Source organism: Cognatishimia sp. WU-CL00825 (assembly GCF_040364665.1).
GTDB lineage: Bacteria > Pseudomonadota > Alphaproteobacteria > Rhodobacterales > Rhodobacteraceae > Cognatishimia.
The window spans coordinates 109,647-223,755 of sequence record NZ_BAABWX010000004.1 but is presented as its reverse complement, the minus strand read 5'-3'; the positions used below and the strand labels follow the sequence as shown (position 1 = coordinate 223,755).

Here is a 114,109-nt window from a genome sequence, read left to right as displayed (position 1 = left end):
GTAAGGGTCTTGCCGCCTATGCCAATGGCGTCACCTATGACGGCAGCTTTGTAAATGCGATGCACGATGGCAAAGGCACCATGCGCAGCCCGGGCGGCTATATCTATGCCGGCGACTGGGTGAATGGCGTCAAAGAAGGCATTGGCGAAATCACCTATCCGGACGGGGCGCAATATTCCGGCCAAATCGTGGCTGGCCAACGCCAGGGCACCGGCACGCTGACCATGCCAGACGGTCTGGTTTATGAGGGCCTGTGGGCCGCGGGTCAGATCGATGGCCAAGGCAAGCTCACCCAGCCCAATGGCGATATCTACCAAGGCACGCTTGTTGGCGGCCAACGCGAAGGCATTGGTCGGGTGATCTATGCCAACGGCGATGTCTACGAAGGTGAATTCAAAAGTGACCGCCGTCAGGGTCAGGGCGTTTTTATTGGGGCTGATGGCTACAAATACGAAGGCTCTTGGGTCGCCGGCCAAATCGAAGGCACCGGCACCGTCACTTATCCTGACGGGTCCATATATGTAGGCCAATTCCGCGCCGACCTTGCGGATGGCGAAGGCATGATCACCTATCCAGATGGTTCGGTCTACGAAGGTGACTGGAAAAATGGTGTGATCGAAGGCACCGGAATTGCCACCTATGCCAATGGCTTGGTCTATAAGGGCGAATTCAGCAATGCCAAAAACCATGGCCAGGGTGTCATGACCTATGCCGACGGCTATCGCTATGATGGGGCCTGGGTCGAGGGGAAACGCCAAGGCACCGGAACTGCCACCTACCCGGATGGCACCAGTTATACCGGTAACTTTGAAAACGGTCAGCGCCACGGCATCGGCACCATAACCATGGCGGATGGCTTTACCTATTCAGGCAATTGGGAAAACGGTGAAATCGAAGGCACAGGTGTTGCAACCTATGCCAATGGCGACATCTACGAAGGCACCTTCAAAGCTGGTAAGCGTCAGGGCAGTGGCACGATGAAATACGCCAGCGGCCAGGAAACCAGCGGCAATTGGGAAAACGGCGCGCTGCAGAACTAAGCCCCCCTTACAGTAGCTTTCACCGAATTGTGACCGCCATTGGTTTGCAAATTTGCGCCCCATTCTGTACCTATCGGTACAATCTTTTCCGATGGGTACATAAATGCACAAACTATTCACCCGCGTGTTACCACAACCCAGAGCCGCATCGGCATTGCTTGCCGGTTTGGGCGGTGTCGTCGCCATTGGCTTTTTGGCTTGGGCCACAGAAATCAGCGGCACGCTGCTGCTCATGGCCCCCTTTGGCGCAACCTGTGTTCTGCTGTTTTCCGCCCCTTCAACCCCACTATCACAGCCCGCCAATGTGGTGGGCGGTCACGTCATTGCAGCTTTGGTTGGCTTGATTATGGCCGCGCTTCTGCCAGACACATATTGGGCCGTGGCCCTTGCGGTCGGAACCGCCATCACCGCCATGTCTCTGCTCCGCGTCACCCATCCGCCCGCCGGGGCCAACCCAATTGTGGTCTTTGCCTCTGACCCAAACTGGCTTTTCCTGCTTTTCCCGGTGCTCACCGGCGCAGTGCTTCTCGTTGTGATCGGCTTGCTATATAACCGCCTCAACAAAATTCCCTATCCGGTGTTTCCAAAATAGATGCCCAAGCAGATTGCCGAAAAAGCCGATATTGTCCCACAGCTCGCAGAAGTCTTTCGAAAGTTCGGCTACGAGGGCACAAGCCTCGCACGCATCACCCATGCCACCGGACTGGGCAAAGGCAGCCTGTATCATTTCTTTCCGGGCGGCAAAAAAGAAATGGCAAGCGCAGTCCTAAGCCATGTGGACACATGGTTTATCAAGCATATTTTCACGCCGCTCGAAACCACAACAGACCCAGATACCGCCCTAGGCAAAATGTATTCCGACTGCCTGCGCTATTTCAATTCAGGCCAACGCATCTGCCTTGTTGGTGCCTTTGCACTGGATGACACCAAAGACCTGTTTGCCAGCCAAATCCAAGCTTATTTCACCCGGTGGATCAGCGCGCTGGAACAGTGCCTGATTGCAAAAGGCGTCCCAGCCGCAACGGCACAGAACCACGCCGCACAGATTGTGGCCAGCATCCAAGGCGCAATCGTATTGGCCCGATCAACAAACAACCCCGACCTGTTTGAACAGGTGCTCTCAAACAGCCAAGCATGGACAAAGACCGCTTTATCAACAGGCACAGGCTGGCGGCCATAGTGCCCTAGCGGCCAATCTTAAAAAAACGCAAATTCAGACTTTTCAAGCCGTTCAAGACCTGTATAGTCGCCGCCATGACCACGATGACCCATATCGCAAATGACGCGCGCCTTCCGGCGCCCTTTGCCCGTGGTCTAGACCTACTTCTAGCTCGCCTCTGAGCGCGGCCACATCGGCGCGCGTGCTCAGAGGAGATGCATCCGCGCCGAATTCACCGCATCACAGATAACTCCGCACAGCTAGGTCAAGGCAGGAATTTCATTCCGACACTGGAAGCGCCATTCACAATGGCTTAAACACGCCCCAAAGGCGTCCTCCTGACAGCTCTGCATTCGATTTTTGACTAGGACAAAACCATGACACAAGACCGCGTTGTCATTTTCGACACAACCCTGCGCGACGGCGAACAATCCCCGGGCGCAACCATGACCCATGACGAAAAGCTCGAAATTGCCGAGATGCTGGACGACATGGGCGTTGATATCATCGAAGCGGGCTTTCCTATTGCCTCCGAAGGTGATTTCCGCGCCGTCTCCGAGATCGCCAAGAACTCGAAAAACAGCCGCATCTGTGGCCTGGCGCGCGCCAACTTTACCGATATCGACCGCTGCGCCGAAGCCGTGAAACACGCTGGCCTGTCGCGTATTCATACTTTTATTGGCACCTCGCCTCTGCACCGCGCGATTCCCAACCTCACCATGGATGAAATGGCGCAGAAAATTCACGAAACGGTCAGCCACGCCCGCAATCTGGTGGAAAACGTGCAATGGTCGCCAATGGATGCCACCCGCACCGAATGGGACTACCTGTGCCGGGTGATTGAAATCGCCATCAAGGCCGGTGCCACCACCATTAATATACCTGACACCGTTGGCTATACCGCCCCAATGGAATCCGCAGATCTGATCAAACGCCTGATCGCCACAGTGCCTGGTGCTGACGATGTGATCTTTGCCACCCATTGCCACAATGATCTGGGCATGGCGACCGCCAACGCTTTGGCCGCCGTCGCAGGTGGCGCGCGCCAAATCGAATGCACCATCAACGGCCTGGGCGAACGCGCCGGCAACACTGCCCTGGAAGAGGTCGTCATGGCCATGAAGGTGCGCAATGATATCATGCCATGGCAGACCGGCATCGACACCACCAAGCTGATGGCGATCTCACGCCGTGTTTCAACGGTTGCGGGTTTCCCGGTGCAATTTAACAAAGCCATCGTTGGCAAAAACGCCTTTGCGCATGAATCTGGCATCCATCAGGACGGCATGCTGAAAAACGCCGAAACCTTCGAAATCATGCGCCCCGAAGACGTGGGTCTGTCTGGCACCTCTTTGCCGCTGGGCAAACACTCAGGCCGCGCCGCGCTGCGCGACAAGCTGGACACCTTGGGATACGAGGTTGGTGACAACCAGCTCAAAGACGTCTTTGTGCGCTTCAAAGATCTGGCGGACCGCAAAAAAGAAGTGTTTGACGACGACATCATCGCCCTGATGCGCACCGATAAAGACGCCGCAAATGACCGGTTGAAACTGATCACCCTGCGCGTCGCCTGCGGCACCGGCGGCCCGGCCGAGGCCACTTTGGTGATGGACATAGACGGCACAGAAACCACCGCCATCGAAAACGGTGACGGCCCGGTTGATGCGGCTTTCAAAGCCATTCGCCAATTGCACCCCAATGCCGCTCGTTTGGAACTCTACCAGGTGCATGCGGTCACTGAAGGCACCGATGCGCAAGCCACCGTGTCTGTGCGCCTGTCCGAAGACGGCATCGTTGCCACGGGCGAATCTGCCGACACCGACACGGTGGTGGCCTCTGCCAAGGCCTATATCCACGCGCTCAACCGCTTGTTGGTGCGCCGCGGCAAACTGGGCGAAGGTGCTGACGCCAAAGAAATCAACTACAAAGACGTCTCCTAAACGGACGGGGGCCAAGTGCCCCCGCCCCTTCGGTGGGCACCTTCCAGTCGACACGCGCGCCAGCGCCCTATTCACCTTTGCACAAATACTCTGGGGTGAGTGCTGAAACCTCTGGTTTCATCGCGAGGGGCAACGCCCCTAAAAAACGCCTACCCCAGCGCAGCAAACGCTTTTGACAGCCTTTGGGCCTCCGCCGCCAAGCCATAAGGCGCATTTATAATGAACATGCCGGACCCAACCATACGATGCCCCTCGCGAACGGGCGGGAATTCCACTTCATGGCGCAGGGTTTTAGGCAAATCCAGGCTCTCTAATTCCCAAACCATCTGCTCTTGGCTGCCATCTTTCAAAATCGGATACCACAACGCAATCACCCCGACATTCCACTTGCGATGCAACTTGGCAATAATGCCCGGTATACGCGTGTAATCGGTTTTGATTTCGTAACTTGGATCAATCAACATCAAACCGCGCCGCGGTGTCGGAGGGCATATCGCCTGAGCCATCTCAAAGCCGTCACGCCGATGGATCTTGGGCGCAAACATCGCCATTGCGTCTTCCAGCCCATCGCCCTCTTGCGGATGCAACTCAGCGAGGTGCATTTTATCCTGAGATCGCAACAGTTGCGCTGCCAACAAGGGTGAACCGCCATAGGCCGCGCTGCCAAAGCCGACGCGCACGGCTTGCAAGGCGCGCCGAAACGGGTGCTCTGCATCAAACCACTGTTCTGCAACACCAATTCCGGCCTCTGCCTCGCCGGTCTTCAACGCTTCTGGCGCATCCAATTGATACAAGCCGCGTCCCGCATGGGTTTCAATATAGCTTATAGGCTTGGGCTTCTGGCCCATATAATCCAACATCACGCACAGCAGCGCATGTTTTTGCACATCCGCCAAATTTCCGGCGTGATAAATATGCTGATAGCTAAGCATCGGTGCAATTCCAGTCCTAGTGATCGCCTCGACCTACCGCAGAATCGCGGACGACAACAGGTCCCATTTCACGCGCCACCCAGCATAATCTTGCTGCTCTGACGACCGCATTTTTAACCATTGCCCGAAACATGGCGGAATAACGCTGATTTCCAACCGCGCGGACTTCCACATGCCCCCACCCAGGCCTATAAGAGACCGGCCCAGACTCACCCAGAGTCGCGGGCTTATTTGAATCTTATTTCGGGGATCGGGGAATACATGCTGGGAAATCTGGGCGGGCTGTTCACGTCGGACATGGCGATCGACTTGGGCACAGCAAACACGCTGGTCTATGTCAAAGGCAAAGGCGTTGTGCTCTCCGAACCCTCTGTTGTCGCCTATCACATCAAAGACGGTGTGAAAAAGGTACTGGCCGTCGGCGAAGATGCGAAACTGATGTTGGGCCGCACCCCCGGCTCTATCGAGGCCATTCGCCCGATGCGCGAAGGGGTGATTGCTGACTTTGACACCGCCGAAGAAATGATCAAACATTTCATTCGCAAGGTGCATAAGCGCTCGACCTTTTCCAAACCCAAAATCATCGTCTGCGTACCACATGGGGCCACCCCGGTTGAAAAACGTGCGATCCGTCAGTCTGTGTTGTCCGCTGGGGCCCGCCGCGCCGGTCTGATTGCTGAACCTATCGCTGCCGCTATTGGCGCAGGCATGCCCATCACCGATCCTACCGGCAACATGGTTGTTGATATCGGCGGCGGCACAACCGAAGTTGCGGTTCTGTCCCTTGGTGACATCGTATATGCGCGCTCTGTGCGTGTTGGTGGGGACCGCATGGACGAGGCGATCATTTCTTACCTGCGTCGTCAGCAAAACCTGCTGGTCGGGGAATCCACCGCTGAACGCATCAAAACATCCATCGGCACCGCCCGCATGCCAGACGATGGCCGCGGCGCTTCGATGCAGATTCGGGGACGCGACCTGCTAAATGGCGTGCCAAAAGAAACCGAAATTTCACAGGCCCAGGTGGCCGAGGCACTGACAGAGCCAGTGCAGCAAATTTGCGAAGCTGTGATGACCGCGCTGGAGGCAACCCCACCAGATCTGGCTGCCGACATTGTGGACCGTGGCGTTATGCTCACCGGTGGCGGTGCTCTGCTAGGGGATCTTGACCTTGCCTTGCGCGAACAGACCGGCCTTGCGGTGTCCATCGCTGATGAAAGCTTGAACTGCGTGGCCCTCGGCACCGGCAAAGCCTTGGAATACGAAAAACAGCTGCGCCACGCGATCGACTACGAAAGCTGATCAGCCCATCGATCGGTTTTTCGAAAAACTTGGCAAGCCCCGGCCTGCCACCATATTCTATACAAACCTGTTCTGAACCAGAGGATTCATGGCCCGAGACAGAGCACAAGGCGAAGATTATGTCGCCCCACTCAAGCGGCTCTTGATTGGGATCCTTGTGGCGTGCCTGCTGGCAATCTTTCTGGTTTGGCGCATCGACAGCCCGCGTGTTGAACGTTTCCGCGCCATGGTCACTGACCGTTTTGTGCCCTCCTTTGAATGGGTTATGGCACCTGTCACCGGCACGATCAATCTGTTGCGCGATGTGCAAAGCTATCAGCGAGTTGTGGACCAAAACAAAGAACTGCGCCGCGAACTCCAGCAGATGAAAGCCTGGAAAGAAGCCGCGCTACAGCTTGAACAGGAAAACGCCCGCCTGTTGGACCTCAACAATGTGCGGCTTGATCCGCGACTCACCTTTGTGACCGGCGTGGTCTTGGCGGACAGCGGCTCGCCGTTTCGCCAATCGGTGCTGCTGAATATTGGTGCCCGCGATGGCATCATTGATGGCTGGGCCGCGATGGACGGCATCGGGCTGGTCGGCCGCATTTCGGGAGTGGGTCAAACCACAAGCCGCGTTATCTTGCTGTCTGACAGCTCATCGCGCATTCCCGCCACGATCCAGCCCTCTGGGCAAACCGCCTTGATTGTCGGGGACAACACCATCGCGCCCCATATCGATTTTCTGGAAAACAAAGACCAAATCCGCCCCGGCGACCGCATTGAATCCTCTGGGGATGGCGGCGTCTTCCCGTCCGGATTGCTGATTGGTCACGTGGCCTCTGATCCCGGTGGCCGCCTGCGTGTGCGCCTGTCAGCAGACTACGAACGTCTTGAATTCCTGCGGGTTTTGCGCGACCACGGTCAGGAAAAAATCACAGCGCCAGGGGAATTGATTGCCCCGGATACGCTTTTGCAAAGCAACATCGCACCAGAGGATCCATCGCTGTCACCCTCAGAAAACGAGGGTGGTGATGGCTGATAATGCCGAAACACGCCTCTGGATCATGCGCATCGCCTTTGCCGCCATGTGCTTGACCATCATGTATTGGCAATTGTTGCCGCTGGAAACCATTCCAAAACGCTGGACGGGGCCTGATCTTCTGATCACCCTGTGTTGTGTCTGGGTGCTGCGCCGCCCCACCTATGTGCCCGTCCTGCTGATTGCAGCGGCCTTTTTGCTGGCCGATTTCCTGTTTCAACGCCCGCCCGGCCTGATGGCCGCCGTTGTGGTGCTGGTCACGGAAAACCTGCGCCGTCGCTCTCAAACCATGCTTGATATGCCTTTCAGCGTTGAATGGCTGACCGCCGCCAGCGCCATGACGGCAATTGTGCTTGGCAATCGCATTCTATCTGCGGTGTTTTTTGTGGATCAAACCTCGCTAGGTCTCTCGCTGATCCAAGTCATCATGAGCGTCCTCGCCTACCCGCTCGTTGCGCTGTTTTGCTATGCCTTTCTGCGCCTGCGCAAAACCACGCCACGCGAACGGGACGGATTGGCAGGCCGCATATGAGACGCACCCCAGCGGACACAGCCGCTAGCCAAAATAAACTGACCCGGCGCGGCTTGCTTTTGGGTGGGGCCCAACTGGCCTTTATGGGCGGGCTTGGCCTGCGTATGCGCTACCTGCAGGTCGACCAAGCCGATGAGTTCCGCTTGCTCGCCGAAGAAAACCGCATCAACATTCGCCTGATCCCCCCGGCGCGTGGCGAAATCTTTGACCGAAACGGCGTGATCATCGCTGCCAACGAACCGTCATATCGCATCACCATGGTGCGCGAAGATGCGGGCAATGTGACCGAAGTCATCGCCCGTCTGTCGACCCTGATCGAACTTGATGACGGTGCACTCAACCGCGCCATGACTGAAATGGAGCGTTCCCCGCCCTTTCTGCCGGTCACCATCGCCGAGCGTATCAGCTGGGAAGAAATGTCCCGCGTTGCCGTCAACGCCCCCGCCCTGCCCGGCGTCACCCCCGAGGTCGGCCTGTCACGCAAATACCCGTTGGGCACCGAATTTGCCCATGTGATCGGCTATGTCGGCCCGGTCTCTGATTATGATCTGTCCAAGATCGAAGATCCGGATCAATTGCTCCTGATCCCGCGCTTTCAAATTGGCAAGGTTGGCATCGAGGCCAAACGCGAAACCAACCTGCGCGGCAAAGCTGGCACCAAACAGGTCGAAGTCAACGCCGTTGGGCGTGTCATGCGCGAGCTTGACCGCCGCGAAGGCCAAGCCGGTGACGATTTGCAACTGACCATCGACCAAAAGCTGCAAAGCTATGTTCAAGCCCGCCTTGGCGAGGAAAGCGCAGCCGCGGTTGTCATGGATTGTAAGTCCGGTGATATCCTTGCGATCAACTCGGCGCCCAGTTTTGATCCAAACCTCTTTGTGCGCGGCATCTCCGTGGCGGACTACGGCCTCTTGACCGAAAATAGCCACCGCCCACTGGCGACAAAATCCGTTCAAGGCACCTATCCGCCCGGCTCCACATTCAAAATGGTGGTCGCGCTGGCCGCCCTCGAAGCGGGCATCATCAATTCAGAAAGCACCTATTGGTGCCCCGGCCACCTGACAGTTTCAAACCGGCGCTTCCATTGCTGGAAGCGTGGCGGCCACGGGCACATGAATCTGGAAACTGCCATCCGCGAGAGCTGCGATGTGTTCTTTTATGAATGCGCACTCGAAGTGGGCATCGAAAACATCACCAATATGGCCAATCGTCTGGGCCTGGGTGTGAAACACGGCATCCCCATGTCAGCGGTGGCCTCTGGCCTGACCCCCACAAAAGCCTGGAAACAGCGCAACCGCGACAGCCCATGGGTGATTGGGGACACCGTAAACTCGTCGATTGGACAAGGCTTTGTGCTGGCGTCACCTTTGCAACTTGCGGTGATGACCGCCCGTCTGGCCTCGGGCAAGGCCTTGGAGCCGCGACTGGTAAAGTCGGTCAACGGCATCGACCAATCCGCCCCCCCCGATGAAATCCCCAAGCTGGATGTGAACGCCAATCACCTGCGCATCGTACGCAAAGCCATGTATGCGGTGTCAAACAACCGCAAAGGCACGGCCTATAGCCAGCGCATCATTGCAGACGATTTCCGACTTGCGGGCAAAACCGGCACCAGCCAGGTGCGCAACATCACCGCCGCCGAGCGCCGCGCTGGTGTCATCCGCAACGAAGACCTGCCCTGGGAGCGCCGCGACCACGGCCTGTTTGTGAATTTCGCCCCCTATGACGATCCCCAAATCGCGGTGGCCGTGATCATCGAACATGGCGGCGGGTCCTCTGCGGCCACCCCCGTCGCCCGCGACATCACATTACAAGCGCTTTACGGCGGTGATCCACCGCTTGACGCCTATCCACGCAAGGACCGTGCCCGCATCAAAGCGCAACAAGAAAGGCTGCGCCGCGAATTCCCGCAATTGCGTAGCACGGGACGAGATCGCGCATGAGCTATCTAGAACATTCCGTCAAAACCGTCCCAACTGGCCTGCGTAAGGTGCTGCACCTGAATTGGCCCTTGGTTTTGCTTTTGGCCTCGGTGGCGGGCATCGGATTCCTGATGCTCTATTCTGTGGCGGGCGGCGACTTTGCCCCTTGGGCCTCTGCGCAAATGAAACGGTTTGTCATGGGGCTTGGGCTGATGTTCGCCATCGCCATGGTGCCAATCTGGTTCTGGCGCAACGTCTCAGGCGTGCTCTATGCCGGGTCATTGATCCTGTTGGTTCTTGTCGAATTCATGGGGTCTGTGCAAATGGGAGCCCAGCGCTGGATTGACCTTGGCTTTATGCGGCTGCAGCCCTCAGAGCTGATGAAAATCACCCTGGTGATGTTTCTGGCCGCCTATTACGATTGGTTGCCCGCGCAAAAGACCTCAAAACCGCTGTGGATTATCCTGCCGATTTTTATCATTCTGGTGCCCACCTATCTTGTGCTGCGCCAGCCCGACCTTGGGACTTCGCTGCTCTTGCTGATGGGCGGGGCGATTGTCATGTTCATGGCCGGGCTACACTGGGGCTATTTCGCCGCAGTTTTTGCGCTTGGCATCGGTGTGGTCACTGCAGTCTTCCAATCGCGCGGCGCGTCTTGGCAACTCTTAAAAGACTATCAATATCGCCGCATCGATACGTTTTTGGACCCAGCTTCTGATCCTCTGGGCGCGGGCTACCACATCACCCAATCCAAAATCGCTTTAGGGTCTGGAGGCTGGACCGGACGAGGCTTCATGCAAGGCACCCAAAGCCGGTTAAATTTTCTGCCAGAAAAACACACCGACTTTATTTTCACCACTTTGGCCGAAGAATTTGGCTTTATTGGTGCCGTGTCCTTACTCGGGCTCTACGCCCTGATCATCCTGTTCTGCATCAGCTCAGCCATTGCCAACAAAGACCGCTTTTCTGCCCTGATGACCATGGGGATTGCCGGTACTTTCTTTCTGTTCTTCTCGGTTAATATGTCGATGGTCATGGGCATGGCCCCGGTGGTCGGCGTGCCCCTGCCCTTGGTCAGCTACGGCGGTTCTGCCATGTTGGTCCTCATGGTGGCCTTTGGCATGATCCAAAGCGCCCATGTACACCGCCCAAGGTAACCTCGCCTAGTCCTTCAACCCTAATGCCGCCCGCATAATGGCCTGCACCGGGCGATCCCGATCCTTGCGCCAAGTCAGCAATCCAACCTCTCGACTGGCCGACAATGGTGTAAAAACCAGATCGTCAGCCTGTGGCTTCATCCCAGCCCACATTGGCAAAACCGCTCGCCCCAAACCATCACGCACCAATTGCGTGATGGTTTCAACCGCATCCATTTCGCAGATGATTTCAGGCGCAGCATAAGCCGCCTTCAACGCCCGCCAACATTTGGCACCACCCCAAGTCTCGCGAATATAGGCAATGAACGGCGCATCAAGCGCCAAGTCCGGTCGCGCAAAAACCCCAATCTTTTGCTCGCACATTCTCAGAAATTGCATCGTTTTGGGCAGTTCAAAGGGCGGCTTCACCATCAAGGCTGCATCCAGTTCCCCCCGTTCAAACCGCGCGAACAGTTCCTGCGACGAGCCAGGCAACAAGCTCAGCTCAATCTCTGGTGCCTCGGCCCGCAATCGATGCACCAATGGCACGCCATTCACACCCAACATGGTCGAAATGGCCCCGACGCGCAAAGCACCTTGCAGCTGATCTTGTACCAACGTTGCATCCAGCCCGGCGCGCAATTGCAGCAGCCTGCGCAGGTCCGGCAAGATCAACAGACAGTCTGGCGTCGCCGTCATCGTCCGCCCATCCCGCAACAACAAGGCCACCTTTAACTCCGCCTCAAGCGCAAGAATACGTTGCGACACCGCAGCGGGCGTCACATTCAATCGCCGCGCCGCACCTGCAACAGACCCAAGATCCACCGCCCAGATCAGGCTTTCTATAAATCTCAAATCCATAGTTTTTCTTATGTCTGAAACCACAATAACAAGCTAGCCTATTTATTGTCCCCGCTGTTATCCTTGCCACAGTAGCAAAGGACCTTTGAACATATGAGCATTTTTCACCTCGCCTATCATGTTGATGACCTAGGTGCCGCGCGGCAGTTTTATGGTACCCTGCTGGGGTGTCCCCAAGGCCGCAGCACCGACACATGGGTGGATTACAATTTCTTTGGCCACCAAATTTCACTGCACCTTGGCGCGCCTTTTGCCAGCACAAACACCGGACAGGTCGGTGCTCACAGCGTGCCCATGCCACATCTGGGTGTCATTCTGCCGATGGCAGACTGGCAAGCGTTGGCCGACCATCTGCGCCAAAGCGCGCTTGTGTTCGAGCTAGAGCCACAAATCCGCTTTCAGGGACAAGCCGGCGAGCAGGCCACGATGTTCTTTCGCGACCCGGCTGGCAATGCTATCGAAATCAAAGGATTTGCCAATATGTCAGAGGTCTTCGCCAAATGATCAACGTGTTGTTTGCCGCCGGTACTGAAAACTGGACAGACTACCAATCCCCGCTCATTCAGGCTTTTCAAGCCGCAGATCTCGACGTCGATCTCAGCCTATCCCATGCCCCGCAACAAACCGACTATATCATCTACGCCCCCAGCAGCGACCTGCAGGATTTCGCACCCTATCAGAATTGCAAAGCCGTGCTCAGTCTCTGGGCGGGGGTAGAGAAAATTGTCAGCAACCAAAGCCTGACCATGCCGCTCTGCCGCATGGTGGATCCGGGGCTCACCCAAGGCATGGTGGAATGGGTCACCGGGCATTGCCTGCGCTACCACCTAAATATCGACGCATCCCTCGCCACGCCAAACGGCATTTGGCAACCCAAAGTGCCGCCGCTAGCCCAAGAACGCCACATAACAATTCTCGGCCTCGGCCAGCTCGGCCAAGCCTGCGCCATTGCGCTCTCACAGCTGGGCTTTCAAGTCACCGGTTGGTCACGCAGCCCAAAAACGCTGGCAAATGTCACTTGCACCCATGGCCAAGACGGGTTGCAACAGGCGCTCAGCACAGCCGAAATCCTGATCCTGTTGCTGCCCAACACGCCCGCCACCGACAACACGCTCAACGCAAAAACCCTTGCGCAATTGCCCCAAAGCGCACGCATCATTAACCCGGGCCGTGGCAGTCTGATAGAGGACGCCGCCCTCTTAGACGCGCTCAACAGCGATCACATTGCCCACGCCACATTGGATGTTTTTCGCCAAGAACCGCTGCCCGCAACTGATCCCTATTGGGCACATCCAAAGGTTACGGTCACACCGCATATTGCCGCTGACACTCGTGCCAGCACCGCAAGCCAAGTGATTGCAGAAAACATCCGCAGAGGCCAAGCCCAGCAACCGCTGCTGCACCTGGTTGACCGCAGCTCTGGCTATTAACCGCGCCGCGCCTTCATCTTTCTAAAAATACTCCCGCCGGAGGCGGTCAACACCGCGCACTAACGCAGTTTTGGCGGTTTTTGCGGATCGCTTCCAGGCGCAATCGGCACGTGCTCTACCGCCACCTCTGGTTCTGGCAAATCAAATCGCAAGCCAACCCGCGCCAATTGCGCGGCCACTGGATCAGAGCTGTCAAAAAAGCCCACGTCAAGCGCGCCTGCGTCAATGCCACTAAATGTCAGCGCCTCTGAAACCGCCTTGGCCAAGGCCCCCTGTGCCTCTGGCACCGCGCCGACAAAACCCAACATATGAGACCGCACACCGTTCTCATAGGTGGTGCCCACCAAATAGGCCCAGCGCGCCAGACCCACTGCGGTCGACAATTTCGCATCCAGCGATGTGATCAGCACCTCGGGCAATCCCGCTGGCGCACTAAAGGCGTCGACCCGCGTTTCCACTTCGTCCGGCGCATTGTCTAATGTGTCAACCAGCCAGCCCAGCGCCTCTGCCGGGATCAAAATCGACGACGGTGCCACGTCCAGATTGACCCCCAACCCGATGCCCGAAGGGGCCAGCATCTGTGCAACCATACGGCCTGACAACGCCACATAGGGGGCCGCCTTGCCAACAAATTCCGACAGGCGCTCCTCGGTATCAAACACCAGCACAAAGGACTGATCCTGCACCTCAAATACCTCAGGCGAAATACTCTCGCCCTCCACCTCTTTGGTCAGCAATAAAAACAGCTCTGCATCCGCCAGCCGTTCATAAAACCGCAAGCGTGCCGCATCGTCACCCTGCGCGCCCTGCATCGCCGCATGGGCTGTGTCCAAAGGGGTATCTGTCATCTTAAAGCCTCCGTGACTGCCCCCCGCAATGCAGGCAACAGCGCCGCTTCAAACCAAGGGTTTTTCTTGATCCACCCAGTATTGCGCCACGACGGATGAGGCAAGGGAAAGACACGCGGCGCATGATCGCGCCACTGCATCACGGTTTCGGTTACAGAGCCGGATTTCAAATGCCATTTCTGCGCATGGCCCCCCACCAATAGCGTCAGCCTGACATCGCGTAGCTGCGCCATCACCCGCGCCCGCCAACTGCGGGCACAGATCGGCGGTGGCGGCAAATCAGACCCTTGGGCATTATAACCGGGAAAGCAAAACGCCATCGGCACAATCGCTAGGCGGGATTTGTCATAAAACACATCCTCGCCCACCCCCATCCAGGCGCGCAACCGATCCCCTGACGGGTCGGTAAAAGGCTTGCCACTGTCATGCACCCGCGCCCCAGGTGCCTGCCCGGCAATCAAAATCCGCGCACTTGGCTGAAACCAAACCACGGGCCGTGGCCCATGCCCCGAATGCGTCGCCGCAAAGCGATCTGCACAATGGCGACAAGATTGAATGTCACGCTCTAAAGTCATCTCGCAACTTCGCCAATCTACTGTCAAAGAACAAGACCCAGAAAACCTGCTTCAAAAGCGGCTAAGCTGCGATTACAACTATTCTCTTGCGCTGGGTCTACGACCGTCCAGAGCAACAATTGGCTTTCTCTGCATTCGTTTATGGTTAATAGAACGGAAGCACTGGCAAATATCGCACCCTTGCCGCTACTGTTGTTAAACAGCATTCTTGAGGTCGTCGTGAACAGCCAACTAACAATAGCAGCACATATTCTTGCTGTCCTAGCACACCACAAAGACGATGGAGCAGTCACCTCCGAGGTGCTTGCCCAAGGATTTGGCACCAACCCTGTTGTTATCCGGCGTGTTCTGTCACGGCTAAAAAAGGCTGGTCTAATTTCGGGTCGTGCAGGCGCTGGTGGTGGCAGCGTCCTATCAAAATCGCCAGAAAAAATCACTTTACGCGACGCCTACGAGGCCATTTCGGACGAGGCAAGCCCAGTTCTTGTGCGCCACCGTGGACACTGTGATGACGGCGCGGAAATCGGGCCTGTTATTGCCGATTACTTGAACGAACTGTCGCGGGATGCTGAACTGGCAATGCTCAGAAGTCTCGAGGCCGTCAATGTGAATGATCTCACAAAAGAGATTGGTAAACGCCTAAAGCCCACCACCTAAAAACGCCCAAAAAGCACTGACAGAAACGCTCTGTTGCTATTGGTAACTCCCTATGTTACCGATCAAGAAAGTTATCAGTAACAACAGCTGTTACTGAATTAAATTCGGAGTAAAGAAGATGAGTTCGGCCAGCAAAGCTTTCAAAGAAATGAACCGCGCAGAGCGCGGGATCTTCATCGGGACGCTCATTTGGATCCTCCTTCAATTATCTCGTTTCATTGCAGTGGTTCTCATAAATGACATCAACGATGGCTTGGCATCCGAAGCATGGCGCTATCCCGCATATCTTGATTTGTTCGCCGCAGTGCTAGCTTTTCCGTTGATCTGGGCTGTCTGGGCGCGCCGCGAGCTACTCACTTGGGCGGCTCTGGTCATTTATTGGACGATCTCGATCGTGGACCATATCGGGAATTTCGTCACAACCACTTTCGTTGGCCCCCCGACCATCGCCGAAGGAATGGAAAACCCCTACCTCGTTCCGGCAATTCAGACTGCGCTGGATGTTGTCTTCCTTGCGGTGTTGTTCATCCCACTTGGTCGCGACTTGTTCTTTCAACCGCAAAACTAACCAGCCAAAAAAACCAAATCACCGAATGCTGCTGCGCGCGCCATGTGCCATTGGCGGCCAGCTCATGTGCCGCGCAGCCTATGCCCTGTTGATCACAAGTCTGACCGAGACTCTATCGCTAGGTCGCAAATATCCCGGCTTTCACTCAACAGCCCCCATTCATTTCGAATTCTATCGAAATAAAACTTGCGCGACTCGTTTATTTCTATAATTCTAGAAATATGAAACATACAGACCCCCAAGATCTCTCCCTCGAAGTCGCCGCCTCGACCTTTGCCGCCCTTGGGTCCGAACAACGTTTGGCTGTGTTGCGCGTTCTGGTGCGCGCGGGGGCCGAAGGGCTTTCGATTGGCGCCTTGGGCAAACGCGCCAAGGTGACAGGCTCAACCCTGACCCATCATATGAAAATTCTGACCCAGGCCGGGCTGGTTACCCAAGAAAAACAAGGCCGCAGCATCATTTGTGCTGCCGTTGCTTTTGACGAGGTGCGCGCCCTCTCGGAATTTTTGCTGCAAGAATGCTGCGCAGATGCGCTCAATCAGGATCATGATCATGGCTGACATCCCCCATTCTCACGCAAAACCGCTGTTGAAACGCATCGACAATGCTTGGTTGGCATTGATCCTATTGCTGCTCGGCCTCGCCCTGTTTGACCGGGCGCAGTTCTTCCCCACCCTCAGCTTTGCGTTTGGGGCGCTTGGCGACACAGCCCCCTTTATCGCCTTTGCGGTGCTGGCAATTGGCTACCTCAAAGCCACCGGTGCCGAAAACATCCTCGCCAAGGCCTTTGTGGGCCGCGAAAGCCGCATGATCATATTTGCAGCCATGCTGGGCGGCCTCGCTCCGTTTTGTTCCTGCGAAGTCATTCCCTTTATCGCGGCGCTTTTGGCCGCGGGCACACCTTTATCCGCCGTGATGGCCTTTTGGCTGGCCTCGCCCCTGATGGATCCGGCGATGTTTTCGGTGACCGCGGGCCAGCTTGGCTTTGACTTTGCCATCGCCAAAACGCTTGCGGCCGTGGGCCTGGGGGCCTTTGGCGGCTTTGCCACCATGGCCTTTGCCAAAACGGTGGTCTTTGCGGACCCATTGCGGGAAAAACCGCAGGTTGGCGGATGCTGCGGCACCCAAGCCCCGTTCTCTGCCAAACCGGTCTGGACCTTCTGGATCGACGCCACCCGTCGTCAGGTCTTCAAAGAAACCACGCTTGAAAATGCGCTGTTTTTGTTCAAATGGCTGGCCCTCGCCTATGTGATCGAGGCCCTGATGATCCACTACATCCCCGCCGAATGGATTGCGACCTTCTTGGGCGGCGACGGCATGGTGCCAATCTTGCTGGGCGCATTGGTGGGGGCACCGGCCTATTTGAACGGTTTTGCCGCTGTGCCACTGGTGGATGCGCTTTTGCAACAGGGCATGGCCAATGGGGCCGCCATGAGTTTCATGCTGGCAGGCGGCGTCAGCTGCATTCCTGCTGCCATCGCAGTCTGGGCTCTGGTAAAGCCACGAATTTTTGTCGCCTATCTTGGGTTTGCACTGGTTGGCAGCTTTGTTGCAGGTCTCATTTGGCAAGCCGTCGCCTAGGCCGACGATTCTTTGGTTGGGCTGAGACCACTATAATTTGTGCGCCCACAGCATGCGGCCTACCAATGTTTTGGTAGGGCTCCGCAGTTTCAGTCTCAAAACCGAAATATCTCGCGTTACAATTTCCCCAAATCCCCACCGGATTCCGTTGCCCAGCTGCAAGACTTGGGATATTCCGGTTCAAACAAAAACGTGGGGAGAAACAATGTACCGTGTCTGGAATTTCTTAACGAATTATTCATTACTGTTGATTATCGGGGCGGTAACAGCATTGTTTTGGGCCAATACCAACCCAGAAACATATCATCATTTCGTTGAATTTGTGATCTGGGAAGATGCGCCAATTGGCCATATGCACCACGGTCACCGCACTTTAACCCTGCATTATTTAGTGAATGACTTACTGATGGCGCTGTTCTTTGCGATGGCGGCCAAAGAAGTCTGGGAAGCTGTGGTCCTCAAAGAAGGCTCGCTGCGCGGCAAAAAAGCCGCCACGCCACTATTTGCCACCGCAGGCGGCATGTTTGGCCCCATCGGTGTATATTTGGGCCTGGCCTTTTTCATGGGGTCTGACACCTATAGTGCCGTTGCAAACGGTTGGGCGATCCCAACCGCAACAGACATCGCCTTCAGCTATCTGGTCGGCCGCATTGTCTTTGGTGCAGGTCACCCCGCCGTGCGTTTCCTATTGCTCTTGGCGATTGCCGACGACGCTGCGGGCCTGATTATCCTGGCAATCTTCTACCCATCTGGTGAACTCGCGCCAGAATGGCTGCTGATTTCCCTCGCCGCCGCGATCCTGGTGTTTGTGATCTTCAACTGGTTGCCGCGCAGAATGGACAAAGGCAACGAAAACCGCCCCAACTCCACTTGGGTGCGCAAGAACTTGCATTTTGTGCCCTATGCGGTTGCCGGTGCAATCAGCTGGTATGGCTTTATGCGCTCAGGTTTGCACCCGGCTCTGGGTCTCTTGCCCATCGTGCCCGCCATTCCACACGCAGATCGCGCCTTTGGCTTCTTCTCCGAAGCTGAAAGCCACCTGCATGATTTGCTCAACGTGATCGAACACGCGTTAAAGCACCCGGTCGAGGTAATCCTGTTCTTCTTTGGCCTGCTCAATGCCGGCGTAGAATTCAGCTCTATCGGCGACGCCACCTGGCTGGTTCTCGCGGGTCTGTTGATTGGTAAACCGCTTGGTATTCTGGCCTTTGGCTGGTTTGCCGCTGTGCCGCTTAAACTGGGCATTCCCCAGGGCATGCGCATCATCGATCTGGTGGTCATTGGCTGTGTCGCGGCCATCGGCTTTACCGTCTCGCTGTTTGTCGCTTCTGTGGCCTTCGCTCCTGGCGATGTCCAAGACGCTGCCAAAATGGGGGCCCTGTTCAGCTTTGCCGCTGCCATTGTCTCGATTGTTGTCGGCAAACTGACACGCGTGCAAAAAGCCGAACTGGCACCAGCCGAGTAGGCCCAAGGCTTAAAAAGCTCAAAAACTCTGGAAACCGGTGCCTCTGCGCCGGTTTCTTGCCTTTATTTTGCCTAATTCCCCAGACATATATTGTCAGAACGGGGGCAATACAGACATAATACGAACAAGATCCCATGACGGGACATTAATCATTCTCTGCTAACAGAGAAGACTTAGGCAGAGCAGCGCCGGAGCAGATCAATGCTCGAATTTGAAAATGTCAGCAAGTCCTTTTGGACGGGCACGCAGCGCAAGGTGATCCTTGATCGCGTTTCTTTTCGCGTGGAAGTTGGCAATTCTTTGGGCATCCTCGCCCCCAATGGCAGTGGTAAAACCACGCTGGTCAATATGATGGCCGGGCTTGAAAAGCCTGACGAAGGCGAAATTCGCCGCGAATGCCGGGTCTCCTTCCCTCTGGGCTTTATGGGCGGGGTCGTCAACAAACACACCGCCGTGGAAAACAGCCGCTATATCGCCCGGCTTTACGGCCTTGATCCTGACTACGTCGAGGCGTTCTGCCGCTGGCTTTGTGGCCTTGATGAATATTTTGACCAGCCGCTGGGCACCTATTCGTCCGGCATGCGCGCCCGGTTTACCTTCTCGCTTATGCTGGCGCTTGATTTTGACATCTATCTTGTGGACGAAGGCATGCCCTCCTCGACGGATGTTGAATTCAACCGCAAGGCCGGCGAAGTTCTGCGCGAACGTCTGCGCACCACAACAATGATTATCGTGTCACACCAGCCTAAAACCCTGGAAAAATTTGCCCGTTCTGCCGCCGTTTTAGTGAATGGGCAACTTCACATGTTCGACACCTTGGAAGAGGCAAAGCAACTCTATGACTACCAAACCCAAGGCTAAGAAATTTCGCATAAAACGCAGCGCGCCACCCGCCGCCGCTGTTAGCGCACCCGCGCCTGCTTCAAACCTAGCCGAAGATCTCAGCCCAGCGCCAGAAACCGTATTGCCGCCCAAGCAAGATCCTCAACCGGAAGCGCCGCAATCCGCGCCAGAGCCGGAAATGCCACAAGTGGCCGCTGTGTCTGATCCCGTGCCAGCCGCAGCCGGATCTGACCGTGCCGCCCGCCGTCAGGCCCGCCTCAGTCGTTCAGCCGAACGCCGCGCCAAACTGACCTCGGTCAGCGACGCCCCCGACAATGACCCCATGCCCACCTCTACCGAGGAAGACATGGGCGGTTTGGCCGCCGCAATGGAAGCGCCCGGCGACACGCCAGCGGCACCCGCGCCTGCCGCCAAACCCCGCTCGACCACGGCGCCGCCGTCTTCAATCCCGCCACCTGCGCCTGCGGCCGCCGTGCCGCCAGAACAGGAAATCGCCCAGATCCGCCAAGAGGGGCTGACTGGCCGTCAATTGCGCATGGCCCGCCGTCTGGCACAAAAGCACGGGATGGCCGCCACCTCTGATTACGACGCAGTGCGCCTGCTGCGCTCCCAAGGCCTAGATCCGTTCCGCCGTGCCAATATGCTGGACATGGCCGCGCCCGACGCGCCGGTTGCCGCCAGCAACGTACAATTGCCACAGACCCAACCTGTGGGCACACCAAATCTGCCTTCGATGGAAACCGCTTCGCCCACCGAACGCCGCGTGCGTGAAATCGGCGACATCCAAAAAGACATCGCCCGTCGGCGCCGCCGCAAAAGCTTCTTGATGATCTCGCGTTTGGCGGCCTTTGTCATGCTGCCAACGATTTTGGCCGGGTGGTATTACTACAATATCGCCACCCCGATGTACGCCACCAAATCCGAATTCCTGATCATCCAATCTGAATCCACCGGTGCGGGTGCGGGCCTGTTTTCTGGCACCCCGCTGGAAGGCAACAAGGATTCAATTTCGACCCAATCCTATCTGCAATCCAAGACCGCGATGCTACGTCTGGAAGAAGACGTTGGCTTTAAATCGGTGTTTGCGGACCCATCCATTGATCCGCTTCAACGGCTGGAAGAGAACCCAACCAACGAAGAAGCCTATAAAATCTACCAAAAATACGTCAAAATTGGCTATGATCCCACCGAGGGCGTCATCCGCATGGAGGTCTCTGCCCCCGATCCAGAGGTCTCAGCCGAGTTCTCGCGGGCGCTGATCGCCTATGCAGAAGAAACCGTGGATGGCCAATCTCAGCGCAAACGCGAAGACCAAGTGAAAGATTCCCGTCGCAGTCTGGACGAGGCAAAAGCCGACCGTCGTGCGGCGCAATTGGCGCTGGTGAAACTGCAGGAAAACTCGGTGCTTGACCCCGAAGGCCTGATTGCCAGCCTGCGCCAGCAAATCAGCACCTATGAAATCGAACTGCAAGAAAAGCAATTGTTCCTGACCGCCCTACTGGACAACCCGCGCCCCAACCAGGCCCGCGTTGACGGAGCCAAAGGTGATATCCGCCGCCTGCAAGACGTGCTGACAGCCCTGCGCGAACGTATGGGGGCCGCCCGCGAAGGCGAAAACTCTTTGGCCAGCCAAACCTCGGCCATTCAAATTGCCCAAGCCGATCTGGCCACCGCAGATCTGATCATGCAATCGGCTTTGCAAACCCTAAAACAAACCGAGCTCGAAGCCAGCCGTCAGGTGCGTTACCTCACCACATCCGTGGCCCCGGTCGTGTCCCAAGACCCCAGCTATCCTCGCAGCTTTGAAAATACGGTTCTCGCCCTGCTGATCTTTTCAGGCATTTACCTGATGATCTCACTCACGGCCTCGATCCTACGCGAACAAGTCTCGGGCTAGCCCTCCGAACCATAGTCACCGAGACTAGTAAAGGGGCGCGTCAAGCGCCCCTTGCCAATTTCATTCTACGCCGCCAAACCGCGCCCCTTTAACAGGGCCTCGACTCCCGGCAATCGACCACGGAAGCGTTTGTAAAGCTGATCGGCTTCAACCGAGCCACCCGTGGACAGAATATGCTCTTCCAAAGCCTTGGCCCGTTCCGCATCAAACGCCCCGCCCGCCTCTTCAAAGGCCGCAAAGGCATCTGCATCCATCACCTCTGACCACATATAGCTGTAATAGCCGCTGGAATATCCGTCGCCCGCAAACACATGCGCAAAATGCGGCGTTGCATGGCGCATGGTAATCGCCTTGGGCATGCCCAGCGCTTCTAACACTTCGGCCTGACACGCCATCGGGTCCGCCGGGGCCGCGCCATCATGAAACGCCAAATCCACCAAGGCCGAGGCCACATATTCCACGGTGCCAAATCCCATGTCGAAATTCGCCGCGTTCAGCACCCGCTCCAACATCTCTTGCGGCATCGCCTCACCGGTCTCAGCATGTGTGGCAAATCTCTGCAACACCTCTGGCACATCCAGCCAATGTTCATACAGCTGGCTTGGCAGCTCGACAAAATCGCGCGCCACCGACGTGCCCGAAATGCTTTCATAGGTCACGTTGCTTAACATCTGATGCAGCGCATGACCAAACTCATGAAACAAAGTGCGCGCATCGTCATAAGACAGCAGCGCCGGGTCAGATTTCGCAAAGTTGCACACGTTGATCACCACAGGGGCCTGCACCTTTGGGTATTTGGCCTGCGCCCGCATCGCCGAGCACCACGCGCCCGATCGTTTTGAACCACGTGCAAAATAGTCGCCGATGAACACCGCCACATGTGCGCCGTTCCGCGTGACCTCCCAGGCGCGGCAATCTTCGTGATACAGCGGCACATCCAGGGGCTTAAATTCCAGCCCAAACAGCCGGTTGGCACAGTCAAACGACGCCTCGATCATGCGATCAAGCTGCAAATAGGGCTTCAGAATGGCCTCGTCCAAATCATGCTCTGCCTTGCGGCGTTGCTCTGCATAATAGCGCCAATCCCAGGCCTCAAGGTCGCCGTTCACCCCATCGTCATGCATCATCTGCGTCAACACATCAGCGTCCGCATTCGCCTGCGCCTTGGCCGGTTCCCAAACTGACATCAGCAGATCGCGCACCGCCTCTGGCGTCTTGGCCATCTCGGTTTCCAACTTATAGGCCGCAAAGTTAGCATAGCCCAAAAGCTGCGCCCGCTCTTGCCGCAACGCCAGGATCTCGGCGGCAATCCCCCGGTTATCTGTCTCGCCCCCATTCGCCCCCCGCGCCGCCCAAGCCGCAAAGGCGGTCTCGCGCAAATCGCGGCGTGGTGAAAATTGCAAGAACGGCGTGATCAAAGACCGCGACAAGGTCACCACCGGCCCATCTTTGCCTTTCTCCGCCCCCGCCGCCCGGGCCGAGGCCACGACAAACTCTGGCAGGCCCTCCAGATCATCTTCTGCCAGTTCCATGAACCAATCGCGTTCATCGGCCAGCAGGTTTTGCGTAAACTCGGTGCCCAAAACCGCCAATCGCGATTTGATCGCCTTCATCCGCACATCCGCATCCCCTTCGAGTGCCGCGCCCCCCCGCACAAAGCCCCGGTGGGTCAACATCAACACCCGCTGCTGTTCATCTGTCAGCGCCAATCTATCCCGCGCCTCCCAAACAGCCGCAACCCGGCCAAACAACACTTTGTTAGATGAAATCTCTGCACTATGGGCGGCCAAAGCCGGCGAAAAATCCCGCATCAACGCATCGCGCGCCGGATTACTATCTGCACCCGCAACCGTATAAAAAACCGACAACACCCTATCCAGGTCATCCCCTGCCGCCTCCAGCGCCTCGACCGTATTGGCAAACGTCGGGGCCTCGGCATTTTCGGCAATCGCCGCGATCTCTGATTTATGCGTCTCTAAGGCCTTGGCAAAAGCAGGTGCAAAATCATCATCAGACACCGCATCAAAAGGTGCCAGTTCAAACGGGGTTGTCCATGCAGACAAAAGCGGGTTGCTCATCGGATTCTCCTTTGCCATGACCCTAGGCTTTCGCAAAGAATCCGCAACGCAAGATTAGATGCAGCTCTGCGAAACATTTTGGACGCGCGAATCGTACGTTTCAGCGCCTCAAACGTACAAATTGTACAAATAACCAAACATTAAGACCCCGGCCTTAACCGCCGCAAACCGGGCAACTCTCGCGCCGTTTCAGGCTGAACTTGCGGCTTTCGCCATACAGGGCGTCATAAATCAACATCTGCCCACGCAGGCTTTCTCCGGCCCCGGTCAAAACCTTGATGGCTTCGACCGCCATCATCGATCCAACCACCCCGGGCAAAGGCCCGATCACCCCGGCCTCTGCACAATTTGGTGCCAGATCTGCGGCGGGCGCTTCTGGAAAAACACATTGATAACAAGGTGCGTTTTGGGCTGGATCAAACACGCTAAGCTGGCCTTCCCACTGGGTCAAAGCCCCTGAAATCAAAGGTTTTTTCATGCGAACACAACTTTGATTGACCAGATATCTGGTGGCGAAGTTATCAGTGCCATCCAACACAATGTCATAATCTGAAATCAGCGCGTCGGCGGCATCTTCAGTTAGGCGACGCTCATAGGGCTGCACCACAACAGCCGGGTTTTGCGCCCGCATTACCGCCGCCGCCGAGTGCACCTTCGGGGTGCCAATGGCATCATCCGTATGGATCACCTGCCGCTGCAGGTTCGAGTTTTCAACCTGATCATCGTCAACCACCCCAATTGTGCCCACGCCCGCCGCGGCCAGATACAGCAAAGCCGGCGATCCCAACCCACCAGCACCGACGACCAACACTTTGGAATCTTTCAATTTTTTCTGCCCGACACCGCCAACTTCGCGCAACACAATATGGCGCGCATACCGGTTTAATTCAGTCTCTGAAAACACCCCAACTTGCGGTTTTGCCTCAGGGGTTTTGACACGGTTTTTTAAGCTCCGTATCCCAAACACATAGGCCACAAGGATGGCAACCAAGCCTCCGAACACCCCCCAGCCCCGCAGGCTGCCGCCAATAAACACACGTAATTCATGCCCCTCCGGAAAGGCAAAATGCACCCCCAGAACCGCAACATATAGAATAATAAGCATGATATACCGCTGTATCTTGGGGGTCTTAAACAAGATTCCCAACCCCCAAATCACTAAGGCAGCGAAAAAAACGGCAAACATCACGCCACCCCGGTTGACCCGAAACCACCGCTGCCACGGTCTGTTTCACTCAGATTATCATCCAAAACAAACTGCCCCTGCACCACAGGAGCCACCACAATCTGCGCAATCCGCATCCCATGCGTGACCTGAAACGCCATGTCCCCAGAATTCAAAACAATCACCCCCAATGGACCACGGTAGTCACTGTCGATCGTGCCGGGACTATTTGGCAAAGTGATGCCATGCTTTAACGCCATCCCTGATCTTGGTCGCACCTGAACTTCAAAACCCAAGGGGATTTCAAGCCGCAAGCCGGTGGGGATCAGCGCGCGCGCGCCTGGCTGCAACACCAGCCCATCCCTTTGATCTAAAGGGAAATTTGCACGAATGTCTGCGCCTGCGGCCCCCGCAGTCTCATAGGAGGGAAGCGCGATTTCACGGTCTGCATTTTCCAACCAACTCAGCTTAATAGCGACCACGCCAACCTCTTCATCTTTCTAAAAATACTCTCGCCAAAGGCGTCCTAGTCAAGCGCCTGTGCAATGCGGTCAGCCAATTGCCGCGCCACATCGTCTTTGCTCATTTTAGGCCAATGCTCTGCACCATCATCAGAAATCAACACCACCGTATTGTCGCGCCCGCCCATGATACCGGTTTCGGGACTCACGTCATTGGCAACAATCCAATCACATTTTTTGCGTTGGCGCTTGGCCGTGGCATTGTCGATCACGTCATTGGTTTCAGCTGCAAACCCAACAACCAGCTTGGGTCGTCCGTGCTCCAGCTGTGACACATAAGCCAAAATATCCGGGTTCTCTGCAAAATTCAGGCTGGGCAAGGCTCCTGGTTTTTTCTTTATTTTACTGTCACTTGCCCCATCAATCCGCCAGTCTGCAACCGCAGCTGCAAAGACGGCGGCATCCGCAGGAAGCGCTTTCTCTACAGTGTCCATCATCTGTTGCGCGGTCTGGACCTCGACAATATGCACGCCTTCTGGCCGCGGCTCATCAGCTGGCCCGGTGACAAAAACCACATCTGCCCCAAGCAGAGACAACGCACGTGCAATAGCCGTGCCCTGCGCCCCAGACGAGCGATTGGCAATATAGCGCACCGGATCAATAGGTTCGTGGGTTGGTCCAGAGGTTACAATAACCCGCCGTCCGATCAACGGCCCCTCCGCAAGTTGCGCCTCGATGGCGGTGACGATTTCTGCGGGTTCGGACATGCGTCCAAGCCCAAACTCGCCACAGGCCATGTCCCCTTCGTTAGGGCCAACAAACGCCACCCCATCAGCTTTCAAAGTTGCAATGTTGCGTTGCGTTGCCGGGTTTTCCCACATGCGCACATTCATCGCCGGAGCCACCAGTACCTGCGTATCAGTCGCCAACAAAAGGGTTGATGCCAGATCATTTGCTAAGCCAAGCGCCATTTTGGCCATCAGGTTGCCAGTTGCAGGCGCAACCACTATCAAATCTGCAGATCTGGACAATTGGATATGGCCCATTTCAGCCTCGTCCGTCAGGTCAAACAGATCCTGAAAAACACGTTCTTCAGCCAGCGCAGACACAGACAAAGGCGTCACAAATTCTTCTGCCGACTTGGTCAAAACCGGGGTCACCCAGGCTCCGCGTTTGCGCAACTGGCGTATCAATTCCAGCGATTTATACGCCGCAATGCCACCGCTTATGATCAGAAGAATGCGTTTGTCTTCCAGCATTTGGTCTCTCCGAAGCCAATCTTAACGAGACACTAGGCACTTGCGCTGCTGGACACAAGATGGGCTCAGAACATGAATTGCCGCATGTCCGCCCCGGTTTGCTCTAACGAATGGCGCATCTTGGCAAGGGCAGCGACCTCAAGTTGTCGGACCCGTTCTTTAGAAATACCCAGATCCGCGCCCAGTTTTTCCAAGGTTCGCGCCTTTTCGCCGAGCTTGCGTTGTCGCACAATCATCTTTTCGCGATCCGATAACACGTCCAAAGCCTCGACCAGCTTGCCGCGCAGAAAGCGCCGATCACGGTCGCGATCGGCTCCCTCGGCACCTATCGCAGCATCGTCTTCCAACACATCTATCCATTCGCGACCATCTTCGTCACCACCCTGTACTGCATTCAACGAATAGTCGCCGCCCTGCAATCGGCCTTGCATCATTTCAACATCAGACACCGAAACGCCGATTTCCATGGCCACACGCTGAGACAACTGAAAACGGTCCAACGACTGGTTTTCACTACGTGCTTCGCGTTCAAGCTGCGCCTGAACCCGTTTCAAATTGAAGAACAAGCTCTTCTGAGAAGAGGTCGAACCGGTGCGCACCAATGACCAACTGCGCATGACGTGATCTTGCACGCTCGCCTTGATCCACCAAACGGCATAGGTAGAAAACCGTACGCCTCGGTCCGGGTCAAATTTTTCCGCCGCTTTCATCAACCCGACGCCCGCTTCTTGGATCAGATCATTCATCGGCACGCCATAGCGCCTAAACCGGGTCGCCATCGAAATCGCCAAGCGCATATAGGCGTTCACAAGTCGGTGTAGAGCGGCTTCGTCGCGATCGTCACGCCAAGCGCGCGCCAAAGCTTGTTCAGTTTCCACATCTAGCATTTCGGCTTTCATCGCCGAACGTGTTACCAAATTATTCGAATAACCCTGCTGCAAAACGCCCCCTCCTTGCGTGCTATGATACAATTGAATACGCAGGCACCGGGTGATTGGATCAAAAAGAGGACCTGATGCTGGCAAAAATTTCTCTTATTCTGGGCGGAGCGTCGTCCGGCAAATCAGCGTTTGCCGAGCAAATGGTAAAAGAAACTGGATCCCCAAAAGTCTATTTGGCGACGGCCCAAGCTTACGATCCCGAAATGCAGGCCAAAATAGCGGCTCATCTTGTGATGCGTGGCGAGAACTGGGCAACAATCGAAGAGCCTTTAGCGTTAAAGTCGACGCTTGAAAGCCTGTCAGAAAATCATGTTGTGTTGTTGGATTGCGCGACAATGTGGCTTTCCAACCACCTACTCGCGGCCAGTGATATTGAGCGCGAGGTCACGGAATTACTGAGCAGTTTAGATAAATGCAAAGCCCGTGTGGTCATTGTTTCAAACGAAGTTGGTATGGGTATCGTGCCTGACAATGCCCTGGCACGGCAATTTCGGGACGAACAAGGCAAACTAAATCAAAAGCTGGCGCAATCCGCTGACCTGGTCGCCTTTGTCATTGCAGGCTTGCCACAGGTCTTAAAGGGCAAGCTTCCATGACACAAATCTTCTTGGTGCGACACGGCCCAACCCATGCAACTGGCATGGTCGGATGGAGCGATTTGCCAGCAGATCTTTCTGATCGAGCAGCCCTTGCGCGACTTGATGCCCATTTGCCAAAAGATGCCTTGGTCGTTTCGTCTGATTTGTCGCGGGCCAAGCAAACCGCCAATGCAATTCAAGGGCAAAGGCAGCGCCTGAGCCATGAACATGGCCTGCGGGAAATCCATTTTGGGGATTGGGAACTATTGAAATTTGATGAGGTTGAAGATCAGGATCTCATTCGTTCGTTCTGGGATCAGCCCGGTGATGTCCGCCCGCCAAATGGCGAAAGTTGGAACCAAGTTTGCACGCGGGTTGACGCAACCATTGATCGGCTCTTGGCGACCAACCCACTAAATGATTTGATTATCGTCGCCCATTTTGGCGCGATCTTGACCCAGGTTCAGCGGGCAGCCAAGCTAACAGCTTTTGATACTTTTTCTAATCGCATCAACAACCTATCCCTAACGACGCTTTCACATCACAAATCTATTTGGTCTGTACAGACGATCAATCACAATCTTTGATACTGTGGCTCACAATCTTTGGCTTTCCGGATCAGTCGTCACCGTATTACCGTTGGCGCATGACTTATGATCTTATTTTGGGCGATTATGCCTATTCGTCGTGGTCCCTGCGTGGGTGGCTGCTATTTGAGAAATTCGGGATTGCATCCAAACAGCAACTTCTGGACTTCAAAAGCGAAACATCAGTGGCAGACCAAATGCCGGAATTTGCGCCGGCGAAGACCGTGCCCACTATGCGGACAGCAGATGGTGTGGTCATTGGTGAAAGCCTTGCGATGGCCGAAGAACTCGCGAGCCGACATCCAGAAGCGGGCATATGGCCTAAAGCATCAAGAGCCCGCGCAATAGCCCGCAGTTTGGCAAGCGAAATGCACGCAGGGTTTATGGCCCTGCGCAGCGAATGCCCGATGAATTTGCGCCTTGCTTATGCTGACACAAACCCGTCTGAGGCGGTGCTGTCAGATATTGCAAGATTGGAAACAATTTGGGCCTGGGCACGGGCAGAATCACAAGAAAGCGGGCCTTGGATTTGCGGTGACTATTCCGCTGCTGACGCCTTTTTTGCGCCCGTGGCAGCACGTTTGGCAGGATATGATTTACCGTTGAGTACCGCCGCGCGTTCCTATGTTATGACACATCTCGCAGATCCGGCGTTTCGTCGCTGGCGCGCGATTGGCCTGGTGCATGGCGCGCACCTTCATCGATATGACAAACCCTTTGCCACGCAGGCCTGGCCCGGCCCTGCCCCGTTGTCAGCCAAGGTTTCCGAGGCAGAGCCGGAAAACACCAATTGCCCCTATAGTGGCAAACCCAGCACGCATATGTTGGAACTTGAGGGGCGCGTATTTGGTTTTTGTAATGCATTTTGCCGGGACAAAACATTGGTTGATCCAGAGGTGTGGCCGGCATTTATGGCACTCAAAGGCTAGGATTTACATAAAGCCATTAACCAATAGGTAACCATGACAGCCCTACGCTAAGGACTTTAGGGGGTGTCATGGTTGCGCGGGCTTATACAGTGGCGTTTGAAGGGGTAGAGGCTCATCAAGTTGAGGTACAATGCGCGGTTGCCCCGGGTTTGCCCGCCTTTTCCATCGTTGGACTCCCCGACAAAGCCGTTTCGGAAGCACGAGATCGCGTGCGCTCGGCTTTGACGTCCCTTGCCATTGCGTTGCCATCCAAACGCATCACAATCAATCTATCGCCCGCCGACCTGCCCAAAGAGGGCAGCCATTTCGATCTGCCAATCGCCTTCGCTTTGCTTGCAGCCTTAGACATTATTCCAAAAGACGCCGCTGAATCCGTGGTTTCGCTGGGCGAATTATCTTTGGATGGGTCTTTGGTACCAGTGACCGGGGCTTTGCCCGCTGCCATGAGCGCCGCACGCGAAGATCGCAGCCTTTTGTGCCCGCATGCCTCTGGACCAGAAGCCGCCTGGGTTGGCGCAGCTCAGGTGATTGCGGCGCGGACATTGGCAGACGTTATTCGGCATTTTACCGGACAGAACCCATTGGCCCCCAGTCAACCCGGTGAAATCCTTGGGGCCACGAGCGACAAAGATCTACGCGACGTCAAAGGACAAGAGCGCGCAAAGCGTGCCTTGGAAATCGCGGCGGCTGGACGTCATCATTTGATGATGCTGGGCACGCCAGGGTCCGGAAAATCAATGTTGGCGGCGCGATTGGCGACGATATTGCCGGACCTCACCGCAATTGAAGCCCTTGAAACCAGTACAATACACTCGATTGCTGGCCTGCTAAAAGAGGGTGGAATTTCGCGGCGGAGACCTTTTAGAGAGCCGCATCACACGGCTTCAATGGCGGCCATTGTTGGCGGAGGCAGACGGGCGTCCCCCGGAGAAATCAGTTTGGCTCATAATGGCGTCTTGTTCATGGATGAGTTCCCCGAGTTCACCCGCGCCGTGCTTGAGACATTGCGCCAACCCATGGAAACCGGTGAAGTCATGGTAGCGCGCGCAAATGCGCATGTTTCATATCCTTGCCGCTTTATGCTGATTGCTGCGGCAAACCCTTGTAAATGCGGCTATATGTATGATCCCAGCAAAGCTTGTGCGCGGGTTCCGCAATGTGGTGAAGATTATTTAGATCGCATATCGGGGCCGCTTTTAGACCGAATGGATTTGCGCATCGAAGTGCCACCGGTTGGCTTTCACGATCTCGACCTGCCCGCAAGCGGCGAGACAAGCGCAACCATAGCCAAACGCGTCGCGACTGCGCGTGATATTCAGCAAAACCGCTTTCAAAACCATCCGACAGCGCGCGTTAACGCTGACGCGCAGGGGCAGGTTCTAGAGGAAATTGCCCGGCCTGACGCAGAAGGGCGCACATTGCTAAACAGAGTGGCTGAAAGGTTCAGTTTAACGGCACGCGGCTATCATCGCGTGTTGCGTGTTGCCCGCACAATTGCCGATCTTGACGGCAGCGCAGATCTGCGCCGCCATCACATTGCCGAGGCCATCAGTTATCGTCAATCAGGCAGCGACAGCTGATCAGCTACACTTGGCCTCAATCGCTTCCCAAATCTTGGCAGCTATATTGACCCCATCAAAGCGCTCAAGCTCTTGGATGCCAGTGGGGGATGTCACGTTGATCTCGGTCAGATAATCGCCGATCACATCAATACCGACAAAAACCTGCCCCTTTTCTTTAAGCAACGGCCCAATCGCTGCGCAAATCTCTAGGTCACGCTCTGTCAGTCCGATTTTTTCAGGGCGTCCACCCACATGCATGTTGCTGCGAGTTTCACCGGCTGCTGGCACGCGGTTAATGGCCCCTACTGGCTCGCCGTCAACCAAAATCACCCGTTTGTCACCATTGCTGACATCCGGTAAAAACTTCTGAACAATCAGAGGCTCACGGCTAAAGCCAGTGAATAGCTCGTGCAACGACGACAGGTTGCGATCTTGCGCATCCAAACGGAACACACCGGCGCCACCGTTCCCATAAAGCGGCTTTAAGATCACATCCTGATGTTTGGCCTTAAAGGCTTTGATCGTTTCCAGATCGCGCGCAATTGTCGTCGGCGGCGTCAGATCAGGAAAATCCAAAACCAACAGTTTTTCGGGATAGTTACGTACCCAGAACGGGTCGTTCACCACCAATGCCTGTCCTTTTAGCCTATCGAGTAAATGGGTAGCGGTGATATAATGCATATCAAATGGCGGATCTTGGCGCAGCCAAATCACGTCAAAGTCAGCAAGGCTCACTGTCTTGAGCGGCCCTAGGTCAACATGATTTCCTTGTTCGCGACGCACCTGCATGGCATGACCGCGCGCCGTAATCGCGCCTTCTTCATAGGCCAATTGGTCAGGTGAGTAATAAAACAACTCGTGTCCACGCGCCTGCGCCTCTTCGGCAAGACGGAATGAGCTGTCCGCGTTGATATCGACCGATTCAATCGGATCCATCTGAAAGGCGATTTTCATGAGCGTCCCTCTTAGTGTCTGCCCACTACATGGCGCAGCACCCGCCGCCTTGCAATGGTGCATCACCCCAAGATTAACGCGTTCTCAAGAATTTGTGTTCGCCCTTGGCCGTCCACAAGGGCGACGTCAAAGCGCATATCAGTCAATTGACCTTTTGGTTCATGGGCAACAAATACCGTCGCCGCCGTCATAATCCGCTGCATTTGTGCACTGCTCAGGCTTTGACTGGCCCGTTGCCAATCCTTGCTTTGCTTGACCTCGACAAAAACACAAAGCGCCCCGTCGCGAAAAATCAAATCAATTTCAGCACCGCCGCCGCGCCATCGATGTGCGGCAAGAACCAACCCGCTTTGCTCATATTGTTTTTGCACAAGACGTTCTGCGGTTTCACCCGCTAGATAAGCCGTTTTTCCTCGGCATTGCTTTGTTATTTCCGCGGCAGTGGCCATGACCAAGCAAATCCTTGCTAATAAACCTCAGGTGTTTTTCATGCTAAGCGCCATAGAATAAATTTTCCGTTTATTGACGCCAAACGCCTGAGCAATAACCTCGGAAGCATCGCGTACGGACATCGTTTCAAGCGCTTTCTGCAAAGCCTGCTCGATATCAGCTTCTCCGACATCCTCGGCACCAGCACGGTCGATTAGCACAACTATTTCGCCCTTAACTGTGCGCTCTGCAAACAAAGCCGCAAGTTCTGCCAGCGTGCCACGCTGTACTTCTTCAAATTTTTTGGTCAATTCGCGGCACACCACCGCCTGGCGCGTCTCGCCCAGCACCTTGCCCGCATCTTTTAGCATCTCTACCAAACGCTTGGGGCTTTCATAAAAAACCAACGTGCCTGGTATTGCGCTTACAGCCTCAAGCCCAGTGCGCCGGGCGTTTTTTGCGTTTGGTAAAAACCCAGCAAAGAAAAACGCATCCGTTGGCAGGCCAGCCAGGCTTAGCGCGGTGATAATAGCCGAGGCACCGGGGGCAGATGTCACCAAATGGCCCTCTTCGTTGGCCCCTTTTGAGAGGTGGTAGCCCGGATCTGCAATCAGAGGAGTGCCCGCCTCGCTGGCATAGGCCACTGATTTCCCTTCTGCCAAATAGCCAAACAGTTTGGCACGTGCCCCTGCCCCAGAATGGTCATGATAGGCGATCAAAGATCGCTGCCCCAAAGGCACGCCGTGAATTTCCATCAATCTGCGCAGGGTGCGCGTGTCTTCGGCGGCGATAATGTCAGCACTCGCCAAGATGTCCAATGCTCGCAATGTGATATCGCGCGCCGTGCCAATAGGTGTTGCGACAAAGTACAGGCCAGGCTTCAAAGGCTGGATTTGATAATTCAAAGCTGGACCCTCCGGTCTTGGTGTTTATTATCCGCGCTAAACGGGGCTGTGTTCCGCAAGAGTCATTTGACCCAAGTTGGCCCCTGAGTGAGGATTTATTATGTTTGCTGCTTTTAGACCGCGCCGTCCCTTTCTGAAAGGGGCACTTGCCCTAACACTTGCCAGTTTCATCGCAGCTTGCGACCCAGTCGGACTGTCGACTGGCCCTTCGATCAACACATCAAAACCGGTTCCTGTGGCCCTATTGGTTCCACGTGGGTCAACAACTTCTGGCGACGCGGTCTTGGCCCAAGCCCTTGAAAACGCAGCGCGGCTTGCGATGAGCGATCTTGAAGGTGTTGAGATCGACCTTCGGGTTTATGATACCGCCGGCGACGCCACAACGGCGCAGGCTGCCGCCTTAAGTGCAGTTGGCGACGGTGCTAAAATTATCCTGGGCCCCGTGCGCAGCGGCACCACAAATGCTGTTGGCGTGGCGCTTTCCGGCAAGGGCGTGAATGTTTTATCGTTTTCAAACAATGCCTCTATTGCTGGCGGCAATGTTTTTGTGCTTGGCCCAACCTTTCAGAACACCGCAGATCGCTTGACGTCCTTTGCGACCCGTAATGGGAAAAACAGCTTTGTCACCGTGCATGCACAAAATGTTGCAGGAGATACGGGACGTGATGCTATTGATCGCGCCATTGGACAAAATGGCGGTTCTAATGCCGGGAGCGTGTCTTATGAATTTTCCCAGCAAGGGGTCATTTCAGCTGTAACCGAGGTGCGCGATACTGTACGTCAAACTGGTGCAGACGCGATATTTTTGACTTCTGGCACATCCGATGCACTTCCATTGTTCTCTCAGCTGCTGCCCGAGGCTGGCCTTTCCGGTGACTCTGTTCAATATATCGGATTGCAACGTTGGGATATTCCAGCCCAAACTTTGGCTTTGCCTGGCGTTCAAAACGGATGGTTTGCGATGCCAAACCCAGCCCTTACAGGGCAATTCAGAGACCGATATTCTGCGGCTTATGGGACAACACCGCATCCAATCGGCGGTTTGGCATATGATGGTATTGCAGCGATCGGAGCCTTGGTTAAACAAGGCAATAGCGATGCTTTGACGGCAGCGGCCATGACACAGGGCGCGGGCTTTCAGGGTGTAAACGGCATTTTCCGCCTTCGCGCGGACGGCACTAATCAACGCGGTCTGGCTGTCGCCACGATTCGCGACAAACAGGTGGTTATCCTTGACCCAGCTCCAAGAAGTTTTGGCGGCGCAGGCTTCTAATCCTGCTTCTATTTTCCCGGCTCCGCCGGCGAACCTAATATGCGATGCAAATTTGATCGTCGACCGCGCCCTGCTGGGCGCGGCAGTACTTGCGGCGTGTGATGCAAATAGTGACCCAAAAGACATTCGTGCCGCAATCGTAGATTTGCTTCAAAACGCGCGAAAATCTGGCAATGAGGCCATTCAGACCGGCTTTGCACAGCATCCATTTGACGCGCGTCCCATGACCCGCGCCTATACTTGGCTTACAGATTGCCTAGTGACCACAACGCATTTTGTAGCCACCAAGATACTGCATCCACTGGCCAATCCAACTGAAGGTGAAAAAGTATCTTTGCTGGCCGTCGGTGGCTATGGCCGTGGAGAGATGGCCCCGCAATCTGACGTAGATCTGCTTTTTCTAACGCCCTACAAAATCACCGCTTGGGCAGAAAGCGTCATCGAGTCGATGCTGTATATGCTGTGGGATCTGCGCCTGAAGGTTGGCCACAGTTCGCGCACGATCAAAGATTGCATTCGACTTGGTGGAGAAGATTTCACCATTCGTACTGCACTTTTGGAACAAAGGTTTCTAACGGGCTATGCGCCCCTCGCCGACGAATTGGTCAAGCGACTGGAAACCGACCTATTCAAAGGCACTGAACGTCAATTTATCGAAGCAAAGCTTTCCGAAAGGGACGAGCGCCACAAGAAGCAAGGTCAGCGTTATGTGGTCGAGCCAAACGTCAAAGAAGGCAAAGGCGGTCTGCGCGATTTGCAGTCATTGTTCTGGATCGCCAAATACGTTTACCACGTGAATGACGCACATGAATTGGTTGGTCTTGGCCTTTTTGAAGAAGAAGAATTCAAGCTGTTTGAACGTGCGGAAAACTTTTTATGGGCCACAAGAGCGCATCTACACCTGATCAACAAGCGCCCGATGGAACAGCTGACCTTTGATATGCAGGTAATGGTTGCTGAGCGTATGCAATACCAAGACAAAGGCGGGCGCAGAGCTGTTGAGCACTTTATGCAGGACTATTTCCGGCACGCGACTGCAGTTGGCGATCTGACACGGATTTTGCTGACAAAGCTTGAGGACTCTCATACCAAAGCCGCCCCGCTCCTTGAGCGAATTTTCCGTCGCAGACCTCGGTTAAAACCAGCCTATGAAGTTATTCACAACCGTCTCGCTGTCAAAGATGCCGATGAATTTCTTGCCGACAAATTGAACCTTCTGCGGCTGTTTGAAGAAGCGTTGCGCACAGGCCTGCTTATTCACCCAGACGCTATGCGGCTGGTGACGGCCAATCTTGACCTAATCGACGATCAAATGCGGGCAAGCAAAGAAGCCCAGCGAATTTTCCTGGATACTTTGTTGAAACACGGCAACCCCGAACGCGCGTTGCGGCGTATGAATGAACTGGGGGCTTTGGCGGCCTTCATCCCCGAATTTGAAACCATTGTCGCGATGATGCAGTTCAATATGTATCATTCCTATACGGTAGATGAGCACACGATTCAGGTGATTTCCACATTTGCCCAGATCGAACGTGACGAATTGATCGAAGAACTGCCATTGTCTTCTGATATTCTAAAAACGGGCATCAATCGCAAAGTCATGATGGTTGCATTGCTGCTGCATGACATTGGCAAAGGCCGTGACATCGATCATTCGATCCTTGGAGCGCAAATGGCCAAAAAAATTGCGCCACGTTTGGGCTTGAACAAAGCCGAATGTGAAACTGTTGAATGGCTTGTCAGAAATCACCTGTTGATGTCGGATGTCGCGCAAAAGCGTGATCTTTCAGATTTGCGTACTATTCGAAATTTTGCAAAAGCCGTTAGAAACGTTAACCGCTTGAACCTGCTTACCGTCCTGACAGTCTGTGACATCCGCGGTGTCGGGCCAGAGGTTTGGAACAATTGGAAAGCCACGTTGCTGCGTAATCTGTACGAACTTACGCGCGCAGAATTAGAAAACGGCATGGAAAAGCCAACCCGACGCACTCGCAGCACCGAAGCACGTAAATTGCTGAAGGCCGCCCTGCCAGACTGGAGTGCGAAACGGCTTAAGGTCGAAATTTCCCGTCACTATGATCCCTACTGGCAGAGTTTATCGACAGATGCTCATGTTGTGTTTGCGGGCATGTTAGAAGACCTGAGCGACGACGAAATTCGCATAGATCTGCAGCCCGACAACGATCGCGACGCAACCCGTGCTTGTTTCGCAATCGAAGATCACCCGGGGATCTTCTCGCGGCTGACCGGCGCACTCGCTTTGGTTGGGGCCAATATCGTTGATGCGCGTACCTTTACGTCAAAAGATGGCTACGCAACGGCCGCGTTTTGGATACAGGATTCAGAGGGCAGCCCCTATGAAGCGCGCCGCCTCAGTCGGTTGTCTCAGATGATTCACAAAACCCTGCGCGGCGAAGTGGTGGCTTCTGAGGCCATCAAATCGCGCGATGTGATCAAAAAACGTGAACGGGCATTCAAAGTTCCAACCACAATCACCTTCGATAATGACGGGTCAGAAATCTATACGATCATCGAAGTTGATACGCGTGACCGCCCTGGATTGTTGTTTGATTTGGCAAAAACCATGGCTGCAAGCAACATTTATATCGCCTCGGCCGTGATCGCGACCTATGGCGAGCAAGTTGTCGACACCTTCTATGTCAAAGATATGTTTGGTCTAAAGTTTCATTCAGAATCAAAACAACGGACATTGGAAAAACGTTTGATTGAAGCGATCAACAAAGGGCATAAAAGGGCAGTTTCGTGAAGCCGGTCCGGCTTCTCAAAGGTTTTATGACTGTTGGGTTTTGGACCCTACTTAGTCGCATTCTTGGCTTTGCACGCGAAATTCTGATTCTCAGTTTGATTGGGCCCGGAGCGGGCCTTGACGCGTTCGTGGCCGCCTTTCGCTTGCCAAATATGTTCCGCCGCTTTTTTGCCGAGGGTGCGTTTAACGCAGCTTTTGTTCCTATGTTCTCTAAAAAGCTGGAAGCCGACGAGGAAGCGCAGAAATTTGCGCGTGATGCCTTTAACGGATTGGCGACCGTGGTGCTGGCGCTGACCGCACTTGCTATGATTTTTATGCCCGCATTGGTCTATGCCACAGCCGAAGGTTTCTGGGGGGATGCCAGATTTGACTTGACTGTCGGGTATGGTCGCATCGTGTTTCCCTATATCTTTTTCATGTCGCTGGCGGCGTTGTTTTCCGGGATCTTAAATGCAACGGGGCGTTTTGCAGCTGCAGCCGCTGCACCAGTCCTGCTGAATATTTTTGCCGTGGCTGCGATGACCATAGGCGCGGCCTCAGGGCAAGATGTTATTCTGTGGTTGCTTTGGGTGATCCCAATAGCTGGATTGGCGCAACTGGCGCTTGTCTGGTCCGCGGCCCATAAGGCGGGAATTTCGATTGTGCCTGGTCGACCTAAGTGGACGCCGGACATGTCGCATATGGTCAAAGTTGCAGTGCCAGCGGCGCTGGCCTCGGGGGTTATGCAAATCAATCTAGTGGTTGGCCAGTTGGTGGCCTCCCGGTCCGAAGGCGCTATTAGTTGGCTTTTTGCAGCGGACAGATTATATCAACTGCCGCTGGGCGTTGTTGGGATCGCTGTTGGAATTGTGTTGCTGCCTGACTTGTCTAGGCGACTGAAAAGCGGTGACGACATCGGGGCCCGTAACGCGTTCTCCCGCGCGGGAGAGTTTGCTTTAGCGCTTACTGTACCCTGCGCAGTCGCCTTTCTTGTGATCCCGCTACCTTTGGTTTCCGTGATGTATGAGCGCGGAGCAACAACGGGTGCTGACGCGCTGGCGATTGCCACCGCTGTGGCCATTTACGGTCTGGGGTTGCCCGCGTTTATCCTGCAAAAACTGTTGCAACCTTTGTTTTTTGCACGTGAAGATACCAAAAGCCCCTTTCGGTTCGCCCTTGTGGCAATGTTGATCAACGCCGTTCTGGCCTTTGGTCTATTCCCGCTCTTTGGGTGGCTCGCGCCAGCAATTGCCACTAGCGCGGCAGGTTGGGCCATGGTGATTTTACTGGCGCTTGGCGCGCGAAAATTCGGCCCTGTTGCGCAATTTGATTCGCGATTTCGCTCCAGACTTTGGCGCATTTGCGTTGCAAGCGTTGCGATGGGCGGAGTGTTATTTGTGGCCGCCGACCTGTTGGATACGGCATTGACGACAGACAGCTGGCGCTATCTGGCGTTGGCCGCATTGATTGTAGTGGGCAGTTGCGTGTACTTTTTCGCAGGCCATGTATTGGGCGCGTTCAGTTTGAAAGATCTCAAGCGCGGTCGCAGCTAAAGCCAGACCGCGCCATTCACCTTCATTATTGCAGTGCCTTAGTCGTGTCTGATCATTTCGCGGATCCGTGACCACCCGCCGGGCACAAATACAAACGACAACAAGAATCCCGTCACAAACCCTGCCAAGTCCGCGACCCAATCGCCGTTGCCGCCAAACAGCGCTCCGAAAACCAATTGGATTCCCAACAAAAATCCTATCAATGAAAAGGCACGTGTTTGGTTTTCACCAACTGCCCGCAATTTTACCCACATCAGAAACGTAAAGGCCCCGATCAGCCCATAAGCGCCGGGATAGGCCCCAATCAAAGCGCCCGCATCAGACCACGCCAGTGCAAAAGCAAGCGCCCCCACAATTCCAGATCCTAAGAACACAACCAAAGTTGCCAGCGGATGAAATATCTCACCAACCATCTTACCCAGCGCCAGTACAATTGCGGACGCAAACAGTGCATGAACAAATCCACCATGCAGGAACAAATAGCTGACAAAGCGCAACAAATGTTCTGAAGGCCACTGACCGGTCTGCCACATCCATTTCAAAATATCGGGCGAAAAACTGTATTGCTGAAAGCCTTCAAGCCGCCACCCGATTGCTGTCCGATCACCAACCAAGCCAGACGCCCCAGCGTAAAACACGATTTCCACGCCGATAATCAGCAAGGCCAGGGCTGCGACAACCGGGGGGATCGCGTTAAAAGGACTGTTGTTAGGTGTTTGGCTCATCTGGCGCTCCTTGACGGCGTTTGTCGCCATGGGTAAGCCAATCGAGCAATTAATTCCAGACGGAGTATCCGATATGAACGAGGCGGTCCAAACGTCCTCTGATTTCACCCCACGTGTCTTTTCTGGCATCCAGCCTTCTGGCGGCCTGACACTAGGTAATTATCTCGGCGCGATGAAGCGGTTTGTTCAGACCCAGGAAACGGGCGTGCAGTCGATCTATTGCATGGTTGATCTGCACGCGATCACTGTCTGGCAAGACCCTGAAAAATTGCGCAATGCAACGCGTGAACTTTGCGCTGGCTATATTGCGTCGGGGCTAGATCCGAAAAAATCGATTTTGTTCAATCAGTCGCAAGTGCCCGAGCATGCGCAATTGGGTTGGATATTCAATTGCGTCGCCCGTATGGGCTGGATGCAACGGATGACCCAGTGGAAAGACAAAGCAGGCAAAAACACCCAAAATGCTTCTTTGGGTTTGTTTGCCTATCCTGCGCTGATGGCGGCAGATATTTTATTGTATCACGCCACACATGTCCCTGTGGGCGAAGATCAGAAACAGCACGTGGAATTGACACGCGACATCGCTGCGAAATTCAACCATGACTATGGCGTCGATTTTTTCCCGATCTCAGAACCCGTGATCGAAGGTGCCGCAACGCGCGTTATGTCCTTGCGCGATGGCTCCAAAAAAATGTCAAAGTCTGATCCGTCAGATGCGTCGCGCATCAACATGACTGATGACGCGGATGCAATCGCCAAGAAAATTCGCAAGGCAAAAACCGACGCAGAACCCCTGCCCTCTGAAAGTAAGGGCCTTGAAGACCGAGCCGAAGCGCGCAATTTGGTGAATATCTTTGCAGCGCTCAACGACCAAAGCATCGATCAGGTTTTGGCGGACGTCGGCGGAAAGCAGTTTTCTGAATTCAAACCGATGTTGGCAGAATTGGCCGTAGAAAAGCTGTCTCCGATCTCAGGCGAAATGGCGCGCCTTATGCAGGATACCAAGGAAATCGACAAAATTTTGCAGGACGGCGCGTTGCGCGCACGCGAGATTGCAACACCTATTCTGCAAGAGACATATCGTATTGTTGGCATGGTTGGCTAAAGCTGGCTAAATCTAACGAAAGAAAAAGAGCGCTGGCGTTTGCCGCGCTCTTTTTTCGGATTCGGCATGTCGTTATTGCAAAAAACGCCGCGCTACCCTCGGAAATCAAAGCACACAACTCAATTTGCGAGCCATCACAGTTTTTGACCAATCTTCCGATTTTCATCTTAGGCAGACGCAAGTCGTCGCAGTCCAGCGGCAAGGGGCATCAGCCATTGCCCTCTATTCTAGCATAGGCCATGATGCGAAAAAAAGGAGGGCAATTCATGCGTAAATTTCTTGTCGTACTGGATGATAGCCGCGAATGTTTGAATGCGATGCGCTTTGCAGCGATGCGCGCAGCTAAAACCAAAGGGGGCGTAGAAGTCCTATCCGTCATCCCGCCAGACGAGTTCAATCATTGGATCGGTGTTGGCGATATCATGCGTCAAGAAGCGCGCGAACGTATCGAAGTTCATTTTGAGGTTTTCGCAAAATGGATGCGTGACAAACAGAATGTCGATCCCGAGTTGGTTATCCGCGAAGGAGAACCCGTTACTGAGATTCTGGCTCAGGTCCAAGATGACCCGGAAGTCGGAGTTTTGGTATTGGGCGCGGGCGTTGAAAAAGGTGGTCCAGGTCCTTTGGTCACACAGCTATCAAAGAACTCAGGTTCTTTGCCGGTCCCCATGACAATTGTACCTGGCGATTTGTCCAAAGAACGGCTCGAAGCCATCACCTGATCAAAAGCACCATGAGATACTTCTTGGGCATCTCATGGAGACGCATAGCCACAGCAGCAAACAAGTTGATTGATCGGTTTAGAATGGTTCCAAACCTTGACACTGCCTGCCATGCCACGCATATCAATGGCACACACGAAAGGCCCGCCGATGTTTATTCAAACTGAATCAACTCCGAACCCAGCAACCTTGAAATTTCTGCCTGGCCAGACCGTCCTAGAGGTCGGAACTGCGGATTTTCCAAATTCAGACAGCGCAGAGGCATCACCCTTGGCGCAACGCACTTTTGCTGTGGCTGGCGTGACCGGCGTCTTTCTGGGCCATGATTTTGTGACCGTGACCAAGGCAGAAGCCGTTGAATGGGATCACATTAAACCCGCAATCCTTGGCGCGATAATGGAACATTTCCAATCGGGCCAACCTGTTTTGGCCAAAGAAGGCTCCGCGCCTTCTGGTCATGCCGCTCACGAAGGTGAAGACGGCGATATCGTTGAACAGATCAAGGAACTACTCGACACACGCGTGCGTCCGGCTGTTGCGCAAGATGGTGGCGATATCACGTTCCACGGGTTTGAGCGCGGCGTTGTCTATTTGCACATGCAAGGGGCCTGCGCTGGTTGCCCGTCGTCAACAGTGACGCTAAAGATGGGCATTGAAAACTTGCTGCGCCACTATATTCCAGAGGTCACTGAGGTGCGCCCAGTTGGTGTCTGACCCAATCGTTCTTAGCTTTGACACATCGGCCGCGCATTGCGCGGCCGCTTTGCTGCGCGCAGGTACCATTCTGCATAGCCGGGTTCTGGAAATGGGGCGCGGACAAGCCGAAGCGCTAATGCCCATGCTTGAAAAGCTGCTGGAACAGCAAAACCTGACTTGGACGGACTTGGATGCGATTGGTGTCGGAACTGGCCCGGGAAATTTCACCGGCATTCGAATATCTGTCTCTGCGGCGCGTGGCTTGGCACTGGCTCTCAAGATCCCGGCCATCGGCGTTTCTACATTTGAAGCCACTCGTTTGGGCTCAACGGATGAGACCATAACCGCGGTTTCCGCACCTCGTGATCAACTCTATATTTCCGATCCAAAACTGGGATCAAAACCGATCTTGGTCAGCGCGCCATATCCCACTGACCGACCCATAAAAATGGCACTGCCTGCGGCGCAACTCGCTGAAAATATTGGGCATGTTGCAGTTTCACGCATTCATTTTCCACCAGAGCGCCCTGCACCGCTTTATATTCGTGCCGCCGATGCAGCGCCCTCACGTGACGCGCCGCCGACCATCTTATGACGGCGGCGACACTGGCCGAAGTCCATTGCCAGGCCTTTACTGATTCTCGAGCTTGGACGGAACAGGAATTCAGTGATCTCTTAAGTTCTGATTTGTGCTTTTGGACCGGCGACTCACGTGGATTTGCCCTTGGACGTGTCATTTCTGATGAGGTTGAGCTACTAACTTTGGCGGTTTTGCCAAAGTTTCAATCAAGTGGTGTCGGACGCGAACTGTTAGGCAAATTCCATCAAAATGCTTCGGAACGGGGGGCAACAAGTGCTTTTCTAGAGGTTGCGACAACCAATAAACGGGCAGTAAATTTATACATTTCAAATGGTTACACTAAGGTCGGCACTCGCAGTGCATACTATTTTTTGAACGACGGGCGCAAAGTTGATGCGCTGATTTTCCATCGAGAACTGTAAAAAAAACTTCCAGAGACAGCCAATCTCTCCCAATTGGTCAAAAAATCGGTTGACCCTTCCCCTTCTCTCCGGCCTATTTTGTATACTGATCTGAACGATCTAACTTTTTAAGGTCCAGCGCGAGGGATAGACTGGACCATACAAAACTCGGGAGAGACATAATGACCCTGATGCACAAATTCTTGGGTGCTGCTGCTGCTGCTGTTGCCATCACTGCAGGATCGGCAATTGCTGACCCAGCGTTGATTTTTGACCTTGGTGGAAAATTCGACAAATCATTTAACGAAGCTGGCTATAATGGGGCCAAACGCTGGGCGGATGAAACCGGTGGCAAATATTTAGAGATTGAGCTTCAATCCGAAGCTCAGCGCGAGCAAGCGCTGCGTCGCTTTGCCGAAGCTGGGGCAAATCCGATTGTAACTATGGGCTTCGCGATGACGACCCCAATCGAAGAAGTTGCGCCAGACTATCCAGAAACAAAATTCGTAAACATTGATGGCTGGGCAAATCTGCCAAATGTTTTGACCATCAGCTTTGCAGAGCATGAAGGTTCGTTTCTGGCCGGTGTGATGGCCGCAGAAGCTTCGAAATCTGGCACTGTTGGCTTCATCGGTGGCATGGACATTCCTCTGATCCGCAAATTTGCATGTGGTTACGCGCAGGGTGTGAAATCTGTGAACCCAGATGCCACAATCATTGCCAACATGACAGGCACAACACCAGCCGCATGGAATGACCCGGTTAAAGGTGGCGAACTGACAAAAGCGCAAATTTCTGACGGTGCGGATGTTATCTTCGCTGCAGCTGGCGGTACAGGCGTCGGTGTTTTGCAAGTTGCGGCTGACGAAGGCATCCTGTCCATTGGTGTTGACAGCAACCAGAACCACCTGCACCCAGGAAAAGTTCTGACCTCTATGCTTAAGCGCGTGGATGTTGCGGTTTATAACGTTCTGAAATCTGGTGCTGACACGGAAACTGGTTTCTTGAACCTTGACCTGGCTGCCGAGGGTGTTGGCGTCGCATTTGACGACAACAACGCTACCATCGTGACTGACGCCATGACCTCTTCGGTTGAAATGGCAACAGCCAAAATTGTTTCCGGCGAAGTCAAAGTCGAAGACTATTCTGCCGCTGAATCCTGCTCTGTCCTGGACTTCTGATCCTTAGATGAGCACTCCAACCAATACAGGGCGGCCAGATATGGCCGCCCTTCCCGCTGACGCACCCCCGGCTCTAGAGCTGAAGGGGATTTCCAAAGCCTTTGGCCCGGTTCAAGCCAACAAAGATATTTCGATATCAGTCCAACCCGGCACCATTCACGGCATTATCGGTGAAAACGGTGCGGGCAAATCGACTTTGATGTCGATCCTTTATGGGTTTTACAAAGCCGATGCGGGCGAAATATTCATATCTGGTCAACGTATGAGTATTCCGGATAGCCAAGCAGCAATTTCTGCTGGCATTGGAATGGTGTTTCAGCATTTCAAATTGGTTGAAAATTTTACGGTTCTGGAAAACATCATTCTAGGGGCCGAAGACGGTGCAATGCTGCGACCTTCGTTGGCCAAGGCACGCAAACAGTTAACCTTGCTTGCCGCTGACTACGAATTGAATGTTGATCCTGACGAGGTCATTGAAAACTTAAGTGTTGGCCATCAGCAACGCGTCGAGATTCTAAAGGCGTTGTATCGCGGCGCTGACATTTTGATTTTGGACGAGCCCACTGGTGTTTTGACACCCGCAGAGGCCGACCAATTGTTCCGTATTCTGGACCGTCTTCGGGCCGAAGGAAAAACCATTATCTTGATCACGCACAAACTGCGCGAAATCATGGAATACACCAACACCGTTAGCGTCATGCGCCGCGGTGAAATGACCGCAACGGTCAAAACAAATGAAACCAACCCAGCGCATTTGGCCGAACTTATGGTCGGGCGCAAAGTCTTGCTTCAAGTCGAGAAAAAGCCCGCAACACCAACCGACACCGTCCTTGAAATCAAGGATCTGCGAGTGGTGGACGACCAGGGCGTCGAACGCGTTAAGGGCATCAATCTGAATGTGCGCGCTGGCGAAATCCTTGGCATTGCAGGAGTTGCGGGCAATGGCCAATCTGAACTGCTAGAAGTTCTAGGCGGCTTTGCAGAGGCCACGGGTTCTGTGCGCGTCAATGGCCAAGAGTTACCCCTAAGCGGACAAGGCTCTGACGGACAAGCACGCCGCCATGCTGGCATTGCCCATGTGCCCGAAGATCGCCAACGAGAAGGGCTGATCATGGATTTCAGCGCTTGGGAGAATTCGGTGTTTGGCTATCACCATGACGCAGAGTATCAATCTGGCGTCTTTATGGACAACAAAGGCATCTTGTCCAAAGCCGACGCCCAGATGAAGCGATTTGACGTGCGCCCGCCTGATCCGCATCTGGCAGCAAAGAACTTTTCCGGCGGCAACCAACAAAAAATTGTGCTCGCCCGCGAAATCGAGCGCAACCCTGATTTGCTACTGGTGGGTCAGCCAACGCGAGGCGTCGATATTGGGGCCATCGAATTTATTCACCAACAAATCGTCAATCTACGCGATCAAGGCAAAGCAATTTTGCTGGTGAGTGTCGAATTGGATGAAATCTTGTCCCTTTCAGACCGAGTTGCCGTTATGTTTGACGGGCACATCATGGGAGAACGTGTGGCTGCGGACACTAATGAAAAAGAACTTGGCTTGCTTATGGCGGGTGTGACCGAGGAGACTGCACCATGAACCGGATGCCATTATGGGCCGACGCAATCCTTGTGCCGATGTTTAGTCTTTTGTTGGCTGCCATCTTCTCTGCATTGGTCATTTTGGGGATTGGCGAAAACCCAATAGACGCCTTTCAACTGATGGTGGATGGCGCGCTGAAACGCAGCGCTGGCTGGGGCTATACGCTGTATTACGCCACCAATTATATCTTTACAGGCCTCGCAGTTGCAGTGGCCTTTCACGCCCGGCTCTTTAATATCGGGGGCGAAGGCCAAGCGATGGTTGGGGGAGTAGGCGTTGCACTGGTCTGCCTTTATATTCCTTGGCCTCATTGGTCACTGGCCATTATAGGTGCCTCGGTTGGCGCAGCGCTTTTTGGGGCGGCTTGGGCGATAATACCGGCCTATTTGCAAGCGAAACGCGGCAGCCACATTGTTATCACAACCATCATGTTCAACTATATTGCGTTTTCGCTTTTGGGATATCTTCTGGTCGAGGTTCTGCGCCCGGCAGGTGCTATGGATCCAGCCTCTGCATCCTTCCCCGAAGCCACGCATCTGCCAAACTTTCATGACATGTTCGCGCCCGAGGGCTCTAGGATGTTCCGCGGTGCCCCTGCGAACGTGACTTTCTTTTTGGCTCTGGCGGCCTGCGTCGTCGTCTGGTTGTTGATCTGGCGCACCAAACTGGGTTTTGACATTCGCAGTTTTGGCAAATCTGAAACAGCGGCCAAATACGCCGGAATCTCCCCTCTTCGCATCACGGTCATCGCCATGCTTCTGTCTGGGGCCCTCGCGGGCATGATGTCGGTGAATACAACTTTGGGCGAAAGCGAGCGCTTGATATTGAACTCTACAGAGGGGGCAGGCTTTGTTGGTATCGCTGTCGCTCTTATGGGGCGAAATCATCCAATCGGTATCTTGCTGGCTGCCTTATTATTTGGATTTTTGAATCAAGGCGGTGCCGAACTGGCTCTTTGGACAAACATTCCACGTGAATTGATCGTTGTTATTCAGGCCCTTGTTATCTTGTTCACAGGCGCGCTCGACAACTTGGTTCGCATGCCACTAGAGCGCCTGTTTCTGTCCTTTGGTAAAAAGAGGAAAGCCTGATGGATTTTTTAACACTACTTCAGGTTCTTGATAGTTCGGTTCGTTTGGCGATCCCGCTACTACTTGCCTGTCTCGCCGGGCTTTATTCAGAACGCGCCGGCATCTTTGATATTGGCCTCGAAGGTAAAATGCTTGCGGCGGCCTTTGCTGCTGCGGCCTTTGCCGCGGTCAGTGGGTCCGTGTGGATTGGCCTGTTGGCCGGCATCGGTGCCTCTCTGATCCTATCTGCCATCCACGGCGTTGCCTCTATTACATTTCGTGGCAACCAGCTGATTTCGGGTGTGGCCATCAACATGCTGGCCTCTGGAGTTACGGTGCTGATCGCGCAGGCTTGGTTTGCCCAAGGCGGGCGCACGCCCTCTCTGGAAGGGCCCGAGCGACTTACACCGGTCAACCTGCCGTTTGCCAATATGTTTGAAAATATTCCTGTATTCGGCGCGACCTATAAAGAGCTGGTATCTGGTCACAACGTATTGGTCTATGTGGCCATAGCGCTTGTACCGCTGACTTGGTGGCTTTTGTATCAAACGCGCTTTGGATTGCGCCTGCGCGCAGTTGGCGAGAACCCTGCCTCTGTCGATACAGCGGGCGTTTCGGTTATACGCCTTAGATTCACTGCAGTTGCAATTTGCGGCATTCTTTGCGGCGTGGCTGGTGCCTATCTGGCAACGGGCCTTCAGGCTGGGTTTATCAAAGACATGACAGCGGGTCGCGGTTTTGTTGCGCTGGCCGCACTGATCTTTGCAAAATGGCGACCTTGGCAAGCGTTGTGGGCTTGTATGCTATTTGGCTTGCTACAAGCACTGTCTGTCCGCTTCCAAAGCATTGAACTCGGTGGAATCACCATTCCCGGACAACTCATGGAAGCGCTTCCATATATCCTGACAGTGATTATTCTGGCCGGTTTTGTCGGGCGCGCTATCCCGCCACGTGCCGGCGGAGAGCCCTACGTCAAAGAAAGATAAGGCTATTCCAAAAAAAAGACGCAACCTGCCGCCATATTGACGCAGGCAGGTTGCATAGAGTCTGCGAGTTCCGCTATTTGAGCGCATGCAGATATACCTCCCCATTGCCGAAGTTTCCGTAAACGCATTTCTCCTCTTAGGATTGGGCGGCCTAGTTGGCGTTCTTTCTGGTATGTTCGGAGTTGGTGGCGGATTTTTGATGACACCGCTTTTGTTTTTTATAGGCATTCCACCTGCCGTCGCCGTTGCCACAGAAGCAAACCAAATTGTGGCCTCGTCCTTTTCAGGGGTGCTGGCGCATTTCAAGCGCCGAACGGTTGATCTCAAGATGGGCGGGGTGCTCTTGATCGGGGGCCTGATTGGCGCGGCCTTTGGGGTGGTTGTCTTTAACTACCTAAAATCCCTGGGTCAGGTCGATCTTTTGGTCAAACTGTCTTATGTGATTTTCCTGGGCATCATCGGTGGGTTGATGTTCATCGAAAGCCTGAACGCGATCCGGCGTTCAAAAAAGGCGACCGGCCCAATTAAGCGCAAACATCACACCTGGATTCACGGCCTTCCATTCAAGATGCGGTTTCGCGTGTCTGGTCTTTATATTTCCGTGATCCCTCCAATTATCGTTGGATTGGTGGTTGGTATTCTTTCGGCCATCATGGGCGTTGGTGGTGGCTTTATTATGGTCCCGGCGATGATCTATCTGCTTGGTATGCCGACCAAAGTTGTTGTTGGCACCTCCTTGTTTCAAATCATTTTCGTGACAGGTTTCACTACGCTGTTGCATGCGACTACCAACTTCACTGTAGACATGGCTTTGGCCGTGCTTCTGCTGATTGGCGGCGTCATTGGGGCGCAGTTTGGGGCCGTGATCGGTGCCAAACTGAAAGCTGAACAGTTGCGTATTTTACTTGCAATGATGGTTCTCGGTGTCTGCATCAAGATTGCCTTGGAATTGTTGATTATGCCTGGCGAGCTATATTCGCTTGGCCCAGCAGGAGGTCACTAGATGCTGCGTTATTTCCTGCTTTTCATCAGCCTTGCGCTTCCTGCAAGTGCCGCAGAAGAAGTTGTATTGGGCCTCAGCCAAAACCGAGTTGCGATCACCGCCAACTTTGACGGTTCCGAGATCCTGGTGTTTGGTGCTGTAAAACGTGAAGAAGCCATCCCCGAGGGCGATCCTCTGGGTGTTATCGTTGCGATTTCCGGGCCAAAAGAGCCCATCACAGTGCGTCGCAAAGAAAAGAAACTAGGCCTTATCTGGGTCAACACCGAAAGTGTGACTATAGAAGCGGCACCCAGCTTTTATGCAGTTGCCACCAGCGCGCCGTTTGACAAGATCATCACGGCTGCCGAAGACGCAAAACACGAGATTTCGATTCAGAACGCGATCAAGTCTGCTGACGCAGATGCGCAAGTAGATGACCCAGAAGCATTTGCAGAGGCCGTGCAGCGTATTCGTGCGAATTCCGGACTGTATTCTGTTTTGGAAAACACCGTAGACGTCGACGCGCAAACCCTGTTTCGAACATCCATCGCAATGCCGTCGAATTTGACCGAGGGTGACTTTTCCACACGCATATTCTTGACGCGTGGTGGCGAAGTGATTGCGCAATATGAAACAGAGATTGACGTCAGCAAAGTTGGTCTAGAGCGCTGGTTGTTCAACCTGTCACGCCAAAGACCACTGGTCTATGGCTTGCTGTCGCTCTTCATTGCAATTGCTGCTGGTTGGGGCGCTTCGGCATTCTTCAGATTGGTCCGTCAGGGCGCGTGATGCGCGCCCTGATTGTCGCCTCGGCTCAGCCCCTGCCGATATAGGGCATCTTGGTGGCCATGACCGTCATGAATTGCACATTGGCTTCGGCGGGTAACTCGGCCATGTGCAGCACCAATCTCGCCGCGTCTTGGACATCCATCATCGGCAACAGTTCTGCCTCTGGGTCTTCGGCCAAAGCACGCGCATTTAGGTCATCGACCAGTTCGGTGCGCGCGTTACCTATATCGATCTGTCCACAAGCAATATCAAAATCGCGACCATCCAAAGACAGGCTGCGTGTCAATCCGCTGATGGCGTGCTTGCTTGTTGTATAACAAATAGAACCCGCGCGCGGGCTATGGGCTGACAACGATCCATTGTTGATAATACGGCCACCACCGGGTTTCTGGCCGCGCATCTGAGCAAAGGCCAATTGCGCTGCAATAAACATGCCCCGCACGTTTACATTCAATACATGATCAAAGGCATCCACGTCTATCTCGTCGATCGTGCCCGACGGTCCAAACACGCCCGCGTTGTTAAACAAAGCATCCAGCCGTCCTGTCTTGGCTATAAACCGGTCAAACGCGGCTTTCATGGCGCTGGCGTCGGTGACATCCACTGGCAAAGCAATTGCGTTTTTGTTGCGTTGGGCCATTTCAAGTAACCTGTCACCACGGCGGGCAACCAGTCCAACAACCCATCCCTGCTCTAGAAACACCTCTGCCGTCGCGCGCCCAATCCCTGAACTTGCCCCGGTGATCACAATGCTTTTCATGTCTGTTCCTCAAGTGTCAGTGGCGCGGCGGGCACCTTTAGATCATCAACGCGCAATGGCGCGGTTGGCTTTGAAAGCCGGTTGCGGACCACCCAAAGCAGCCGTTCCTGCGCGCGTGTTATAGCCACATAGGCCAAACGTTTCCATAGGGGTTGCCCAGCCTCTACGCGGCCCATACGCGCCGCTGCATACAGATCGGGCGCAAACACCTGCACTTGTTCCCATTGTGATCCCTGCGCCTTATGAATGGTCACAGCGGATCCATGAAGAAACGCCGCCCCCATGCGTGCAGCAAAAGGAATAAATGGTTCCTCTTCGTCTGGCAGTTCGATCTTTACAATCGACGCAGCAGAGACCTGCGGATCTTCGGCACCAAGCACATGCAGCCTTGAAAATCCCGGCTTACGACCTGGCCCCAAATAGACAACCTGCGCGCCCTTGATCAGGCCACGTGCTTCGAGATCAAGGCGTTTTTTGCGATGTTTTAGAGGCAGTTCAATGCCATCACAAATCAGCGGTTCCCCAGCCAACAAGGCATCCTCGGGCGCGCCATGCACTCGTCGAAAGGCATGGATCAAGCGAATGCGTGTGGCATTGCGCCAGACCAAAACCGGCGAGCGCGCCATAAGATCAACCTCGACACGCTGCGCCCAAACCACACGATCATCTTCGCGCGCCTTTTGTTCAACAAGCCGTTCAAAATCCTCAAAGCCCATTTGGGGATCAGCCAAGGCGTGCGCCAGATCAAGGATCGGGTTATCGGCTTCTTGCCGGTGAATCCTGCTGAGTTTGAACTTGGACTTCTCTGGCAGTTTGTCAAAGGCCATTGATCCTGATTGATTGACCGGGGCCAGCTGGGCCGGATCACCAAAGACTACCAACGTCGGAAAAATTTCTTTCAAATCGTCAAATTGCTTGTCGTCCAACATCGACGCCTCATCGACAAAACCGACATCCAGTGCCTCGTCGCGCCGCTTCCAACCGGTGATGAAATCTGACCCCCGCAACCCCGCGGCCGCCAAAGCCCCCGGGATTGATTTATGCAGCTGATAAAACGCAAAAGCACGCGCCAAAGCCTCTTCGGTCAACCCTTCGATCTCAGGCTTTTCACCTTTTTCGGCCAACCATTCTGCGATCTTTTCATACTCTGGATCATAGACTGGGCTATAAAGGATCCTGTGGATGGTGGTTGCTGGCACGCCGCGCATACGCAAAACGCTTGCGGCTTTGTTCGTTGGAGCTAGCACCGCTAGCGTTCGGCGGTCTTTGGTTTTCTTACCTTCGTAGTCGCCTGAAACGATGGCCAAACCAGCCTCTTCCAACGATTTCACCAATTCGGCCAAAAGCAAGGTCTTGCCAGACCCCGCCTTGCCCATCACGGCAACAACAGAGGTTTTTCCAGACTGCGGCGGCATCAACAGGTTGTCGCCCAGATCGATCCCCGCACCCTTTAGAACGGTGGTAATCTGATCAAAGGCGTCTGCCTGATCATGCGAAAGGGTCAATGCTGTCAAACTCATGGCGGGACCCTACATCCGACAAAATGAAAGCACCAGCCACTGATTAGGGCAATTTATTATTGCAATCTGCGCCCTTGGCGGCGTGCATCGCCCCGCTCTTCTTCGCGTGCCAAGGCACTAGCAATTTCGGCCACTGCAAGCAATTGAACCTCGTCCAGTTCCTTGGCCAGTGCGTGCAGACCATTTGCAGAAGAAAATGATTTTAAATCGCCCAAAATGTCTAAGATCCAGTCATATTTCATGTTTGCCCTCGAAATTTGGTTTGCGAGTCAAGTCATGCTTTAAGCAATCAAAGCTGCTGTTTCCGGACCAACACAATGCATTCTGCACTGAAATATGGTCCTTCATTGACTTTCAATATCGGGAACTGGTTTCTCAAACGTAAATCGCCTGCGGGCAGAGCACGCAGGCGACCAATTTTTTAACGCTGAAATGCGTGTGCCTAAGCCGTAACCACTTCTTCCAAAGTGCGCAGGCCTTTCTTCGGAGACTGAACCAAAACCGACATATTGCCCGGCAAGTGCTCGTTGCGCAGCATTTTGGTATGGGCCTCTGGAATCTGATCCCATTCAAAGGTTTCAGACAGGAAGGGCTCGATACGCCGTTCAATCATCATCTGGTTGGCCGCTGCCGCTTGCTTAAGATGCGCAAAGTGGCTGCCTTGGATGCGCTTTTGGTGCATCCAGATATAACGCACGTCAAAGGTCAGGTTGTAACCGGTCGTGCCCGCACAGATAACAATCATACCGCCTTTTTTGCAAACAAAGCTCGACACTGGGAAAGTAGACTCTCCTGGGTGTTCAAACACGATGTCTACGTTATTGCCCTTACCCGTGATGTCCCAAATGGCTTTGCCGAACTTACGCGCAGCTTTGAACCATTCGTTGTATTCAGGTGTGTTCACCGTGGGCAATTGACCCCAGCAATCAAAGTCCTTGCGGTTAATGACACCTTTGGCCCCCAACCCCATAACAAAGTCACGCTTGCTTTCGTCTGAAATGACACCAATGGCATTCGCGCCGGCTGCTTTGATCAGCTGGATTGCATAGGTGCCCAGACCGCCGGACGCGCCCCAGACAAGTACGTTCATTCCAGGCTTGAGTTCATGCGGCGCATGGCCAAACAGCATACGGTATGCGGTTGCCAAGGTCAGCGTATAGCAAGCGCTTTCTTCCCAGGTTTGGTGCTTTGGACGGTGCAATAGCTGCTGCGCCTGTACATTTGTAAACTGAGCAAACGACCCGTCTGGTGTTTCATAACCCCAAATACGCTGGCTCGGAGAATACATCGGATCGCCACCGTTGCACTCTTCGTCATCGCCGTCATCCTGGTTACAGTGGATAACAACCTCGTCGCCAACTTTCCAGTTTTTGACTTTTTCGCCAACAGCCCAAACGATGCCGGACGCATCTGAACCTGCAATGTGATAGTCTGCGCCGTGGCTGTCGAATGGGCTGATCGGAACCCCCAATCCTGCCCAGACGCCATTATAATTCACGCCAGCCGCCATCACGAGCACAAGAACTTCATGCGCATCAAGCGTTGGTGTATCGACAACTTCTACTTTGAAAGACTTGTCGGGTTCGCCATGGCGCTCGCGGCGGATTGCCCAAGCATACATTTGTTTTGGAACATGCCCCATCGGAGGCATTTCACCCAGTTCATAAAGATCTTTTTGAGGGGCCTCGTAGGTGGCCAAGCTGTTTTCGTTATCAAGCGCCATTTTCGCCTCCTGAAGTCAAATTACGCCGCAATGCAGAATCGCGTTCTTTGGCAGAGATAGATTCTGTCGCGAAACAATGCAAACACATTTTGCCATATTTGGGTAATTTTATAACCTCGCAAACGCAGAAAAATCGAAAAAGGAAATACGGTCGCAGTGAAAATTTCACCCAAACTAATGATACTAAAAGATAAAATCAAAATACTCTTAAAAATGCTGCTTCGTTTAACAGACGAAATACCGACTTCTGTCGTGAATTTTTGGTTCAAATTCAGCTTATTCAGCCGCTATTAGCGGAAAATCAGCCAAAACGCCGCGTCGCAGCGAATTGACAAGAACGTAAAATTCCAAGTATCTACATCAAAGCGCAATAATATTTCACGCCATATCACGAGGCCCGATGATGACAACGCCGCAAAAAGACCGCCCTTGGTTGATCCGCACCTATGCCGGACATTCCACCGCACAAGCGTCAAATGCGTTGTACCGTGCCAACCTGGCAAAGGGTCAAACCGGGCTTTCTGTGGCTTTTGATCTGCCAACGCAAACTGGCTATGACAGCGACCACATCCTAGCGACTGGCGAAGTCGGTAAGGTCGGCGTGCCTGTGTGTCACCTTGGGGACATGCGCACATTGTTCCAGGATATCCCCCTAGAGCAAATGAACACTTCGATGACAATCAATGCGACAGCTCCTTGGTTGTTGTCTTTGTATATCGCCGCCGCCGAAGAACAGGGCGCGGACGTCAGAAAATTGCAAGGCACAGTGCAAAATGACTTGATCAAAGAGTATTTGTCGCGTGGCACATATATCTGCCCGCCAGAACCTTCTTTGAAAATGATCGCCGACGTTGCGGAATATTGTTATTCAAACGTGCCCAAATGGAACCCGATGAATGTCTGTTCCTATCACCTGCAAGAAGCGGGCGCGACACCGGAACAAGAATTGGCCTTTGCTCTGGCAACCGCCCAAGCGGTGCTGGACACCCTTAAACCCCGCGTGCCCGCCGAAGATTTTGGCCCGATGGTTGCGCGGATTTCCTTTTTCGTGAATGCCGGCATTCGTTTTGTCACCGAGATGTGTAAAATGCGTGCCTTTGTCGAATTATGGGACGAAATTTGCCAAGAGCGATATGGTGTAACCAACCCCAAACACCGGCGTTTTCGCTATGGGGTTCAGGTGAACTCGCTTGGGTTGACCGAGCAACAGCCAGAAAACAACGTGTATCGAATTCTCATCGAGATGTTGGCGGTCACCCTTTCCAAAAAGGCGCGTGCCCGAGCGGTTCAATTGCCTGCATGGAACGAAGCGCTTGGCCTACCCCGCCCTTGGGATCAACAGTGGTCTATGCGCATGCAGCAAATCATGGCCTTTGAAACTGACCTTTTGGAATATGACGATCTGTTTGATGGCAATCCGGCCGTTGATCGCAAAGTTGCAGACCTGAAAGAAGGTGCACGACACGAGTTGGCCACCCTTGAAAGCATGGGCGGGGCCATTGGTGCCATCGATTATATGAAATCCCGTCTGGTGGATTCAAACGCCGCGCGCCTGAATCGCATTGAAGCCGGTGAAACCGTGGTTGTTGGGGTGAACAAATACCAGCAGGGCGAGGCCTCGCCCTTGATGACAGGTGATGGTGGCATCATGGTTGTCGACCCAGCTGTTGAACAAGAACAAATCACCCGGCTGAACGCGTGGCGCAGCGCTAGAAACGCCGACGACGTCAAAACCGCATTGGCGGAATTGCGCGCTGCGGCCGCTGCGGGAGCCAACGTGATGCCTGCCTCTATCAAGGCTGCAAAGGCTGGCGTTACTACCGGTGAATGGGCAGCACAAATGCGCAGCGTGCACGGTGAATATCGTGGCCCCACAGGGGTTTCTGCAAATCCGTCCAACCAAACCGAAGGCTTGGACGACTTGCGCGACGCCGTGAACACGGTCAGCGACAAACTGGGCCGCAGGTTGAAATTTGTGGTTGGTAAACCCGGATTGGACGGCCATTCAAATGGGGCAGAGCAGATCTCTTTCCGGGCCCGTGATTGCGGCATGGACATCACCTATGATGGCATTCGCTTGACACCCCAAGAGATCGTGGCCAGCGCAAAAGACCAAGGTGCACATGTGGTTGGCTTGTCCATCCTATCCGGCTCTCATGTGCCATTGGTCCAAGACCTGATGGCGCGCATGCAGGCCGAAGGCCTTGGGGAAACCCCTGTTATTGTTGGAGGAATCATCCCCGATGAAGATGCTGATCGCCTGCGTAAAATGGGTGTTTCCAGGGTCTATACCCCCAAGGATTTTGAGTTGAACACCATCATGCAAGACATTGTCATTTTGGCTGACCCATCACGTTCTGAGACCTAGCGGCTTGCTTTGCTTGCGCCTGCTGGTCACACTGGGCGCAAAGGGGTGATATGGCACTGGCGGCAAAAGACATACGCATCACTGGGCGCGTGCAGCGTGTGGCTTACCGCCATTAGACTTGCGCCAGAGCCAAAGCCTTGCATCTGACAGGCTGGGTCAAAAACGACATTTCTGGTGCGGTGATTGCGCATCTAGAAGGTGAAAAATCCGATATAGATCAAATGATTACCGATATGTGGTCAGGCCCCGCCGCTGCCTCGGTGCGCGATGTTCAGTCCACCAACGCATCGCTCTCTGGGGCGCATAGCAGCTTTGAAATTCTGCGCTGACCCGAATTCTGCTTGCACCTGTCAGTCAACAGGCGTTTGATCTTTGAAACGAAGCATTTGCGAGGATCAACAGATGACAATTCACATAGGTGCGCAACCCGGGGATATCGCCGAAACCGTGCTTTTGCCCGGAGATCCCTACCGCGCCAAATGGGCTGCAGAGACCTTTTTGGACGAGGTGAAATGTGTCAACGAAGTGCGGGGCATGTTGGGCTTTACGGGCACTTGGAAGGGCAAGCCAGTCACCATTCACGGGTCGGGCATGGGCATGCCCAGCCTGTCGATCTATGTCAACGAGCTGATCAAAGATTACGGCGCTAAGACATTGATTCGTATAGGGTCTTGCGGCGGGATGCAGAAAAACATCAACGTCCGCGATGTCATTCTGGCGATGACTGCAACCACGCTTTCCACCCCGTCCCGCGGTATATTCAAGGAAATGAATTTTGCCCCCTGCGCCGATTACGGCCTGTTGCGCGCCGCCGCTGATGCCGCAGAGGCCAAAGGTACCGACACCCATGTGGGCGGCATCTACTCCAGTGATGTGTTTTATGACGAACGTCCTGATTTAAATGAACAAATGGTGCGCCACGGCATTCTGGGCGTCGAAATGGAGGCCGCAGAACTGTATAATCTTGCGGCCCGCCACAGCTGTCGCGCCCTGGCTGTTCTCACCGTGTCTGACCACCTTTTGACCGGCGAAGCCCTGCCCAGCGACCAGCGGGAAAAATCTTTTGGCGATATGGTGGAAATTGCCCTGCAAGCGGCCTTTGCCTAAGCGCACGCAGCATTAACCATGGATTTGGGCGACCTTAGGGTGGCCCAATCACAGCGATTACAAAAATCTCTGGCAACATTTGGTGTTGCGCCCCGCCAAGGGCCACAAGGTGCGCCGCATTAATCTTTGCCGAGTTGTACAATTTGTACGTTTCAGGCCGCGAATGGTACGATTCGCGCAATTCTACAAAAAAACTGGTTAACGGCCCGCGGAGTCACGCAAACAAATCTTGGGCGGCTTGCCATTATCGGTAAAACCAGTTTCGCCGCAATTCATGCAGATATAAAACCGTTGCCCCTCCTGATCGCGGCGCTTGTCCATGCGCCAGCGGCAATACCGTGTCCGGCGGTTGGAAAACACCGCCACCAGAACAAACGCCAGTATCAAGCCAATCAGAATATGCATGATCGCGATGTGCCCAACGGCGTGTGGAATGTCAACAAACCACAAAGGGCAGACAACCGGCCCGCCCCTTCACCTTTGCAAAAATACTCCGGGGGTGAGGTCGCATACAATGCGACCGAGGGGGCTGGCCCCCTCGCTTGCCCGGCAGGCGTCTTAGATGGCGCGATCTGCGATCATCAGTTTAATCTCCGCAATCGCCTTGGCCGGGTTCAAACCCTTGGGGCAGGTTTTTGCGCAATTCATGATGGTGTGGCAGCGGTACAATTTGAACGGATCTTCCAGCTCGTCCAAACGCTCGCCTGTGGCCTCGTCACGGGAATCGATGATCCAGCGATAGGCGTGCAACAGGGCGGCTGGCCCCAGATATTTGTCGCCGTTCCACCAGTAGCTCGGGCAGGACGTCGAGCAAGACGCGCACATCACACATTCATACAGACCATCAAGTTTTTTACGGTCGGCAATCGACTGTTTCCACTCTTTGGCCGGACGGTTGGTTTTGGTTTCCAGCCACGGCATGATCGACGCGTGCTGCGCATAGAAATGCGTCAGGTCGGGGATCAGGTCTTTGACAACTGGCATATGCGGCAGCGGATAGATCTTCACCACGTCTTTGACTTCGTCGATGCCATAGATACAGGCCAGCGTGTTGATGCCGTCGATGTTCATCGCACAAGAGCCACAGATACCTTCGCGGCACGAGCGGCGGAAAGTCAGCGTTGGATCAATCTCGTTTTTGATTTTGATCAGCGCGTCCAGGATCATCGGGCCGCAATTGTCCATGTCGACAAAATAGGTATCCACAGATGGGGTTTTGCCGTCATCCGGATTCCAACGATAGATCTTAAACTTGCGCAAGTTCTTTGCGCCAGCTGGTTTGGGCCAGGATTTACCAGTGGTGATCTTGGAGTTCTTGGGGAGCGCAAATTCGACCATTCCGTCGTCTCCTTAGTTGCCTAACGCGCAACATGCGCGTGGGGTGGACAGGACACCGCGAGAGGCGGCGATGAGGGGTGCAGCGGGGCAATACATCAGTCTGCCACCTCTACGTGATAGGGGAACTGGGCCTGATCCAGATATGCGACCAGCATATCGGCATCTGCGGGCATCAGTTTTTGCATCAATTCGACCAGTTCGCGGTCTTGCGAGGCGGCCAACAACACCAGCTGATAGGCCGGGTCATTGACCATTTCGCGCCAACGTTCATCGGTGGCCAGCTTGTCAGCCAGTTTCACGCCTTTTTGAAAGGACGAGCCGCCGCCATAGGGCTGTACGCTGCCGAGTGAATTGTCTTTGTGCGGCAGGCCAAGCTCTTGCAGAATCCGGGCACGATAGCGTGGACGAGCAACCCAGCGATCATAGTTGATCGGCAAAAAGTCATTGTTGGCGCTGTTGCTCACCAGTTCAAGCAATTCGCGGTATTTGTCCAAAGCCACCATCATGATGCGCAGGCACACCAAAGTGTCCTGATCTTCGTTGGCCTGGATTTTACGCAAGAGCGAAGCGGACCAATTCATGAAATGGCGATAAAGCACGATGTCGCGCTTGATCAGGTCCATTGGCACGTCCGTAGTCAGGCCTTCGCCGCCCTCGTCGGGGTCTGGCAAGAAGTCTTCGTAGGACACCACCAAAAGCGCGCCGTCTCCGACACCTGCGGTCACGTCCGATATCGGGGTGCCGCGTTTAATCGGCATGCGTTTTGCATTGACTTCAACCGCGCGCCAGCTTTGGGTTGCGGCTTTGCCAATGGTGCAATTGTTCAGAAACGTGCTGTTGCCTTCGGCGTTGCGCAAAAGCCAATTGATAATCGCGTGATTGCCAGACCGGCGCATCCCAAAGGTCCGCAGCACTTCGCCCGGCTGAAAGCCGAGGTCCTGTGCGAGGGCTGTTTGAGACGTTTCTGTCATGGCTATTTTGCTGTCCCTTCAGACATCATCTGCAAAAGCGCCGCCCGAAAGCGGCGCAATTGAATTTAGAATGTCCGGGCTTTTGGCGCGATCTTCTTGAGGTTGATGCCGCCTTCGGCCTCTGTGGTCAGAGGATCTTTGACAACCGGACGATAGGTCAGGTCAACTTTGTTGCCATCCACCCGTGACACCGTGTGCACCCGCCAGTTTTTGTCGTCGCGTTCTGAATAATCCTCATGCGCATGTGCGCCGCGGGATTCCTTGCGCGCCTCGGCACCGTGGATGGTGGCCAATGCGTTTGGCATCAGGTTGGCAAGTTCCAGGGTTTCCATCAGGTCAGAGTTCCAGACCAGGCTGCGATCGGTGACTTTCAGGTCATCCATTTTCGCAGCAATTGCTGTCATCTTCTCGACGCCCTCTTTTAGGGTTTTGTCGGTGCGGAAGACCGCTGCATCTGCCTGCATGGTTTTCTGCATTTCCAAACGCAGATCTGCAGTTGTCACGCTGCCGTTGGCATTGCGTAGCCCGTCAAAGCGATCAAAGGCCGCGTCAACAGAGGCTTGGTTTAGCACTGGGTTGGCGGCGTCTGCATCCACGGTTTCGCCTGCGCGGATGGCGGCAGCGCGGCCAAAGACCACAAGATCGATCAGCGAATTTGACCCCAGACGGTTGGCCCCATGCACAGAGGCACAGCCTGCTTCGCCCACGGCCATCAAGCCCGGAACGGTGGCGGTTGGATCGTCTTTGGTTGGGTTCAGCACCTCGCCCCAATAGTTGGTTGGGATACCGCCCATGTTGTAGTGCACCGTCGGGATCACTGGGATTGGTTCTTTGGTGACGTCAACCCCGGCGAAGATCTTGGCGGATTCCGAGATGCCCGGCAGGCGTTCGGCCAGGGCCTCTGGTGGCAGGTGATTGAGGTTCAAAAAGATGTGGTCACTGCCGTCGCCGACACCGCGACCTTCGCGGATTTCCATGGTCATAGACCGAGACACGTAATCGCGCGGGGCAAGGTCTTTGTACTGGGGTGCGTAGCGTTCCATGAAACGCTCGCCTTCGGAGTTGGTCAGATAACCGCCTTCGCCGCGTGCGCCTTCGGTGATCAGGCAGCCAGAGCCGTAAATGCCGGTTGGGTGGAATTGCACAAATTCCATATCCTGAAGCGCGAGGCCCGCGCGGGCCACCATGCCGCCGCCATCGCCTGTACAGGTGTGGGCAGAGGTTGCCGAGAAATACGCACGGCCATAGCCGCCGGTGGCCAGAACAACGGTTTTGGCGTTGAAGACATGCATGGTGCCGTCGTCAAGCTTCCAGCAGACAACACCTTGGCATTCGCCCTCTTCGCTCATGATCAGGTCAATCGCGAAGTACTCGATGTAGAATTCGGCGTTGTTTTTCAGCGATTGGCCATAGAGCGTGTGCAGGATCGCGTGACCGGTCCGGTCCGCGGCGGCGCAAGTCCGCTGCACGGCAGGGCCTTCACCAAATTCGGTGGTGTGACCGCCAAAGGGGCGCTGATAGATTTTGCCTTCTTCGGTGCGCGAGAACGGCACGCCGTAGTGTTCCAGTTCGTAAACCGCTTTGGGGGCTTCGCGCGCCAGGTATTCCATCGCGTCGGTGTCACCCAGCCAGTCAGAGCCTTTGACGGTGTCATACATGTGCCACTGCCAATTGTCCGGACCCATGTTGGACAGGGATGCGGCGATGCCGCCTTGGGCGGCGACTGTGTGCGAGCGGGTTGGGAAAACCTTGGTCACGCAAGCAGTGCGCAGGCCTTGTTCTGCCATGCCCAGTGTGGCGCGCAAACCTGCGCCGCCAGCACCAACCACAACAACGTCATATTCGTGCGTTTCGTATTCGTAAGCAGCCATGATGAGCTCCGGGTCTTAAAGGGCGATTTTGGCGACGGCGAAAACGCCTGCGGCCATGAGGGCGTAGCTGAGGCAGGTCACTAGGATCAACGTGATCTTGCCCGCCAGACCATGCACATAGTCTTCGATGAGGACCTGTGCGCCATCATTGAAGTGCTTAAAGCCGACAATGAATGTCAGAAGCGCAATGATGGCAGGAAGGGGACGTGAATAATATTCGGTGACGGTGGCATAATCATCGCCAAGCGCTGCGCCAAAAGTCAGCATGAACAGCGGGATTAAAAACAGCAGGGCAACTGAAGACACCTTCATAGCCCAGAAATGATGTACGCCCGATTTGGCAGAGCCGAGGCCCGTGGCGCGCTTGCGGTCAGTGAGATAACGCATGGCTTGCTCCTAAACTCAGACGAAGATGAAGGTAAGAAGGGACAGGATCGGGGCACCAATCAGGCAGGCCCAGCCGAGTTTCTCGGCCTGTTCAAGCTCCAGCATCTTGGCGTTGTCCCAGATCAGGTGCCGTATCCCGGCCAGCGTGTGATACCACATGCCCAGCACCGACAGCGCCATAACCAAATCGCCAAACCAGCTGGTCAGAAAGCCGTTTGCGACGGCAAAGGCTGATTCTGAGGCAGCGGCGGCGAGGAACCACCAGACGATCAACAGCGCGGTGACCAACATGGCATTGCCAGTGATCCGCGTCAGGATCGACGTGATGGAAGTGAGCTGCGGTCGATAGACCGACAAGTGCGGCGAAAGCGGGCGATTGCCCCGGTTCACATCAGCCATTCTGAATCCTTTCAGGTTCCCTTGCTGCCTTTAGTAACAAATATTTCCATTCTGTCACCGCTCGGATTGGTAATAATGCGGTATTTTTTCAATAAATGGTCTGATTTTTGGCAATTGTGGGTTCTTGGCCTTATTTTGTGATCACAGAAATATTTCATGTGATCACATGTTAGCGCCAACCCGCGCGCAACGCGCCTCAATGGTCACAAAACCCGGTGCAACAATCCCCTGATTCAGGTAAGGTGCAAAAGGCCCCCGTTGAATGTTCAGGGATCGCTTTTCATTTGTGATCACAAAATCAAACTTAGTCGCTGGGGGCCATCTGCAGCAAAGCGTCAGCAAATTCACTGCAGACGGTGATCTCTTGGGTTTGGGGGTCATAAAAGGCATTGGCCTCGTCACATTGCGTTACCCGCACACCCAGGGGGACCGGCAGTTCAAACTCAGCATTTAGCGCTGCCAGTTCTGTCGTGATCACACGGCTGGTCAGGACGGCACCATCGGTGGTTTCATCGGTTTCACGTAAGATTAGCGTGGCTCCGCCCCTGTCAGATGCAATCTGGTCCAGCGCCCCACCCCAACTGTGCGCGGCTTGGTCAAATTCATCTGGGCAATAGTCTGCGCGTTCTTCTGGCAAGCCGAGATCCTGGGCGACGTCGTCGCGTTCGTCCGGGTTGGCCCCATAGAAAAGGCAAACCAGATTGTAATAGCGCTGAATGTCCGGCCCGTGCACATCCCAAAACGGGATATCTGCGGCATCTGTTTGCTCGGCTTCGCCCAAAAAGCCAAAAGCGGTGTCATAGGCCAGCTGTACGGCGGACTCTTCGTCATAAAATTCAGACAGTAGAAACACAGACAGCACGTCCGCTGCGTCTTCTTCTTGGCCAAAGATCGGCAGCTCTAGGATGTCAATCAGCGCATGGCCGAACTCATGATAGAAAATGCCCAGCAGATTGTTTTCAACATAGGCTTGGGTGTCTTCTGAGGTGGTTTCAAAAGACAGCTCGGCCTGTGCAGGACAGGCCAGAGCAATGGTTGTAGCGGATAAAATGGTTTTGATCATTTCCCATCAAAGCGGCATTAATACCCAAATATCAAGATCTAGCAGCACATCAGGCAAGTATTTGCCATCGTCGCCTTTCAGCTCGAACGGCGCGCCGCCTTTGGTGGCGACCAGACGTAGACGGATGGCCCCTACCCCAGGTGCACTGGTTTCAGCTTTGTCCAGAACCTCGGACCAAGCGCGAATGGTTGTGCCAGAGAGGCAAGGGTTGGCATGGGCACCGCCGTTTAGGCCAACAATCATCTGCGCATTGGCCAGACCGTTGAACGACAGGGCACGGGCCATAGAGATCACGTGGCCGCCATAGATCAGACGGGTGCCATCTGGGCGGGCGGTGTTGTCAAAATGCACTTTGGCGGTGTTCTGCCAAAGCCGCGTTGCGATCATGTGTTCGGCTTCTTCGATGGTGACGCCATCGACGTGATCAATCACTTCGCCAATTTCGTAGTCGCCCCAGCGGTGCTGTTCACCTGCGAGGTCAAAATCATAGGTGCTGAAGTCGAGGCCTTGGGGGATGGCTAGCTGATCGGCCGGGATCACTTTGTTAAGTTCAGGAATGACGGTTTCTGGGGCTGGGGCGTCAAGGTTGCCTTTGCGCACCATGACCCAGCGCACGTATTCCATGACCGTTTCGTCGTTTTGGTTCAATCCGCGCGTGCGCACATAAACCACGCCGGATTTGCCGTTGGAGTTTTGTTTGACGCCGATTACTTCGGATTCAGAGCGCAGCGTGTCACCTTCGTAAACTGGCAACAGCCAGCGACCCTCGGCATAGCCAAGGTTCGCGACCGCATTTAGAGACACGTCGGGCACGGTTTTGCCGAACACGACGTGAAAGGCCGCAAGATCATCCAGCGGCGATTTTGGCAGACCAGAGGCCCGCGCGAATTCATCGGAAGAATACAGAGCGTGGCGCGCGGGATAAAACGCGTGATACAGGGCACGTTCCCCACCAGAAATGGTGCGCGGGACCGCGTGTTTGATCACGTCACCAACGTTGTAATCTTCGAAAAACCGGCCGGCATTGGTCTTGGCCATCAGTGTGCTCCTAGCTTTGTATCAGGGGTGTAGGTGCCTTCGACCTCTTTCACCACAGCTTGGCCACAGCGCATGATGCCTTTGACCGGGTCAAAGGTTTGCGTGGGGCTGCCGTGTAATGCCCAGCCTTTGTTCAAGGCGTCGGTGACTTTGTGGCAGAAGGCAGATGTGTCATCTTCGGAGAGAAAACGGTAAAGTTTCATGGGTTAGCCTCCGAATGCATTGAGACCAAACAGCATGTGGATCGCGCCAATCACGCCAAGCAGCAGAACTGAAATGGCCAAGAACATCGCGTCTTTTGCAATCGTGCCCTTGGGGTTTGGTTCCCATGCGGGCTCGGCACGGTTGATGACGCGGATCTCGATTAGGGTCCAGACCCATAGGCCCCCAAACAGAACCGCAGAGGCAATATCGCCGTTCACAAGGATATGTGCGATGGCCCAAAGTGCAACGCCGATGAGCATTGGGTGTCTCAGACCATAGAATATAGCGCCTTTTTTGGGTCCGGGGCTGGTGAAGTACAGCGCAAAAAGCACAAGTACATTGTTAACCGGCTTGCCCCAAGCAGGTGTATCCCAAAGGTGGGTGTATTCAGCGGCGCGGTAGCCCAGAACCATGAGAACAACCGATAACAGCAGCAATAAGGCGATGAGCCCTTTGCCCTTGTCGCCCAAGCGCGCACGCGCATCTGGCATCACTCGTTTGAACAAATGAGCGGCAAACCAGATGATTAAACCAATAACAAGCAATGTCATTTCAGCGATCTCCGAAAGAAAATGTAAATCGCGTTAACACCTAGTCGTTTATCGCAGCAATTGCATCCGCTTTTGCAAGTATTTCGCGGGCAGTCACCACATGCAGGTTTTCAACAATCTTGCCGTCGACAACCGCGACGCCCGTGCCTTCTTTTTCGGCCTGCTCAAACGCCTCGATCTGGCGGCGCGACAGGTCAATCTCGGCCTCGGAGGGGGCAAATGCCACATTGGTGACGGCGATTTGGGCCGGGTGAATGATGGTTTTGCCATCCATGCCCATGTCGCGGCCCTGCTCGCATTCAAACTGCAGACCGTCATCGTCTTTGAAGGCATTGTAAACGCCATCGACGATGATCACACCCTCGGCTTTGGCGGCCAAGAGGCAAAGGCCAAGGCCAGCCTGCATCGGCAGGCGGTCCGGGCGGAACCGCGATTGCAGCTCTTTGGCCAAGTCATTTGTGCCCATAACAAAGCCTTGCAGACTGGGGTGTTCAGCGATTTCAAGCGCCTTGAGCATGCCACGTGCGGTTTCCATCATCGCCCAGATCGGCATATCGCCAACGATGTCTGCCAGAGCCTGAACATCCGCTGCGCTGTTGACCTTTGGCAGCAGCACGGCGTCCGCCTGCATATTTTTAACAGCCGCAGCATCAGCTAGGCCCCATTCGGTCGACAAATCGTTGATGCGCACAATGCGCATGCGCGGGCCGTAGTCGCCGGTTTCCAGTGCATTCGCCAGGGTTGCGCGGGCGTTTTCCTTTTCGGCCGGAGCCACCGCATCTTCGAGATCAAAGATAATGGCGTCGACTGGCAAAGTCTTGGCTTTTTCCAGTGCGCGCTCCTTGGACCCTGGGATGTAAAGGACGGAGCGGTATGGGCGTGTGCGTTGCGACAAGGATTCTCTCCCGTAATAAAGTTGCGCGCAGTAGTCGCATTTTTTGCAAAAAGAATTCAAGTGAAATCGTGCCGCAGCGCAGAAATACGGCACGTCAAAGCCGCGCAACAGGCTCACGGGCGCTGCATTAACGCTAAATTTCCTAGTTTCCCGCATTATTTTTGCATCAAGACACAGAGTTCAGCCCCATTGAAACGGGATTTAACGAGCTCGCTTTCGCAGAATGCAAAGCACTTCAGGGATTTGCCAAAACGGCAAACCACCAGCAGCGCTTTGCCAGGAAGGACCAAAATGGAGAAGTTAATAACCCTCACAACGATGTTGTTTTTGCTGGCGCTCGCTGGCACGCAGGTCAACGCCCAAAGCCAGCGCGCCTGTGCGCCACGTGATTCCGTGGTGCAGCGCCTCGCAACAGGATACGGCGAAACCCGACGCTCTGTTGGATTGGGGAGCAATAATGCGATGATCGAAGTGTTTGCCAGCGCCGAAAGTGGCAGTTGGACCATCACGGTGACGATGCCCAATGGGGTAACGTGCTTGGTGGCCACCGGGCAATCCTATGAGGCAATGGCGGAAACCTTGCCACTGCAGGAAAAAGACGCCTAGATCTGCGAACGCACACGACAGGCATTTGAGAGTGCGCCTATGTGAGCGCATCCCAAATCAATTTCGCTCCGGTGCAGGCCAGGCAAATATACGTCACCCGGAAAAACAGCTGCTCGGGAATGATGTGGTGGGCTTTGACACCGATCCACACCCCCAACAGGGCGATGGGGGCAAGAAAGAGGTCGGCGAGCAAGGTCTGATAAGTGAAAATCCCAAGCACCGCATAGGGAATGAATTTCAGCGCATTGATCACCCAAAACACAAGCGTCACCGTCGCGTGGTAGCGGGTTTTCCCCAGACCCTGAGGCAAGAGATACATCGCTGCGGGGGGGCCGCCCGCATGGCTGACAAAACTGGTGAATCCAGAAACAGCACCGGCCAAAAAGCCCGTCCGACTTGAAAACGTGACGTCAGAGACCACCGTTCGTGGCCAGATGCGCCACAACACAAAGGCCAGAGAGATCACGCCTAGCAAAAGCCGCAGCATGTCATCATCAATGACCGTAAACAGCGCCGCACCTAAAAGAAGCCCAGGCAAACCGCCGAGGATCAAGATTTTTGCCTGCGTGCTGTCCCACTGTTTCCAGAAGGGCCGCAGCGTGCCCACATCCATCAGCATCAAAAGCGGTAACATCAGGCCAACAGCGTCTGATGGTTTCATCACAATCGCAAGAATCGCAGAGCTGACAAAAGCCACGCTGCCGCCAAATCCACCTTTGGAAATGCCCGCAAACAGCACTGCGATGGCCGCAACAACGAATATTTCAGTTTCCATAAGGTCCACTCAGTTAGCGCTAAAGCTCTTTGTATGCGCATGTATACATGCCGCTTCAAGCAAATAACACAGGGGATATAGCGCCGCACTGCGGCGCAAAATGCTTGCGTGACGCCGCAGATGAGCGTAACCAAACCCCAAATTTCAATCGGACCGGAGACAGTTTCTATGGCCAGACCTAAAATCGCCCTTATCGGCGCGGGTAACATCGGCGGCACGCTCGCACATCTTGCAGCGGTCAAAGAATTGGGTGACGTTGTACTTTTTGATATCGCCGACGGCCTGCCACAGGGCAAGGCACTCGACATCGCAGAATCCGGCCCGTCCGAAGGGTTTGATGCGGATATGTCTGGCACAAGCGACTATGCCGACATCGCCGGCGCAGACGTTTGCATCGTTACAGCCGGTGTTGCGCGTAAGCCTGGCATGAGCCGTGATGACCTGTTGGGCATCAACCTGAAAGTCATGAAATCCGTTGGTGAAGGCATCGCAGCCCACGCGCCAAACGCATTTGTTATCTGCATCACCAACCCGCTGGACGCGATGGTTTGGGCGCTGCGCGAATTCTCTGGTCTGCCACATAACATGGTTTGCGGCATGGCGGGTGTTCTGGACTCTGCGCGCTTCCGTCACTTCCTGGCAGAAGAATTCAAAGTGTCCATGCGTGACGTGACTGCGTTTGTATTGGGCGGCCACGGTGACACAATGGTGCCATCAGTGCGTTACTCAACAGTGGGCGGCATCCCTCTGCCAGATATGGTGGAGATGGGTTGGACCACACAAGAGAAACTGGACACAATCGTTCAGCGGACACGTGATGGCGGTGCGGAAATCGTTGGCCTGTTGAAAACCGGCTCTGCGTTCTATGCGCCGGCGACCTCTGCCATCGAAATGGCCGAAGCGTTTTTGAAAGACCAGAAACGTGTGTTGCCATGTGCAGCCTACGTTGACGGTGCGCTGGGTCTGGACGGCATGTATGTTGGTGTACCAACTGTCATCGGTGCCGGTGGTGTTGAGCGTGTGATCGACATCAAACTGAATGCCGAAGAGCAAGAAGGCTTTGATAAATCTGTGGCTGCGGTCAAAGGTCTGGTCACAGCTTGCCAAGAGATCGACGGCTCGCTGAAGTAAGCCGCGACGTTTAGACTTTGAAGGGGCGCAAAGAGCAATCTTTGCGCCCTTTTCTATGGGGCCTTAGGTGTTTTGCGGGTCAAAATCATAGATCGCCTCTATCGCGGCGGGGTAGCGTTTGATCAGCTCGGCGTCAAAGGCGGCGGTGGTTGTGGCTTTGATCTCGGGCAAGACTTGCCTGATCTTTGGCAGGGGATCAAAGCCTGCACGATCCAGCAGGCCAAACCCTTCGAGCCGGTCCAAATGGGCCGGCCGCAGGATTTGCAAGGCGCGATGCAGGCGTTTGCCCGCACGATGGGACATATTGGTGGATAAGAATTGATTGACCTGTTCAATCCGGTGACCAGACACAAGCCGCAGAAGATCGTCGATGTCGTGCCCCGCATAGCGCACAATTTTGATCAACCAGTGCAAGGGTGTCAGGCCATCAAAATGAAACAGTCGGCTTGTGGTTGATGTATAACGATTAGAGCGCTTGTCGCGCCTTGCCTGTCCACGAAACGACCAGTGCAGACCAAGAACAAAATCCTGCCCTGTCGGCACCGCGCATTTCCCGGCTGAATGGCCCAAAAGACCGTTGATATAGCAGCCACGATCCGGGCCAAAAATAATGTCGTCATAGCGATGACGCCCCTTGGTGGAGCCACGCAAGACCCCGTCAAAAAGACCGGTGATCTGCTGACGGCGCACATAGGCCCGCTCCCACACTGGGAAATGCAATTCGACGCCCAATTCGGCAACATAGGTCAGCTCTTTTGCCAGGGGACGATCCTGACACAAAAACTCGTCGGCATCCAAGCTGATGAGCCAATCTGTCTGGGCTTGGGCCAGGGCGTGATTTGCGTTGAGGGTTTGCCGGCGCATTTGCAATTTTGGCCGCCCATCGCCCCCGTTTAAATGCGCCCAATGCGCCGCATTGCATTGGGTGACGGTCACCCCAGGCATTTTGGCAAGCGGCTCTGCGGCGCTGTCGTCTGGTTGGTCTAAATACACAAAGACCTGGCTTGCGCCTGTTGCCAAATGCCAGGCAACATTTGCCAGGATCAATATTTCCGGCTCATCCGCGGTCAAAACCACGGCCCATGTGTCTAATTTGTTCATTTTGACGCAAAACACCACTTAACTTGGGCCAGTCTGAAACGGAATGCAGACCGAATCAACAGATATCTCAACCCAAATCTTATTTTTGTGATCACAGATTTTTTTCGTGTGATCACAAAATATAGAAAATTGACCGTATTTCCTCTGTATCGCAAAAAAGGGCTTAGTTTGTTGGTCATTATCGGTTTATACCGGTTTCAATCGTAGCAATATGGGACAGTTTCATGAACATCCATGAATACCAAGCGAAGGCTTTGCTTCGCTCTTATGGCGCCCCGGTATCTGAAGGACGTGTTGTCCTGAGAGCCGAAGACGCCAAAACCGCAGCTGGTGAGCTGGACGGCCCGCTTTGGGTTGTAAAGGCACAGATCCACGCGGGTGGTCGCGGCAAGGGTTCTTTCAAAGAAGCCGATGCGGGCGAAAAGGGCGGCGTGCGCTTGACCAAATCTGTGGAAGAAGCCGCAGAGGAAGCCAAAAAGATGCTGGGCCGCACATTGGTCACACATCAGACTGGCCCAGTGGGCAAGCAAGTCAACCGCATCTATATCGAAGCCGGTTCCGGCATCGAAACAGAATTGTATCTGGCGCTGCTGGTGGACCGCGTGACATCTCGTGTGTCCTTTGTCTGCTCGACCGAAGGCGGCATGGACATTGAAGAAGTGGCTGCGTCTACTCCGGAAAAGATCCTGTCCTTCTCTGTTGATCCGGCCACAGGCTATCAGCCATTCCACGGCCGTCGTGTTGCCTTTTCGTTGGGCCTGAAAGGCGCACAGGTTAAGCAGTGTGTGAAACTGATGGGTCAACTTTACAAAGCGTTCAACGAAAAAGACATGGAGATGCTGGAGATCAACCCGTTGATCGTGTCTGACTCTGGTGATCTGAAAGTTCTGGATGCGAAAGTTGGCTTTGACGGCAACGCGGTTTACCGCCACGCCGATGTTGCGGAATTGCGCGACGAAAGCGAAGAAGATTCTAAAGAATTGGAAGCGTCCAAATACGACCTGAACTACATCGCGCTTGACGGTGAAATCGGTTGTATGGTGAACGGTGCTGGTTTGGCGATGGCCACAATGGACATCATTAAGCTGTATGGCGCAGAGCCTGCGAACTTCTTGGATGTTGGCGGCGGCGCGACCAAAGAAAAAGTCACCGAAGCGTTCAAAATCATCACCTCTGACCCACAGGTCAAAGGCATTTTGGTGAACATCTTTGGTGGCATCATGCGCTGCGATGTGATCGCAGAAGGCGTTGTGGCAGCTGTGAAAGAAGTTGGTCTGCAGGTGCCATTGGTTGTGCGTCTAGAAGGCACAAACGTAGAAGCCGGTAAAGAGATCATCAACACCTCTGGCCTTGACGTCATCGCAGCAGACAACCTGTCTGACGGTGCTGAAAAGATCGTTAAAGCGGTTAAGGGTTAATTTCGGATGCGTTCAGTTCTTGTTGGTTTCGCACTTTTTGCTCTTACCGGTTGTCAAACAACAACCGCAAGTGTGGCTGCACAGAACGTCAATGGCTCTGCTGCATTTTCCAAAATGCAATCGCAGATGGCGGCAAGCGTCTTCAAAGACGTTTGTGTTGATACTTTGCCAAACTTCAACGAAGCTGAGGCAGAACTCCGAAAAATTGGTGCAAAGCAAGTCGGCAAGATTTGGAGGCTAGGAGGGGGTGCAGCAGTGTTTTCCATCCAAACCACCAATGGTCGGAAGGGGTGTGTTGCCACTGTTCAGGAAACCAAGAATTTTGAAATGCTTAATGCACTTTCAAAGGCGCTTAAGGACCCTGCTCTACCGCTTAGAGCAGGTAAACTTGGGAAAAATTTAGCTTTCTTGGCTAACACCCGTGGCGGCCCTGCCTTGATTGTTTTCACTCCCAACACGCAAAAATCGACGGCCTCGACATTTTGGATCGAAGCCAAGGACACAAACTGATCTCGCCGTTCCAAACGGTGAAGTATAGTAAGGAGATGCCAAATGGCCATTCTCGTAGACGAAAATACTAAAGTGATCTGTCAGGGCCTGACCGGCTCGCAGGGCACGTTCCACTCTGAGCAAGCGATTGCTTATGGCACTAAAATGGTTGGTGGTGTGACACCGGGCAAAGGTGGCATCGAGCATCTGGGCTTGCCTGTGTTCAATTCTGTACACGAAGCCAAGCACGTCACTGAAGCGAATGCTTCTGTGATCTATGTTCCTCCGCCGTTTGCAGCGGATTCCATTCTGGAAGCCATTGATGCGGAAATGGAACTGATCATCTGTATCACCGAAGGCATTCCTGTGCTGGACATGATGGCGGTGAAACGCGCGTTGGAAGGCTCTGCTAGCCGTTTGATCGGGCCAAACTGCCCGGGTGTTATCACCCCTGACGCCTGCAAAATCGGCATTATGCCGGGCCACATCCACAAACGTGGCTCTGTGGGTGTTGTGTCCCGTTCCGGCACACTGACATATGAGGCGGTGAAACAGACAGCCGATATCGGTTTGGGCCAGTCCACTGCTGTGGGCATCGGCGGCGATCCGATCAAAGGCACAGAGCACATCGACGTTTTGGACATGTTCCTGGATGATGATGAAACCCAATCCATCATCATGATCGGTGAAATCGGTGGTTCTGCAGAAGAAGAAGCGGCGGAATTCCTGAAAGAGCAAAAGAAGAAGGGCCGTTGGAAACCAACAGCTGGCTTCATTGCGGGCCGTACGGCACCTCCGGGCCGCCGCATGGGTCACGCCGGCGCGATTGTCGCTGGCGGCAAAGGTGGCGCCGAAGACAAGATCGAAGCCATGAAGTCTGCGGGCATCGTTGTTGCTGACAGCCCGGCCGGTTTGGGCGAAGCTGTTCTGAAAGCGATCGGCTAATGAAAAAGATGTCGGTAAACTGGCTTTACCGCATTTGTACCGCGATGGCCATTTCGGCCATCGCGAACACTGGTCTTGCCGAAAGCGGCTCCAATTCGCTGCAAGAAACGCTCAATCTGTGTGTTGCTGCGGAACAGTTTGAACAAGCTGCTAATGTTGAACTATCAAACATTGGTTGGACTGAAGTGAAAAGAAAAGAGTTGAGCGATCACGCAATTCTTGGATTTGCTGCGCAACAGTTTTCACTCCTTACGTTTAACAGTGATGTGTCTGATCACTGGAGCAAAACTTGGGTTTCGGCCAAACAATATGCAGGTGCAGAACGTCGCTATAAAGACACAAACCCAAACGTTGCTGTTCAAGTATTTGAACGCCGTGATAATCAAAGCATCTTGAAGCTCACACGAACATCGATAGGCTCGAAAGTTCAGATCCAATGCGACGTGATTTTGTCCGCTGAAAGTGCTTCCGAGCTGGCTAACGTCTTGCCTGCACCACAGACGTTACCTTATCCAATCTATACTTTTCCGCGACAAACAACGCCCTTTGGGTCGTTGCAAATCATAGGCTTTGATCAGAACCGTATCGAAGCCGCTATCAAAGAAGAATTTCCATTCTTCGCCCATTTTAGCGTGGTATCAAAATGACTGATCAATCCTCCAACGATCTGTTTCACGCCTCTAGCTTTATGCAGGGGCATAATGCTGAATATCTTGAGCAGCTTTACGCGCGCTATGCGTCTGACCCAAATGCGGTTGACGAGGTCTGGCAAGACTTTTTCAAACAGCTGGGTGATGCAGAGCTGGACGTAAAGGCCGAAGCCACCGGCCCGAGTTGGGCGCGTGGTGATTGGCCCCCGGCCCCAAATGATGATCTGACCAGCGCGTTGACAGGCGAATACCCTGCCCCGGCAGAAGTCAAAGGCGCGGGTGACAAAATCAAAGCCAAGGCGGCCGAAAAGGGCGTGGAAGTCTCTGATGAGGCGGTCAAACAAGCGGTTCTGGATTCGATCCGCGCGCTGATGTTGATCCGGGCGTACCGTATTCGTGGCCATTTGGTTGCTGACCTTGATCCTTTGGGCATGCGCGATAAGACACCTCACCCAGAACTGGACCCCGCGTCTTATGGGTTTGCAGGTGCCGATTTGGATCGTCCGATCTTTATCGACAACGTTTTGGGTCTGCAGATCGCAACGATGCGTCAGATTTTGGACATTGTGCGCCGGACCTATTGCGGCACGTTTGCGATGCAATACATGCATATTTCGAACCCCGAAGAGGCCAGCTGGCTGAAAGAACGGATCGAGGGCTACAACAAAGAGATCACGTTTACGCGCGAAGGGCGTAAGGCAATCTTGAACAAGATGGTTGAGGCCGAGGGCTTTGAGAAGTTCCTGCATGTAAAATACATGGGCACCAAACGTTTTGGTCTGGATGGCGGCGAAAGCCTGATCCCAGCGATGGAACAAATCATCAAGCGCGGTGGCGCGTTGGGGGTGCAGGACATCGTGATCGGCATGCCGCACCGTGGGCGTCTGTCGGTTTTGGCGAACGTGATGCGCAAACCTTACAAGGCCATCTTTAACGAATTCCAAGGTGGCTCGTTCAAACCCGAAGACGTTGATGGGTCTGGCGATGTGAAATATCACCTGGGCGCGTCTTCTGATCGGGAATTTGATGGCAATTCGGTGCATTTATCGCTGACCGCCAACCCAAGCCACTTGGAAGCCGTCAACCCGGTTGTGCTGGGGAAAGTGCGGGCCAAACAAGATCAGCTGAATGACGATGACCGAATTTCAGTTTTGCCAATTTTGTTGCACGGTGATGCGGCTTTTGCGGGTCAAGGTGTTGTGGCAGAGTGTTTTGCCCTGTCTGGACTGCGTGGTCATAAGACCGGCGGCACGATGCATATCGTTGTGAACAACCAGATTGGTTTCACGACGGCGCCGCATTTCTCGCGGTCTTCGCCCTATCCAACAGACAACGCGCTGGTGGTTGAAGCGCCGATTTTCCACGTGAACGGCGATGACCCGGAAGCGGTTGTACATGCGGCGAAAGTCGCGACAGAATTCCGTCAGAAATTCCACAAAGATGTTGTGCTGGATATCTTCTGCTATCGCCGGTTTGGTCACAACGAGGGCGACGAGCCCATGTTCACCAATCCGATGATGTACAAGAAGATCAAGGGCCACAAAACCACCCTCAGCCTGTATACCGAGCGTCTGGTCAAAGATGGCCTGATCCCGGAAGGCGAGATCGAGGACATGAAGGCCGCGTTCCAGGCGCATTTGAACGAAGAGTTCGAAGCGGGCAAGGAATACAAGCCCAACAAAGCTGATTGGCTGGATGGCAAATGGTCTCATCTGGATCGCAAAGACGAAGATTATCAGCGTGGCGAAACCGCAATAAAACGCGAGACCTTTGACCAGATTGGCGCGTCGCTGGCGTCGGTGCCAGAGGGCTATCCGATTCACAAGACGGTCGGTCGTTTGCTGGAAAACCGTGGTAAGATGTTTGCAAGCGGCAAAGGTATTGACTGGGCCACCGGCGAAGCCTTGGCGTTTGGCTCTTTGTTAACCGAAGGCTATCCGGTGCGTCTTTCGGGTCAGGATGCAACCCGCGGGACTTTCTCGCAGCGGCACTCTGGCATTGTGAACCAAGATAACGAAACCCGCTATTATCCGCTAAACAATATCCGGTCGGGCCAGGCACAGTACGAAGTGATCGATTCAGCCCTGTCTGAATATGCGGTTCTGGGTTTTGAATACGGCTATTCGCTGGCAGAGCCAAATGCGCTGACACTGTGGGAAGCGCAGTTTGGTGACTTTGCCAATGGTGCGCAGATTATGTTTGACCAATTCATCAGCTCTGGTGAAAGCAAGTGGTTGCGCATGTCAGGCCTGACGGTTCTGTTGCCGCATGGCTTTGAAGGCCAGGGCCCAGAGCACAGCTCTGCCCGTTTGGAACGGTTCTTGCAGATGTGCGGGGGCGACAACTGGATTGTGGCCAACTGTACTACGCCGGCGAACTATTTCCATATCCTGCGCCGTCAGTTGCATCGCAGCTTCCGGAAACCTTTGATCATGATGACGCCAAAATCTTTGTTGCGTCACAAAATGGCGGTGTCCAAGACCGAAGAATTCACCGATGGCTCTAGCTTCCACCGGGTACTTTGGGATGATGCGCAATATGGCAACAGCGATGCTAAGCTGGTCAAAGATGACAAAATCAAGCGCGTCGTCATGTGTTCAGGCAAAGTCTACTATGACTTGCTGGAAGAACGCGACGCACGCGGCATAGATGACATCTATCTGATGCGTATTGAACAGTTCTATCCATTCCCGGCGATCTCGTTGGTGAAGGAGCTAGAACGCTTTAAAGGCGCTGAAATGGTTTGGTGCCAAGAAGAGCCAAAGAACCAAGGGGCTTGGACCTTTATTGAGCCAAACATCGAATGGGTTCTAGGCCGCATCAAAGCAAAAAACACACGTCCGATTTATGTGGGTCGTCAGGCATCTGCCTCGCCTGCGACCGGACTTGCAAGCCAACATAAAGCACAACAAGCAGCGCTGGTGAATGACGCGCTGACCATTGAAGGGTAATTAGAACAATGACGACTGAAGTACGCGTCCCTACTCTGGGCGAAAGTGTGACCGAGGCCACTGTGGCCACTTGGTTCAAGAAACCTGGCGACGCTGTTGCCGTGGATGAAATGCTGTGTGAGCTGGAAACCGACAAGGTGACTGTCGAAGTGCCGGCCCCTGCTGCAGGTTCTATGGGCGAGATCGTGGCTGCAGAAGGCGACACTGTGGGTGTTGATGCGCTGTTGGCGACCATTCTGGCGGGCGAAGGTGCTGCTCCAGCACCAGTAGCACCAGCGGCTGCGTCTGCTCCAGAAGCGGCTGCGGCAACGGGTGCTTCCGTTGACGTTATGGTGCCAACGCTTGGTGAATCTGTGACCGAAGCTACGGTTTCGACCTGGTTCAAGCAGGTTGGCGACAGCGTTGCAGCAGACGAAATGCTGTGCGAGCTGGAAACTGACAAAGTGTCTGTCGAAGTGCCTGCCCCGGCGGCTGGTGTTTTGACCGAAATCATCGCAGCCGAAGGCGCAACTGTGGATGCGACTGCAAAGCTGGCGGTTCTGTCCTCTGGTGGTGGTGCGGTTGCAGCGGCTCCTGCGGCGGCGGCACCTGTTGCGGCAGCAAGTGGCAAAGACGTTGAAAACGCGCCTTCGGCCAACAAGCTGATGGCGGAAAAAGGTCTGGTTGCAGCACAGGTTGCGGGATCTGGCCGGGATGGTCGCATCATGAAAGAAGACGTGCTGAAAGCCGCGATTGCGCCGGCAGCAGCGGCGGCCCCGGCGGCGGCGGTTGTGGCCCGTGCGCCTGTCGCGGCAGATGACGCGGCCCGCGAAGAGCGTGTGAAAATGACACGTCTGCGCCAGACGATTGCCAAGCGTCTGAAAGAATCTCAGAACACCGCGGCGATGCTGACCACCTATAACGAGGTCGATATGACCGAAGTTATGGCGCTGCGGAATGAGTACAAAGAGCTGTTCCTGAAAAAGCACGGCGTCAAGCTTGGCTTTATGTCGTTCTTTACCAAGGCCTGCGTGCACGCGTTGAAAGAAGTGCCCGAAGTGAACGCCGAAATCGACGGCACCGATGTTGTGTATAAAAACTTTGTCCACATGGGCATTGCGGCAGGCACGCCAACCGGTCTGGTTGTTCCGGTGATCCGGGATGCCGATCAGATGGGCTTTGCAGAGATTGAAAAAGCCATTGGCGAAAAAGGCAAACGCGCGCGCGATGGCAAGCTGTCTATGGCGGAAATGCAGGGCGGGTCGTTCACCATCTCTAACGGTGGCGTCTATGGCTCCTTGATGTCTTCGCCCATCCTGAACCCGCCGCAGTCTGGTATCTTGGGCATGCATAAAATTCAGGACCGTCCAATGGCGATCAATGGCCAAGTGGTGATCCGCCCGATGATGTATCTGGCGCTGTCATATGACCACCGCATCGTGGATGGCAAAGGTGCTGTGACCTTCCTTGTGCGCGTGAAAGAAGCGCTGGAAGATCCTCGTCGTCTGTTGATGGATCTGTAAGTTTAAATATGGGGCACTCCGCCCCGTATTCATTTTTCCATAAATACTCCGGGGGAAGTGCCAGCGGCACTGAGGGCAGAGCCCCCTCCCCACCCCGAATTTCAGGAGACACACATGTCCCAATATGACGTCATCATCATCGGATCAGGCCCCGGCGGCTATGTATCCGCTATTCGCTGCGCCCAGCTGGGTCTAAAAACCGCCATTGTGGAAAGCCGTGAGACTTTGGGCGGCACCTGCCTGAACGTGGGTTGTATCCCGTCAAAAGCGCTGTTGCACGCGACCCATATGCTGCACGAAGCAGAGCATAACTTTGCGAATATGGGCCTCAAGGGCAAAACTCAGTCTGTGGATTGGAACCAAATGAAGTCTTATAAAGACGACGTTGTGGGCCAAAACACCACGGGTGTTGAGTTCTTGATGAAAAAGAACAAGATCGATTGGATCAAGGGCTATGGCTCTATTCCTGCGGCGGGCAAGGTCACAGTTGGCGACACAACTTATGACACCAAGAACATTGTGATTGCGTCGGGTTCTGTGCCGTCCTCCTTGCCGGGTGTTGAGGTGGACGAGAAAGTCGTTGTGACCTCGACCGGCGCATTGGAGTTGAGCAAGGTTCCAAAGAAAATGGTTGTGATTGGCGCGGGTGTGATTGGGTTGGAGCTTGGCTCTGTGTATCAACGCCTTGGCTCTGAGGTGACTGTGGTTGAATATATGGATGCGGTTTGCCCTGGCATGGACAAAGATGTTCAGCGCACGTTCAAGCGTATTCTGGAAAAACAGGGTCTGAAATTCGTGATGGGCGCGGCCGTGTCTGGCGTGGATGCGACCAAGACCAAAGCCAAGGTTAAGTATTCTTTGAAAAAGAAACCTGACGCCGAGGAAGTGTTGGATGCGGATGTTGTGTTGGTGGCCACAGGTCGTAAGCCATATGCCGAAGGTCTGGGTTTGGACGCGCTGGGTGTGAAGATGACAGAGCGCGGACAGATTGCGGTGGATGCCCATTGGGCGACCAATGTGGCGGGCGTCTATGCGATCGGCGACGTGATCGAAGGCCCGATGCTGGCGCATAAGGCCGAAGACGAAGGCATGGCCGTCGCTGAGGTTCTGGCGGGCAAACATGGCCACGTGAACTATGGCGTCATTCCGGGTGTGGTCTACACCACGCCAGAGGTCGCGACTGTTGGTCAGACAGAAGACGCGCTGAAAGCCGAAGGCCGCAAGGTTAAGGTTGGCAAATTCTCGTTCATGGGCAACGCACGTGCCAAGGCCATTGGTCAGGCAGACGGGTTTGTGAAGCTGATCGCAGATGCGGAAACCGATCGCGTGCTAGGTGCGGCGATCATTGGCCCAGCAGCGGGCGATATGATCCACGAGATCTGTGTTGCGATGGAATTTGGCGCATCCGCACAGGATGTGGCGCTGACATGCCACGCGCACCCAACCTATTCCGAAGCCATGCGCGAAGCGGCTTTGGCCTGTGGTGACGGATCCATTCACGCGTAAAACCATCAGAAAGCAAAGACAAAGGCGGCCCAATCGGGTCGCCTTTTTTCGTTTCTAACAGGTGAACCAGAGTGACAGAACGACAGGGGGTTTTGCACGAGGGCTGTGCATCTGTCGCTCTGCCCTGGCTTGGTAGCCGTTCCCGTAGGAACGCGCAATCGGGGTGCGCTTTATGTATTTAGGCACGATGACTGCAAATTTCGCCTCAAGGGCTTTCACAATTGCGTGCGGCTACCAAAGCAATTTTGGGCCGCGAATTTCCCAGTCTTGGTTATAGCTGGCCGCGTCAACTTCGCCTTGGGTGGCTTCGGCGAGCAATTCTCCCATGCTGGGCGCGGTTGTCGGGCGATTGTCGGGGTTCCAAAGATCAGAACGCAAAGTGGCGCGGGAACAGTGGGAGTAGATTTCGTTGATTTTGATCACGATGACGGATCGGGGGGTTTTGCCCTTGTGTTCAAATTGCTGGCGCAGGGGCGTGTCTGTTGTCACACGGGCCTGACCATTCACGCGCACCACCAGCCCCTGCCCCGGGATCATAAACATCAGTGCTATGCGGGGATCCTGAACAATGTTGCGCAGGGTATCAATCCGGTTGTTTCCCGGCCAATCAGGCATCGCGAGAGTCTGGTCATCCAGAGCGCTGACAACCGGGCCATGGTTGCCGCGGGGGCTGGCGTCTGTCCCGTCTGGGCCAACGGTGGACAACACGCAGTAGCGGGAGGTCATGATCCATTTGCGGTAGGCGGGTGTCAGGCTGCGGGCCACTTTGCGCGTCGCATTGACGCTTGGCTCTGGGTAAAGCGTCTCTAGGTCTTCAACTGTCTTTAGATACTGCATTGGCGTCAAATCCTGCCTCTTGCATCAGTTCATTTGATTTTGTTTCAACCACATCTTGCAATTGCCCCATAAAATCAGCTTGTGACAAGCCCGCCTGAATTGGGTCAAGGTATTGAATAACCGCCAATCCGGGTGCGCGATAGATGCCTCGTTTGGGCCAGAACACCCCAACATTGCAGGCGACCGGCACACAGGCTTGGGCCAATTGTTCATACAGCACATAGGTGCCAACTTTGAAGGGGGCTTTGACGCCGGGGGCGATGCGCGTGCCTTGCGGGTAGATGATCAATTGGCCTGGCAATTGCGCGCCGCTTTTCACATCGGCTGCCATTTTCTTGATAGCCTTGCCGCGTTTGCCACGATTGACCGGGACACAGCCGATGCGCAGCGCGTATTGCCCCAGGATCGGCGCGAACATCAGCTCGCGTTTCATGATGAATTTTCCTGCTGGCAGGCTGCCCATCAAAAGGATGATATCCAGGAACGACTGGTGTTTCGCGGCAACGATCACTGCGCCGCTGGGCACTGTGCCGCGCACTTCGGACTTAAGACCGACGATCCAGCCTGCGGTCCAACGGACCCAAGCGCAATATAGGCGCATGCTGGCAATGGCGGCCTTGCGGCTAAGCAGCGCCGGAATGAAGCAGGCTATGCCCATCAGAAACATCATAAGATACATCTGCAGGATAAAGATAAGCGAGCGTGTCCATTGCAGAGCGTATTTCATTAGCGCAACTCTGATAAGGTGCGGCGCGCTGCGGCACCAGTGGCAAGAAAGGCGACGGCGGCGGCCAAGAGTGGCAACAGCACGAGCCAAAGAAACGACAGGCCGGCAAAGCCCAATCCGGTCAGAAAACCGGCTTGGTCCGTGGCCGACGGCAATAAGAACACCGCGGCAAGACCCAGTGCCGTGCCCACGGCAGCCCCGGTCAGGGCGCGCAGGGTGAACCGGCGCACAAAGGCTTTGGCGATATAATCGTCATTGGCCCCAACCAGACGTAAAACAGCGATCACCTTGGCATTGGCGGCGAGAGCTGCATTTGCGGCCAAAGTAATCATCGCGCCGGTCACGGCGGCGATCAGCACAATCGACACAACCCCGAGCAAGCGCAGACGGCCCGCAGCCTGTTGCAGCGGGCGCCGCCAGCGGGTGTGATCGTCGAGCACCGCCCCCGGCACTTCGGCCTGAAGGCGCAAGCGCAGGCCTGTTGCATCATATCCGGCGCTATCCTCTTTGATTTCAATGAGTTGTGGAATTGGTAGATTTTCAACCGGCAGGTCCGGCCCAAACCAGGGGCTGAGCAAGGCGCGCTGTTCTTCTGACGTCATAGCCCGCGCTTCGGCGATGCCCGGCGTGGTGGTCAGAATTTTTAGCGCCGCTTCGGTCTGGGCGGCCAGTTGTTCAACGGGGGCGGAAATGCGCAGCGTGGAGCTTTGGGCCAGTTCGTCGCCCCAGCGTTTTGCCAAGCGACCAGAGGCCAGTGACAAGGCCAGTGCAAAGACTGCCAAAAACGCCATGGCACCCGAGGCAAATAGCGTGAGGCGCGCTGTGAAACCAGTTGGCGGCACCATTCGGTCGGCCTGGGCATCGCCAACAAACACGCTGGTCACAGACACAAAAAGCGCCTTCATAGGTCTGCTCCTGCCAGCTGAACATGCCGGTTTGCAATGCGCAGCACACGGGCAGGCACTTTGGATTTCGCAGCCCGGATCAGGTTCATATCATGGGTGGCTATCATCACTGTTTTGCCCATTTTGTTAAGCTCGACCAGCAATTGAAGCAGGCGTTGTGACATCTCCCAATCGACATTGCCTGTGGGTTCGTCTGCAAGCACCACATCAGGGGACATCACCACCGCACGCGCCAGGGCCGCCCGTTGACGTTCGCCGCCAGAGAGTTCCGGCGGCAGGGCTTTGGCGCGTTCTTTGAGACCAACCCAGGCCAGTAATTCTTTGAGATTTGCAACTTGTTCCAGATTGTCCCGGCCCGAAACCGTCAGGGGCAAGGCCACGTTTTCTGTCAGGGACAGATGGTCGAGAAATTGGCAATCCTGATGCACGACCCCAATGCGCCGCCGCGACATCGCGTGATCTTCTCGAGTCATTTCGCGCACGTCTTTGCCAAACAATCGGGTCTGGCCAGAGGTCGGCGTCAGCTCGCCATAACATAGTTTCATGAATGTGGTTTTGCCCGCACCAGAAGGCCCCGTCAGGAAATAGAATCCACCGGGTTGCAACGACAAGGAAATCTCACTTAGTAACTCACCACCGCCATAACTGTAGGCAATGTTATCCAACTCAATCACAGGACGCCCTTTTCTGGTTTGTCCTGTTGTGCCGCAGCATCGCTTGGGTTGCAATGCGCTGTGAACCAGCTTTGCACTTTCCCGCGCAGGTGATACACAATATGTTGTGTGGAATGGTTATTATGAGCTGAGGGTTGGGTAAAGATGCGGCTGACTTGCCCGAATTGTAGTGCACAATACGAAGTGCCAGAAGATGTGATTCCAGCAGAAGGGCGCGACGTTGAGTGCTCTAGCTGCAACGTAACATGGTTTCAGGCGCATCCAGACAGCGTTCCCGATCACGAAACCCAGGATCAAGCCTCCAGTGCAGACCCAGAATGGGTGCCCGAAGTGGATGCGTCCGTAGAGATAGAAGAGGTTTCTGATCATGAGGCTGCAGAGGATCCGGACGATCCTGAACCCACGCCGTTAGAAGCCCCGGCAGATAAGCCCGAAGGCATTGTGTCAATGGCGGCTGATGCGACGGATCAAGCTTTGGCCGCTGCGGTCAAAGAAGCGGTGCGCCGGGCAGTTCCCCAGCAGTTTGCAGCCGACGACAGCAGCCAAGACGAAGCCAATGAGGCCGAAAACCTGCCTGATTTTGAGAATGAGTTAAATGCCTGGCTTGACGGTGGTACAGATCCGGTGGAACAGTCAGCGGATTACGAACAAGAACTGGCAGAGACCGCAGCCGCGCTAACAGCAGAGCAAGACCTGTCTTTGGAATTCGCCGAGCCTGTGGCCGAACCGGCTCCGGAAAACTCTGAAACACATCAAGATGGTGTCGATGCGGACCGGGATGACGCTAAGGTTGAAACTGACGCGCCTGCGATGGCAAAACAGCGGCGTTCACTTGATCCGGCCATTGCGGATGTTCTGCGCGAGGAAGCGGCCCTTGAGGCAGAGATCCGCGCCGAAGAGAACGGAATTGAAAGCCAGCCAGACCTTGGTTTGATTGCCCCGGTGGACGAAGGAGCACGCCGCGCGCGTCAGTCCAGAGAGCGTATGGCCCAACTGAAGGGCATGTCGGTTGAAGAGGCGGAAACCCCAGTAAAGCCGGTGCCGCCAAATTCACGCCGCGATTTGCTGCCGGATATTGAAGAGATCAATTCGACACTGCGGTCCACCGAAGATCGCTCGCCAAGCGAATCCCCTGATGGGCGTCGCACTGCAAACCAAAGACGTGCGGGCGGCAACCGCATTGGGTTTGCGTTGGCCATATTGTTGGTTGCAGCTGCTGCTTACGTCTATACCAAACCAGACACGGTTACTGGAGCGATCCCGCAGACTGAGCCATTTGTGACGGGCTATGTAAATGCGGTGGACAATGGACGTTTGGCGCTGGATCAACAGATGACGAAATTGATGCATTGGCTGGATGGCATGTCTTCGGACAGCGCCGATCTTTCCACTGAAGGACCAGCAGAAGACAGCAGCAGCGCGGAATAAGACCTGTTTCAGAAACGGTCTAATAAACGCTTTAGATAACCGCGTTCCTGATCTGAGCGATCGGTCTCGCCAGCGCGGCGCCTGATTTCGTCAAGCAAATCGCGTGCCCGGCGATAAACGTCCTCGCCCTGCAACAAGCCTTGGTCGGTGCCAGCCTGGCCGCCGTTGCCTTGGTTGCGCCCCAAGGGATCGTTGTTTTGACCGGATTGGTTGTCGGCGCGCCCTTGGCCGTCGCTTTGGCCTGACTGATTTTGCGCAAGCGCATCACCCAGACTGCGCATGCCTTCGCGCAAGGCGTCCATTGCTTCGGCTTGCTGATCAATGGCTTCGGCCAGATCGTTTTCTCGCAGGGCCTGTTCAGCCCCATCCATCGCTTCACCAGCCCGCCCCAGCGCCTCGCGTGCAGCATCGCCTTCGGGCGACCCGGTTCTTGGCAGGTTTTGTCTTTGGCGTTCCAACTCTTGGCGCAAAGCTTGCTGCTGATCCGAGAGCGCCCCTTCGGTCCCACCTTGTTGTGGGCCTTCTTGCCCAGGCGACCCGTTTTCACCCTGGCTTTGACCCTGACCGGTTCCGCCAGTGCCATCATGCGCCTCGCCTCGGCCCTGCCCGCCGCTAGAGCCCTCGTTGCCTTGGGATTGGCCCGCTTGGGCGTTGGGGTTAAATTGTTCTTGCAGTTGACGAAACGCTTGGTCTGAGAGGCCTTGCTGCTGACGCAATGTATCGCCCAACTCGTCCAGAGCCTGTTGCCCAGGTGACGGTTGACCTTCGCCGCCTTCGGTCACTTGCATGTTTTCCATCAACTCTTGGAATTCTTTCAAAGCCTGCTGGGCTTCGGCCATACGGCCTTGTTCCATCAGCTCTTGAATGCGATCCATCATGCGTTGCAGATCGTCCTGGGTCATGCGCAGCGCGTTTTCCGATTGTTGCTGCCCCGCAGTGTCATTGCCCTGTTGTGTGTTGCGCTGTGCCAGTTGCCGCATATAGTCCTGCGTGGCCTCACGCAATTCCTGCATCAGGCGCGCAATTTCTTCGTCGCTTGCCCCATTTTTGATGGCTTCGGCCAAACGTTCTTGGGCACGGGCCATGCGCTCTATGGCATCTCCCAAATTGCCTTCTTCTAGCGCGAGGGCAAGCGCCCACAGATCCTGGGTGATTTCGTCACGCGCAGCGATGGTCAGGCCAGAAGCAACATAGGCCTCAAGCCGGTGAAGGATCGAGCGAAAGCGCAGATAGTCACTGTCTTTGCGAAACAAGCCGGGCTGCGGATTATGGGAAATGGCGCGCAAAAGTTGGACAACACGCGGGCCGTTTTCGCGCGACCACAAAAGATCGCGGCGTTGTTCGATCACTGCATTGGCCAATGGATCAAAGAAGCGGCGCGCTGGCAGCGCAATCGCAACCTTTTGCGGCAGGCTGCTTTGTAGCGCTGCATCTTGCACTATTAGCTCTATGGTCACCGGCAAGTGCGCCCAGACATGATCAGAGAAATCTTCTATCAACACTTCCTGAAAATCCGCCCGCGACCCACGGATGGGCAAAGGCAGCTGAAGTTCCATGGGGTCGGTGTTTTCTGGCGCGACTCGCAAACCATGCCGGCGGCCAATCTGTGGTAAATCCAAACGCACAATCGCAGTTCCGCCAACAACACCATGGTCGTCCATAGCGTCATAAGGCAGGCTCATCTCGCCGCGGCCACTTGTCGTTGCGGTGCCAATGGACGTCAGAACCGGGGCCTGATCCAGCTGCAGATCAATCTGCCAGCTGCGGCCGCCCTCTCCCGCAATGCTTAAATCACCCGATTGGCGCAACACGAAATCCTGCTCTGGGGCTGCTGCGCTTGGCACGTCCCCAAGCCGCGCGGACACGGTTTCTTGCACCGTTAGCGCGCCGATCTCTCCATATAGTCGCAAAACCACGCGGCTGTTCTCAGGCAGATCTAGAACCGCGTCGCTTTGGTCGTTTAAGTATAGTGTTGGCAGTCCCGTATAGGCAGGCGGTTCAATCCACCCCTCCCAAGAGGCCCCAGAGATTGTGGGCAAACGGCCCCCCGGAGCCATGGCGGACAGGCTGGTGAGGCGTCCGAAACTGCCAAACAGCAGTGCGACACTTAAGGCGATCAACGCAAGGTGTCGCAATCCAAAGGGGTCAAATCGCGCCAAACGCAGATCTGGCTCTGGCGCTTTGGCGGCACTGGCTTGCTCTGCCATCCGGACCTGATGAGCCTGCCAAATCGACTGGGTTATGGGGTCTTGTTTGCCCATTGCCGGTTGATCAACCAGGCTTTGCAACGGCCGTCCCGGCAGAGTTTCATCAAGCCGGTGAAAAGCCTCGTCGCGGCTGGGCCAGCGCATTTGTAGAACACCGCGGACCAGCAACCAAAGCGCGGCACCACAAAAGCAAAATCCCAAGCCCCAGACCGCTTCGACGGACAGGCGGTCTTGCACACCCATCATCAACAAACTCACCGCCAGAAACAGCACCGACCAAAGTGGCCAGAATGCTCGAATCGCGCGCTCGGCCGCAAGGCCCAGACGCGTGAGCGACAGAACCCAGCCAAGCTTGTTTAGAATGGTTTTTGACCCGTCAGGTGTTGCCACCGTGCTCCCATTCCTGTGGCAAGGGGCGGAATTGCCCTAGAGCCACTCGGGGATGGTATCGCGATTTATCATTTCTTCAAAGGTTGGACGTCGGCGGATAACCGCAAATTGATCACCATGCACCAAAACCTCTGGGATCAGCGGTCGTGTATTATATTCGCTGGCCATGACTGCCCCATATGCTCCTGCAGAGCGGAAGGCGACCAGATCCCCTGGGGATACCTCTGCCATGGTACGCCCCTTGGCAAAGGTATCGCCAGATTCGCAGACTGGCCCCACGATGTCATAGGTCGCAGGCTCTTCTCCGGGGGGGGCTTCGACAACCGGGATAATATCATGGTGGGCTTCATACATTGCGGGGCGGATCAGATCATTCATCGCGCCATCAATGATCATGAATTGGCGATCTTCTCCCTCTTTGACATAGATAACTTTGCTGACCAAAATCCCGGCATTGCCAGCAATCAGACGCCCCGGCTCAATCTCGATCTCGCAGCCAAGATGGCCCAGGGTTTCTTTGACCATCGCGCCATATTCTATGGGTAAGGGCGGGGCCTCGTTTGAACGTTCATAGGGAATGCCAAGGCCGCCGCCCAGATCCAGTCGGCGAATGTTATGGCCATCTGCCCGCAACACTTCGGTCAGCTCAGCCACTTTTTCATAGGCCAATTTAAAAGGTTCTAGCTGGGTCAATTGGCTGCCAATATGCACGTCAATACCTATCACATCCAGGCCTGGCAGGCTGGCCGCATGGGCATAGACTTCGCGGGCGCGGCTTATTGGGATGCCAAATTTGTTTTCGGATTTTCCTGTTGCGATCTTGGCATGGGTTTTGGCGTCGACATCAGGATTGACACGCACGGTAATCGGCGCTTTCACACCCAATTCCAAAGCCACGTCGTTGATCACCACCATTTCGGGTTCGGATTCTACGTTGAACTGCCGAATCCCGCCGGAAAGTGCCGCATGAATTTCTTCGCGGGTCTTACCGACACCCGAAAATACAATCCGTTCACCAGGCACGCCAGCGGCTTTGGCGCGGGCGTATTCGCCCCCAGAGACCACATCCATGCCTGCGCCAAGCGCTGCCAATGTTTTCAGGATCGCCTGATTGCTGGCCGCCTTCATGGCGTAGCACACCAGATGATCCAAGCCTTCCAACGCCTCATCAAAAAGTCGGAAATGCCGCTCAAACGTGGCCGTAGAATAGCAATAAAACGGGGTGCCAATCTGTGCGGCGATCTCTGCCACAGGGACATCTTCGGCAAACAACGTGCCATCACGATACAGAAAATGGTCCATCTTTTGCCTCTCCAGTCAAAACCAATTCTGTTTCTCTTAGGCACGCGCGCGGCCCAGTGCAATCATCTAGGTTTGTTCTTGATCCAAATACCCAAATATTGCGGCGCTTGCGCCCAAATCAACGGTCTGAAAACACGGGCTGCCCCTGCCTAAAGGCTGACGCCAATCGAAACCGGACCCTTTGAGGCCCCCAATTTTGCACCAGCAGAAACGCCGTTGGTGCCAACCCCAATGCCAATATTTGCGCTGGGGCGAATGGGGGCACCATCTGCCCCACATCCAGCCACCACAACAAGCGCCAGAATTGCTAAAATTGATTTCACCCCAACAGATCCTTCCAGCGGGCGACCTGTTGGCGCACTTGCGACGGTGCAGTACCGCCAAATGACACGCGCGAGGCCACAGAGTTATGCACACCCAAGACGCCAAAGACGTCATCAGTGATGTGCTCATGTACCGACTGCATATCCTCTAGCGTCAGATCCGGCAAATCACAGCCGCGGGTTTCCGCCATGGCCACCAAAGAGCCTGTCACATGGTGCGCATCGCGGAATGGCATATTGAGCGCACGCACCAGCCAGTCGGCCAGATCGGTCGCCGTCGAGAAACCGGTGCCTGCTGCCGCTTCTAGGCTTTCGGTATTGGCGGACATGTCTTTCACCATGCCTTCCATCGCCGCGAGGGCCAGCATCAGGCTATCAGCCGCGTCAAAGGTTTGCTCTTTGTCTTCCTGCATGTCTTTGGAATAGGCCAGCGGCAGGCCCTTCATCACCATGGTCAGGGCCGTATTTGCCCCGTAAATCCGGCCAATTTTTGCGCGGATCAGTTCCGCCGCATCCGGGTTCTTCTTTTGTGGCATGATCGAACTGCCGGTCGAGAAACGGTCAGACAGCGTCACAAACCGGAACTGCGCCGAGGACCAGATCACCAGTTCTTCGGACAGTCGCGACAGATGGATGGCGCAGATCGATGCCGCGCCAAGGAAATCCAGCGCGAAATCACGATCAGAGACCGCATCCAAAGAGTTGGCAGATGGGCGGTCAAACCCCAGCGCCTGGGCTGTCATGTGCCGGTCAATCGGGAAAGAGGTGCCCGCAAGGGCCGCAGCCCCCAAGGGCGATTCATTCATCCGTTTGCGCGCATCCACAAAACGCGACCGATCCCGCGCCAGCATCTCTACATAGGCCATCATATGGTGACCCCAAGTTACTGGTTGCGCCACTTGCAGATGGGTAAAGCCCGGCATCACCCAATCGGCCCCGGCCTCGGCCTGGACCACAAGTGCTTTCATCAGCGCTTCGATGCCGGAAATGGCAGCGTCCATCTGGTCGCGCACCCAAAGTTTAAAGTCTGTTGCCACTTGGTCGTTGCGGGAACGCCCGGTGTGCAAGCGCCCCGCTGGTTCGCCTACAATCTCTTTTAAACGCGCTTCGACATTCATATGAATGTCTTCCAAAGCTGCAGAATAGTTAAAGGTTCCGCCCTCTATTTCTGACAAGACCGTGAGGAGGCCTTCCCTAATGGCTTCGGCATCCTTATCCGTAATGATGCCTGCCTTGGCCAACATGGCTGCGTGGGCCCGAGAGCCAGTAATATCCTGTGCTGCCATCCGTCGGTCATACCCGATCGAAGCGTTAATCGCTTCCATGATCGCGTCTGGACCGGCGGCAAAGCGGCCGCCCCACATCTGGTTTGAGGAATTATCTGTCATGTCGTGCCCTTCGGAGGAACTATGCGTCTGTTTCGGTTTAGCGTGCTTTATATGGCCTTGGCCCTAAGCGCAAATATTGCGTCTGCAGATATTCAATCTGCCGAAGCCCTGCGTGAGGGCGATATGAAAAAACTGGTGTTTCATACTGAACCAAAGCCGGTCAGCGATGCAGCTTTTGTGCATGAAGACGGCGGCGAAGGCACGTTGGGAGATTTCCAAGGCAAGTTTGTGCTGCTGAATTTTTGGGCGACGTGGTGTGCCCCATGCCGTGAAGAAATGCCCATGTTGTCAGAACTGCAAACCGAGCTTGGCGGCGACGCTTTTGAGGTTATCACACTGGCAACGGGCCGCAATATGCCGCCGGCGATCACTAAATTCCTAGATCAAATAGGCGTCGACAACTTGCCCGAACATCGCGACCCCAAATCAGCGGTCGCGCGCGATTTTGCTGTGTTTGGCCTGCCAACCACGGTTATCCTAGCCCCAGATGGCCAAGAAATTGCGCGCTTGCGCGGCGATGCCGACTGGTCTAGCGACAGCGCCAAAGCCGTTCTTAAGGCGCTGATTGCGCCACAGGAATAGTTTCGGCGCTTATCTATATCGGGTTTGACTTAAACGTCCTATTTAACGGCTTGTTTATGACTTGCGGTGTCTAATTCCCTGAGGATCAGGGGAGCCGCCATGGGTCGCAGACACAAAGCACATAAGGTTGCCAAACGAGGTAATCCCTTGGACTATGCCGTGGCGACCCGAGATCGCGCCACCTTGGACATGGTCAAAGACGCCATCGCTCACAAAGAGGTGTTGCTGGCTTTTCAGCCTATTGTCAAAGCGGGTGCCCCCAATACCCCGGCCTTTTTTGAAGGGTTGATTCGTGTGTTGGATGAAACTGGTCGGGTGATTCCCGCCAAGGATTTCATGAATTCAGTGGCCGATACCGAAACCGGGCGGCAGCTTGATTGCCTTTCGGTTGAGCTAAGCCTTCGGGCTTTGGCCGCAAATCCGACCCTGCGACTATCTGTCAATATGTCAGCCCGCTCAATTGGATATCGCCGTTGGATGAAGACGCTTGAAAACGGATTGAAACGCAATCCGACAATTGCCGAGCGATTGATTTTGGAAATCTCTGAGCCAACGGCGATGCAAGTGCCCGAGCTGGTGATGGATTTCATGGATGAACTGCAGGCTAAGGGCATCGCCTTCGCACTGGACGATTATGCATCCGATCTCACTTCTTTTAGGTATTTCAAAGAGTTCTTCTTTGATATTCTCAAAGTCGACGGTCAGTTCACCCGCAATATTCATCAGGATGCAGAAAACCAAATCCTCGCCGGCGCTATGGCGTCTATTGCGCGCCAATTCGACATTTTCACTGTTGCCACACGGGTCGAGACGGTGGAAGATGCGGGGGTATTGACCCATCTTGGGTTCGATTGCCTTCAGGGATTTCTGTTTGGCGCACCCACAGTTAATCCTCCATGGCAAAGCAATAAACGCAAACAATCAGCTGCGTAAGTCGCAACTATATTGCGCTAATTCAGCACTTCCGGTTGCCGCACCGCGGCAAATCCGATAATGACGTGACGGAATAACCGATTTGGCGCCGCCTTTGGGCGTCGAATTAAGATTGCACGTCAGTTTGTAGAGGATAAAATTTATGACAAACGTAGTGATTGCCTCAGCGGCACGGACCGCAGTTGGCAGCTTTGGCGGCGCGTTCGCAAATACGCCAGCACATGATATGGGCGCCACAGTTCTGGAAGCCGTCGTTGAACGTGCGGGCATCGACAAGTCAGAAGTTTCTGAAACAATTCTTGGCCAGGTTTTGACAGCGGGCCAAGGTCAGAACCCAGCACGCCAAGCACATATCAACGCCGGTCTGCCACAGGAAAGTGCCGCCTGGAGCCTAAATCAAGTGTGTGGTTCCGGTTTGCGTGCTGTTGCCCTTGGTGCGCAGCACATCATGCTGGGCGATGCATCCATCGTTGCGGCGGGTGGCCAGGAAAATATGACGCTTTCCCCACATGTTGCGCATCTGCGTGCGGGTCAGAAAATGGGCGATATGAAATATATCGACTCTATGATCAAAGACGGCCTGTGGGACGCCTTTAACAACTATCACATGGGCCAGACCGCAGAAAACGTCGCAAACAAATGGCAAATCTCTCGCGAAATGCAGGACGAATTTGCTGTGGCTTCGCAAAACAAAGCAGAAGCGGCTCAGAAAGCGGGTAAGTTCGCTGATGAAATCGCGGCCTTCACCGTGAAGACCCGCAAAGGCGACATTATTGTCGACAGCGACGAATACATCCGTCACGGCGCAACAATGGCGGCGATGCAAAAGCTGCGCCCCGCATTTGTACGCGACGGCGGCACCGTTACGGCGGCAAACGCATCGGGCCTGAACGATGGGGCCGCGGCCACATTGTTGATGTCTGCAGATGACGCCGAAAAGCGCGGCATCGAACCATTGGCGCGCATTGCGTCCTATGCAACCGCTGGTCTGGACCCATCCATCATGGGCGTTGGCCCAATTTACGCGTCACGCAAAGCATTGGACAAAGCAGGTTGGTCGGTGAATGACCTTGATCTGGTTGAAGCCAACGAAGCCTTTGCAGCACAGGCCTGCGCCGTGAACAAAGACATGGGCTGGGATCCATCTATCGTCAACGTCAATGGCGGTGCGATTGCGATTGGCCACCCAATTGGTGCTTCGGGTTGCCGCGTTCTGAACACGCTTTTGTTTGAAATGCAGCGTCGCGGAGCCAAAAAAGGCTTGGCAACACTTTGCATCGGCGGCGGCATGGGAGTCGCGGTCTGTGTCGAGCGTCCATAATACACGGGCACCCAAACGGTTTTGTGGAAGGGTGCCCAATAATTGGGCACCCTTTTTTATGCTCATCACTATTTGTTAAAAAACTGTCTGGGATCGAGCTGCGCAACAATTTTTCCGACGAAACATTATTGCAAACCTCAAGCTCTGGACGTAATAGAATTACCTAGAAGATCTAGCCACACTGGAGGAACACCATGGCAAAAGTAGCACTCGTCACCGGCGGCTCACGCGGCATCGGCGAAGCCATTTCAAAAGCCCTGAAAGCTGAAGGGTATCAGGTTGCAGCAACATTTGCGGGCAACGATGAAAAAGCCGCTGCTTTTACCGAAGCAACGGGCATCAAAACCTACAAATGGAACGTCGCTGACTATGACGCATCTAAAGAAGGTATTGCAAAAGTCGAAGCCGACCTTGGCCCAATTGACGTTGTCGTTGCAAACGCAGGCATTACGCGTGACGCACCTTTCCACCGCATGTCACCCGAGCAGTGGAAAGAAGTGGTCGACACAAACTTGACCGGTGTATTCAACACCGTGCACCCTGTTTGGCCTGGCATGCGTGAACGGAAATTTGGCCGCGTCATCGTTATCTCTTCGATCAACGGCCAAAAAGGTCAGTTCGGCCAGGTTAACTATGCGGCGACCAAGGCGGGTGATCTTGGCATCATCAAATCCCTGGCGCAGGAAGGCGCACGCGCCGGCATCACAGCCAACGCGGTCTGCCCCGGCTATATCGGCACCGAAATGGTCCGCGCGATTCCTGAAGAGGTCCTGAACTCGAAGATTATTCCACAGATTCCCGCAGGTCGTTTGGGCGAGCCAGAAGAAATCGCGCGTTGCGTGGCCTTCCTTGCCTCTGACGAGTCGGGCTTTATCAACGGTTCAACCATTTCAGCCAATGGCGCACAATTCGTCGTCTGAGTTAAGCAACCAATACTTAAAAGGGCCGGTCATCTGACCGGCCCTTTTTTGTGCCTCGTAAAGACAATGGGAATGGCCCATTTGCCTAGCGGGGCAATTCCGTAAAGACCAAGGGCCTAGCGGAAAGATCTCGCAGAAACGATCCAGCTAAACAGATCTACGAAAGCCTGCGCGCGTTCAGCATGGGCCTTTTTTTGCGCGGCGGCCATATTTTTGGTAGTGGCATATTCTAACATCTTGAGCCTCATGATTAAGGTGACTTGAATTGATTTGAATATGACATCTATAAAAAATTACGACAAACGAGACTTTTCAACGCGTCACTTAAGTATTACTTGTGTGAAATGTCTGATCTACTTCCACCTCTCACAGCGCTACGCGCGTTTGAAGCAGCCGCGCGACACATGTCATTTGCCCAGGCCGCGGCAGAGTTAAACGTGACGCCCGCTGCCCTGTCGTTTCAAATAAAATCACTAGAAGACCATTTTGGCGCGCCACTTTTCATTCGTCTTAACCGGGCAGTGCAACTGACCGAAGCGGGCAAAGCCCTTGCACCCGGCACATCGGATGCCTTTCGTATGTTGGAAAGCAGTTGGCGCAGCACCAAACGGTTGTTAGATCATACGACTTTGACGGTCACAGCAGGTCCAGCCCTCACCGCAAAATGGTTGGCACCGCGGCTATTTGATTTCGCCCGCACTCATCCCGATATCGAATTGCGGTTTTCGGCAACCCTACACAATCTGGACTTGGCAAGAGACGCAGTGGACGTTGCTATCCGATTTGGCCAAAGCAACGACGAAGGCCTGTATTCGGTGCCGGTGCGCAAAGAGTGGATGACGCCCGTCATGACGCCAGAGATGGCGCAGAAATTCCCAACACCCGAAAGCCTAATTGACGCTCCGCTCATTCATGATGACTCGATCGCATTTCTCAGGCCCTTGTGCGACTGGCCAGCTTGGTTTCGCGCCGCCGGCGTTGCTTATCCCGCGGATAAACGAGGGGTGCATTTTTCAAATGCAGATCATGCGATTGACGCCGCAGTGTCTGGCGGCGGTGTGACCCTGGGACGACGCCCCATGATCATCAAAGACATTTTGGATGGTCGGCTTGTGGCCCCTTATAAATTGGCCCTGGAAAGCAACGCACGGTTTCGCTTTCTATGCCTGCCAGGTGCGGAAACACGCCCACAAATTGCGGCGTTTCGTGATTGGTTCTTGGCGGAAATCGAAAAAACCGCAAATATCTGGGACGCGATGAAAATTGTGCCCGTAACCGAAATCACACCAAAATAAGCCAAAAGAAAGCCCTGCCTCCAATGGAAGCAGGGCACAACATTAACAAGGTTGATTTAAGCGTTCAGGCGCTCGATCTGTTCTTTAAGTTTAAGCTTTTGCTTCTTCATCTCAGCGATGTCGATGTCACTTGAGCCGGGTGCCCTTTGTTCCGATTCGACCTGTAAAGAGAGGGTTTCATGTTTCCGTTTCAGTTCTTCCAAATGCGAGCTCACGCTCATGGCAGTCCTCCTCTTTAAGACGGTTTGATATAACAGAATCAGTGCATCACAAAAATGTGCGCATGTCACGCTGCGGTTGCAAAATTTGGTCAACAAAGAGTTAATCCGCCTATCTGCAAGTCAATATGTCGCTGCCAATTAACCGCGCAATGCAGCTGGGAGCGCCGCGCCATCGCGTAAGATTGCGCGCACGTCAGGCGTGTAGTCTTGGGCGTCAGAACGATGATCCGCCCCCTGATGCATCAGAATGGGCGCATGCAACCGCAAAGCGGCCCGCCCAGAATGACGCGCCCGCACGATGATCAAATGCGCGTCACGCCCAATGCGGGGCTGAAAGGGCATGACTTGTACCGACCCCATAGCACTTGGCAAATGTTGCAGGATGTCTGCAAGGCGTTCAGCGCGGTGAATAAAGGTTACAAACCCCTTGGGTTTGACGCGTTTGGCGGCGACTGAAAGCCATGTTGCCAGTGGCGTGTCTTCGCCCATGGCGGTTTCGCGCCCCACGTCATGTGAAGAATAGCCCGCTTGACGGTTAAAGTACGGGGGGTTGGCAATCACGTGATCATAGCGCAATTGCCGAAACGGGTTGGGTAAATGGGCAAGATCAGCGGTCACAACTTCAAATTCAGCGCCATTTCGCACGCCATTTTCTGCGGCAAGTGTCGCATAGTCTGGTTGTAATTCCACGCCGGTTAACTTCAGTCCAGAAATACGCGCCTCAAGGCAAAGTGCCGCAGTGCCAACCCCAGTGCCTAGTTCCAGCACGCTTTGTCCGGGTTTTGCCGGAACCGAGGCAGCCAACAACACCGCGTCAACCCCAGCCCGATAGCCATTTGTCGGCTGCCGGATGATCACGCGACCGCTAAGATACTCATTTTCAGTGATTTTTTCCGTCACACGCGCCCCAAAGGGATATCATTATCAGCCATCACGCGCTCGGCCAGTGCGAGGGCGTCCTCACGCACCATAATGCGGCGCGGAAAAATTCCGATACCACCTTCAAGCACGCTCATATTTACGTCCATTTGAAAGCAGTCTATACCCTCTCCTCGAAGGAGAGCCATCGCGAAGGCGATTATCGTTGGGTCGGTGGTGCGTAAAAGTTCCTTCATATCTGGGGATGTAAAGGCAAGGGTCGCATAATGTCGACCCCTGTGACGGGAGTGTGATGGGTCTGGACCACGCTGTAACCAAACCGCATGAGGCGCTTAGCGCCATTTTGGCTGAAGATATGCAGGCCGTGAACGACCTGATAACGGAGCGTATGGCAAGCAAACATGCCCCACGCATCCCAGAGGTGACCGCGCATCTGGTTGGGGCGGGCGGCAAGCGCCTGCGCCCAATGCTGACGCTCGCGGCGGCCAAGCTGTGCGGCTATGAAGGGCCATATCATTTGCATCTGGCTGCGACTGTGGAATTTATTCACACTGCAACCCTGCTGCATGACGATGTGGTCGATGAAAGCGCGCAACGCCGCGGCCGCCCGACAGCCAATCTTTTGTGGGACAATAAAAGTTCGGTTTTGGTTGGGGACTATCTGTTTTCTCGCTCGTTTCAATTGATGGTCGAAACCGGCAGCTTGCGGGTGTTGGATATTCTGGCCAATGCCTCTGCTACCATCGCAGAGGGTGAAGTGTTGCAAATGACAGCCGCGCAGGACTTGCGCACGGATGAAGCCGTCTATTTGCAAGTTGTACGCGGCAAGACAGCAGCGCTGTTTTCGGCGGCAACCGAGGTGGGCGGCGTCATTGCTGAGGCCGACGAAGATTTTGTGAAGGCGCTTTACAATTACGGTGATGCGCTGGGGATCGCTTTTCAAATTGTGGATGATCTGTTGGATTATCAGGGCGATGCCAAATCCACCGGCAAAAATGTTGGTGATGATTTCCGGGAACGGAAATTAACGCTGCCGGTGATTAAAGCTGTGGCAATGGCCGATGAAACCGAGCGGGCGTTCTGGACGCGCACCATTGAAAAGGGCAAGCAAGGCGATGGCGATCTGGACCATGCGTTGACGCTCTTGCACAAGCACAATGCTTTGGAACTGACCCGCCAAGATGCTTTGGCCTGGGCAGAAAAGGCCAAGGCAGCGATGGCGCATTTGCCTGAGCATGCAATCAAATCGCTGCTGGTTGATTTGGCGGATTATGTCGTGGCGCGCGTAAGCTAATCTGCGTTGCCAATACACTAGGGCTTCGCCCTCGCGGCGAAACGTTGTTTCGCCGCTCACCCAGGGTATTTATGTCAAAAACAAACCTAGCTTGCCCCCTGCAGCAAGCCTGTGCGGACCCACCAATCTGGATGGGTTCGTTTTAGGTTTTGGGCAGCTTGCACCAGCTGGTTGCGATCTGAGAATATGGCAAAGCAAGTGGCGCCGGAACCCGACATGCGCGCAAGCGCACAGCCTGGCAGGTCGCGCAATGTTTCAAGGACCTTGCCAATGATCGGGGCTGTTTGCAGGGCGGGCGCTTGTAAATCGTTGCGTTGTTTTTTGAGCCAAGCCACAAAATCGGCCGCGGCTGAAAAGCTGGGTATCTGGTCTTGCATTGGCGCATTATCAGGTGTTTTCAAAGCCTTGAAGATCAAAGGTGTCGGCACCGAAACACCGGGGTTTACCAAAAGCACCGGGCAATCCGGAATGCCTGACAGCAGTTGCAGTTGCTCGCCAATACCCGACATACGTTGCGGCTTGGGATTTAGACAGACAGGCACATCGGCTCCCAACGCCAGACAGTCTTGTGCGGTGGGCAGAGATTTTTTCCAGAACTGAGACAGCGCGCGCAGGGCCGCCGCGGCATCAGAGGAACCTCCGCCGATGCCAGACGCCGCAGGTAAATCTTTGTGCAAATCCAGCGCGGCACCCTGACCTGTGTCAAACATTGCCGCCGCCTTTAGGACGAGATTGCTTTTGTCCGCCGGCACGCCCCGAGCCATCGGACCGTGTACTTTCAAAGAAAGGTCTGTCGCTGGCTGTACAGTGATTTGATCGCCGATGTCTGCAAATACAACCAGAGAATCAAGTAGGTGATACCCATCCGCGCGGCGGCCTGTCACATGCAGCGTCAAATTGATTTTAGCCGGGGCAAAGGCCGTGACCTTAGCCGTCATTGGCCACCTGTATCGGGTCAAGCCCCTCTTCGGCGAGCACCACATCAAGCCCAACATCCAATTTACGCCGGATACGCTCTGGGTTGGCCTCTATTGCAGAGGCGTCATCGACAAACGACAGAGCTCTGCGCCATTGGAATTCCGCCTCGGTTTTACGCCCAACGGCCCAATACACATCGCCAAGATGGTCATTCACAACCGGATCAACCGGCATCAACTCGGTGGCGCGCTCCATGTGGCTGACAGCTTCGTCATAGCGGCCGAGCCGATAAAGCACCCAGCCAAGACTATCCACAATATAGCCACTGTCAGGTCGGGCGGCGACGGCGCTTTCGATCATGGCCAGTGCTTCGTCGAGCTTGATCTGCTTCTCAACCAGAGAATAGCCGAGATAGTTCAGAACCTGGGGCTGTCCCGGGTTAAGATCAAGCGCCATGCGAAAATCGGCTTCGGCCTGTTCCCATTTACCGAGGCGCTCAAAGGAAATCGCCCGCGCATAGTAGGAAAACCACTGGCTTTCATCAGGCCCATCAAACAAGGAAAGCGCACGGTCATAGGCTTTGGCGGCATTTTCAAAATCTTGCTGCTGGCGCAAAATATCGCCCAACGAGGTATGCACGATTGGCAAGTCGCCATGGGTGCGGGCCAATTGCTGAAGCACTTCTACCGCAGCTTCGACCTTGTTGCTGTGGCGCAGAGCGTCGGCGCGGCCCAATTCAGCGGCATGAAAGGCAATATGGCCAGCGGGCACGCTTTGATAGGCTTCGGTGGCCAGATCGTATTGCTGAAGGGATTCCAAAAGCTCCGCAGATAGCAATAAGGCGTCAACATGATCGGGTCTTAGGAATTCAGCAGTGCGGGTATAAAGCAGCGTGTAATCCGCGGCGGCCTCGTCCTGAAGGGCGCTTGCAATGCTATAAAACACCTCGGCCATGCCGTCACGTGGGCTGCGCACATGCGAAAACGGCAGGGTCTTTCCGGCAGAGAGCTGCGCACGCATCGCACGCAACTGTGGATCAAGATCCAAACCAAACAGCGCGTCAAGCACCACCAGGGCGTCCTCGTTCCGCTCGAGTTGACTTAAAATTTCGATGTGCGACATCGCCCCACGCCGGGTAACGCGCACGGAACTTGCGCTGTCACCGCCATAAATGTTTTCGGCACCCTCAAAATCCCCAACCGAGGCCAATGCCAATGCTTTGTGATAAAGCGCGAAACCCGCCAAGCCCTGTTGGCTGGCAACGCGGTCAAATTCAGCCAAGGCTGCAGCCATGTCACCTTCGCCCAATAGGCTCCAGGCGCTCAGCAAACCGTCGACGAGCGGACCGATGCCCTTCTCTTCGGATACCCGCTCAAGAACGCGAGCGTAATTTTGTTTGTCGATCGCATCCGCGAACAAGGCCATATTGCCGATCTGACTATTGACGCCTTGGGAATCCAGCATCCGGGCAACCGGAATGGTGGATGTCATCTTGCCCAATGCCAAATTTGCAAGAACCAAGTTTTCCAGCAAGAAAGTATCCGACGGTGCTCGGGCTAGCAGTTGGGTGTAATAGCGCGCTGCGCTGACGTAGTCACTGCTGGCGCTCGCAGACCGTGCCGCCAAATAGGCCCCAGCAGAACTGTCAGCTATGGCCGACGTGGCAGCAAGGCTTGAACCGCCCATTAAGACGGTGACAGCCAACATTCGCAGGGTATTTCTGGGCACAAGCGGCTCCTTATTGAAGGGGTCGTGCCCAGAACCCTAAACGTCAGAGAATTGAGTGGCAATGCCACTTTGGTCGCTCCTGAAAGCGAAAAATCCAATATAATCGAAGGTGCTAACAATTCTGCGCGAGAAGCTGCGTACTTAAACAGGGTTTGTAGATCACAAGATCGAGAGCAAAACGCCCGCTAAAGAGCGGGCGTTTGCAAATGTGTTTGTGGGCAACTTACATATTTGGATAGTTTGGACCGTCGCCACCCTGGGGCGTCACCCAGTTGATATTCTGTGCCGGGTCTTTGATGTCACAGGTTTTACAATGCACGCAGTTCTGGAAATTCACGACAAACTCGGGCTTGCCGTCTTTTTCCACGATTTCATAAACACCGGCAGGGCAATAGCGCTGTGCCGGCTCGTTGTACATTGGCAGGTTATCCGTGATCGGAACCATCGGGTCAGCAAGCTGCAAATGACAAGGCTGGCTTTCTTCATGGTTGGTCATCGCAAAGCTAACGTTGGTCAAGCGATCAAAGGAAAGCTTTCCGTCAGGTTTTGGATAATCTATCGGCTTGTGTGCGGATGCTGGTTCTGTGGACGCTGCATCCGTTTTGCCGTGTTTGACAGTGCCAAACAGCGAAAATTTGAAAATCGACTGAAACCACATATCAAAGCCACCCAAGGCCAAACCGCCCAGGGGACCCAATTTGCCGTTAAGGGGGGCGACATTGCGCACGCGTTTTAAGTCTTTGCCAACCGGTCCTTTGCGCAGCGCTTCACCATAGTCATGCAGCGTATCGCCGGAGCGACCTTCTTTGATGGCCGCATAGGCCGCTTCTGCTGCGTCGATACCAGAATGCATTGCATTGTGGTTGCCCTTGATGCGGGGCAGGTTCACCAAACCAGCTGAACAGCCAAGCAAAGCACCGCCAGGGAAGGCAACCTGTGGGATGGATTGATACCCACCCTTTGTCACCGCACGGGCACCATAAGCAACGCGTTTGCCACCTTTAAGCAGCTCTGCAATTTTTGGATGATGCTTGAGGCGTTGGAATTCCATATAAGGGAAGAGATGCGGGTTCTTGTAGTTCAGGTCGATAATATAGCCCACGTACACTTGGTTATTGTCCAAATGATAGACAAACGAGCCGCCTGAATTTTTGAAGCCCAGCGGCCAGCCCATGGTGTGGGTGACTTCACCTTCATTATGTTTGGCTGGGTCCACTTCCCAGATCTCTTTCATGCCAAGCCCAAATTTTGGAACGTCGCATTCGTCAGCCAATCCGTATTTTTCGATCACTTCTTTTGAAAGCGACCCGCGCACACCCTCAGAAAGGAACACGTATTTTCCGTGCAGCACCATTCCAGGCTCGCTGTTAGGGCCAAGGGTGCCATCGGATTCGAGGCCAAAGACCCCAGCGACCACGCCTTTGACGATACCATTTTCGCCGTAGACCAGTTCAGAGCAGGCCATGCCCGGAAAGATTTCAACGCCGAGAGCTTCAGCTTGCTCGGCCATCCAACGGCAAACATTGCCCATCGAAACGATGTAGTTTCCGTGGTTGTTCATCAAAGGCGGCATGATGAAGTTCGGCAGACGAATACCGCCCGCTTCACCCAAGACATAAAAATTGTCTTCTTTGACCGGCACTGTCACTGGCGCGCCTTTTTCTTTCCAGTCCGGCATGAGCCGGGTTAGTCCCGCAGGATCAAGCACAGCGCCCGACAGGATATGTGCCCCTACTTCAGAGCCTTTTTCCAATACAACAACGTTGAGATCGGCATCTAATTGCTTAAGACGGATCGCTGCAGACAGGCCTGCTGGGCCTGCGCCAACGATAACGACGTCATATTCCATTGCTTCGCGTTCGATTTCGGCCATCAGGGCTTCCTTCCTCCGGGTGGCTGGCGAGAAATTTTGTTGCGCGATTGCTAGCGCTTTATTGCGGGATGCGTCAATGCGGACGCGACGCGAAAATGAAAGTAAACGTCACGTTTGTTCCCGCGAAGCTGATTTGTCACAAGAAGACGCCTTCCTTTGGCTTGACTTACCAAAAACTTGGCACAAAATCTGACGTCCTTTTGGAGGGAATTACTCAGGCCAAGCGAAAATTTACAAAAGTTGGACAATTTCCAGCTTTCGCTTGCATTCACATTCGGCTTTAGGTCAGGTAATTCAATCGACGACGCCTGTGGCCATCTGCGCCCCGGCTAGAAAAGAAAATTTTGGGGAACGACAGATGGAAAAGATCCCGATGACTCGCGCGGGTTGTGTCGCGCTTGAGGCAGAACTGAAGACACTAAAGGCGGTAGAACGTCCTGCAATTATCCGCGCAATTGCCGAAGCACGTGAGCTGGGTGATTTGAAAGAGAACGCGGAATACCATTCCGCGCGTGAAAAGCAGGGCTTTATCGAAGGCCGCATTAAAGAGCTGGAGGGCACTTTATCTTTGGCGGATGTCATTGACCCCGCCAGCCTGAGCGGTTCTGTCAAATTCGGTGCCACGGTGACTGTTGCTGACGAAGACACCGATGCCGAGAAAACTTGGCAAATTGTGGGTGAATACGAAGCAAATGTTGAAAATGGTTTGCTAAATATCCGCTCACCGATCGCGCGAGCCTTGATCGGTAAAGAGGAAGGCGACAGTGTAGAAGTGCGCACCCCGGGTGGTGTTAAAAGCTATGAGATTGTAGAAATCTCTTACGTATGACGCCCGCAAATTGCGGGGCGGAGCTGTAAATGGTTGATGAGAGTAACGGCAATGCGACGCCGATCGGATTGTATGATCGCCCCCGCTCGCGCGATGTGACCGGGATCGAAATCGTTGCGGTTGCCCTTAGTTTATTGTGGCTATTGGGGACGGTGGTTTTCTTTCTGGTGCTTGAACCACGCTCTGAAAGCATCAATTCGCTGCAATTTATCATGACCATGTTGGCTATTTTCATGCCGGTGGCGATGATCTGGGTTGCTGCGATGGCAGCGCGCTCTAGCCGGGTCATGCGTGAAGAAGGTCAACGTCTGAACGCCGCTGTAGAAGCGCTGCGCCAAAGTTACATGGCGCAAGCGCAGGGCAGCAGTCGCGTTGGGCTAGAACCAACCATTTCCAAAAAGCTTGATGAAATAGCGGCAGCGCAGCGCAAAACCGAAACGGCGATTGCCATGTTCAGCACCAGCCGCGAAACCCATGCGGCGCGGGCCCCGGTGACCGAAACCGTCGCTGTTCCTATTGTCGACGAAGAAGATCAAGGGCTGCTGGCGCTTGGCACCTCTGCAGAAGACCTGGCCCCACCGCTGCCGCACAGCGACTTGATCCGTGCCATGCATTTCCCGGAAACCGCCGAAGACCAAGACGGGTTTAATGCCTTGCGCAAGGCATTGCGAGATCGTCAGGCCAGCCAGCTTATTCAGGCGGCACAAGATGTTCTGACGCTTTTGTCCCAAGACGGCATCTATATGGACGATCTGCGCCCGGATTTGGCGCGGCCTGAAATTTGGCGACTGTTTGCCGAAGGCATTCGGGGTCGTGAAATTGCGGCACTTGGGGGTGTTCGTGATCGCTCATCCTTGGCATTGGCGGCGGGCCGCATGAAGCAAGATCCGATATTTCGAGATGCCGCGCACCACTTTTTGCGTCGGTTTGATAAAACCATTGTGGAATTTGAAAAAACTGCCTCGGATTCTGAACTGACATCGATGTCAGAAACCCGCACTGCCCGCGCCTTTATGTTGCTAGGGCGCGTCGCGGGGATATTTGACTAAGAACTGACGTGCTCTTAGAGCCCAAAGTCGCTGAAAGGCAGATACCGAACGGGTGTGCCCGGGACAATCTGTATAGTTTCGTCTGGCAATTCGACCAGACCTTCTGCCCAGCTTAGGCTTGAAACGCGCCCTGAGCCTTCAGATTCAAAGACTTCGACGCGCCCCTCGCGAAGACGTGCCCGAAGGTATTCGCGCCGGCCAGCCTTTTTGATCTTGGAAAAATGTGCAGGCAGCATCAACCCTGTGGGAAGCGACCACCCTTGGCCAGACAACACCCCCATTGCTGGGCGGGCAAACATTAGCGCGCAGACCATGGCTGCCACTGGATTGCCCGGAAGCCCAAAGACCGGCGTTTGTTGCCACATCGCCAGCACCAAGGGTCGACCGGGTTTTAAGGCCATGCGCCAAAGCGTCATAGAGCCTGTATCTTTTAGCAGCGCCGACACGTGGTCTTCGTCCCCAGCCGAGGCCCCGCCAGAAGTCAGAATAACGTCCGCTTTCTTGGCTGCCTGATCAAATGCATCTTGCAACGCATCCCGATTGTCAGGCACACGCCCCAAATCGACGGGCTGGTAACCAAAGCGCGCAAGCATCGCCAACAACATTGGGCGATTGGCGTCAAATATCTGGTCACCGCTGGCATTTTGGCCCGCTTCAACCAACTCGTCTCCGGTGGAAATCACGGCAACCTTCAGCCGGTGTCGAACCGTAACAGTCTGCACGGCGGTAGCCGCCATAAATGCCAGATCGGCTGGCGTTACGATTCGGCCGGACGGCAAAATTTCTTGAGCTTCTTTGGCATCTTCGCCTGCATCGCGCGCATTGGATCCCGCTTTTATCGGCCCTTGAAAAGCGATCTCGCCATCACGTAGTTGCACGTCTTCCTGCATAATGACGGTGTTTGTGCCTTTGGGCATCGACGCGCCCGTCAGCACCCGCACAGCATGTCCTTGTGGCACGACCCCATCAAAAGGCTGGCCAGCCGCCGAGCGCCCATTCACAAGTGGCATCACGCGGGTGCCAGCTGGTTGATCTCCTCCATCAAAGGCATAGCCATCCATCGCTGCATTTGGTGTCGGAGGATTGTCGCGCCGCGCGGCCACAGGTTTTGCGAGAACCCGACCAAGGGCCTGGCTTATAGGAAGTGTCTCCGTCCCGGCAATTACCGACAATCTAGTTTGAAGCAGCGCATGCGCTTCTGCGACCGGCGTCCAATGCTGGCCTGGTGGCAAAGCAAAGCAATCGTTTGTTAAAGGTGGCGGCTGTTGATCGATCTCTGTCATTTCAGCGCTCTTTCAGCATGCAATGTGCGACCACAAAGCTGGCAATGGCCTGGGTGTCGTTTAAATCAAATTGTGGCAAATCAGAATGAACCTCAACATCCGCCGCCACCGCGACAATGCTTGGGTTTTCTGGTGCCAATAAAGGGTGTTGTGTGGCGGCACGATGACATTCGATCTTGGGATGTGGTTCTGATTTGAACCCTTCGACCAAAACCAAATCAACCGGTGCAAGCCGTGACACCAAATCTGAGAGGCGGGGCGGCGAGGCGTTTTGATGTTCACGCATCAGAGCGAAACGCTGGTCTGAGGCCAACATCACTTCTTGAGCGCCTGCCTTGCGATGCCGAAAACTGTCGGTTCCCGGCACATCCAGATCAACATTGTGATGCGTGCGCTTGATGGTAGAAACGGAATATCCACGCTTGACTAACTCGGATACAAGCCGTTCCATCAACCCCGTTTTACCAGCATTCTTTAGCCCGGTTACGCCAAATACCTTCATCTTCCAGCCTCGATAATTTGGCGCGCTGATGCCAATTCTTGCGGAGTGTTGATGTTAAAAAACGGGTCATGCGCGGATGCATCAAAAACGGCTTGATTTGCCCGGTGCCGGTCGGTCCACAACACGACTTTGCGCAAACCGCCCTGTAGGGCGGATCGCAGATCGTCGCGTAGTGCAACGGGCCAGATGCCAAAGGTCGGCTGACGCCAAATTTTATTGTCGTTGCCGCGACTGCACGCCAAAGCCAAAGGCGTGGGCATGTCTTTTGTGGCGTTTTGCAATTTGGCGACCAAATCGAGCGGGAAAAACGGTGTGTCTGCTGCGGCAGTGACAATGCAATCACGGCCTTGCTCAGCGGCCCAATCCAACCCTGCCAACACCCCAGCCAATGGCCCCGGGAATTCCGAAACAGAATCTGGCAATATGGGCAGGCCGGTATCTGCGAACCTATCCGCGTCACCATTGGCATTTAGGGCCAGACCCGCAACCTGCGGTGACAGGCGGTTGATGACGTGATCCAGCAAGCTTTGGCCACATAGATCAAGTCGCCCCTTGTCGCCACCGCCCATGCGCGTGGCGCGCCCACCGGCCAGAATAACGCCAAGCGGTTTTTGGACATGCTGCCTCAATCGCCAGATCCCTTGCGCCGGTTTTTTGGGGGCTCATCCGAAATACTTGCCGGATCAACGTCGCGCTCTAGGCGCTGATGTCCAGACAGGCAAACATATCTTTGCCCGCGTAATCGACCAATAAGGGTCAAGCCCACCTGCTGGGCAATTTCGACCCCCCAGGCGGTAAAACCGGATCGACTGGCCAATACTGGAATGCCCATCAAAGCGGTTTTGATCACCATTTCAGAGGTCAAACGACCGGTGGTATAAAGCAGTTTATCCTGGGCCTTGGTTTGGGTTTCAAACATCCAACCCGCAACTTTATCAACAGCATTATGCCGCCCGACGTCTTCCATATAGACAAGGGGATCTGCGCCTTTGCAAAGAACGGTCCCGTGTATCGCACCCGCTTCCAGATACAGCGACGGGGTGCGATTGATCTGTGCAGATAGGGCATACAGATCAGACGCCTTGATCCGGCTGTCAGGCAGTGTCAGGCCTTCGATGCCCTCCATCATATCACCAAAAACAGTCCCAACGGCACATCCGCTGGTTCTGGTCTTTTTCTTTAGCTTTTCTTCATGGTTGGTTTCCCGGGCGGTGCGCACCACAACGGTTTCTAATTCAGCGTCAAAATCGACCTGAGTGACCTTTTCGTTGGGCTGCAACATGCCTTGATTCAACAGGAAGCCAAGCCCAAGATATTGGGGGTAATCCCCTATTGTCATGGCTGTCACAATTTCCCGACTGTTGAGAAATATTGTCAGGGGGCGTTCTTCGACAACCGAAATATCTGTTTCATTGCCCTGATGATCCACACCCGACACACGGCGGGTCAGGTCCGCCCGATCAGGATCGGGTGCGATCACATACTGATGTTTTTCTAAGGTCGCCAATTGCTTCTCTTCGGTTGCAGGAAAAGGCTAATATATGTGGCAAATTTAAGCATTGTTGACCGCAACCACCACCTTTAATCCGCCTCATGGCATGGTATTTGCGACGCAATGCACAGTCTGAGGGCCGCGGAATTGCTCGTCACATAGGGCGCAGTAGCGCTAACGCATATGTGGGTAGAGATTACAGCATGCGAGGTATGCAAATACGCCTAATGCTTATTGCTCTTGCAAATACTCTGGTACGAAATCTCGCAAGGCATTGGACTTGTCGTCTTCGTCATATTCATACAAACGGCGAAAGCTTGCGCCCTTGGCCGCAAATGTTTCCATCAATTTGGTCGGGTAGTAAGACCGTTTTACATCTTCAAACCCGGGCAATTGTGACAGAAGCGTCGCTGTCGACAGGGCGCATTGTGATTGCATCACCGCATCATGACTTAGAATCATTTGCAGCGCTTGTTCAGCCACCTGCGGGGAAACAACGATCTCTTGGATCACCACATGAAACGTTTCACGCGCATGAAAGCGAGTGTAGCGATCCACCATATAAGGCGTCATACCATAAACCGTATCGTTTCTAGACACGATATCTTCGTGGCGAAACGACCCAGCTGGGTCAAAGGCAACACGCTGGCTGCCATTCACCATCAAAGAGGTATGCGCGCCCGACCCTGTCCGATTAGACAGCATGGTAAACAAAGTTAGCTTTGGCGGGCCATTGTGACGATAGGCAGCGCGCGAAACTTCTTCGAACGAAGCGCCACCTTTGTTTGGGACGGTACATGCAACCAATGTGCTGGTTGCCGCAACCAAAGCTGCCGCTTGAAGCAATCGTCTGATCACACGCCCCGCCAGCATCTTAGACGTTTACGATCGCTAGAAAGATCAGCACAAAAATGGCTGCCCCTGCGACATAGGTCGACGCTTTGATAAAGCCGTCAAATACCTTTTCCTGAACTTCAGTGTTCATTGTGCCATGTTCATGTTCGGCCATCTTGAAGAGTCCTCTCGTTCGTGTTTGGCCGCTGGATACTGCATTTTAAGCACACTGTCACCACGCCAATCTGACTTTAGTTGCTGCAAATTTACACAGGTAAGCAAGAAAATCAAAGCACCATTGCGCGCTTTGATGTGCAAGCTATCACTTTGCTTTGTCTTCCAGATCTTTGGCCAGTCGAAAACCAATACGCACGGGTTCTTTGGCTTCTCTTGGTTTTGGCAGGGCGCGCAGCATTACATTTAGTTGGCTGACATGCTGCACCAGTTGGGTTTTGGCCCCGCCAGTGTCAGAACCGTAGAACGTGACGATATCCGGATCAAAAAAGCCCATCCCCTCGATGCGCAGCACCCCCGCGTCGCCACCGGTAAATCCCATTGCGACCTCGTGGGTGTTGTCGAGTTGTTGCTCAAAATTCTGAATATAAAGGATCAGGCGTTCATAAGCCCATTCGGCTGGGCTTTTCTGTTGCACAGGCTTTGTATCAACACAGGCTGGCAGGTCGGTTTTGCCAGCACCTTCAGAGGTGGTGTCGACCTCATAGCGCCGCGGCAATGCTGCCGCTTCTTCAACTTCTGCGGAGGTTTTGATCTCGTCGCCCATCGGTCATCCTTTTTTGTGCCATATCCAAGCGCCATCATCACGGCGGGTCCGGCTGATGTCACCAAGATGGTACAGATGATTGAGATGAGCAATCGCTTCCACCAAAGCGAGCCCATATTCGCCCGCGCCGATGCTGCGTTTAAAGAGCGGCGGAAAACACTCTCCGGCCGTGCGCGGTTGGTCAAGATGTGCACTAAGACGACTGAGCGCGCCATGATGATTGTCAATCAACTGCCGCATGCGGGTGGGTAAGCCAGTAAAGGGCAATTTGTGCCCTCCAAGCACCAATTGATCCGGGTGTGCAAGTGTCTCTAGCCGTGCGCAGGCCTCCATCCAATCAGCCACCGGATCTGCTTCAGGCTCGGTGGCATAGACGCCAATGTTAGAACTGATCGAAGGGAGAATTTGGTCGCCTGAAATCACGAGATTGTCATCGCGTGACCACAGCGTCAGGTGTTCCGGGGCGTGGCCATTGCCCATGTGAACGTCCCAATTCCGCCCACCGATCCGAATCACGTCGTCTTGCTTGATCCGCTTAAAACCCAGGGGCATGGGATAGACGACGTCGGCAAAATTAAACGGCCGCTCTGACTTTCGCTGTTGGAAAACTGCCTCATCCATGCCCGCTGACAGATAAAAATCCAAGGTTTCCTGCCGCGGCACCGCCTGTTCATCAAGCTGCAACATACGCGCAAACAACCAGGCTGTGCGTGTTGTCCAGAGCCTGGCACCAAATTCCGTTTGAAACCAACCAGCAAGCCCGACGTGATCAGGATGGTGATGGGTCACGACGACACGGCCGATCGGCTTGCCTGCCAGTGGCCCCTGCATCAATTTGTGCCAGATGGCGCGTGTGCGGCGTGACGAAAAGCCGGTGTCAATGATGGTCCAGCTGTCGCCGTCATCAAGCGCATAAACGTTGACATGATCTAGCGCCATCGGCAGGGGTAAACGCATCCATAATACGCCAGGAGCGACCTCAATCGCGGTTCCTTCGGCAGGTGGATCTTGCCATGGATATCGAATAGTTGCGCTGCCCATCAAATGCTCAAATCATCGACAGAGATGGCATAGAGATCCGCTGCGCCTTGCATGGCGTGCGCCAGCAATCCTGTGTGTTCCGGCAACAAACGGTTGATATAAAAACGCGCCAAACGCGTGCGCGGGCCATCATGGCCTTCGGCACAGGCCGCCTTGAGATGATAATGCGCGCCCAAAATGCGTGCAAACCCATTCAAATAGGGCACACAACCAGCGAAACGTTGGTTAAAGTCTTTTTGCCCAACCATCCATTCGGTGGCTTCGCGTAATGTCTCTGTCGCGCTCCAGACATCTTCGGCCATGCGGGGGCGGACTGCTCGAGCGCTTTCTGCAAAACTCTCTATTTCTTCTAAGAGAGCATAGGCTGCATCGCCATCGTCCATCATTTTGCGGGCGACCAAATCCATTGCCTGAATGCCATTTGTGCCTTCGTAAATTGAGGTAATACGCACATCGCGTGAATACTGTGCCGCACCGGTTTCTTCAATAAACCCCATGCCACCATGCACTTGCACGCCCAGCTCGGCCACCTTGATGCCGACATCTGTTCCAAAAGATTTGGCGATTGGTGTCAGGAAAGCAGCTCTGGATTTCCAGTCAGCACTATCTGCGGCTTTGCCCATATCCAGCGCAATGGCACATTCCAGTGCGAGGGCACGCGCCGCAAAGGTCTCGGACTTCATTGTTGCCAACATTCGGCGAACGTCTGCGTGATCAATGATGGTGCCTTGACCCTTCACAGGCGTGCGGCCCTGTTTGCGTTCAAGTGCATAAAACAAGGCGTGTTGATAAGCGGCCTCTGCAACGCCAACCCCCTGGGCACCGACCCCAAGGCGCGCATTGTTCATCATGGTGAACATGCATTTCATGCCATCGTGTTCCTGACCGACCAGCCAGCCAGTTGCCTTGTCATATTGCATCACGGCTGTGGGCGAACCATGAATACCTAACTTGTGCTCTAAGCTGACCACCTTAAGCGTATTGGCGACACCTGGCTCGCCATTCGCATCGGGAATATTACGTGGCACCACAAAAAGGCTGATTCCTTTGGTTCCCTTGCCACCATCTGGCAAGCGCGCCAACACCAGATGACAGACGTTTTCCGTAAAATCCGTGTCGCCCCAAGTGATGAATATCTTTTGTCCCGTGATCGCATAAGAGCCATCTTCATTTCGCTCTGCTTTTGTAGACAAGGCACCAACATCCGAACCTGCTTGAGGTTCTGTTAGGTTCATCGTGCCAGACCAGGCGCCAGAAATCAGCTTTGGCAGGTAAATGTCTTTGATGTCATCTGTCGCATGCACTTCCAATGCTTCGATATGTCCTTGGGTCAGCAAGGGATTAAGCTGCAACGCCAAGTTGCCCGCCGCCATCATTTCGTTGACTGCTGTAGAAATCGAAAGAGGCAAGCCCATGCCGCCGTGTTCTGGGCTGGCCGATGTCGAGACCCAACCACCTTCTGCAATTGCTTGAAAAGCTGCCGCAAACCCCGGAGAGCTACGCAGCTTGCCATTTTCTAATTTTGCTGGATCCAAGTCGCCGTTTCGATTTGTGGGGTGCAATACATCTTCTGCCAAGCGGCCCGCCTCGCCCAAAATCGCGCTGACGGTTTCAGCATCTAGTTCGGAAAACGTTTCAGTATCTATCACTTGTGACAAATCCAAAACGTTTTCATAGATATACTGAAAGTCAGCGAGCGGTGCTTGATATGGCATAAGATCGACCCTTGGCGGTTGGCAATGTAAACTTAGTTTATTATGTCTCTTTCGCCATTACCTTAAATATGCGACGAGAACGCGCTATCATAACGCAGCGTCATACCATGACTGACCTAACGACCGAAATTTTACCTGCCAATTCAGCAGGGTTTGAAAGCGCCGCCGCCATTTGGCAGCAGGGTGGCCTTGTCGCGTTCCCTACGGAAACGGTTTATGGGCTTGGTGCTGACGCGCGCAATGATTTGGCTGTGGCAAAGGTATTTGAGGCCAAAGGCCGTCCACACTTCAACCCATTGATTGTACATGTCCAAAGCGTGCTATCTGCACAGCGCTATGTGCAGTGGTCAGATGCGGCAGACCGCTTGGCCGCTGCCTTTTGGCCCGGCCCTCTGACCCTGGTGCTACCGATCAAGCCGAATTCCGGCCTTTCCCCCCTCGTCACCGCAGAATTGCCAACGCTTGCGGTGCGCGTGCCGGCACACCCAATCGCCAAAAGCCTATTAGAGCGTTTTGATGGCCCAATCGCCGCGCCATCCGCCAACCCTTCGGGCAAAATAAGCCCAACCGACGCTATGCATGTAACGGCCGGTCTGGGTGGCAAAATTGATGCCATCGTTGACGGCGGGGCCTGTGATGTAGGGCTTGAAAGCACGATTGTGGGCCTGGCTGATGCCCCCGCTTTGCTGCGTCCAGGGGGCATGCCTCGAGAAGCGTTAGAGGCCGCTTTGGGCGAGGCACTTAACCTGCACAACAGTCAGGATCCCTTGACCGCGCCTGGTCAAATGACATCGCATTATGCCCCAGGTGCCCGCGTCAGGTTAAACGCTGAAGCAGCGCAAAGGGGGGAATTGCTTTTGGGTTTTGGCCCGGTCGATTGTGATCTCAATCTTTCGCATGCAGGGGATCTGCGCGAAGCGGCAGCAAATCTGTTTCATCATCTCCATGCGCTTGATGCGCAAAACGCTGCGGGGATCGCAGTATCGCCTATTCCGGAAAACGGATTGGGTTTGGCAATCAATGATCGCCTTAGGCGCGCTGCTGCCCCACGCGATTGATGTTGGCTATGCCCGCCCCGCACTGGCCGAAAGCGTCAAGGGGTCAATCCCCAAGGAATTAAGCGCTGCTTCCCATTTTGCCTCGTCGCGTAAATCAAAGACAAGCTCAAGAGAGGCATCACAAATCAGCCATCCGTTTGCTGCAATTTCTTCTTCCAACTGATTGGGACCCCAACCGCTATATCCAAGAGCCATAAGCGCTTTTACGGGTCCACCACCCGCGGCAAGATCTTCGATAACATCTATGGTTGCCGTCATCGCAAAGTTTTTGTCGACGAGCAGCGAAGAGATTTGCGACGCGTAGTCCGCCGAATGCAGCACAAACCCGCGCCCACCTTCGACCGGGCCACCAAAATGCAGAGCCATCTGTCGGCTGTCGGGTGTTTCCTCTATAGAAAGCTGTTCCAGCAAATTAGAAAAGCGCATGTCGCCCATCGGCTTGTTCAAGATCAGCCCCATGGCACCATCTTCGCTATGGGCACAGAGCAAAACGATCGAATGGGCAAACCGTGGGTCACTCATGCCTGGCATTGCAATAAGCAACTTGCCTGTCAGATCCAAACCGTCGGTTGTTTCTATCAAATGAATTCCTGCCTTATCTGCAACCACTTACCCTCACAATGTTAGGCCTCAGGCCCTCGAACGCAAGCCCTGACGCCAAGATTACGAGCTTTCGTCACAATCGCTCGCCGGAATGTGAGTTGGCATTTACCAAATGATCGCGCATTTGTGGGGTATGATAAAACCTTGCATATTGGCACTCTTGGCTGCCCCGCTCATTTTTGGCTCTGGACAATCTGTGCGGGCGCAAAATTATGAAGACGCCATAACCGCAGAACTGTTGCCGGGGTGGCGTCAGGCGGACGGAAGCCATGTTGCAGCGGTGCGCATGGTTCTAAAAGAGGGTTGGAAAACTTATTGGCGCGCGCCCGGTGACGGTGGCATACCGCCTCAGCTGCGATGGGCTGGGTCCCGCAATATGCAGCAGATCGAAGTTATCTGGCCGACGCCAACTGTGTTTGACCAAAATGGTTTGCAGTCGCTGGGATACCTGCAAGAAGTCGTCGTTCCTTTGATTGTGGCCCCTACACGCGCCGGAAGAGATATCAGCCTTAACGCGCGATTAGATATTGGCGTGTGCAAAGAGATTTGCGTGCCCGAGACCCTGCGAATCAAAGCACGGCTCCCTGAAGAAAACACCAAGATAGACCCGATGATCGCGGCGGCACTCGCCGAACGCCCCTATTCTGCGCAAGAAGCAGGCGTCCAGCGGGTGGCCTGCAAGATTTCAGCCAACCCAGAAGGGCTTTCAGTATCAGCCGATATTCAAATGCCCAGCGCGGGTGGACGGGAATTTGCGGTTATCGAAACAGATAACCCTGAGCTGTGGGTTGCGCAGGCAGACGCCAATCGCCGCGGGGCAACTTTATCTGTTTCTAGCGACGTTTATCACGTTGAAGATCAGCCCTTCTTGCTGAGCCGCGACGCTTTGCGGTTTACCGTCTTAGGGCAAAACTATGCGGTTGATATTCACGGATGCCAAGCCGGCTGACTAGGCACGTCGCCTTAATTGCACGGCGACCGCAGCGATCACATACCCCAAAAAAGCCAGCGCAGCGGCACCTGCAGCAAACATGCCAAACACCATGAATGTGCTGTCAAAGGTCAAGGCTGCAGGCAGGTAACTTTGTAAAACAGGGTGAATTGACCCTGTGACCGCCTGCCAACCAAGAGTGATTGTAAGCCATGCGGCAGAAATCAATGCAACTGGCAGAACCACGCCCTTCAGCGCATTGGACCGTGCGGCGCGGCGGACCGCGGTGACTTGTCGCGCAATATCTTGCTGTGTTGCCAGCAGCGCAGGCACAACCAACAAAACAAGCAGCATGCCAAAGCCCAACCCATAAACCAGCGTTATCACGGTTGGCTTTAGGAACTGCGCTTGCTGGCTGCGTTCAAACAGCAACGGTGTTAGGCCCAGAACCGTGGTTAGAGTGGTCAACATCACAGGTCGTAATCGGTCGGCTGTCCCTTCAATTATGGACGGCATCAATCCACGTTCTTCTGCGTATTCATCAATCGTAGTCACCAGAACAATTGAATCGTTGATGATAATTCCCGTCATGCCCAGCAACCCAACCACGGTAAACA

At 54.5% G+C, this 114,109-nt stretch carries 113 protein-coding genes and 1 pseudogene (2 of these 114 only partly in view); 59 read left to right on the top strand and 55 right to left on the bottom strand.

Annotation, left to right across the window (positions count from 1 at the left end; all coding sequences use genetic code 11):
- The 4 genes from ABXG94_RS14555 to ABXG94_RS14540 form a co-directional block, all read left to right on the top strand.
- Positions 1-1,040 carry the 3' portion of an MORN repeat-containing protein gene (locus tag ABXG94_RS14555; RefSeq protein ID WP_353535413.1) on the top strand. Its footprint begins 358 nt before the window's first position, so the window shows 1,040 of its 1,398 coding nt (coding positions 359-1,398); its start codon lies off the left edge, out of view; its stop codon occupies positions 1,038-1,040.
- A gap of 103 nt (positions 1,041-1,143) precedes the next feature.
- Positions 1,144-1,632 (top strand): HPP family protein, encoded by a 489-nt coding sequence (locus ABXG94_RS14550; protein ID WP_353535411.1) that lies wholly within the window; start codon positions 1,144-1,146, stop codon positions 1,630-1,632.
- Positions 1,633-2,220, top strand: coding sequence for a TetR/AcrR family transcriptional regulator (locus tag ABXG94_RS14545; RefSeq protein WP_353535409.1), 588 nt, complete (start codon positions 1,633-1,635; stop codon positions 2,218-2,220).
- Between the two features lie 356 nt (positions 2,221-2,576).
- A complete protein-coding gene (locus ABXG94_RS14540; protein ID WP_353535407.1) occupies positions 2,577-4,139 on the top strand; it encodes a 2-isopropylmalate synthase in 1,563 nt (520 codons plus the stop codon).
- 149 nt (positions 4,140-4,288) lie between these two features.
- Here ABXG94_RS14540 and ABXG94_RS14535 read toward each other — a convergent pair whose 3' ends face one another.
- Complete coding sequence (locus tag ABXG94_RS14535; protein ID WP_353535405.1) at positions 4,289-5,071, bottom strand: 23S rRNA (adenine(2030)-N(6))-methyltransferase RlmJ; 783 nt, start codon at positions 5,069-5,071, stop codon at positions 4,289-4,291.
- Between the two features lie 261 nt (positions 5,072-5,332).
- On the opposite strand from ABXG94_RS14535, the gene ABXG94_RS14530 reads away from it, so the two are divergent.
- The 5 genes from ABXG94_RS14530 to rodA all read left to right on the top strand — a co-directional run bounded on the left by ABXG94_RS14530 (position 5,333) and on the right by rodA (position 11,005).
- Positions 5,333-6,373: a rod shape-determining protein gene (locus ABXG94_RS14530; RefSeq protein WP_353535404.1), complete on the top strand. Its 1,041-nt coding sequence runs from the start codon at positions 5,333-5,335 to the stop codon at positions 6,371-6,373.
- Positions 6,374-6,461: 88 nt separating this feature from the next.
- Positions 6,462-7,394, top strand: a complete 933-nt coding sequence (mreC, locus tag ABXG94_RS14525) for a rod shape-determining protein MreC (protein WP_353535402.1) — start codon at positions 6,462-6,464, stop codon at positions 7,392-7,394.
- Positions 7,387-7,926: a rod shape-determining protein MreD gene (locus ABXG94_RS14520; protein ID WP_353535401.1), complete on the top strand. Its 540-nt coding sequence runs from the start codon at positions 7,387-7,389 to the stop codon at positions 7,924-7,926. The genes mreC and ABXG94_RS14520 overlap by 8 nt, the downstream gene beginning before the upstream one ends.
- Positions 7,923-9,869, top strand: a complete 1,947-nt coding sequence (mrdA, locus tag ABXG94_RS14515) for a penicillin-binding protein 2 (protein WP_353535399.1) — start codon at positions 7,923-7,925, stop codon at positions 9,867-9,869. Before ABXG94_RS14520 ends, mrdA begins: the two co-directional genes overlap by 4 nt.
- Positions 9,866-11,005, top strand: a complete 1,140-nt coding sequence (rodA, locus tag ABXG94_RS14510; RefSeq protein ID WP_353535396.1) for a rod shape-determining protein RodA — start codon at positions 9,866-9,868, stop codon at positions 11,003-11,005. Before mrdA ends, rodA begins: the two co-directional genes overlap by 4 nt.
- Before the next feature lie 6 nt (positions 11,006-11,011).
- On the opposite strand, the gene ABXG94_RS14505 is transcribed toward rodA, so the two are convergent.
- Positions 11,012-11,845, bottom strand: coding sequence for a LysR family transcriptional regulator (locus tag ABXG94_RS14505; RefSeq protein ID WP_353535393.1), 834 nt, complete (start codon positions 11,843-11,845; stop codon positions 11,012-11,014).
- Between the two features lie 93 nt (positions 11,846-11,938).
- Here ABXG94_RS14505 and ABXG94_RS14500 point away from each other — a divergent pair, with 93 nt between their 5' ends.
- Together ABXG94_RS14500 and ABXG94_RS14495 are read left to right on the top strand one after the other, a co-directional pair.
- Complete coding sequence (locus ABXG94_RS14500; RefSeq protein ID WP_353535391.1) at positions 11,939-12,349, top strand: VOC family protein; 411 nt, start codon at positions 11,939-11,941, stop codon at positions 12,347-12,349.
- Positions 12,346-13,275: a 2-hydroxyacid dehydrogenase gene (locus ABXG94_RS14495; RefSeq protein WP_353535389.1), complete on the top strand. Its 930-nt coding sequence runs from the start codon at positions 12,346-12,348 to the stop codon at positions 13,273-13,275. Before ABXG94_RS14500 ends, ABXG94_RS14495 begins: the two co-directional genes overlap by 4 nt.
- A gap of 59 nt (positions 13,276-13,334) precedes the next feature.
- On the opposite strand, the gene ABXG94_RS14490 is transcribed toward ABXG94_RS14495, so the two are convergent.
- Both ABXG94_RS14490 and ABXG94_RS14485 read right to left on the bottom strand, forming a co-directional pair.
- Entirely contained in the window at positions 13,335-14,123 is a 789-nt protein-coding gene (locus ABXG94_RS14490; protein ID WP_353535387.1) for an SseB family protein, read from the bottom strand.
- Complete coding sequence (locus ABXG94_RS14485) at positions 14,120-14,698, bottom strand: uracil-DNA glycosylase family protein (RefSeq protein ID WP_353535385.1); 579 nt, start codon at positions 14,696-14,698, stop codon at positions 14,120-14,122. Before ABXG94_RS14485 ends, ABXG94_RS14490 begins: the two co-directional genes overlap by 4 nt.
- A gap of 141 nt (positions 14,699-14,839) precedes the next feature.
- Here ABXG94_RS14485 and ABXG94_RS14480 point away from each other — a divergent pair, with 141 nt between their 5' ends.
- The 7 genes from ABXG94_RS14480 (at position 14,840) to ABXG94_RS14450 (ending at position 21,709) form a co-directional block, all read left to right on the top strand.
- Entirely contained in the window at positions 14,840-15,355 is a 516-nt protein-coding gene (locus ABXG94_RS14480) for an Rrf2 family transcriptional regulator (protein ID WP_353535382.1), read from the top strand.
- A 118-nt stretch (positions 15,356-15,473) separates the two neighbouring features.
- Positions 15,474-15,923, top strand: coding sequence for a hypothetical protein (locus tag ABXG94_RS14475; RefSeq protein ID WP_353535380.1), 450 nt, complete (start codon positions 15,474-15,476; stop codon positions 15,921-15,923).
- Between the two features lie 221 nt (positions 15,924-16,144).
- Positions 16,145-16,483, top strand: a complete 339-nt coding sequence (locus ABXG94_RS14470) for an ArsR/SmtB family transcription factor (RefSeq protein WP_353535378.1) — start codon at positions 16,145-16,147, stop codon at positions 16,481-16,483.
- Positions 16,476-17,504, top strand: a complete 1,029-nt coding sequence (locus ABXG94_RS14465) for a permease (protein ID WP_353535375.1) — start codon at positions 16,476-16,478, stop codon at positions 17,502-17,504. The genes ABXG94_RS14470 and ABXG94_RS14465 overlap by 8 nt, the downstream gene beginning before the upstream one ends.
- A 205-nt stretch (positions 17,505-17,709) precedes the next feature.
- A complete protein-coding gene (locus ABXG94_RS14460) occupies positions 17,710-18,969 on the top strand; it encodes a Na+/H+ antiporter NhaA (RefSeq protein WP_353535372.1) in 1,260 nt (419 codons plus the stop codon).
- A gap of 201 nt (positions 18,970-19,170) precedes the next feature.
- Positions 19,171-19,830 (top strand): ABC transporter ATP-binding protein, encoded by a 660-nt coding sequence (locus tag ABXG94_RS14455; RefSeq protein WP_353535370.1) that lies wholly within the window; start codon positions 19,171-19,173, stop codon positions 19,828-19,830.
- Complete coding sequence (locus ABXG94_RS14450) at positions 19,808-21,709, top strand: KpsE/RkpR family capsule polysaccharide export protein (RefSeq protein ID WP_353535368.1); 1,902 nt, start codon at positions 19,808-19,810, stop codon at positions 21,707-21,709. Before ABXG94_RS14455 ends, ABXG94_RS14450 begins: the two co-directional genes overlap by 23 nt.
- A 65-nt stretch (positions 21,710-21,774) precedes the next feature.
- On the opposite strand, the gene ABXG94_RS14445 is transcribed toward ABXG94_RS14450, so the two are convergent.
- The 5 genes from ABXG94_RS14445 to ABXG94_RS14425 all read right to left on the bottom strand — a co-directional run bounded on the left by ABXG94_RS14445 (position 21,775) and on the right by ABXG94_RS14425 (position 27,613).
- Entirely contained in the window at positions 21,775-23,787 is a 2,013-nt protein-coding gene (locus ABXG94_RS14445) for a M3 family metallopeptidase (protein ID WP_353535366.1), read from the bottom strand.
- Positions 23,788-23,941: 154 nt separating this feature from the next.
- The gene (locus ABXG94_RS14440) at positions 23,942-24,973 is read right to left on the bottom strand and encodes a HesA/MoeB/ThiF family protein (protein WP_502901713.1); all 1,032 of its coding nucleotides are present in this window, start codon (positions 24,971-24,973) and stop codon (positions 23,942-23,944) included.
- The gene (gene dut / locus ABXG94_RS14435; protein ID WP_353535361.1) at positions 24,973-25,434 is read right to left on the bottom strand and encodes a dUTP diphosphatase; all 462 of its coding nucleotides are present in this window, start codon (positions 25,432-25,434) and stop codon (positions 24,973-24,975) included. The genes ABXG94_RS14440 and dut overlap by 1 nt, the downstream gene beginning before the upstream one ends.
- A gap of 44 nt (positions 25,435-25,478) precedes the next feature.
- Positions 25,479-26,672, bottom strand: coding sequence for a bifunctional phosphopantothenoylcysteine decarboxylase/phosphopantothenate--cysteine ligase CoaBC (gene coaBC / locus ABXG94_RS14430; RefSeq protein ID WP_353535360.1), 1,194 nt, complete (start codon positions 26,670-26,672; stop codon positions 25,479-25,481).
- A 65-nt stretch (positions 26,673-26,737) separates the two neighbouring features.
- A complete protein-coding gene (locus ABXG94_RS14425) occupies positions 26,738-27,613 on the bottom strand; it encodes an RNA polymerase factor sigma-32 (RefSeq protein ID WP_353535359.1) in 876 nt (291 codons plus the stop codon).
- Positions 27,614-27,687: 74 nt separating this feature from the next.
- Here ABXG94_RS14425 and cobU point away from each other — a divergent pair, with 74 nt between their 5' ends.
- From cobU to ABXG94_RS14405, 4 genes are all read left to right on the top strand, one after another.
- Positions 27,688-28,209 (top strand): bifunctional adenosylcobinamide kinase/adenosylcobinamide-phosphate guanylyltransferase, encoded by a 522-nt coding sequence (gene cobU / locus ABXG94_RS14420; RefSeq protein ID WP_353535356.1) that lies wholly within the window; start codon positions 27,688-27,690, stop codon positions 28,207-28,209.
- Entirely contained in the window at positions 28,206-28,778 is a 573-nt protein-coding gene (locus ABXG94_RS14415) for a histidine phosphatase family protein (RefSeq protein WP_353535353.1), read from the top strand. Before cobU ends, ABXG94_RS14415 begins: the two co-directional genes overlap by 4 nt.
- A 59-nt stretch (positions 28,779-28,837) precedes the next feature.
- Positions 28,838-29,707: a glutathione S-transferase gene (locus ABXG94_RS14410; protein ID WP_353535351.1), complete on the top strand. Its 870-nt coding sequence runs from the start codon at positions 28,838-28,840 to the stop codon at positions 29,705-29,707.
- A 68-nt stretch (positions 29,708-29,775) separates the two neighbouring features.
- Positions 29,776-31,287, top strand: a complete 1,512-nt coding sequence (locus ABXG94_RS14405) for a YifB family Mg chelatase-like AAA ATPase (RefSeq protein ID WP_353535348.1) — start codon at positions 29,776-29,778, stop codon at positions 31,285-31,287.
- Here the strand turns inward: ABXG94_RS14405 and gshB are convergent, their stop codons facing one another.
- The 3 genes from gshB to rsmI form a co-directional block, all read right to left on the bottom strand.
- On the bottom strand, positions 31,288-32,223 hold the full coding sequence (gene gshB, locus ABXG94_RS14400; RefSeq protein ID WP_353535345.1) for a glutathione synthase: 936 nt from the start codon (positions 32,221-32,223) through the stop codon (positions 31,288-31,290).
- 62 nt (positions 32,224-32,285) lie between these two features.
- Positions 32,286-32,672: a YraN family protein gene (locus ABXG94_RS14395; RefSeq protein WP_353535343.1), complete on the bottom strand. Its 387-nt coding sequence runs from the start codon at positions 32,670-32,672 to the stop codon at positions 32,286-32,288.
- Positions 32,673-32,699: 27 nt separating this feature from the next.
- On the bottom strand, positions 32,700-33,557 hold the full coding sequence (rsmI, locus tag ABXG94_RS14390; RefSeq protein ID WP_353535340.1) for a 16S rRNA (cytidine(1402)-2'-O)-methyltransferase: 858 nt from the start codon (positions 33,555-33,557) through the stop codon (positions 32,700-32,702).
- 100 nt (positions 33,558-33,657) lie between these two features.
- Here rsmI and ABXG94_RS14385 point away from each other — a divergent pair, with 100 nt between their 5' ends.
- The 3 genes from ABXG94_RS14385 to murJ are packed head-to-tail and all read left to right on the top strand — an operon-like array spanning position 33,658 to position 39,129.
- Positions 33,658-34,830: a penicillin-binding protein activator gene (locus ABXG94_RS14385; RefSeq protein ID WP_353535338.1), complete on the top strand. Its 1,173-nt coding sequence runs from the start codon at positions 33,658-33,660 to the stop codon at positions 34,828-34,830.
- A complete protein-coding gene (locus tag ABXG94_RS14380) occupies positions 34,790-37,597 on the top strand; it encodes a [protein-PII] uridylyltransferase (protein ID WP_502901712.1) in 2,808 nt (935 codons plus the stop codon). Before ABXG94_RS14385 ends, ABXG94_RS14380 begins: the two co-directional genes overlap by 41 nt.
- Entirely contained in the window at positions 37,594-39,129 is a 1,536-nt protein-coding gene (gene murJ, locus ABXG94_RS14375) for a murein biosynthesis integral membrane protein MurJ (RefSeq protein ID WP_353535337.1), read from the top strand. Before ABXG94_RS14380 ends, murJ begins: the two co-directional genes overlap by 4 nt.
- Before the next feature lie 38 nt (positions 39,130-39,167).
- On the opposite strand, the gene ABXG94_RS14370 is transcribed toward murJ, so the two are convergent.
- Positions 39,168-39,854 (bottom strand): rhomboid family intramembrane serine protease, encoded by a 687-nt coding sequence (locus ABXG94_RS14370; protein ID WP_353535335.1) that lies wholly within the window; start codon positions 39,852-39,854, stop codon positions 39,168-39,170.
- A 73-nt stretch (positions 39,855-39,927) separates the two neighbouring features.
- On the opposite strand from ABXG94_RS14370, the gene trpS reads away from it, so the two are divergent.
- The 11 genes from trpS to ABXG94_RS14315 all read left to right on the top strand — a co-directional run bounded on the left by trpS (position 39,928) and on the right by ABXG94_RS14315 (position 49,960).
- A complete protein-coding gene (gene trpS, locus ABXG94_RS14365; RefSeq protein WP_353535332.1) occupies positions 39,928-40,959 on the top strand; it encodes a tryptophan--tRNA ligase in 1,032 nt (343 codons plus the stop codon).
- A 266-nt stretch (positions 40,960-41,225) separates the two neighbouring features.
- Positions 41,226-41,681: a universal stress protein gene (locus tag ABXG94_RS14360; RefSeq protein WP_353535329.1), complete on the top strand. Its 456-nt coding sequence runs from the start codon at positions 41,226-41,228 to the stop codon at positions 41,679-41,681.
- Between the two features lie 150 nt (positions 41,682-41,831).
- A complete protein-coding gene (locus tag ABXG94_RS14355) occupies positions 41,832-42,395 on the top strand; it encodes a NifU family protein (protein WP_353535327.1) in 564 nt (187 codons plus the stop codon).
- Complete coding sequence (tsaB, locus tag ABXG94_RS14350; protein ID WP_353535326.1) at positions 42,388-42,972, top strand: tRNA (adenosine(37)-N6)-threonylcarbamoyltransferase complex dimerization subunit type 1 TsaB; 585 nt, start codon at positions 42,388-42,390, stop codon at positions 42,970-42,972. The genes ABXG94_RS14355 and tsaB overlap by 8 nt, the downstream gene beginning before the upstream one ends.
- A complete protein-coding gene (locus tag ABXG94_RS14345; RefSeq protein ID WP_353535324.1) occupies positions 42,969-43,379 on the top strand; it encodes a GNAT family N-acetyltransferase in 411 nt (136 codons plus the stop codon). Before tsaB ends, ABXG94_RS14345 begins: the two co-directional genes overlap by 4 nt.
- A 161-nt stretch (positions 43,380-43,540) precedes the next feature.
- A complete protein-coding gene (locus ABXG94_RS14340; protein WP_353535322.1) occupies positions 43,541-44,539 on the top strand; it encodes a BMP family lipoprotein in 999 nt (332 codons plus the stop codon).
- A gap of 7 nt (positions 44,540-44,546) precedes the next feature.
- Positions 44,547-46,130: an ABC transporter ATP-binding protein gene (locus ABXG94_RS14335; protein WP_353535320.1), complete on the top strand. Its 1,584-nt coding sequence runs from the start codon at positions 44,547-44,549 to the stop codon at positions 46,128-46,130.
- Entirely contained in the window at positions 46,127-47,224 is a 1,098-nt protein-coding gene (locus ABXG94_RS14330) for an ABC transporter permease (protein WP_353535318.1), read from the top strand. The genes ABXG94_RS14335 and ABXG94_RS14330 overlap by 4 nt, the downstream gene beginning before the upstream one ends.
- On the top strand, positions 47,224-48,189 hold the full coding sequence (locus ABXG94_RS14325; RefSeq protein ID WP_353535315.1) for an ABC transporter permease: 966 nt from the start codon (positions 47,224-47,226) through the stop codon (positions 48,187-48,189). Before ABXG94_RS14330 ends, ABXG94_RS14325 begins: the two co-directional genes overlap by 1 nt.
- Positions 48,190-48,274: 85 nt before the next feature.
- Positions 48,275-49,192: a sulfite exporter TauE/SafE family protein gene (locus ABXG94_RS14320; RefSeq protein WP_353535313.1), complete on the top strand. Its 918-nt coding sequence runs from the start codon at positions 48,275-48,277 to the stop codon at positions 49,190-49,192.
- Entirely contained in the window at positions 49,193-49,960 is a 768-nt protein-coding gene (locus ABXG94_RS14315) for a TIGR02186 family protein (RefSeq protein ID WP_353535311.1), read from the top strand. It begins immediately after the preceding gene.
- Positions 49,961-49,985: 25 nt separating this feature from the next.
- Here ABXG94_RS14315 and ABXG94_RS14310 read toward each other — a convergent pair whose 3' ends face one another.
- The 4 genes from ABXG94_RS14310 to ccrA form a co-directional block, all read right to left on the bottom strand.
- Positions 49,986-50,720 (bottom strand): SDR family oxidoreductase, encoded by a 735-nt coding sequence (locus ABXG94_RS14310; RefSeq protein WP_353535309.1) that lies wholly within the window; start codon positions 50,718-50,720, stop codon positions 49,986-49,988.
- Positions 50,717-52,240: an ATP-dependent DNA helicase gene (locus tag ABXG94_RS14305; protein WP_353535307.1), complete on the bottom strand. Its 1,524-nt coding sequence runs from the start codon at positions 52,238-52,240 to the stop codon at positions 50,717-50,719. Before ABXG94_RS14305 ends, ABXG94_RS14310 begins: the two co-directional genes overlap by 4 nt.
- A gap of 56 nt (positions 52,241-52,296) precedes the next feature.
- Complete coding sequence (locus tag ABXG94_RS14300; protein WP_353535305.1) at positions 52,297-52,482, bottom strand: hypothetical protein; 186 nt, start codon at positions 52,480-52,482, stop codon at positions 52,297-52,299.
- Positions 52,483-52,682: 200 nt separating this feature from the next.
- Positions 52,683-53,963, bottom strand: coding sequence for a crotonyl-CoA carboxylase/reductase (ccrA, locus tag ABXG94_RS14295; RefSeq protein WP_353535302.1), 1,281 nt, complete (start codon positions 53,961-53,963; stop codon positions 52,683-52,685).
- Positions 53,964-54,363: 400 nt separating this feature from the next.
- Between ccrA and ABXG94_RS14290 the strand changes: the two genes are divergently transcribed.
- The 3 genes and pseudogenes from ABXG94_RS14290 (at position 54,364) to deoD (ending at position 57,438) form a co-directional block, all read left to right on the top strand.
- Positions 54,364-56,331, top strand: a complete 1,968-nt coding sequence (locus tag ABXG94_RS14290) for a methylmalonyl-CoA mutase family protein (protein WP_353535301.1) — start codon at positions 54,364-54,366, stop codon at positions 56,329-56,331.
- A 134-nt stretch (positions 56,332-56,465) separates the two neighbouring features.
- Positions 56,466-56,660: pseudogene (locus tag ABXG94_RS14285) on the top strand (acylphosphatase); the annotation flags it as partial.
- Between the two features lie 73 nt (positions 56,661-56,733).
- Positions 56,734-57,438, top strand: coding sequence for a purine-nucleoside phosphorylase (gene deoD, locus ABXG94_RS14280; RefSeq protein WP_353535299.1), 705 nt, complete (start codon positions 56,734-56,736; stop codon positions 57,436-57,438).
- 198 nt (positions 57,439-57,636) lie between these two features.
- Here deoD and ABXG94_RS14275 read toward each other — a convergent pair whose 3' ends face one another.
- The 11 genes from ABXG94_RS14275 to ABXG94_RS14225 form a co-directional block, all read right to left on the bottom strand.
- On the bottom strand, positions 57,637-57,843 hold the full coding sequence (locus tag ABXG94_RS14275) for a hypothetical protein (RefSeq protein ID WP_353535298.1): 207 nt from the start codon (positions 57,841-57,843) through the stop codon (positions 57,637-57,639).
- A 153-nt stretch (positions 57,844-57,996) separates the two neighbouring features.
- Entirely contained in the window at positions 57,997-58,776 is a 780-nt protein-coding gene (locus ABXG94_RS14270; protein WP_353535297.1) for a succinate dehydrogenase iron-sulfur subunit, read from the bottom strand.
- Between the two features lie 95 nt (positions 58,777-58,871).
- Positions 58,872-59,747, bottom strand: a complete 876-nt coding sequence (locus ABXG94_RS14265) for a hypothetical protein (RefSeq protein ID WP_353535294.1) — start codon at positions 59,745-59,747, stop codon at positions 58,872-58,874.
- A gap of 65 nt (positions 59,748-59,812) precedes the next feature.
- The gene (gene sdhA, locus ABXG94_RS14260; RefSeq protein WP_353535292.1) at positions 59,813-61,618 is read right to left on the bottom strand and encodes a succinate dehydrogenase flavoprotein subunit; all 1,806 of its coding nucleotides are present in this window, start codon (positions 61,616-61,618) and stop codon (positions 59,813-59,815) included.
- Between the two features lie 15 nt (positions 61,619-61,633).
- Positions 61,634-62,005: a succinate dehydrogenase, hydrophobic membrane anchor protein gene (gene sdhD / locus ABXG94_RS14255; protein WP_353535290.1), complete on the bottom strand. Its 372-nt coding sequence runs from the start codon at positions 62,003-62,005 to the stop codon at positions 61,634-61,636.
- A gap of 15 nt (positions 62,006-62,020) precedes the next feature.
- The gene (gene sdhC / locus ABXG94_RS14250; protein WP_353535288.1) at positions 62,021-62,404 is read right to left on the bottom strand and encodes a succinate dehydrogenase, cytochrome b556 subunit; all 384 of its coding nucleotides are present in this window, start codon (positions 62,402-62,404) and stop codon (positions 62,021-62,023) included.
- Positions 62,405-62,708: 304 nt separating this feature from the next.
- Positions 62,709-63,467, bottom strand: a complete 759-nt coding sequence (locus tag ABXG94_RS14245; protein WP_353535286.1) for a DUF4344 domain-containing metallopeptidase — start codon at positions 63,465-63,467, stop codon at positions 62,709-62,711.
- Positions 63,468-63,473: 6 nt separating this feature from the next.
- On the bottom strand, positions 63,474-64,505 hold the full coding sequence (locus tag ABXG94_RS14240; RefSeq protein ID WP_353535285.1) for a MaoC family dehydratase: 1,032 nt from the start codon (positions 64,503-64,505) through the stop codon (positions 63,474-63,476).
- The gene (locus ABXG94_RS14235) at positions 64,505-64,708 is read right to left on the bottom strand and encodes a DUF1737 domain-containing protein (protein WP_353535283.1); all 204 of its coding nucleotides are present in this window, start codon (positions 64,706-64,708) and stop codon (positions 64,505-64,507) included. The genes ABXG94_RS14240 and ABXG94_RS14235 overlap by 1 nt, the downstream gene beginning before the upstream one ends.
- Positions 64,709-64,711: 3 nt before the next feature.
- Positions 64,712-65,260: an NnrU family protein gene (locus ABXG94_RS14230; RefSeq protein ID WP_353535280.1), complete on the bottom strand. Its 549-nt coding sequence runs from the start codon at positions 65,258-65,260 to the stop codon at positions 64,712-64,714.
- A 40-nt stretch (positions 65,261-65,300) separates the two neighbouring features.
- A complete protein-coding gene (locus ABXG94_RS14225) occupies positions 65,301-66,155 on the bottom strand; it encodes an HpcH/HpaI aldolase/citrate lyase family protein (protein WP_353535278.1) in 855 nt (284 codons plus the stop codon).
- Positions 66,156-66,446: 291 nt separating this feature from the next.
- On the opposite strand from ABXG94_RS14225, the gene ABXG94_RS14220 reads away from it, so the two are divergent.
- Complete coding sequence (locus tag ABXG94_RS14220; RefSeq protein ID WP_502901711.1) at positions 66,447-66,761, top strand: hypothetical protein; 315 nt, start codon at positions 66,447-66,449, stop codon at positions 66,759-66,761.
- 37 nt (positions 66,762-66,798) lie between these two features.
- Here ABXG94_RS14220 and ABXG94_RS14215 read toward each other — a convergent pair whose 3' ends face one another.
- A complete protein-coding gene (locus tag ABXG94_RS14215) occupies positions 66,799-67,536 on the bottom strand; it encodes a sulfite exporter TauE/SafE family protein (protein ID WP_353535275.1) in 738 nt (245 codons plus the stop codon).
- 168 nt (positions 67,537-67,704) lie between these two features.
- On the opposite strand from ABXG94_RS14215, the gene mdh reads away from it, so the two are divergent.
- Positions 67,705-68,667 carry a malate dehydrogenase gene (gene mdh, locus ABXG94_RS14210; RefSeq protein ID WP_353535274.1) on the top strand — a complete coding sequence of 321 codons (963 nt, stop codon included), beginning with the start codon at positions 67,705-67,707 and terminating at the stop codon, positions 68,665-68,667.
- Between the two features lie 63 nt (positions 68,668-68,730).
- On the opposite strand, the gene ABXG94_RS14205 is transcribed toward mdh, so the two are convergent.
- The gene (locus ABXG94_RS14205) at positions 68,731-69,768 is read right to left on the bottom strand and encodes a glycosyltransferase family 2 protein (protein WP_353535272.1); all 1,038 of its coding nucleotides are present in this window, start codon (positions 69,766-69,768) and stop codon (positions 68,731-68,733) included.
- A 224-nt stretch (positions 69,769-69,992) separates the two neighbouring features.
- Here ABXG94_RS14205 and sucC point away from each other — a divergent pair, with 224 nt between their 5' ends.
- The 7 genes from sucC (at position 69,993) to lpdA (ending at position 79,229) form a co-directional block, all read left to right on the top strand.
- Entirely contained in the window at positions 69,993-71,186 is a 1,194-nt protein-coding gene (gene sucC / locus ABXG94_RS14200; protein WP_353535270.1) for an ADP-forming succinate--CoA ligase subunit beta, read from the top strand.
- Between the two features lie 6 nt (positions 71,187-71,192).
- Positions 71,193-71,696: a hypothetical protein gene (locus tag ABXG94_RS14195; RefSeq protein WP_353535268.1), complete on the top strand. Its 504-nt coding sequence runs from the start codon at positions 71,193-71,195 to the stop codon at positions 71,694-71,696.
- A gap of 42 nt (positions 71,697-71,738) precedes the next feature.
- The gene (gene sucD / locus ABXG94_RS14190) at positions 71,739-72,620 is read left to right on the top strand and encodes a succinate--CoA ligase subunit alpha (RefSeq protein WP_353535265.1); all 882 of its coding nucleotides are present in this window, start codon (positions 71,739-71,741) and stop codon (positions 72,618-72,620) included.
- Entirely contained in the window at positions 72,620-73,267 is a 648-nt protein-coding gene (locus ABXG94_RS14185; protein WP_353535263.1) for a hypothetical protein, read from the top strand. Before sucD ends, ABXG94_RS14185 begins: the two co-directional genes overlap by 1 nt.
- Entirely contained in the window at positions 73,264-76,221 is a 2,958-nt protein-coding gene (locus ABXG94_RS14180; RefSeq protein WP_353535260.1) for a 2-oxoglutarate dehydrogenase E1 component, read from the top strand. Before ABXG94_RS14185 ends, ABXG94_RS14180 begins: the two co-directional genes overlap by 4 nt.
- Before the next feature lie 8 nt (positions 76,222-76,229).
- A complete protein-coding gene (gene odhB / locus ABXG94_RS14175) occupies positions 76,230-77,723 on the top strand; it encodes a 2-oxoglutarate dehydrogenase complex dihydrolipoyllysine-residue succinyltransferase (RefSeq protein WP_353535258.1) in 1,494 nt (497 codons plus the stop codon).
- A 114-nt stretch (positions 77,724-77,837) separates the two neighbouring features.
- A complete protein-coding gene (gene lpdA, locus ABXG94_RS14170; protein WP_353535255.1) occupies positions 77,838-79,229 on the top strand; it encodes a dihydrolipoyl dehydrogenase in 1,392 nt (463 codons plus the stop codon).
- Between the two features lie 231 nt (positions 79,230-79,460).
- Here the strand turns inward: lpdA and ABXG94_RS14165 are convergent, their stop codons facing one another.
- From ABXG94_RS14165 to ABXG94_RS14150, 4 genes are read right to left on the bottom strand one after another with little or no spacing between them, the layout of a single operon-like run.
- Positions 79,461-80,066 (bottom strand): pyridoxamine 5'-phosphate oxidase family protein, encoded by a 606-nt coding sequence (locus tag ABXG94_RS14165; protein WP_353535253.1) that lies wholly within the window; start codon positions 80,064-80,066, stop codon positions 79,461-79,463.
- Positions 80,044-80,793, bottom strand: a complete 750-nt coding sequence (locus ABXG94_RS14160) for a lysophospholipid acyltransferase family protein (protein ID WP_353535251.1) — start codon at positions 80,791-80,793, stop codon at positions 80,044-80,046. The genes ABXG94_RS14165 and ABXG94_RS14160 overlap by 23 nt, the downstream gene beginning before the upstream one ends.
- Positions 80,793-81,698, bottom strand: coding sequence for a cell division protein FtsX (locus ABXG94_RS14155; RefSeq protein ID WP_353535249.1), 906 nt, complete (start codon positions 81,696-81,698; stop codon positions 80,793-80,795). The genes ABXG94_RS14160 and ABXG94_RS14155 overlap by 1 nt, the downstream gene beginning before the upstream one ends.
- Positions 81,695-82,372 (bottom strand): cell division ATP-binding protein FtsE, encoded by a 678-nt coding sequence (locus ABXG94_RS14150; RefSeq protein ID WP_353535248.1) that lies wholly within the window; start codon positions 82,370-82,372, stop codon positions 81,695-81,697. The genes ABXG94_RS14155 and ABXG94_RS14150 overlap by 4 nt, the downstream gene beginning before the upstream one ends.
- Before the next feature lie 144 nt (positions 82,373-82,516).
- Here ABXG94_RS14150 and ABXG94_RS14145 point away from each other — a divergent pair, with 144 nt between their 5' ends.
- The gene (locus ABXG94_RS14145; RefSeq protein WP_353535247.1) at positions 82,517-83,800 is read left to right on the top strand and encodes a zinc-ribbon domain-containing protein; all 1,284 of its coding nucleotides are present in this window, start codon (positions 82,517-82,519) and stop codon (positions 83,798-83,800) included.
- Positions 83,801-83,808: 8 nt separating this feature from the next.
- Here ABXG94_RS14145 and ABXG94_RS14140 read toward each other — a convergent pair whose 3' ends face one another.
- From ABXG94_RS14140 to argH, 4 genes are all read right to left on the bottom strand, one after another.
- Positions 83,809-86,397 (bottom strand): TIGR02302 family protein, encoded by a 2,589-nt coding sequence (locus ABXG94_RS14140; protein WP_353535245.1) that lies wholly within the window; start codon positions 86,395-86,397, stop codon positions 83,809-83,811.
- Between the two features lie 36 nt (positions 86,398-86,433).
- Positions 86,434-87,699: a diaminopimelate decarboxylase gene (gene lysA / locus ABXG94_RS14135; RefSeq protein WP_353535243.1), complete on the bottom strand. Its 1,266-nt coding sequence runs from the start codon at positions 87,697-87,699 to the stop codon at positions 86,434-86,436.
- Positions 87,700-87,848: 149 nt separating this feature from the next.
- Positions 87,849-88,022, bottom strand: a complete 174-nt coding sequence (locus ABXG94_RS14130; RefSeq protein ID WP_353535241.1) for a hypothetical protein — start codon at positions 88,020-88,022, stop codon at positions 87,849-87,851.
- Positions 88,019-89,410, bottom strand: a complete 1,392-nt coding sequence (argH, locus tag ABXG94_RS14125; RefSeq protein ID WP_353535238.1) for an argininosuccinate lyase — start codon at positions 89,408-89,410, stop codon at positions 88,019-88,021. Before argH ends, ABXG94_RS14130 begins: the two co-directional genes overlap by 4 nt.
- A 21-nt stretch (positions 89,411-89,431) precedes the next feature.
- On the opposite strand from argH, the gene ABXG94_RS14120 reads away from it, so the two are divergent.
- The 5 genes from ABXG94_RS14120 to ABXG94_RS14100 all read left to right on the top strand — a co-directional run bounded on the left by ABXG94_RS14120 (position 89,432) and on the right by ABXG94_RS14100 (position 94,461).
- Positions 89,432-89,992, top strand: coding sequence for a TlpA family protein disulfide reductase (locus ABXG94_RS14120; RefSeq protein ID WP_353535236.1), 561 nt, complete (start codon positions 89,432-89,434; stop codon positions 89,990-89,992).
- A gap of 99 nt (positions 89,993-90,091) precedes the next feature.
- Positions 90,092-90,925 carry an EAL domain-containing protein gene (locus tag ABXG94_RS14115; RefSeq protein WP_353535234.1) on the top strand — a complete coding sequence of 278 codons (834 nt, stop codon included), beginning with the start codon at positions 90,092-90,094 and terminating at the stop codon, positions 90,923-90,925.
- A 142-nt stretch (positions 90,926-91,067) separates the two neighbouring features.
- Entirely contained in the window at positions 91,068-92,246 is a 1,179-nt protein-coding gene (locus ABXG94_RS14110) for an acetyl-CoA C-acetyltransferase (RefSeq protein ID WP_353535233.1), read from the top strand.
- A gap of 194 nt (positions 92,247-92,440) precedes the next feature.
- Positions 92,441-93,166 (top strand): acetoacetyl-CoA reductase, encoded by a 726-nt coding sequence (phbB, locus tag ABXG94_RS14105; RefSeq protein WP_353535232.1) that lies wholly within the window; start codon positions 92,441-92,443, stop codon positions 93,164-93,166.
- A gap of 344 nt (positions 93,167-93,510) precedes the next feature.
- Positions 93,511-94,461, top strand: coding sequence for a transcriptional regulator GcvA (locus tag ABXG94_RS14100; protein ID WP_353535229.1), 951 nt, complete (start codon positions 93,511-93,513; stop codon positions 94,459-94,461).
- A gap of 56 nt (positions 94,462-94,517) precedes the next feature.
- On the opposite strand, the gene ABXG94_RS14095 is transcribed toward ABXG94_RS14100, so the two are convergent.
- The 3 genes from ABXG94_RS14095 to ABXG94_RS14085 form a co-directional block, all read right to left on the bottom strand.
- On the bottom strand, positions 94,518-94,682 hold the full coding sequence (locus ABXG94_RS14095) for a DUF465 domain-containing protein (RefSeq protein WP_353535228.1): 165 nt from the start codon (positions 94,680-94,682) through the stop codon (positions 94,518-94,520).
- Positions 94,683-94,820: 138 nt separating this feature from the next.
- Positions 94,821-95,582 (bottom strand): tRNA1(Val) (adenine(37)-N6)-methyltransferase, encoded by a 762-nt coding sequence (locus ABXG94_RS14090; protein ID WP_353535227.1) that lies wholly within the window; start codon positions 95,580-95,582, stop codon positions 94,821-94,823.
- Entirely contained in the window at positions 95,579-95,797 is a 219-nt protein-coding gene (locus ABXG94_RS14085; protein ID WP_353535225.1) for a putative signal transducing protein, read from the bottom strand. Before ABXG94_RS14085 ends, ABXG94_RS14090 begins: the two co-directional genes overlap by 4 nt.
- A 56-nt stretch (positions 95,798-95,853) precedes the next feature.
- Between ABXG94_RS14085 and ABXG94_RS14080 the strand changes: the two genes are divergently transcribed.
- Positions 95,854-96,855: a polyprenyl synthetase family protein gene (locus ABXG94_RS14080; RefSeq protein ID WP_353535223.1), complete on the top strand. Its 1,002-nt coding sequence runs from the start codon at positions 95,854-95,856 to the stop codon at positions 96,853-96,855.
- Positions 96,856-96,941: 86 nt separating this feature from the next.
- Here the strand turns inward: ABXG94_RS14080 and ABXG94_RS14075 are convergent, their stop codons facing one another.
- From ABXG94_RS14075 to ABXG94_RS14065, 3 genes are all read right to left on the bottom strand, one after another.
- Positions 96,942-97,793, bottom strand: a complete 852-nt coding sequence (locus ABXG94_RS14075) for a 4-(cytidine 5'-diphospho)-2-C-methyl-D-erythritol kinase (RefSeq protein ID WP_353535222.1) — start codon at positions 97,791-97,793, stop codon at positions 96,942-96,944.
- Positions 97,783-99,501: a tetratricopeptide repeat protein gene (locus ABXG94_RS14070; protein WP_353535220.1), complete on the bottom strand. Its 1,719-nt coding sequence runs from the start codon at positions 99,499-99,501 to the stop codon at positions 97,783-97,785. The genes ABXG94_RS14075 and ABXG94_RS14070 overlap by 11 nt, the downstream gene beginning before the upstream one ends.
- A gap of 223 nt (positions 99,502-99,724) precedes the next feature.
- The gene (locus ABXG94_RS14065; protein WP_353535218.1) at positions 99,725-101,374 is read right to left on the bottom strand and encodes an electron transfer flavoprotein-ubiquinone oxidoreductase; all 1,650 of its coding nucleotides are present in this window, start codon (positions 101,372-101,374) and stop codon (positions 99,725-99,727) included.
- Positions 101,375-101,732: 358 nt separating this feature from the next.
- On the opposite strand from ABXG94_RS14065, the gene greA reads away from it, so the two are divergent.
- Together greA and ABXG94_RS14055 are read left to right on the top strand one after the other, a co-directional pair.
- Entirely contained in the window at positions 101,733-102,203 is a 471-nt protein-coding gene (greA, locus tag ABXG94_RS14060) for a transcription elongation factor GreA (protein WP_353535216.1), read from the top strand.
- Positions 102,204-102,232: 29 nt separating this feature from the next.
- Positions 102,233-103,252: a hypothetical protein gene (locus tag ABXG94_RS14055; protein WP_353535213.1), complete on the top strand. Its 1,020-nt coding sequence runs from the start codon at positions 102,233-102,235 to the stop codon at positions 103,250-103,252.
- A gap of 14 nt (positions 103,253-103,266) precedes the next feature.
- Here the strand turns inward: ABXG94_RS14055 and ABXG94_RS14050 are convergent, their stop codons facing one another.
- From ABXG94_RS14050 to ABXG94_RS14010, 9 genes are all read right to left on the bottom strand, one after another.
- Positions 103,267-104,535 (bottom strand): molybdenum cofactor synthesis domain-containing protein, encoded by a 1,269-nt coding sequence (locus ABXG94_RS14050; protein WP_353535212.1) that lies wholly within the window; start codon positions 104,533-104,535, stop codon positions 103,267-103,269.
- Between the two features lies 1 nt (position 104,536).
- Positions 104,537-105,037: a molybdopterin-guanine dinucleotide biosynthesis protein B gene (gene mobB, locus ABXG94_RS14045; protein WP_353535210.1), complete on the bottom strand. Its 501-nt coding sequence runs from the start codon at positions 105,035-105,037 to the stop codon at positions 104,537-104,539.
- Positions 105,034-105,606, bottom strand: a complete 573-nt coding sequence (gene mobA, locus ABXG94_RS14040; protein WP_502901716.1) for a molybdenum cofactor guanylyltransferase MobA — start codon at positions 105,604-105,606, stop codon at positions 105,034-105,036. The genes mobB and mobA overlap by 4 nt, the downstream gene beginning before the upstream one ends.
- A 56-nt stretch (positions 105,607-105,662) precedes the next feature.
- Complete coding sequence (locus ABXG94_RS14035; protein ID WP_353535207.1) at positions 105,663-106,544, bottom strand: formate dehydrogenase accessory sulfurtransferase FdhD; 882 nt, start codon at positions 106,542-106,544, stop codon at positions 105,663-105,665.
- Positions 106,545-106,760: 216 nt separating this feature from the next.
- On the bottom strand, positions 106,761-107,387 hold the full coding sequence (locus ABXG94_RS14030; RefSeq protein ID WP_353535205.1) for a hypothetical protein: 627 nt from the start codon (positions 107,385-107,387) through the stop codon (positions 106,761-106,763).
- Positions 107,388-107,403: 16 nt separating this feature from the next.
- On the bottom strand, positions 107,404-107,538 hold the full coding sequence (locus ABXG94_RS14025) for an aa3-type cytochrome c oxidase subunit IV (protein WP_353535203.1): 135 nt from the start codon (positions 107,536-107,538) through the stop codon (positions 107,404-107,406).
- 147 nt (positions 107,539-107,685) lie between these two features.
- Positions 107,686-108,144 (bottom strand): DUF6173 family protein, encoded by a 459-nt coding sequence (locus ABXG94_RS14020; protein ID WP_353535201.1) that lies wholly within the window; start codon positions 108,142-108,144, stop codon positions 107,686-107,688.
- Positions 108,145-108,147: 3 nt separating this feature from the next.
- Positions 108,148-109,185 carry an MBL fold metallo-hydrolase gene (locus ABXG94_RS14015; protein WP_353535200.1) on the bottom strand — a complete coding sequence of 346 codons (1,038 nt, stop codon included), beginning with the start codon at positions 109,183-109,185 and terminating at the stop codon, positions 108,148-108,150.
- A complete protein-coding gene (locus ABXG94_RS14010) occupies positions 109,185-110,900 on the bottom strand; it encodes an acyl-CoA dehydrogenase family protein (protein ID WP_353535198.1) in 1,716 nt (571 codons plus the stop codon). Before ABXG94_RS14010 ends, ABXG94_RS14015 begins: the two co-directional genes overlap by 1 nt.
- Positions 110,901-111,007: 107 nt before the next feature.
- Here ABXG94_RS14010 and ABXG94_RS14005 point away from each other — a divergent pair, with 107 nt between their 5' ends.
- Complete coding sequence (locus ABXG94_RS14005) at positions 111,008-111,958, top strand: L-threonylcarbamoyladenylate synthase (RefSeq protein WP_353535195.1); 951 nt, start codon at positions 111,008-111,010, stop codon at positions 111,956-111,958.
- Positions 111,959-111,964: 6 nt separating this feature from the next.
- Here ABXG94_RS14005 and ABXG94_RS14000 read toward each other — a convergent pair whose 3' ends face one another.
- Positions 111,965-112,540 carry a YqgE/AlgH family protein gene (locus ABXG94_RS14000; protein WP_353535193.1) on the bottom strand — a complete coding sequence of 192 codons (576 nt, stop codon included), beginning with the start codon at positions 112,538-112,540 and terminating at the stop codon, positions 111,965-111,967.
- Between the two features lie 217 nt (positions 112,541-112,757).
- Between ABXG94_RS14000 and ABXG94_RS13995 the strand changes: the two genes are divergently transcribed.
- The gene (locus tag ABXG94_RS13995; RefSeq protein ID WP_353535190.1) at positions 112,758-113,510 is read left to right on the top strand and encodes a protein-disulfide reductase DsbD domain-containing protein; all 753 of its coding nucleotides are present in this window, start codon (positions 112,758-112,760) and stop codon (positions 113,508-113,510) included.
- Here ABXG94_RS13995 and ABXG94_RS13990 read toward each other — a convergent pair whose 3' ends face one another.
- Positions 113,511-114,109, bottom strand: the end of a protein-coding gene (locus ABXG94_RS13990) for an efflux RND transporter permease subunit (protein WP_353535188.1). The gene runs 2,791 nt beyond the window's last position; only the last 599 of its 3,390 coding nucleotides appear in the window; its start codon lies beyond the right edge, outside the window; its stop codon occupies positions 113,511-113,513. It lies immediately after the preceding gene.

Coding starts and splice junctions, on each gene's coding strand:
- ABXG94_RS14550 (WP_353535411.1), top strand. CDS start 1,144: ATGCACAAACTATTCACCCGCGTGTTACCACAACCCAGAGCCGCATCG.
- ABXG94_RS14545 (WP_353535409.1), top strand. CDS start 1,633: ATGCCCAAGCAGATTGCCGAAAAAGCCGATATTGTCCCACAGCTCGCA.
- ABXG94_RS14540 (WP_353535407.1), top strand. CDS start 2,577: ATGACACAAGACCGCGTTGTCATTTTCGACACAACCCTGCGCGACGGC.
- ABXG94_RS14535 (WP_353535405.1), bottom strand. CDS start 5,071: ATGCTTAGCTATCAGCATATTTATCACGCCGGAAATTTGGCGGATGTG.
- ABXG94_RS14530 (WP_353535404.1), top strand. CDS start 5,333: ATGCTGGGAAATCTGGGCGGGCTGTTCACGTCGGACATGGCGATCGAC.
- mreC (WP_353535402.1), top strand. CDS start 6,462: ATGGCCCGAGACAGAGCACAAGGCGAAGATTATGTCGCCCCACTCAAG.
- ABXG94_RS14520 (WP_353535401.1), top strand. CDS start 7,387: ATGGCTGATAATGCCGAAACACGCCTCTGGATCATGCGCATCGCCTTT.
- mrdA (WP_353535399.1), top strand. CDS start 7,923: ATGAGACGCACCCCAGCGGACACAGCCGCTAGCCAAAATAAACTGACC.
- rodA (WP_353535396.1), top strand. CDS start 9,866: ATGAGCTATCTAGAACATTCCGTCAAAACCGTCCCAACTGGCCTGCGT.
- ABXG94_RS14505 (WP_353535393.1), bottom strand. CDS start 11,845: ATGGATTTGAGATTTATAGAAAGCCTGATCTGGGCGGTGGATCTTGGG.
- ABXG94_RS14500 (WP_353535391.1), top strand. CDS start 11,939: ATGAGCATTTTTCACCTCGCCTATCATGTTGATGACCTAGGTGCCGCG.
- ABXG94_RS14495 (WP_353535389.1), top strand. CDS start 12,346: ATGATCAACGTGTTGTTTGCCGCCGGTACTGAAAACTGGACAGACTAC.
- ABXG94_RS14490 (WP_353535387.1), bottom strand. CDS start 14,123: ATGACAGATACCCCTTTGGACACAGCCCATGCGGCGATGCAGGGCGCG.
- ABXG94_RS14485 (WP_353535385.1), bottom strand. CDS start 14,698: ATGACTTTAGAGCGTGACATTCAATCTTGTCGCCATTGTGCAGATCGC.
- ABXG94_RS14480 (WP_353535382.1), top strand. CDS start 14,840: ATGGTTAATAGAACGGAAGCACTGGCAAATATCGCACCCTTGCCGCTA.
- ABXG94_RS14475 (WP_353535380.1), top strand. CDS start 15,474: ATGAGTTCGGCCAGCAAAGCTTTCAAAGAAATGAACCGCGCAGAGCGC.
- ABXG94_RS14470 (WP_353535378.1), top strand. CDS start 16,145: ATGAAACATACAGACCCCCAAGATCTCTCCCTCGAAGTCGCCGCCTCG.
- ABXG94_RS14465 (WP_353535375.1), top strand. CDS start 16,476: ATGGCTGACATCCCCCATTCTCACGCAAAACCGCTGTTGAAACGCATC.
- ABXG94_RS14460 (WP_353535372.1), top strand. CDS start 17,710: ATGTACCGTGTCTGGAATTTCTTAACGAATTATTCATTACTGTTGATT.
- ABXG94_RS14455 (WP_353535370.1), top strand. CDS start 19,171: ATGCTCGAATTTGAAAATGTCAGCAAGTCCTTTTGGACGGGCACGCAG.
- ABXG94_RS14450 (WP_353535368.1), top strand. CDS start 19,808: ATGACTACCAAACCCAAGGCTAAGAAATTTCGCATAAAACGCAGCGCG.
- ABXG94_RS14445 (WP_353535366.1), bottom strand. CDS start 23,787: ATGAGCAACCCGCTTTTGTCTGCATGGACAACCCCGTTTGAACTGGCA.
- ABXG94_RS14440 (WP_502901713.1), bottom strand. CDS start 24,973: ATGTTTGCCGTTTTTTTCGCTGCCTTAGTGATTTGGGGGTTGGGAATC.
- coaBC (WP_353535360.1), bottom strand. CDS start 26,672: ATGCTGGAAGACAAACGCATTCTTCTGATCATAAGCGGTGGCATTGCG.
- cobU (WP_353535356.1), top strand. CDS start 27,688: ATGCTGGCAAAAATTTCTCTTATTCTGGGCGGAGCGTCGTCCGGCAAA.
- ABXG94_RS14415 (WP_353535353.1), top strand. CDS start 28,206: ATGACACAAATCTTCTTGGTGCGACACGGCCCAACCCATGCAACTGGC.
- ABXG94_RS14410 (WP_353535351.1), top strand. CDS start 28,838: ATGACTTATGATCTTATTTTGGGCGATTATGCCTATTCGTCGTGGTCC.
- ABXG94_RS14405 (WP_353535348.1), top strand. CDS start 29,776: ATGGTTGCGCGGGCTTATACAGTGGCGTTTGAAGGGGTAGAGGCTCAT.
- gshB (WP_353535345.1), bottom strand. CDS start 32,223: ATGAAAATCGCCTTTCAGATGGATCCGATTGAATCGGTCGATATCAAC.
- ABXG94_RS14395 (WP_353535343.1), bottom strand. CDS start 32,672: ATGGCCACTGCCGCGGAAATAACAAAGCAATGCCGAGGAAAAACGGCT.
- ABXG94_RS14385 (WP_353535338.1), top strand. CDS start 33,658: ATGTTTGCTGCTTTTAGACCGCGCCGTCCCTTTCTGAAAGGGGCACTT.
- ABXG94_RS14370 (WP_353535335.1), bottom strand. CDS start 39,854: ATGAGCCAAACACCTAACAACAGTCCTTTTAACGCGATCCCCCCGGTT.
- trpS (WP_353535332.1), top strand. CDS start 39,928: ATGAACGAGGCGGTCCAAACGTCCTCTGATTTCACCCCACGTGTCTTT.
- ABXG94_RS14360 (WP_353535329.1), top strand. CDS start 41,226: ATGCGTAAATTTCTTGTCGTACTGGATGATAGCCGCGAATGTTTGAAT.
- ABXG94_RS14355 (WP_353535327.1), top strand. CDS start 41,832: ATGTTTATTCAAACTGAATCAACTCCGAACCCAGCAACCTTGAAATTT.
- ABXG94_RS14345 (WP_353535324.1), top strand. CDS start 42,969: ATGACGGCGGCGACACTGGCCGAAGTCCATTGCCAGGCCTTTACTGAT.
- ABXG94_RS14340 (WP_353535322.1), top strand. CDS start 43,541: ATGACCCTGATGCACAAATTCTTGGGTGCTGCTGCTGCTGCTGTTGCC.
- ABXG94_RS14335 (WP_353535320.1), top strand. CDS start 44,547: ATGAGCACTCCAACCAATACAGGGCGGCCAGATATGGCCGCCCTTCCC.
- ABXG94_RS14330 (WP_353535318.1), top strand. CDS start 46,127: ATGAACCGGATGCCATTATGGGCCGACGCAATCCTTGTGCCGATGTTT.
- ABXG94_RS14325 (WP_353535315.1), top strand. CDS start 47,224: ATGGATTTTTTAACACTACTTCAGGTTCTTGATAGTTCGGTTCGTTTG.
- ABXG94_RS14320 (WP_353535313.1), top strand. CDS start 48,275: ATGCAGATATACCTCCCCATTGCCGAAGTTTCCGTAAACGCATTTCTC.
- ABXG94_RS14315 (WP_353535311.1), top strand. CDS start 49,193: ATGCTGCGTTATTTCCTGCTTTTCATCAGCCTTGCGCTTCCTGCAAGT.
- ABXG94_RS14310 (WP_353535309.1), bottom strand. CDS start 50,720: ATGAAAAGCATTGTGATCACCGGGGCAAGTTCAGGGATTGGGCGCGCG.
- ABXG94_RS14305 (WP_353535307.1), bottom strand. CDS start 52,240: ATGAGTTTGACAGCATTGACCCTTTCGCATGATCAGGCAGACGCCTTT.
- ABXG94_RS14300 (WP_353535305.1), bottom strand. CDS start 52,482: ATGAAATATGACTGGATCTTAGACATTTTGGGCGATTTAAAATCATTT.
- ccrA (WP_353535302.1), bottom strand. CDS start 53,963: ATGGCGCTTGATAACGAAAACAGCTTGGCCACCTACGAGGCCCCTCAA.
- ABXG94_RS14290 (WP_353535301.1), top strand. CDS start 54,364: ATGATGACAACGCCGCAAAAAGACCGCCCTTGGTTGATCCGCACCTAT.
- deoD (WP_353535299.1), top strand. CDS start 56,734: ATGACAATTCACATAGGTGCGCAACCCGGGGATATCGCCGAAACCGTG.
- ABXG94_RS14275 (WP_353535298.1), bottom strand. CDS start 57,843: ATGCATATTCTGATTGGCTTGATACTGGCGTTTGTTCTGGTGGCGGTG.
- ABXG94_RS14270 (WP_353535297.1), bottom strand. CDS start 58,776: ATGGTCGAATTTGCGCTCCCCAAGAACTCCAAGATCACCACTGGTAAA.
- ABXG94_RS14265 (WP_353535294.1), bottom strand. CDS start 59,747: ATGACAGAAACGTCTCAAACAGCCCTCGCACAGGACCTCGGCTTTCAG.
- sdhA (WP_353535292.1), bottom strand. CDS start 61,618: ATGGCTGCTTACGAATACGAAACGCACGAATATGACGTTGTTGTGGTT.
- sdhD (WP_353535290.1), bottom strand. CDS start 62,005: ATGCGTTATCTCACTGACCGCAAGCGCGCCACGGGCCTCGGCTCTGCC.
- sdhC (WP_353535288.1), bottom strand. CDS start 62,404: ATGGCTGATGTGAACCGGGGCAATCGCCCGCTTTCGCCGCACTTGTCG.
- ABXG94_RS14245 (WP_353535286.1), bottom strand. CDS start 63,467: ATGATCAAAACCATTTTATCCGCTACAACCATTGCTCTGGCCTGTCCT.
- ABXG94_RS14240 (WP_353535285.1), bottom strand. CDS start 64,505: ATGGCCAAGACCAATGCCGGCCGGTTTTTCGAAGATTACAACGTTGGT.
- ABXG94_RS14235 (WP_353535283.1), bottom strand. CDS start 64,708: ATGAAACTTTACCGTTTTCTCTCCGAAGATGACACATCTGCCTTCTGC.
- ABXG94_RS14230 (WP_353535280.1), bottom strand. CDS start 65,260: ATGACATTGCTTGTTATTGGTTTAATCATCTGGTTTGCCGCTCATTTG.
- ABXG94_RS14220 (WP_502901711.1), top strand. CDS start 66,447: ATGGAGAAGTTAATAACCCTCACAACGATGTTGTTTTTGCTGGCGCTC.
- ABXG94_RS14215 (WP_353535275.1), bottom strand. CDS start 67,536: ATGGAAACTGAAATATTCGTTGTTGCGGCCATCGCAGTGCTGTTTGCG.
- mdh (WP_353535274.1), top strand. CDS start 67,705: ATGGCCAGACCTAAAATCGCCCTTATCGGCGCGGGTAACATCGGCGGC.
- ABXG94_RS14205 (WP_353535272.1), bottom strand. CDS start 69,768: ATGAACAAATTAGACACATGGGCCGTGGTTTTGACCGCGGATGAGCCG.
- sucC (WP_353535270.1), top strand. CDS start 69,993: ATGAACATCCATGAATACCAAGCGAAGGCTTTGCTTCGCTCTTATGGC.
- ABXG94_RS14195 (WP_353535268.1), top strand. CDS start 71,193: ATGCGTTCAGTTCTTGTTGGTTTCGCACTTTTTGCTCTTACCGGTTGT.
- sucD (WP_353535265.1), top strand. CDS start 71,739: ATGGCCATTCTCGTAGACGAAAATACTAAAGTGATCTGTCAGGGCCTG.
- ABXG94_RS14185 (WP_353535263.1), top strand. CDS start 72,620: ATGAAAAAGATGTCGGTAAACTGGCTTTACCGCATTTGTACCGCGATG.
- ABXG94_RS14180 (WP_353535260.1), top strand. CDS start 73,264: ATGACTGATCAATCCTCCAACGATCTGTTTCACGCCTCTAGCTTTATG.
- odhB (WP_353535258.1), top strand. CDS start 76,230: ATGACGACTGAAGTACGCGTCCCTACTCTGGGCGAAAGTGTGACCGAG.
- lpdA (WP_353535255.1), top strand. CDS start 77,838: ATGTCCCAATATGACGTCATCATCATCGGATCAGGCCCCGGCGGCTAT.
- ABXG94_RS14165 (WP_353535253.1), bottom strand. CDS start 80,066: ATGCAGTATCTAAAGACAGTTGAAGACCTAGAGACGCTTTACCCAGAG.
- ABXG94_RS14160 (WP_353535251.1), bottom strand. CDS start 80,793: ATGAAATACGCTCTGCAATGGACACGCTCGCTTATCTTTATCCTGCAG.
- ABXG94_RS14155 (WP_353535249.1), bottom strand. CDS start 81,698: ATGAAGGCGCTTTTTGTGTCTGTGACCAGCGTGTTTGTTGGCGATGCC.
- ABXG94_RS14145 (WP_353535247.1), top strand. CDS start 82,517: ATGCGGCTGACTTGCCCGAATTGTAGTGCACAATACGAAGTGCCAGAA.
- lysA (WP_353535243.1), bottom strand. CDS start 87,699: ATGGACCATTTTCTGTATCGTGATGGCACGTTGTTTGCCGAAGATGTC.
- argH (WP_353535238.1), bottom strand. CDS start 89,410: ATGACAGATAATTCCTCAAACCAGATGTGGGGCGGCCGCTTTGCCGCC.
- ABXG94_RS14120 (WP_353535236.1), top strand. CDS start 89,432: ATGCGTCTGTTTCGGTTTAGCGTGCTTTATATGGCCTTGGCCCTAAGC.
- ABXG94_RS14115 (WP_353535234.1), top strand. CDS start 90,092: ATGGGTCGCAGACACAAAGCACATAAGGTTGCCAAACGAGGTAATCCC.
- ABXG94_RS14110 (WP_353535233.1), top strand. CDS start 91,068: ATGACAAACGTAGTGATTGCCTCAGCGGCACGGACCGCAGTTGGCAGC.
- phbB (WP_353535232.1), top strand. CDS start 92,441: ATGGCAAAAGTAGCACTCGTCACCGGCGGCTCACGCGGCATCGGCGAA.
- ABXG94_RS14100 (WP_353535229.1), top strand. CDS start 93,511: ATGTCTGATCTACTTCCACCTCTCACAGCGCTACGCGCGTTTGAAGCA.
- ABXG94_RS14095 (WP_353535228.1), bottom strand. CDS start 94,682: ATGAGCGTGAGCTCGCATTTGGAAGAACTGAAACGGAAACATGAAACC.
- ABXG94_RS14085 (WP_353535225.1), bottom strand. CDS start 95,797: ATGAAGGAACTTTTACGCACCACCGACCCAACGATAATCGCCTTCGCG.
- ABXG94_RS14080 (WP_353535223.1), top strand. CDS start 95,854: ATGGGTCTGGACCACGCTGTAACCAAACCGCATGAGGCGCTTAGCGCC.
- ABXG94_RS14075 (WP_353535222.1), bottom strand. CDS start 97,793: ATGACGGCTAAGGTCACGGCCTTTGCCCCGGCTAAAATCAATTTGACG.
- ABXG94_RS14065 (WP_353535218.1), bottom strand. CDS start 101,374: ATGGCCGAAATCGAACGCGAAGCAATGGAATATGACGTCGTTATCGTT.
- greA (WP_353535216.1), top strand. CDS start 101,733: ATGGAAAAGATCCCGATGACTCGCGCGGGTTGTGTCGCGCTTGAGGCA.
- ABXG94_RS14055 (WP_353535213.1), top strand. CDS start 102,233: ATGGTTGATGAGAGTAACGGCAATGCGACGCCGATCGGATTGTATGAT.
- ABXG94_RS14050 (WP_353535212.1), bottom strand. CDS start 104,535: ATGACAGAGATCGATCAACAGCCGCCACCTTTAACAAACGATTGCTTT.
- mobB (WP_353535210.1), bottom strand. CDS start 105,037: ATGAAGGTATTTGGCGTAACCGGGCTAAAGAATGCTGGTAAAACGGGG.
- mobA (WP_502901716.1), bottom strand. CDS start 105,606: ATGGGCGGTGGCGACAAGGGGCGACTTGATCTATGTGGCCAAAGCTTG.
- ABXG94_RS14025 (WP_353535203.1), bottom strand. CDS start 107,538: ATGGCCGAACATGAACATGGCACAATGAACACTGAAGTTCAGGAAAAG.
- ABXG94_RS14020 (WP_353535201.1), bottom strand. CDS start 108,144: ATGGGCGACGAGATCAAAACCTCCGCAGAAGTTGAAGAAGCGGCAGCA.
- ABXG94_RS14015 (WP_353535200.1), bottom strand. CDS start 109,185: ATGGGCAGCGCAACTATTCGATATCCATGGCAAGATCCACCTGCCGAA.
- ABXG94_RS14010 (WP_353535198.1), bottom strand. CDS start 110,900: ATGCCATATCAAGCACCGCTCGCTGACTTTCAGTATATCTATGAAAAC.
- ABXG94_RS14005 (WP_353535195.1), top strand. CDS start 111,008: ATGACTGACCTAACGACCGAAATTTTACCTGCCAATTCAGCAGGGTTT.